We start from the raw sequence: 115,343 nt of genomic DNA, 5'->3' as shown, positions 1-115,343 counted from the left end.
TCGAAAGTGTCCCGACGACAACGCAGTACAACGCGAACGGCAGCAGTCTGTGCGTTCGGAAGTACCGCTCCAGGAACCGCACCGCCAGCCACGACGACACTCCGGATGCGATGGCACCGACGAGCACTGGTCCCCGGATGCCAATGGTCTGCGGCCCGAACAGTTCCGGCATTTCCAGCAACCCCGCGCCCAGGATCGCCGGAGTGGCCAGCAAGAAGGCGAATTTCGCCGCGTGCTCATGTTCGAGACCACGCCACAAACCGCCGACCATCGTCAGACCCGCGCGGCTGAATCCGGCCAGCAGCGCGCCGACCTGGGCGAAGCCGATACCGACGGCATCACCGAAACCGAGTGCGGCCAGTGGTCGATCGGATTGGCGGCGCGTTTCCGCTTCGGCGGTGAGCACGCCGCCGTGCTGGCTCCGTAGGGCGAACCGACGCCCGTATTCCGCGAGTGTCGGTTCGTTGCGGCGGCGCAACCCCTCGCCGACGAACAGCACGACGCCGTTCAGCGTCAGAAAGATGCTCGCGTAGATCGGCGCAGCGAACAGCGCGTGCAGCGGATGGTCCAGCAACGGCCCGAGCACACCGACCGGGACGGTGGCGATCACGATCAGCCACGCCAGCCGCTGCGGAATGGTGTCGAGCCGCCTGGTCCGCAAAGTCGTGATGAAACCCGCGACAATGGCACACCAATCACGCCGGTAATAGCCGAGCAGCGCCACCGCCGTCGCCACATGCAGTGCGACGACGAATGCCAGATACGGTGTGTGCGTGGCGGACTCGCCGCCTTGGCTGGCCAACTGCATCCAATCACCGCCGAGCCACGCGACGAGCAGCACCGTGTGCCCGAGGCTCGAGATGGGAAACAGTTCGGTGATCCCCTGCACCGCACCGATAACCGTCGCTTGAAAGTAGGTGAGCATCGTCACGAGTGTCGCACGTCGGACATCAGCAACCCCGCAACGGCCCCTGCCCGAACCCCCCTCTGCCCGAGTACCTTTCGTCTCATGAGGCAAGTCCGCAGCGGGTAGCGCAGCACCGTTGACATCGCTCGGGCGGAGCGAAAAATCCTCTCCCGCAGCCATGCTTCCAGCCGGATTGCGGTTGCGTTGCGATCCACGAATGTATGTGGGCCTGATGACCGATAGCGTGCACGGTCCGTCGACCAGCACCCGCGCGCCGATCCGGCTATGGCGGCCACGAAGCGCCCCCTGACCGAGCGACTGTCAGCGAAAACCCGGACAGCGAGATCGCCTCCAGGGCGGCATCAGCCGACGTCTCAGCCCGGCACGTCCTGGGATCTATTGCGTTGCGGCAGTAATGGTTCCGCCTTGCGATGCCGGAAGCAACCCGCCCATACGCCGAGGCCGTAGGCGAGATCCGCGGCAATGCGCGGACACGGGTTCCGGCCGCGGGTGAGGTCCACGACCGCCGCCGAGAGCACGGCCCCCGCCAGCACCACGCGGCCACGACGGCTCAGCAATGCCAACGGCCACCACACCCGACGCAACGCATCGGCGGCCTGACGGATGAGCGCGAATTGTCCGGCAGCCGCGACAGTTGATGCCGCCCGCACTGGTATGCCGTGCCCGTGCAGGCGGTGCGCCGACCGTCCGGCGTCCAGGATGCCCGACGCCACGGCCACCGCGGGATGGCCGGTGAGCACCAACGCGCATTGTGCGGCAAACACTTTCGGCAGGTGGGCGCAACCCAGCCGCCCCGGATGCCGGGCCGCGAGCGGCGCCGCCGAGGTGCCGTAGTCGTATTGCTGGCGCAGCCATGCGCGCACGGTGGCGCGCGGTGCATGGCGGACAATCGAAAAGGGCTGATAACGCACGGTTTTTCCGGTGGCAAGCAGTCGCCACACCAGGTCGACATCCTCGCCGAAGCGCAAGTCTTCGTCGAATCCGCCGATGGCCTCCAGATCCGAGCGGCGAACCACCAGCGCGGCGGTGGGCACATAGCGGACCCGGCCGTCGTGGCGCACCGTAGCCGGATCCGGTCCCATATCCAGGCTCGAACGGTCCATCTCGTATCGCCCGAGCGGTCCATCGGGCAATGATCGGATCCGGGGCGCGACGGCGGCCACCGACGGGTCGTCGAAGAGCGGGAGCACTTTGTCCAACCACCCTCGATCAGGGATGGTGTCCGAGTCGAGAAAGGCGATCAACGGGGTACGGGCAAGCCGCCGACCCGCATTACGCGCTGCCGCCGGTCCACGCGAATCACTGTGGCGAACAGCCACTTCCGGCAGTGGTACCGACGATCCGTCATCGACGACGACGCGATGCGGCAGATCCGCAGTCGCGGCGAACAACCGCTCGAGGCCGACCGGATTGTTCTTCACCGGCACGACCAAGGTCACATCATCGTGGGTAAGCGCTCCCCCATCCGGTACCGGGTGCATGATTCCGGCGTCCAGCATCCGGCGGGCCAGCGCCTGCTCGTGCGGCCGTGCACCGACCGGCTCACCTGCCGACCACGCATCGACACACTCGACCCCCACCGGACCGAGGCGAAGCAGCCGCAGCGGTGCACCGCCCACTAGGATCCGCCCGCCTTGAAACCGGCGCACCCGGGTATCCAAGCGCAGCCGGACCGTCACGACATCGAACTCGATCAGTGCAGGCCCGCCACGGGACTGGTATCGCAGGCACGGTCCGGGATGCGGCCGACGGACGGCAGCCCAAGTGTCACCGATCGCCTGCCGGTGCGGGAATGATCCTTATCCGGGTGCGGCGGTGCGCCCGCCGCGGCGAGCGCCAATTCGGCATTGCCGCGCACACATTCGGGGTCCGGGCCGTCCAGCGGCAGTCCGGTGAAGAACTTCGCGGCCATGCAGCCGCCCTTGCACGCGTCGTACGCCGAGCACGATACGCACGCGCCGCCCGTCTGTGGCTTGCGCAGCTCGGTGAACAGTTCCGAAGTGCGCCACACGGTTTCGAAGCCACCCGGCTCGCGGACATTGCCCGCGAGGAATTCGTCGTGGATGGCGAACGGACAGGCGTAGACATCACCGACGGGATCGATCAGACAGACCACCCGTCCCGCACCGCACAGATTCAAACCGGGCAGCGGTGTCGAGCCGAGGGCGTTGAGATGGAAGAACGAGTCGCCGGTCAGCACCTTTTCACCATTGGCGACCAGCCAGTCGTAGATCCGCAGTTGCTGGTCCGTGGTGGGGTGCAGGTCGTTCCAGACATCCGCGCCCCGGCCGGACGGTCGCAACCGGGTAATGCGCAGCTGGGCGCCGAATTCATCTGCGATGGACTTGAATTCGTCGAGTTGGGCCACATTGTGGCGGGTCATGACCACCGAGATCTTGAAGTTCTCGAAGCCCGCATCGGCGAGATTTCGCATGGCACGGTGGGCCATGGCGAATGAGCCGGGACCCCGGACCGCGTCATTGACCTCGGCGGTGGCGCCGTCGATGGAGATCTGGACGTCCACGTAATCGGTGGCCGCTAGCCGTCGCGCACGCTCGGGGGTGATCCGAACTCCATTGGTGGAGAATTTGACTCCGACCTGGTGGTCGATCGCGTAGTCGAGCAGTTCCCAGAAGTCCGGCCGAATGGTCGGCTCACCGCCGCCGATATTGACGTAGAACACCTGCATACGCTGCAGTTCATCGATTACCGACCGGCATTCGGCGGTGCTGAGCTCGCGTGGATCACGTCGCCCCGACGAGGACAGGCAGTGCTCACACGCCAGATTGCAGGCGTAGGTCAGCTCCCAGGTCAGACAGATCGGCGCGTCCAGGCCGTGTTCGAAATGCTCTACCAGTTTCATGATCGTTCCTGTCCGCATTCGACCGTCCGGGGCCGGATGGTGCCCGCCTCGGACAATCCGGCAAGCGCACGCAGATAGCGGTCGTGTTCCGCGGCCGGGACCCCGGCCGTCGCGAGCGCGGCAGTCACGTCGGGCTGATGTGCCAGCTCCCGCACGACCGATACCAGCAAGGGGGACTTCAGAAAGGAGAGTCGGCGCGTCCCGAAGTCGTACAGCAGGGCACCGAACCGTTCGGGCCGCAACGACACCGACGCCGCCAGTGCGTACGGGCGGGCCGGGTCGAAGGGCCTGGTCTCAGTAGACACCGCACATGCCATCGATCGACACATCCTCCACCAGCAGGTCCGCTTCGACGGCGGTGTCGTCGTCGGTGCGGGTAGCGGTCGGCTCGGTCTCCACTCGGCGCATGACATGCTCCTCGATATCGAAGGTCGGATCTGTGATCAGGAGCATAATGTCACCGAGTGTCGAAATGGAAGGGCAATGACCGTTCAGCGGGCGGCCGCGCAGCGCAACCGGCGCGGAAGACGCCCCTCGACCAGTGCGATCGAACTGGAACATGCCGCATTCGAACTCTTCGAGCGCAATGGATTCGACGCGACCACGGTCGAGGACATCGCCGCCGCGGTCGGCATCACCAAACGCACGTTCTTCCGCTACTTCGATTCCAAGAACGATGTCGTCTGGGGTGACTTCAGCGAACAGTTGCGGGTGATGCGCGAGCGGTTCGCCCGCTGTCCCGCCGACCAGCCGATCATGGACGCGGTTCGCACCGTGGTAGTGGATTTCAATCGCTTCGACGCCGCGGCACTGCCCCGGCACCGCCAGCGCATGCGCCTGATCCTCACGGTTCCGGCGCTGCAGGCACATTCGACACTGCGGTACCGCGAATGGCGCGACGTCGTCGCCGAATTCGCCGCCACCCGGCTCGGGGTATCGCCTCGGGACCTCATTCCGCAGGCCCTCGGCTATTCGGCACTCGGCGTCGCCATCGCCGCCTACGACACTTGGCTCGCCATCCCCGGCACCGATCTCCCCGCCACGCTCGATCGCGCATTGCGCGGCCTCGCCAGCGGATTTGCGCACGCCGAATAAGATTCGACAACATGCCCAGCCCGCGCACAGAGCTGATCCATGGATCGACCTAATCCGCATTTTTGGCGAAAGCGCGCTGCCAGATCGCATGGTCGGTCCGCGGCCCGCCCGGGGTGTCCGCGCCGTACCGGGCGATCTCGGCCGGGAGATCGAGTGGCCGAGTCGGCGCGGTCATCTCCGCCAGCGCCGGCCCGACCGCCGCATCCGGCACCAGCCAGCACACCTCGAATTCGATGCCGTCGGGATCCGACCCGTACACCGCCTTCGTGCACCCGTGATCGGAGGCTCCGGTCAGCGCCGCGACGTCGCGCAGCCCATCCCTGACTCGCCCCAGTTCGCGCAGCGTATCCACCTCCCAGGCCAGGTGGTAGAGCCCGACCCGGCCGGTGCGGTGCGCGCCGACCGGATCCGACGACTGGAACAGGCCCAGGTCATGGTCATTGGCCGAACCCGCGGCCCGGAGGAACACACCGCCGGGGAATTCGCCGATCCGCCGGAACCCGAGCACCGCACCGTAGAAGGCGGCCGAGCGCTCCACCTCGGAGACGTACAGGACGGCATGGTTCAGTCGCTGAATAGGCATGGGGGCGGCTCCTTTTCGACATGGTCGTTGCTATGAGCCGACCATGAACGCGCACCCACCACAAGAGACCCGCCCACTGGGCGGTCGATATCCCGATTCCGGAGTTCGCCGGGCATAAACTGGGAAGCCAGCGCGGTAGCACCGCGGACCAACGACACCGAGCAGCACATGGCCGACCGCGATCCCATGGCAACACAGACCAACCGGCCGCCGGATATCGGCAAGGAACTGGCAGGCACGGGTCTCGACGATCCGCAGCTGGTCGGCCGTGGCGGATTCGGTGTGGTCTATCGCTGTCGGCAACAGGCATTACACCGCGACGTCGCGGTCAAAATCCTCACCTCCGGTGAGTTCGAGTCGGAGAGTTCCGAACGATTCTTGCGCGAGCAGCAGGCGATGGGCGCGCTGTCCGGGCATCCCAATATCGTGCACATCCTCGAGGTCGGCACCACCCGCAGCGGACGTCCCTATCTAGTGATGTCGTATCACGCCCGTGGTTCGCTGGAGGACCGTATCCGGACTGCAGGGCCCTTACCGCTGGCGGAGGCATTGCGAATCGCGATCAAACTGGCGGGCGCCCTCGAGACGGCACATCGGGCCGGGATACTGCATCGCGATATCAAGCCGGGCAATGTCCTGCTGACCGACTACGACGAACCCCAGCTCACCGATTTCGGCATTGCCCGCGTCACGGGCGGCTTCGAAACCACGACCGGCGTGGTCACCGGCTCCCCTGCATTCACCGCGCCGGAGGTCCTGCAATCGGGCGACTCGTCGGTGGCTTCGGACGTCTACGGACTCGGCGCGACCCTGTTCTGCATGATCACCGGCCACGCCGCCTACGAACGCCGCGCGGGCGAGCAGGTGGTCGCGCAATTTCTGCGCATCGCCGCCGAACCGCTGCCGAATCTGCGCCCCGAGGGCATCCCCGACGACGTCTGCGTCGCCATCGAGGCCAGCATGTCGCACAACCTGGCGGACCGCCCGCAGTCCGCCGCGGAATTCGGTGAGTCACTGCGCGCGATCCAGCGCGCCAACGGCGTGCCCGTTCAGGACATGACGCTGCCGAGTGTCAGCCCCATCGACACCGCTGCCACCGGCACCCCGTCGGGCGCCACCGCCGCGGTGTCGATCGCACCCGGCCGGACATCGTCCGCGCGGCCGGCACCGGCCACTCCGGAAACCAAATTCCGCCCGACCATGTCCGGGCGCCGAATGGTCCAGCGAGACAGGCTGATCGACGCGATGCGAGCCGACCATCGGCGGCGCCTGATCGTCATCCACGCGCCCGCGGGATTCGGCAAGAGCACCTTGGCCGCGCAGTGGGCCAAATACCTCCATGAGGACCAGCAGGTGGCAGTCGCCTGGTTGAACGCCGCCGACGACGACAACAATGTCGTATGGTTCCTCGCCCACCTGATCGAGGCGATCCACCGGGTGCGGCCGGAACTGGCACCCACACTGGGCCGAGTACTCGAGGAGGAGGGCGAGCAGTCCACCCGCTATGTGCTCACCACACTGATCAACGATATCCACGAACAGCGCCAACGAGTGGCCGTGGTGATCGACGACTGGGATCGGGTCACCGATCCCGACGCCGTGGCGGCCCTGCGGTTCCTGCTGGAAAACGGCTGCCATCACCTGCAGATCATCGTCACCAGCAGGTCATTGGCGGGAATACCGGTCGCCACCATGCGAGTTCGCCATGAACTCATCGAAATAGATTCCACCGCAATGCGTTTCGATGAGTCCGAGGTAAGCTCGCTACTGGTCGAGGTCGGCGGCTTCGCCTTGGACGACGACGAGGTCGCCGCGCTGCGTACCGGCACCGAAGGCTGGATCGCGGCACTGCAACTCGCATCACTATCGCTGCGCGAACACCACGATCCGACCACGCTCATCGACCATCTATCGGGACGACACCAAGCCATTGCCGAATATCTGGCGGAGAACGTACTCGACACCGTGGATCCCGAATTGTTCGATGCCCTGCTGGCAACCGCACTGCCCGAACGGATCTCCGGTGGCCTCGCCGCGGCGCTGACCGGACAGCAGCACGGGCAGGCACTGCTGGAAGATATCGAACGGCGAAATCTGTTCCTGCACCGTATCGACGAGGGCGGCGAATGGTTCCACTACGACCAGCTGTTCGTCGAATTCCTGCGCCAACGACTCGCACGTGACCGCCCCGAACGGATAGCCGACCTGCACCGTACCGCTGCCGCCTGGTTCGCCGAGCACGGCATGCTCAGTGAGGCAGTCGATCACGCGCTGGCTTGCGGCGATGACGATTACGCGGTGGACCTCCTCGAAACCCGAGCCATGGACCTCGTCGAACATGCCCAGCTGGCGACATTGCAAGGGCTGGTCGCCAAACTTCCGCCGCGGCTCACTGCGACCCGGGCTCGACTTCAGGTCGCCCTCGCCTGGACCTACGCGATACTGCGCCGTCCCACCGAACTGCATACCGCGCTGCGCCTGGCCCAGACGGCACTGGACGCGGCACCCGATCCGACGCTCACCGCCGAAGCGGCCCTGATCGGCTGTTCCGAACGCGCACTGGCCGATCAGGTCGAGGGTATCGACGCCGTGGTGACCGACTGTCTGAAACGTACCGACACACTGTCACCGTGGACGCTGTGTGCGGCGGCGGCTTTCGCGGCGTTTCTGGCGACCGATCACTTCGATTTCGACCGAGCGCGGGCGTGGCACCACTGGGCCGCGCCCTACCACCAGCAGGCCGGCGGGACATTCAGCCTGGTCTACAGCCACTGCCTGATCGGCCTCGCCGAGCGCGAACTACTCGATATCGCCGCCGCGGAGCACAGCTTCCGCACCGCCCTCCGAATTGCCGTCGATGCCTCCGGCACCCGGTCCTACGCGGCGCGACTGGCAAGTTCGCTGCTCGGTGAGCTGCTCTACGAACGCGATGAGCTCGACGCCGCCGAGCAGTTGCTCGATCAGGCCGTCGAACTCGGAATCGGCGGCGGCCCAGTGGACTTCATGGTGGCGAGCTACGCGACCGGCGCCCGCATCAAGGCGGTGCGCGGCGATCTCGAAGGCGCGGCGCAGCGGCTGACGGACGGCGCGAGAACCGCGAAGGCGTTGTCCCTGCCGCGACTGGCCGCGCGCATCACCAATGAACAGGTCCGACTCGGCCTGACGACCGCGTCGACGGCCGCCATGGTTCAGCCGAACAGCGATAGCGCCATCGCGATCATCACCGCCGAACTGGGCGAGAACTCCGCGATCCGGACACTGCTGCGGACCGTAGACCCCGCACTGATCGCCACCGCCTGCGTCCGTGCTCGCGTGCTGCGCGATTCGATCGACTCCACCCGCCGACCGCGCGCCGCTCTCGACGCCGAACTCCTGCTCGCGTCCTGCCTCGCGGCAGCCGAACAGACCGACCAAGCGCGAGATACCCTCGTGCCGATACTGGCCACCTGCGCCGACACCGTCCTGATCCGGCCACTGCGCGACGAAGGCCCCTGGCTACGATCCCTGCTCCGCGGACTCGAACATGATCTGCGCGAAGGCAATTGGCGCGACGAATGGCCGCAGGTCCCGCAAGCCTTCTTGGCCATGGTTCTCGACTGAGGCTCGTGCTGATGAGCGGCGGGAACCGGTGAGTTCGAGCCAGCCCGATATTCCGTCAGGGTATCCATCAAAACGCAACGGCGAATACAGAGTGCTGGCCGCGCCCCTCCCGCTCGGGTCCAACGCCCCCGGCGAGCCGTAGTCGGGCATCTGCAGATCCGGTCGAACCAGGTGACCTGGCAGCGTAGTGCCTTGCCGACTGGCGTTGGAATCGGATCGGATCGACTCGTATCAGCGGGTGCTGGGCGGATTTGGGGGGTTGTGGGCTTGCTCCCGGAGGCGGTTGAACTCGCGTCTCAAACGGTCGACCTCGTCGCTGCCGGTGGTTGGAAACCGCAGGAGGGGTATTCGGTATGTGTTGCAAATGCTGTCCTTCAAGGCATCTCGGGACAACTGCAGCGGATTGTTCTCGTGATATGCGAAACCGTCCACTTCGATCGCGCACAGCGGCAGATTGGTTACCCGGTTGTAGACGACGAAGTCGATCGACGCGCGCCGGCGTACGAAGCCGCGCTGCTCCTCGGTGAGCAAGCGGGTGTCCGGCAGTAGATTCATCAGCAGCACTTGCGAAGTGACACTCAGTTCACGGTATTCGTCCTCGTGCAGCAGGTCCTCGAGTACGGTCTGCATGATCACTTCGGACCGAACCTGCCCGGTTCGATTGCGTAGCCGATTCGCCAAGGGGCGCAAACGCGCCGAATATTCCTGGTACAGCAGGTCGAAGACCGATACCACCGAACTGTCGAAAGTCTCCTTGTCCGGATTGTGGTATCGGATGTAGCCGATCAGATCCCGTAGGTGGCGACTCCCCGGCAGCATGTCGTGGTTGGTCACCAGCACGAAGCGCCTCTTGGCACGCGATACCGCGACATTGACCAATTGCGGCTGGTCCGCGAATTCCAATCCGCCCTTTCCGCTTTGACTGGCTTCCCGCTCATCCAAGACGGTGGTCATGACGATGGCGTCCTTCTCACGTCCCTGGAAACTGTGCACGGTATCCGCCTCGATCGCGGCGATGAGCTGGTCGGCTGCCTTATTCGCCTGCTTGCGGTAGGGCGTGGTGATGCCGATCTGTTGGTTCGGGAAGTCGGCACAGTACTGTGGCAGCACTTCTCGCCGGATCACATCGATTTCCCGCTGATTGGTGCGCCCACCCCCGTCGTGCCAGCGCATATGGTTGCCCGCCACGGTTCGTGCCACCACCATGGCCTGGTAGCCGTTCTGGCTACTGGTGAAGGGGATGAGTTGTTCGTCGTAGAACTTCTTGTTGCAGAATCCGATAATGGCCGGGTCGCAACGGTAGTGTTCCTGCAGCATGACGCGCGGCAACTCAGCACCGTACAGTTCGATCAGCGACGCCAGAATACTGTGCTGCTGACAGTTGTACGCGGGCGCGGGCGCGGGCGGACACAACTGTTCCGGCATATTGTCGATGAACTGCAACTGCCGCAGATCGCCGACGACGATCAGATTTCGACAGCAGGCCATGGCAATTCCCGCTGCGAGCAGATCCACCTGTGATGCTTCGTCGATGATGAGATAGTCCAGCAGGCGTCCCTTGCCGATACTGCGCTCGAGCGAGTGGCAGGTACTCAGGATGACCGGATAGTCATGACTGAACCGACCCCACTGGCTTCGATAGCCCTTGTCATAGGTGCGAGGCGCCTGCCGCGCATAGCGCTGCCGCAGACACACTCCCAGCCAGTCCACGGAAAGTGTTCGCTGCTCCTCCGCCAGCCGCTCGAATCGCGCCCCCGTCAAGGAATTTCGAACCTCCTCGATCTCCCGCTCGAGCTCGGCGATCTTCTTATCGTAGAACACCCGTTGCAGTCGCAACACGATCTCCACGTCCCCGGCATCGACGTGCCGCATGGATCGGTATTTGAAGTACTTCCGCATTCGGTCCCACAGCAGTGTGATGCCCGTGGTCCGGACCAGTTCGGGATCAGTGTCGCCGATGTAGACGAGAATCTTTGCCGCACTCCAGCGCAGCACCGGGAGTTGGTCGAGTTCTGGCAGCTCGTGCCGCTCGAAATAGCCATTGAAATGGCGGCGCTCCAACTCGAAGGCGGCCAGCCGCGAACGCAATTGCGCCAGTTCTCGTTCGGTTTCCTGCAGGCCGCGCAGGCGACGATCGAGCTCGACCAGCCTTTCCGCCGAGGGCGGTTCCCGCTGGGCGGATGACCGCAGGGCCGCGACGACCTGATTCCGCGGTGCCTGATTGCCGAGAAATTTCGCCCGTTTCTCCGCACGTCCGAGATCGGCCGCGACATATCCTAATCCCGCCTCAGCGAGCTTATCGCGGACGTTCTCCACCGCTGCGTTGTTGGACGACACCACCGCGACCGTCCGCGACTCGTCGACAAGGATATTGGCGATCAGATTCAGAATGGTCTGCGTCTTCCCGGTCCCCGGCGGCCCATCGATCACCGAAATCGGGTGGTGCAGTGCATTGTCGATGGCTTCGCGTTGACTCAAATTGGTGTGAAACGGATAGATCGGCGGCGACGGCGAATCCTTCCGCACATCGATCGACCCGCCCTCGAGAAAGCGATGCAGTGCGCTGTCCGGATGCACGAATGTCAATCCCGCGAATCCCTCACGCAGCGACCGGCTTTCGTCCGGCAGCAGTGCGGCCACCGCACGCCAATACTGCAGAACATTCGTTGTCCGCACATCGAATGCCCCATTGCGAACGAACTCGACTTGCTCCCCCGAGCGCACGGCGCACTTTCCGGCAGTGCCGTAGAACAGATGCCACCACACCTGCCCGGCCCCGGTGAAGTAACGTGCCTCGGTGATGTTGTTCCAGATCTCACCATCGACCGCGACGCCCACATCCGAACCGATCGCAACGACCTGAGGATTGTCGAGAACAAGAACGCGTTGCGCCGCAAACCCGTAAGTTCTCTGGCCTGCATAGGTCACGTGCACCCGCCCGCCATCGAACCGCAGGCCGGTAACCTCCCCGGTCTTGTCCTCGAACACCCCGTCGGTACCAATGAGTACCGCAACCTGACGCGGATCCATCAAATGCCCCCCTCCCCGGCTACCTCAGCCTCCCGAGCGTACTGCCCGAAAAGGCAAGCGGGGCAGCTTTTCTCGCTGAGCGCCAGTCGATCGCCGAGGGTGATGATCCCGCATGGTTCGGTGGCGGAGCCGTTGATCGAAACCCCCGCCCCCGGCCGGACATCGGCGACAGCCGTGTATCCCGCAGGCCGGTTTCAACTGTTGCCTGCTCAGCCAGGCATGGAAGCCTCCTGCAATCCCACATAGCGGTCACTGGTCGAGTTTGTCTTTCGGCGTGAAGACCGGCCAGTTCACTGGGAACGGCAGTTACCGCAGGTGGTCGTACCACACCGGGTCGTGCGGGCCCACTGACTTGTATCGGGTGCGCCACTGGTCGCCCGGCCGGTCGTGTTCGTCGATCACCAGGGCCGGGACGCCCAGTCGCCGTCGTCGCGCGCCGAGCGTCTTCGGGCATCAACCTCCGATGATCGGCACGACCCGCGTGCCGCCATCGGTCGAATCGCCCACGAGCGCAGCGGATTCACCACCGCGGCGGCCGCCCGAATTCGGTCAGGGCTCGAGGACGGCCTTGATCACCGTTCGGCCGCCCGAACCCCAGTCGCTCGGCCGCAGCCAGCTGGTGGCGGTGGCGGGCATCCACATCCACCGCGTGCCCTTGGTGCTGCGCGGCGGCCGCCGTCAAGAGCCCGACCGAGCCGCCGCCGACCACGAGGACACGCTCACCCGGTTGCACCTGAGCTCGCCGGACCGCGTGCCAGGCCGCCGAGCCGGGCTCGTTCAAACAAGCGTCCTTTACATCGAGTTTTGCTCCACTTGAACAAGGGCCAGGTCCAGCAATAATCCGGATCCGGCCTATTCCAGAGGAATCCGGTATCGGAAGGAGATCGGCGTCAGTGCTGTGTCATCGATCTTCCACGGCTGAGTGATGACCGGTGTACCGCCATACGCCACCAGGGCCCCGTTGGTTCGGTCGAGGAGGATCGAATGAACAACGACGAGAGCGTTGCTCGGATAGTGCTTCATATGGTGCTCAACCTCGGCGCGGGTGACGATGATCTGCTCTCCCGGTGAGGCCGTGCCCTTCACCTCGACGTAGATCGTTTCGTCGTCGCGGGTGGCAAGCAGGTCATAGGATTCGACGGCGCCGGTGTCTTTGACCTTGTAGCCCTGCGCCTTGAAGTGCTCGGTGGCCAGCGCTACGGCGTGCAGTTCGATGGCCTTCTTCTCGTCGTGGTTCAGCCGGAAGCCTTGCCCGCCCTTACGACGTCGTCGAGTCTTGCCGGCCGCCTCATCCGCGGCGAGTTGCGCATCGGCGATCTCTGGTGGTTCGTCGCCCGGAATGTAGAGTGCGCTCTCTTCGGCCGCGTAAAGGTGTTCGAGCAGGCGTCCGATGTGGATGAGGTCGTTGCGGAGCTCCTCATCGGAGGGGATCTCAGCGACGCGGTACTCAATGCCGTGAACGTTGCCGAACTGGTAGACCCTGCCGAGACGCTGCTTACCCTTCAGATTGATGTCGTGGAAGGTTTTCGGGTCGGCGTCGGTGTCCACCAATACTTTTCGTGCCCACTCCACTCGCTGTGCCAGTTGGGCGGAGGAGCGGAACGAGAAGTCTTGTCGCTCAACATCCCAGGTTGTCGTGCCCTGATTCAACGACAGGTACACCGCCTCACCCACGGCATCGAACAAGTACACCGCGTACCAGCCGTCCGTCGGTGCTGGGCTGCGAGCAGGATCGAAGTACCGGCTCCATGGCACCTCCGCCGGGGCCCCTTTGCCGCCACTGCCGGACGCTCGCCACGCGGGCCAAATCGCGGCGAGTTCAGATCCGATCTGATCCCGAATTACATACTCCACCAGATCCTTACGCTGCTTCATCAACGCGCTCTTCGGATCCGGCGTGTACGCCGCTTGAAGTTTCAGGACCTCGTTCAAGGTTTCCCCCAGTGACATGACGAGCAATGTACTCGCCCCCGCCGACACAAACCGTTGACCCGCAATGGTTCTCCGAGAGTCAATACCGCTTCGGCTGACCCCGTTGATTCGACGGACGCTCCGGAAACGCCACAGGATCATCACGGGGCGACACAGCGTCGGCGGGCGCGATCAAATCCAGGAAGATCCACTGCCCACCGGTCTCCACCGGCACCTCGATACTCGCGATCCACCGACCATCCACCAGCCGATGCCAGGCTCGCTGAGTCGCAGGCATCTGCCCCGACAGCACCAACCCGCACTTCCGCACGGTCGCCGACACATCACGCGCAGATGGCACGACATCACTGGAAAGGACGCGATCGATGTCGACGTAGACCGGCCGCGGCGGAGAGGATGGACGCCACACACTCCACTGCCGACAATCGAACATACTTTCGAATATTGCACACGCACGGTAGCTCCGAGCCAGGCCGAACGGATTGCCACGGTCGAACACGGTCATGTGGAGTTCCCCGAAGCCTGACGAAAAATCCCCCCGACCAGGCGATACGTCGAGGGGATTCGGTGGTCCCAGCTGGTTTCGAACCAGCGACCTTCCGCGTGTGAGGCGGACGCTCTCCCGCTGAGCTATGGGACCAAAATTGTGTTCGAGCGGGGCCGTAGTGGCCGTTCGAACGAGATGGAACCTTAGCACGCATCACCGGCGTCCCACCAAATCGCCACCTCGTGGGCGTGGGATCCAGTGAGTTCGCCTACGGATTCCGGAGACGCGACGGACGAATCCCTAAGGTTCCCAGCAGAACCAATGCTTCGATCGAGTGGCCGCTGACTCGTTCACTCCGGCGGGGGCAGAAGCTCCGGCGGCTCGACTGGCCCGCCGTAGATCTCGGGCTGACGCGTCACGCGGCCGGCTGGATCCTCGACCGCGTCAGGGCTGTGCACCCCGATCGGCATATACCGTCCCGGCTTCTCGATACCGGACTACAAGTCGCGGTGCAGACTCCACTCACCCCGTCGAAACCGACATAGGGTCCCGCTGCGCCGTATCCAGCCCCGATCCAAGCCCCCGAACAACACGCGTGTGATTCCAGTTCGGGCCGTTCTACCAGCGGATTTGTAGGTTGCGGCGAACGTCGGCTAATGTTCTGTCTCGCACCACGGAGGGCAGCGAGCCTCCCGGAAGTGCAAATGCGGATGTAGCGCAGCTGGTAGCGCATCACCTTGCCAAGGTGAGGGTCGCGGGTTCGAATCCCGTCATCCGCTCGAGGAGTAGGGCCAGGCAGTATTCAAGCCTTCCCCCTTCGCACGGTGGAGTGGCCGAGTGGTGAGGCAACGGCCTGCAAAGCCGTGCACACGGGTTCGATTCCCGTCTCCACCTCGCGCGATTAGCTCAGCGGGAGAGCGCTTCCCTGACACGGAAGAGGTCACTGGTTCAATCCCAGTATCGCGCACCACCGTCTCCGCAGTTCAGAGGCACTTTCTGAGGAAACTCGGAAGGTGCCTCTTCTGTTTTTCAGCCTCCGAACACACACCCAGCACACACAAGGTCGAGTAACTCCGAGCTAGCGGGAGCAACTCCGAGCTACTTTGAGCCACTCGACATGGCCGCACCGAGTAGCGCGGCATGCGCCTTGAGGTCCTTCGGGAACAGGTCGATGTAGACCGATTCCGTGATCGCCGTGGACGCGTGGCCCATCCAGTCGGCGATGTACCGCGATGAGATACCCGCCGACGCACACAGACTCGCGAACGTGTGCCGCAAGTCGTGCGCGGTGAGTTCGGTTTCACCGTCGTCGTCGAGATACAACCCGGCCAGCTTCGCGGCGGGGTGCAACACCCGCTTGTTCCAGTTGGTCCGCCGGATCGTTCCGCCGGTCGCGGCGGTGAACACCAGCGCGGCGGCGGACTTACCCTTGACGTGCACGCGGAGTTCATCGACCAACTCGGACACGAGATCGAGAGTTCGCTTCTTGTCCCCCTTGGGCAGACCCAATACCAACTTGCCCTTGACGTCGGTATACGCCTCGAACACTCGGACGTGCTGGCCGTCGAGATCGAGATTTTTCACACGCAGCGCGGAGGACTCGCCAATGCGCAGGCCGGTGTAGGCCATGAACCGAATCGCGAGCCCGTCCGGCGACGACGCAGTAGCCGGGATGATCGGCACCCCATCGTCGTCGTGTTCAACGGCGAGTTCGGCGGCACGGTCGCGCCCGACCCGCTTGCGGTTCGTCCGCAGGCCGTAGAGGTAGTCGGCGGCAGCGGCAAGCCGCGCGACCTCGGCGTGAGAGAGGTAGTGCTTGTCCTCTTCCTCGATCTTCGGCAACTCGACGTCGCGAGCGGGATTCGCGCGCATCCGGCCGTCACGCACCGCCATGTGCAATACCCCGGCGAGTACTTGGTAGCAGCGGTGCACCGTCGCCGGGGCCATCTTCGGCGTGATGTCGCCGACCCACTTCACGACGTCGCCGTGCGTGATGCTGCCCAATTCCCTACTCCCCCAATACGGCAACACGTGGTTGCGTAGAACGCTCCCGTAGTTCTCGCGGGTGGACTCGGCCTTACGGATGAGCGACGCCGTCCACGTCTCGGCCATTTCGGAGAACAGCGCGGCCGACTTGCGCTTGTCGATGTAGCTACCGGTGTGCAGTTCCGAGGCGATGCGGTCACGTTCGGCGGTTGCCTCGGCCTTGGTTTCGAATGCCGGGAACCGCTGCTTACCGTCCTGGTCGACGTAGCGCACCTGCCACCGGCGGCCCTTGGGCACCTCGGCCCCGTCAGGGCCGGTCTTCCATCCGCTCGGACGCTTCTCGCGGCGGCGGAAGTCGATGTAGTGCGCGTCGAACACGGTCACGTTGCCGGGCTTGCGGCGGGGCTTGCGGGGTGTCTCAGAGGTACTCACACCACCAATCTATCCGATGACCTCTTACTTGAGTACACACATTTGATCCGGTTCCCGCTCGTTATCGAGCGAAACCACCGAGGACAATCACCGGGTTCCGCTCCTATGTTCCGGTTCTCACGCTTCCAACCCTCACCGTGGCCCAATTTCGCGAATCCGACGAACTGGATGATCAAGTAGTCGTTCGACGTGAATTCAGGTGCGCCCAGCACGCCAATCCGACGATATATTGCCTGGTCAGAGCCTCTCGAACACTGCCCCATACCACACACCCCCGACATATCTCCCCAAAAACAGCCCTACTTGCTTGTTAAATGCGTCACACTTTTCCGCAGGTTGCATCTTCAAACTTGCTGACCTGCGGTTTTGTCGATTCCCGGGTTGCACCCATATGCAAGCATGAATTCTATTCAGCGCACAAGCGTTCTAACGAGCGCGATGGGAGACACAACGAAGTGGAAGCGCAACCGCCCGCCGAGGTCTGGCTTAGCCGTAACGAACTCGCCGCCCGGCTCAAATTGCCGTCCCGCACCCTTGCTGCTTGGGCAACACGGGGAAAGGGTCCGCACTACGTACAGATCGGACGCTATACCCGCTATTGGCTTCCGGACGTTATCGAGTGGGAAAACGCACAGCGCCAGAACAGCGGGCGCGCAGCCTGACCAAGTTCGGAGTCCGGTAGGTGTTCGAAGCGTCTACCGGACCCCTCTCCGCGTTATTCACGCATAGCGACCAATCCCGGCCGACGAAACGAAAGATCAACAACCACAGTGGGCGAGCCAAACACTCCGGTCATTCATTGCGACCGTCACAAGTCCTATCAACTCGGCTGCAAGAATTGCGAATGGCAACTTGAGCAGCAAGCCATATGGGAGCGACAGCAAGCGCACCGCAGAAACTCCGCACCGTCGACCGACGAATCCCAGGATTGCGCCGCCGATTCGAGCGCAGCAGGAGCGTTGCAACTCTTCCCTATAGACGAGTTGCAACCGGGCGTCGAAATTCACAGGTCAGAAGGTGTCTTCGAGTCTCATCCGACTCACCCGCAACTCACCGTCGCCGACCGCGCAGAGTCACACCCCAGCGGGATCAGGAAACCCCGTTATGTGGATATGGCCGCACTCCTGAACGGCACGCTTCCCGAACCACTCGTACCAGATGTTTGCCGCCGCAGCGACGGCGTCGGGCTGTTCTACCGGGGACAATACAATGTGCTATTCGGCGACCCGGAGACCGGAAAAACGCTGCTCACCGACTACGCGACCGTTCAGGAACTCGCTGCGGGCGGTCGGGTACTGCGTCTCGACTTGGACCACAACGGGCCGAAATCAGCTGTCGGCCGACTGCTCGGCATGGGCGCGGAGCACGCGACGGTTACCGATCAACAGCGGTTCCTGTATATCGAGCCGGAGGATAGGCGAGAACTGAAAGCCGTCATCGCTCACATGGCAGAATGGCTTCCCACTCTCGTCATTCTCGACAGCGTGGGCGAGTTGGTCCCCATGTTCGGCGGCAACAGCAATTCATCGGACGAGTTCACGAACTGCCACCGAACGGTAGTCAAACCTCTCGTGCAATCCGGTGCGTGTGTCATAGCCATTGATCACTTGGCAAAAGGTGATGCGTCCCGGTTGTACGGTGCGAATGGAACGATGGCAAAGAAGCGGACCACTGGGGGCACCTCCATACGGGTAGTGGTCGACGCGCAATTCACGCCGGGAAAAGGCGGCAGTGCGCATCTCTACATCAACAAGGATAGGCATGGCGGACTCCGCGACACTTGCGAGGTAGGCAAGAAAGAACCTTGCGCGGGCAAGTTCATTCTGCGACCGAACGGCAGTGCGCTCGGGCCAGAAGTCCAGGCACCGAACACTGAAATGCGCGAACTGAATGTGAGCGATGTTCCGCCGGAGGATATTGCCGCTATGGGTGCGCTCGACCCACCGCCCAAATCGGCGCGAGACGCACGCGCTCGACTCGGGTGGGGCGAATTGCGCAGCCGTAACGCATTCAAAGCTTGGCGCACAAAGCGATGGCCGGGTGAAACAGCCGCCTAATAAGGACGTCCGGGCATACTGCGTCCGCTCGTCCCGCTACAAGCGTTTGGGGGTTCTCCCGATGTCTTGCGGGCAGCCGACACGCGAGAACTCTAAATGCAGTCATGCAAAACCACTGCGCTGCAACACAACACAACACATCGTGCCGATTACCGCATCCCGCATCTGCGGCTTTGTCCAGCCAGCCAACCAACCGTCAACCCAACGGAGCACACGAGATGTCAGCTCTACTGACCCCCGCCGAGACCGCCGCGCGCCTGCGCGTGCACCCGCAAACGCTGATCAATTGGCGGGGAGAGGGACGCGGCCCGCGCTCGTTCAAGATCGGCCGCCGCCGGTTCTACGACGAACACGACATCGACGCCTGGATTCTCGAACAGAAGCTCGCCAGCGCGTAAGGGTTCCGTTCATCCCGTCCAAAGGACTTCACAGATTCGCTAGTCCACGACCGGGGCCGGGTGCGCGCACACCGCACGCGAAATATGTTGCCGCCGTGTCTATTTCAGTCGTCGTAGTCGGACGGCCAGAAGATCATTGCGACGACGACGGCCAGCGGTAGCGCTATCACGAACACGAGACCAGCTTGCGTCGCGCTCACCGGCGTACCCCGCCGAGTGTGGACCAACGGGCGAACGACGCACGCGGCGTGGCACATTCGACGTCGGCAACCGACATCAACCGATTTAACGTCACGAGGTCAACGTGTGCCGAGGACGGCAGCAAGACCACCTCTGCCCCGGACGCCTCGACCTGTTCGGCCAGGCCGAGCACGGAGGCGGGGTTCGCCCATCGCAGCGCGTACCCCAACCGCCGCGCCAACCGGCGCACCTGCGCGGTATCCCATTCCGTTGTCGGCGAGCACGGGTCTACCCATCCGAGCGCGTCGTCCATTCCCGACCTTCCCCTGATGCCGTTGGTAGGCCCCGCCGCCGGGGAATCGAGTTCGACCCGACGGCGCGGCTGTACCGAGCGTCACAGCGGACGGGGGCGGCCGACAATGGCACTTTCCGAACGCGGCCGGGGAAGTGCCACATCCGATATCGATTGTGGCCGTTAGTATTCGAGCTGTACTAAGTCGGCGAGTTCGCGCATTTCTGGCGTGAGGGTGCGACGCTTGGAGATGATGCGGCCCAGCAGATCACGCACCGAGCGCTGTTCGACCAGCCACGGCCGCGCATCACGCGACAGCGACGCCAGCACGTCGAAAGCGGCATCGTAGTGGCGTAACTCCACGTGGGCCGCCGAGACGTCGATCAGGTGCCGGTTCCGGTTGTCCGACGTCGGCCGCTGGTCCGGCGGGATATCGCGGGCCAGGCGCAACGCGACGTCCGGGCGGTCGTCCACCACGGCGTTCTCTACCCGCTTCATAGCCACCGTGGCCGCGTCGAAAGTCGTCCAGTACTGGTGATAGGGGCCGGATTCGGGCCGCACCGCGACCGCACCGGCGGCGGCAAGCCTCATCATCTCGTCGGCCTCATCGGGCCGGTTATCGCGTACCGCCGCCGCGGATGCCCTAAGCAACAACCATCCCCAGATCGAAAGCTCGCGCGTCGTCGCGACGGACAGCCGGGGTTCCACGCGGTCGGCCCACTGGGTAGCGAGATGACGCACCGCCTCGAATTGCCGTTCGACAATCAACAGCCAGCACAGCGTGATCACCGCCGACGCTGCGTCCAGGACGTTGCCCGTCGATTCGGCATCGGTCAGAGACTGGTTCAGCGCGAGACGCGCCGAATCGGGCTGGCGGGTCTGCACCATCACCGAACCGGCCAGTTGCAGTGTGCGCGACCGCAACAGCACCGGGGCCGAATTGGCGTCATCTATCAGACGCGGCAAGACCTGGGCCAGGCGTTCGTATTCGTTGTCGTGATACAGCCGAGTGGCGTGCGACAGGGCCGCTTCCAGGCTGCGCACCGAAACTGGTTCCGCCGCCGCAGTCGGCGCGTCGCGCATCGACGCCAGAGCCTCGCGTGTCGGCGTCCACAGCTCACTCCCGCTATTGCCTTGCGGCGCTACGGGATTGGGGCCGAGAAGGACCGTCAACGGGCAACCCAGCGCTACAGCGAACCGGCGCAGGGTATCCATGCGGGTGTCGCCGCGTTCGCCTTGTTCAATCTTGCGAATCAGCGACAGGGACACCCCAGAGGACGCTGCAAGCTCTCGCTGTGTCAGCCCGCGACGTTTCCGAACGGATTGGAGCCGTTCCCCAAGGTCCATGTCCCAAGGCTACGGGTACGTTTACCCGCGCCGCGCCCGGCCGGTGGATGATCTGCGACACCTGCCGGGCGCGGAACGAGGAGAGCAACCGGACGCGGTGAGGCGGGGAAGGCTGAGCTGCCGTGTCAGCGTCCTGGAGTTGATCGTGTGATGTGGATGCTTTCGACGGTCGGCTTGTTCCAGGTCATCTGAGGCAGACTGAGGATTGTCTCGTAGTCCCAGGTGCGAAGTTCGTTGACGATCGCTTCGGCTTCGCTCTCGATCTTCTCTTCCACCCACTTCAACGCTGCTTCGACCACGAGCCGCAGATTGTTCAGGCTGTCATTGTCGAGTGCGTTGCCGGTGGTTGCGAGGCAGAAGGCGTCTTCGACTTTGCGGCCGGATTCTTTGGATGCGACGATCGCGCCGGAGAGCGCTTGCGCCCAGTCGTTGTCGTCGTGAGCGATGTGCTTGTCGCGCAGGCTCTTCAGATGGTTGAAGACATCCGTTTGTAAACCTGCGTCGTAGATGTCGTTGGGGTCGAGTTTCGAGCGCGCATTACTCCGTCCGAAGCATTTGAAGCAGGCGACGAGAGCGGAATGCCAGAGTGCCCGCTTCGTGATCTCCGATGAAGAAGCTTGCGTGTCGATCAACTCTTGGATGCACTGCTGGGCGAAGCGGAGGTCTTGCCCGTGCAATACGCAGTGCGCCAATGTCTTCCCGAGATCGGGGGGAAGGTCAACCACCTCGACGGCGTCAGGGTAGTCGAGGATGCGAAATTCGCCTTGTTCGGTTAACTCGAACCGGATGTTATGCACATTGAAAGTTTAACCGCCGGGGTCGTCTCTCGCATTCAGGTCTTTTCGATGACGCGACGCGGAATGTCGGCGGCTTTTGCCCGTTTCCGACAGTCCCAGGTGCCGCGCGATTCAGTCAGCGGGAAGGCAAAGGCCTGATCGGCGCCCGCGTCGACCATTTCCTGATTCCGGTAGGCCGCCCGCGCGGCTTGGCAGTATGGTGTGCCGTCGCGTCGAACTCGTGGCCTGGTGGTCGCATTCTTCGCGGCAGTGGCACCAGTCGGCGGGGTGTGGTTCGGGCAGGATCCCGGCAGGATCCCGGCAGGATCCCGGCAGGATCCCGGCAGGCTCACGCAGCGGGTAGACACGGTGCCCGCGCGAATACACACACAGCACACACACGCAGAGTTTCACCCGAGTTGTTCGCTGTAGTTCGGAGTTGGTTGGAACAGGCGTTTACGCTGGTAGAATACGGTTTCGAGTTGACCGGAGTTGTTCAGATTTCCCCAGGTGGAGCGCGATGCCATAACTGACACGGAAGAGGTCACTGGGTCAATCCCAGTATCGCGCACCACCGTCTCCGCAAGTCAGCCCCGGTTTTCACCGGGGCTTTCTTGTTTTGATCGGATCGAATGTACCCAGGCGAAGTGAAGCGTCCGCTGCGTTCGCCGGGCAAGTGATCGTTGCGAGCCGGTCGGCATCTCCTCCAATTGGATCAGTATTCGGGCCGAATAGCGGTTGTCGGCGAAGCTACAGCCCACTCGCCCTTCGGATTTCGGGCTGGCAGGCGCTACGTCATTGCGGACAAGGAAGCCATCGTTCTCATCGGAACGCTGATGCTCAACCGCCGGTCCGCGGACCGCCCCACCCACAACAGCCACCTCGATCTCCCGCTGCTCATCCCGGCGCGGTGTCCGATGGCGGATGTTCGGACTCGACGCGGCGGACCATATCGACGACGCCGGACAGCGGCCAGCCCTGGCTGATCGTGATCACTGTTTCGGCGAGTTCGGCGCAGGTGTCGTCGACGGCTTTGCGGGCGCGGTCGCGTTGGGCGGTGATGGTCGCGAACAACAGGGCGGTGAGGGCGACCGAGCCGTTGAATGCCTGCAAGGTGATCATTTGCCTGGTGAGGTCGAGTCCGGCGAATGCGGGCAGGTCGCGGGCGACGGCGAAGATGGCGACGATCGACGCGATGAGCGCGCACGGAACGGCTCCGGCCAGGTGAAAGCGCATGGCGGCCCAGATCAGGAACGGGAAGACCAGGAAGAGCAGATTCGCCGACACCGCCGTGGCCACTATCGCGACGAGGAATGTCCCGACCCCGAGGACCGCGGCCTCGAGCACTCGCAACGGCGGGAGCACTTTCGGTATGTGTGCGCGAGCAGCGACGAGAATGAGCGGCGCGATCAACAGGACGCCCATCGCATCACCGGTCCACCACACCGACCAGGTCCCCCAGAAACTGGGCGCCACACCGGCCACGACCAGCGTCACGGCGCCGACCGTAGCGCTGATCAGCATCGCGGCGAGGGCACCGAGGAACACCAGTTCGAGTGCGTCGCGAACCGTGTCGAAATCGGTGCGGAAACGCACCCGTTTGAGCAAGATGTAGGCGACCACCGGGGCGACGGTGTCCCCGGCTGCGATTATCAGGACGGCGGGCAGATTCGGCCCGATCAAGGCATTGACCGCTAATGCGCCGAGCGTGATTCCCAGACAGGCACGCAGCCCCAGCAGGAACAGGCACGCGAGCGCAACCCCGGTCGGCGGCCATAGCGGCGTGACCTGATCACCGACCAGGGCCATTCGCAAACCCACTTCGGCAGCGACGAAGTACGCGACCGCCGCGACGATGATCCACAGCGCCGCAACAGCGTTACCGCGGAAACGGCCCACCGCGTCAGCTTAGAACCGATTTCCCTCGCATGATCAGCGAATATCGGCCACGGCCCGTCATAGCGATGTCAGACCCAGGCGGACGTGGAAAGGCCCGGGCAACCCCGGGCCTTTCGGTCGCGAACGGTCAGGACTTGCGGCCCCTCTTGTCCTTCATTTCGCGCATCGCCTTCTCGGCCTCGTCCTTGACCTTGTCGGCGGCGTGCTTGATGTCGTCCTCTGCACGCTGCTTCATATGCTGCTGTTGCTGCTTCATTTGCTGCGCCTCGCGACGTGCGGCCTGTTCGGCCTTATCAGCAGCCTCACCGAATTTATTGCTTCCAGACATCGAAACCTCCGTCTCGGTTCGCCGCGCCCGAGTTGAGCGCGCGCGTTCACACGGCACATCGATAGCCTGAACTGCGGGCAGCGACCCTGGACAGCGGCGCTGCGGGTTCCATCGTGACGATCGCGATTCGCGGATGTCAACATCTCGACGCCGATTCGGCGCCCGACCAGCGGATGAACCGGGTTGTCGGTGCGCGGCACTAGGCTTTGGCGCACATGTCGAGTCGGGGTCAGGGGTGCAGGGTGACGGCGAGCGAGAGCACTGGGCCGGATCGGGCCGTTGACGAGACGGATCCCGAACTGCTCGACGATATCGCGGGGGATGTCTCGTTCGGGCTCGAGGAGATCAATGAGCTGCTCGGGGAATTGATCGAGATGCGGGGGGATCGAAAGCGGCGGGATGCGGAGATCGTGGGGTTCCGGCTGGGGGTGAGCGGGGAGCCGCCGGAGACATTGGCGCGGATCGGAGCGCGCTACGACCTGTCACGGGATCGGATTCGGCAATTGCACACCCGGGCGGTGGCGCAGATCCTGCGGGAAGCGCAGTTGAGTGGGCACCGGGCGGCGGGAGTGTTCGCGACGCGGTATCCGGTGGGGACGCGCGATCAGCAGTTGGTGCGGGCGCTGCTGGTGGAGACGTATGCCACGGATACCGATCTGGCGGCCAATGAGCTGTCATATCTGAAGCTGCGGTTGGCGGGACATGCGGGTGCGGATGCGAAGCGGATCGCCGGATTCGTCATGCAGCGGATCATGGCGTGGCAGAAGAAGACGAATCGACGATTGGCGAAGCTGCACAATGCGGAGCCGGTGGCGACCGGCGAGCTGAATTCCTGGCTGACACAGGTCGATTGGCCGGGCTCCGGAAAAGGCCCCACTCCCCTGCCGATCGAATCGGCGCGCACCGTCGACGGGGATGACGAGGGGCGCGGGCGGTTCTACCTGAGCAAGGTCGGGCGCGATATCGGGTTCGACTCCGCGCTGGAGGCTCGGCTGCTGCGGACGTTGAACGCGAGCGATCTGGTCGAGACCTTCCAGGAACAGCCGAGTGCGGTCAGTTATGAAATAGAAGGCGCGGAACGGATCTTCCACCCCAGCATCGCGGCTCGGCTGGCCGATGGCCGGGTGGTCCTGATCGATGTCGAACCGCTGGGATATGTCGGCTTCCATATCAATCGGATCAAGTCCGCGGCGGGCCGCGCGCACGCGCATGCCAATGGGTGGGGCTGGCTCGGGTGGACCGGCAGCCGGACCGGAATCCCAGATCTATTGCGGCGCAAAGTGGATGCGCAGTCCGAGAGCCGACTGTGGGAGCTCGTCGAGCGCGGACCGGTCTATTGGCCCGCATTGCAGCAGCTGTGCGGCGAGGTCGAATTCGAGCTGCTCGACCTCATCGCACTGGTGCTGCGCAACGAATGGCGCTGGGACCGTGCGCCGTTCCGTTTGACCAATGGTCACTGATACGCCGCTGTGGACGGCCCGTCGGCCTCCCTCGCCTCAGCGCACGAACATCGCCCCGGCCAGGAATGTGACGATCAGCATCATCGCGCAGTAGGTGATGAGCTGCCAGTGGCCGATCGTCTTCTCCAAGCTGGCGATATTGGCGCGCAGTGAGGTGTCGATGCGGTGATGGTCGTCGAGCTTGCGCTTGACCTCGGCCAGTGAATCCGCGCGTTCCTGTGCGGAGTCCTCGGCGCGTTCCAGGCGGGTGGTGAGCTTCATGATCTGCTTCTGCTTGTCCCGCACGGTTTTTCGGGACAGGGCCAGGGTGGTGCGTTGGTTCACCAATTCCTGGCGCTGGCGGGCGATGACGCTGGCCTGCGTCCTGGTGTGGCGTTCCCAGTCGGTCACGGTGGCCCATCCTCCTGTCATCACATCGCGGTAGCCCCACGCGATCTCGCCGCGCACCCAGCCGTACAGGAAATCGCGCAGCTCATAAGGTTCGCGGCGCGGCACGACGACCGCGCTGTTCGAGGCATCCAACATCCCCGATTCGGTCCGGTAGTCGCAGGCGGGTGGAGCGAAGTCCGAGATGCCGAGCGCGGGCAGATGCGTGACCCAGTAACCGGACGGGCACAGCCAGAGCACACCCTCGCAGCCGGAGGAGCGCAGCCGAGCCGTGTGGTGCTGGGCCGATTCCCGATCCAGCGGTCCGGTGCGGACCTCGATGGCGAACTGCCGTGCACCGCTGCGCCACAGCACGTCCACCGGTATATCGCCGACACGGCGGTCCACCTCGGCGGCATCCGCACCGTATGCGGCGAGTCTGCCGCAGAGCCAATATTTCAGGCGCTGGATATCCCATTGCGCAGCGGCACATTCCGGACACGTGCAGCCGTATCCCACGCTCCCCGCCGATCCGCTGACCGCGGGTGCTCCACCGTCGGTTCGGGTGTCCGTGACGCGACTGTCCGCCAATCCCAATTCGGCGAGCATCGCCCGACGCCCGCACGCCCGCTCGACGCGCTGCTTCGTTCTCACGCGACCACACCCCTGCCCAAAACCACCGCAGATCAGGCGACCTACGCCATAGATCAAGAGTGCGCCAGCTTTGGCGCGCCCGCTAGCCCCCTATACCCCGCGCCCGGGTGCGCCACAACCCCGAAATGACCCTCGACCAGCCGATGTGCGCTGTCTCACAAGCGATTTCGGTGCGACACACGAGAGCACTGCCACAGTTATTTCGATCGATTGATACTTGCTGCCATTCCTCGGACACGGCGGGACACTCGGCGAAAACGGACCAGTGCCCGCGGAACGGAGGGACGAAAGCCCGCTGCGCAATCGGACGAATGCCCCATCGCCCGGACGCCGCCGGTACTCGAGCCACGTACCTACCCGATCGACGGATAGAATCGGCGCGCCACGAGCTGAGTTCGGGGCGATACCTGCGGCGTGAGCGACGGGGCCGGGAGGCGGTAGCTTGCGTTGACCACGGAGGACCCGGGAGCGCCGCAATAGATGGGGAAGAAGGTATGGGATGGACCACGACGAGCAGAGCGGCGAATCGATCGGCGCTATCTTGTCGAGTCTCGCAACGACACTACGTGAGGTGAGCAATAAGCTCGATGCGGTCGCCGCCCACGTGGACGATGACGGCAACCTGGCCGGTCGCCTGGCCAAGTTGGAGGCGTGGGCGTTCCGTACGGCGGACGATGTTTCCAAGATCGGGTCGCGATTGGAGCAGGTCGAGACCGGTGCGGACGAACCGGGTAACCCGACGCCGGGCAGCCGTCCCGAGCCGGTGCCCGCGAACCGTGAACGGCGCGAGCCGATTCCGTCGCGCCGGGACCGCCTCGGACATGTCAATGGGCGCGCCGACCGCTCCGAAGCCGTCACCACACGGAACGAGACCGCAACCGGGTCCGACTCGGTGACCGGGCGAAACGAACGCCTCGACGCCGCGACCACACACATCGAACGCCTCGACACCACAACCGGCGGCAGTCCGCGCCTCAGCACCGCGACCACGAACAATGATGCCGCGACCGGAAACAACGCGCGCCTGGACGCCGTGACCGGCCGCAACGAACGCCTCGCCACGCCCGACGAAGCCGCCTCCCGCCCCGCACGGACCGAATTCACCGCGCCGATAGCCCGTAACGAACGCCTCGAACCCTTCGGTCCCGCAACACCGAACGAGCCCGTCCCCCTCCCCGCACGGACGCCACAGCCCGTGCCGCCCGCCGTCCCCCCGAGCTACCGCGGCGAACCCCTCGCCGGACCCACGACCCGCGGCGAATGGCTCGACTCGGCCACACCGGCCAACCTCACCGAATCGGCCACGCCCGGCTACACCAACCGCCTCGAGCCTCCGACCGCCAGCGACCGGCTCGACTACGGCTCGATCGGCTCGAGCAACGGCCGCCTCGAACCGCTCACCTCCCCGCCCCGCAACGGCTACGAATCCCCCACTCCCCGGCTCGATTCGGGCATGACCGCGCCCCGCGCCGAGGACAGCGGTGCAATCACCGCGGGCGCCCACCATGCCAGCACCGGCGAGGACACCTCCCACGTCGACAAACTGCAAGCCATGCTCGATGAACTCAAGCGCAATCCGAACGGCCCCTTCGGCCGCCCCGAACCAACCATCACCTCCAGCAACGAACTCCCTGGCGTGGACCCGACTTTCGCCGTCCGCACCGAGGGCTGAGCGCCTCCACGTCTGCGCACCTCTCCCACACCCGCACGGCACCCGTAGCGGCTCTACGCCGATATAGCGGGGTGCGGGCAGAAGAACGGCGAAGGGCGGCCCAAAGCCCCTAGAGAGACTGCTGTAGCGCCGTGAGCGTGGTCCGGATCAACTCGCGCAGCCACCGATGGCCGTTGTCGGCGGTATTGCGCGGATGCCAAGCCATTGCGATTGCGACTTCGGGCAGTGGGAGGGGAATTTCGAAGGCGGATAAGCCCAATGCGGTGCGGGTCGTCGCGGTGAGGGCCGCGGGGACCGGGCAGATGAGGTCGCCGGAGCGGACCGCCAGCAGTGCGGCGGTCAGGTTGGGAACGGTGGCCACCACGCGGCGGGTGCGGCCGTGCAGGGCCAAGCGGTCATCGATGGGGCCGCGGGCGCGGCCGCGGCGCGAGATGCCGAGGTGGGCGGCCGCGGCGAACCGCGCCACCGTGACGCGGTCGGTGATCAGCGGGTGGTCCGGAGCGGCTACGCCGATCACCCGGTCGCGCAGCACGCGTTGCACGGTGGTCTCCGGATCGGTGTGGTCGATGACGCCGACCTCGATATCGACGCGGCCGTCGCGGAGTGCGGCGGTGCCTTCCGAACTGTCCGAGAGCAAGTGCAGCGTCACACCGGGCGCCTGTGCACGGACGGCCGCCAGCAGCGGCGCTGTCAGCTCGTCGATCACCATATCGTCGGCCTGCACCGCGAAACCGCGCTTCAGCGTAGTCGGGTCGAGCGCGCCGCGCGGGGTGAGCAGCGTCCGACTCTGTTCGACCAGAACACTCACCTCATAACGCAATTCGAGCGCGCGCGGCGTGGGTACCAGTGTGCGGCCCGCGCGCACCAGCAGCGGATCGCCGAGTACGCGACGCAGCCGGGCCAGCGTCCGGCTCATCGCGGGCGCCGAGGTGTGCAGCCGCTCGGCGGCCTGCGTGACGCTATTGGTCTCCAGCAGCGCATCCAGAGCAACCAGCAGATTCATATCGACCGCGTCCACTCCTGGATTATCCAGAATGAAATGACTGATAACCAACATTGCGTTGGTGATAATCCGGCGCGGATCCCGCCATTGACGAAGACGGCGCCCGCGCTGCCCGATCCTCGAACTCTCCTTCGGCAGGACGACACGTCCGGTCCACACGCGTAGTGCTCAATGCGAGCGGTCACACTCTGAACCGGCTCAACCGCGAAACGCACACTCGCACTGAGCAAATCGACGGGCGGTCACGAACCGAGGTTCGGACCCACGCCTCAGCCGCTGTCCACCGGCCATACCCGCACCGGTTCGCGCACGAGACCAGGAGCCAGGAGACCACCATCGTCGCCCCTGCGGTCATGGGCGACAGCAATATCGCATCTGAACACGCACCGCCCCCACTGCGATCCGATACCGCGACCGGACTGCCGCACATCACCGTCGGGGAAGATCCGCGCGGTTCCGGCGCATTGCTGGCAATCGACCTCGGCAGCCGGTGCGGAAGAATCTCGGCCGCCACACAGCACTTCACACCGGGCGGCCGCCACTCACGCTGAAAGGGGCGCCCATGAACGGAACTCTCCGATTCGTGAGCAACCCCGCGCTCAGCGTGATCGATGCCGAAATGCGTGCAGCGCGACCGGTCCTACACCTTCACAACCTCACGGCGTGCGCTGCTCCGCAGAAACCTGCGGCGCCGCATCCGGCGCCGTAATCACCACCGGACCCTTCGGTCGATCCGCAAGCCCGCGGTACGAGGACGGCCGGATCGTGCGGAACCATTGCGCAGCACGGGTTCTGCGCGGCAGGCGGAACTTCAGGTCGGCGAGCATCTCGTCGAGATTGTGAATGGAGAACGGGGTGATGGCGGTACCGTGCGCATGGTGGCCACCGGTGCGTTCGGCCATCCAGCGCAGCCGCTCGTCGACCTGCCCGGCCATCTCCTCGTGGGGCGGCAGCGCCAGACGCCCCTGCAGCAGAGCGGCGGTCCAATGCGCGCCGACCTCGGCGCTCAGCGCGCTGACAACCGAGGAGTTGTAGCCGGCGAAGCTCAGGTTGGGGACGCCGATGGGCAGGATCTGCCGGTGCAGCCGGAAATTGCCGTCGTCGTCGGTGAGCTGACGCTGCACATACGGGGTCAGGAACGGCACTCGCTGGTGGAATCCGGTGGCGCAGATGACGATGTCGGCCTGCACGGTCGTGCCGTTGGACAGTTGCACGGCCGGGCCCTGCTGGTCGGCGAACATCTCGGTGATGGTGCTGTCCCGGTGCACCGTGATCAGCCCCATCCCGACCCTCTCGAAGAAATCCTCGGTGACCACGCTGATGGTGCTCTCGGCAATTTCCTCGAAGCGACCCTCCGGCACCAGACCGAGCTCGCGCAGATGCGACTTCTTGGTGGCGAGTTCCTGGATCACGTCGAAGTTGCTGTCGCGGAAGGTGTACCCGCGGCCGTGCAGGAACCGCTCGATCCGATTGAGCTGCTGATAGCGGAAATGCGCCTCGCCGAACCGGGTCAGCATCATGCGCTCGTAGTTCAGCCCACGGGCCAGCTTGCGCGGCATCTTCCACATCAGCCTGCGGGCGACCACATTCGTCGAGGCCGCGACATGGCTGATGGCCTCGGCGATATCGCAGGCCGACTTGCCATAGCCGACCACCACGACCGATTTGCCCCGCGCCCACTCGACATCGAGGAACTCCGAGGTGTGGCCGATCTGCCCGCCCGCCTGCCGGAACCGGTCGACTCCGGCAAAGTCGGGCACCGCGGGCTCACTGAACACACCGTTGGCGATGACCAGATGATCGCAGGAGGTGCGGTGGACGCCGACATGGTCGCGGATCTCCAGCAGCCAGCCACTGTCCACCGGATCGGCGGCGACCACTTCGGTGCCCAGGCGCAGGCTCTCGCCGAAGCCGTGATGACGCACATACCCGTCGAGGTATTCCTGCATCTGCTGCCCGTCGGGCACCCGCGGATAGTCATCGGGCATCGGAAAGTCGGAGAAGTGATAGGTGTGTTTGCTGTTCTGTGCGCGCAGGCCGGGATACCGGCGCGTCGCACTCCACACTCCACCGACGTCCGGGGTCCGGTCGAATACCTCGACCGGAAAACCCTCCTGGCGCAACACCTTCGCGCAGGCGAGGCCTGCGATGCCCGCACCTACGATCGCGATGCGGTTCCCGCTCGTCATGGCACGGAGATTACGTCGCTCGGGCGAATGCGGCAAAGCCTCGGTGCGATTTCACGAACCTTAACGGGGGGTGACTAGAATCCTGGCCTTGCCCCGCGGGACGGTGGTGATATTGCGCACCTTCCCGCGTTCGGGCTTCGCCCCCGCCGGCGCGTCCAGGCGGTACCGGGACAGGATCTCGCGTAGCACCGTGGTGCCCTCCATCAGCGAGAATCCCGCACCGATGCAGCGGCGCACCCCGCCGCCGAAGGGCAGCCAGGTATTCGGCTCGACCTCCCCGTCGAGGAAACGGGACGGACGGAAGGTCCAGGTGTCCGGGTAATTCTGCGGGCTGCGGTGCGCCAGCAGGATCGAGCAGGCGACCACGGTGCCCGCGGGCAGATCCCAGCCGCCGATGGTCATATCCCTGGTGAGTTTGCGGACCGCGCCCGGTATGACCGTGCGCATCCGCATCGCCTCCTTCATGACGGCCTCGAGTGCCTTGTCGTCCTCGGCGCGGACCGCTTGGTGGGCCTCGCGCTGTACCTCCGGATCGACGGCGAGTTCGTACAGTGCCCAGGACAGCGCGGCGGCCGTGGTCTCGTGACCGGCGAGCAGCAGGGTGATGAGTTGGTCGCGCAGTTCGGCATCGGTCAGCGGTGGTTCGTCGTCGGAATCTCCGCCCGCCTGCAGCAGCCGCGATAGGACATCGGTGCGTTCGGCGAGGTCGGACGCGGTGCGCCGGGCCACGATCTCGGCGTAGAGCAGGTCATCGATGGCGGCCATATTGCCGTGGAAGGACTTCCACGGCGGGTACTTCTGCAGCGCGGGCTTCATCAGCCCGATGTACTGCAGCGGGCCGATGGTGACGATGCGGCCCAGGCGCGGTGCGAGCGAGGCGCGCGTGCGATCGTCGGTGACACCGAAGATCACGCGCATGATCACCTCGAGGGTGAGCGCGTTCATCCGGTCGAGGGTGATCACCGTCGAACCGGGCCGCCAGCGGTCGACCTCCGCGGCCGCGATTTCCGCGACCAGATCGCGGTAACCGCGCAGTGCCGCGCCATTGAATGCGGGCATGAGCAATCGGCGGGCCCTGGCATGTTCGCCCTCATCGGTCATCAGCACCGAATGTTGGCCCATGACCGGACCGAGGATCTGGTTGCCTTCGCCCGCGTGCAGATCGCGCGGGTCGCCCGCAAAGATCTCCTTGATGTGCTCGGGGCGGGTGAATACGACGAGATTGTCCGCGAACGGCGGTACATGCACCGAGAAGACGTCACCGTAGCGCCGCCGCAGCGGCGGCAGCATCTGCGCACGGTTGCGGATGTAGAGCAAGCCCTGCAGCGGCGCCGGGATCGGTGGGCCGGGTGGATAGGCCACAGTCTTCGTCTCCTCCGCATCCGGCGCCGGACGCATCGTTACGCCCGGTTCTATGCAATGTTCCATAGTTTCCGGGCGCGACGGAAGAGCCTCGGGCACAACGCCGGATCAGCGCAGGGCGGGCGCACCCGCCAATTCGACGGGAAGATCGTGCAGCCCGCGGATGAGTATGCTCTCCCGCCAGCGCAATTCCCCGCCGTCGGCGGCCAGTCGCAGGTCCGGACACCGCTCGACCAGCCGCGTGATGGCGATACGCGCCTCCAGCCGGGCCAGGCCAGCGCCTAGGCAGTAGTGGATGCCGTGACCGAAGGCCAGGTGGCCGGAGGCGGGCCGCCGCGGATCGAAGTCGGCGGCGGCGTTGAAGCGCCGTTCGTCATGGTTGGCCGAACCAAGCGCGACGAGTACCAGTTCGTCGGCGGGAATTTCGATATCGCCCAGGGTGATCGGGGCGGTCGTGTAGCGCAGGGTCGCGACGTTCACCGGGCCGTCGTAGCGCAACATCTCCTCGATCAACGCGGGCACGTCCTCCGGATTGCCGTGCAGCGCTCGGTAGCGCGCCGGATCCGAGAGCAGGGTGAGCACGGTATTGCCGATCAGGTTCACGGTGGTCTCATGGCCGGCGACCAGGATGAGGAACACCATCGAGGTCAGTTCGTCGTCGGTGAGGCGATCACCATCGGCTTTGGCGGCGATCAGGTCCGAGACCAGATCCTCGCCCAAACCCTCGGCGCGGCGTCGCGCGATCAACCGCTCGAAGTAATCGGCGATGGCTGCGGTCGCCTGCCGCATCTCCTCCTCCGTGGCGGTCGATGGTTCGACGATGATCCGCGACCATTCCCGGAACTCCGCGCGATCGGCCACCGGCACCCCGAGCAGTTCACAGATGACGGTAATGGGCAGCGGAAATGCATACTCCGACAACAGATCCACGCGACCGCCGTCCGCCGCCATCCGGTCGAGCAATTCGTCGGCGATCGCGAGTACGCGCGGTGCGAGCGCTTCGATCCGAGCCGGTGCGAATGCGGGCGTGACCAGTCGGCGCAGCCGCGCGTGTTCGGGCGGATCGGTATTCAGCAGGTGGTAGCTGAGGCGGGCATTCACCGCGCCGACACCGGTGTCACCGGTGGGCAGGCCCCTGGCCCTGCGGCTCGCCTCGGTGTGCGGATCCTTGCGGATGCTCGGATCGCGCAACGCCTCGCGCGCGGCATCCAGATCCACCACCAGCCAGGCGCGAACGCCGCTGCTCAGCTCGATGGCGTGTACAGGGCCTTCGGCGCGAAGCTCCGCGTAGAAGGCATACGGTGTACGAAAGAAGTCCTGCGACAGCTGTCTCATTCGATCGACCTTTTCCGGCTCGCGAGTTGTCTTGCGCCCCTTCGATAGTGGCACGCGATAGCGACCTCGACCACCCGCGCCATCGATCGCGGCCGTATCTGGCCAAAGGATGACGGCCGTCGGTCCGTCGCGCGCGCCGCGTCCGACGAAAGGATGACCGTGGACCACTTCGCTCGGCACGACCGCGGCCGGGCCGATAGTCTCCGCAAATGGGACCGATTTCTCCTATCCTGCGCGGCGCCCGGATCGCGAATTCGTTGGCATTCGGGTTGCAGGGCTTTTTCTTCGCCGTCGTACTCACCGAACTGCCCCAGCAGAAGGATCGCTTCGGACTCTCCGACGGTCTGATCGCCGGTTCGGTGGTCCTGGTATCGATCCTGGCCGGCGTGGGCAGCGTGGCGGCCGAGCAGGTCGCCACGCGCTGGTCCAGCCGGGTCACAGTGCGGATCGGGCTGTTCGGTATCACGGTCACCGGATGCGCGATCGCGATGGCGCCGAATACGTCCGTCCTGCTGATCACGCTAGGGCTGTACGGGATCGCGGTCGGTATCGTCGACGCGAGCACCAATATGCAGGGTGTATTCATCCAGCACGGGTACGGGACGTTCATCCTGTCCTCGTTCTACGCGGTGTGGAGCGCCGGATCGATCATCGGCGCGCTGTTCGTCTCCACCTGCGAGGCCCTGGATGTCACACTGCGCGAATCGCTGCTGACGGCGGCGGGGCTGGTTCTCGTGGTCGGACTGGTCATCGGTCCGCGCCTGCTCAGCGCGCAGGAGGCGGAGGCCGGTCCCGCGGAGACAGCGGAGAGCGAATCCGGAGCATCCGGAATGGTTCCGCTGCGCAAGTACCTCGCCTTCGGCATCGCGGCCTCGCTCGTCTTCGCGATCGACCTCACCGTCAGCAACTGGTCGGCGTTGTATCTCAAGGAAGATCTGCTGGCCAGTTCGTCCACCGCGGCGCTGGCGCTGGCCGTCTATCAGTGCGCATCACTGACCGCCCGGCTATCCGGAGACCTGTGGGTGCGACGGCTCGGCGGACGCCGGGTGGTGCGCGTGGCGGGCGCGATCGGTGTGCTCGGGCTCGCCATCGCGGTCGCCGCACCAGGGCCTGCGGTCGCGATCGCGGGGTTCCTGGTCGGCGGTTTCGGTACCGGCGTTGTCGCGCCACTGTGTTTCAGCGAGGCCGGACAGCTGACCAGCGGACGCCAGCTCGACGCACTCATCGCGCGACTGAACCTGTTCAACTATGCGGGCACACTCGTCGGCGGCGGGCTGGTCGGCGCGATTGCCGCCGGGTTCGGACATCGGATCGGATTCGTGATCCCGGTGCTGTTCATGGCGATCGTTATCGGACTCGCACGCGTATTCCATTCCCGTTCCGAACCGGATGAACTTTCCGCGTCGAACGAAGGCCATGCTGTACTGGACACATGAGCGAGTGGAGCGAGCGATTCATGTGCCAGCGCGCGTTGCGCATGCCGGAGCCGAGCGCCAGCGAGGCGTAGGCATGAGCAACATCCCAGTCATCGTCGACCGGGCCGGATTATGGGACGCCGAGGCCCTCAGCGACGTTGCGGCCGCGACCTTTCCGCTCGCATGCCCGCCGCACGCAACCCCGGAGGATATCGAGATCTTCATAACCGAGGTGCTCTCCGGTGAACGCTTCGGCGAGTACCTGACCGACCCCACCCGCATCGTCCTCAAGGCGGTCACGAACGGCGATATCGTCGGCTACGCGATGTTGCACTACGGCGATCCGGCCGACCCCGAGGTCGCCAAGGCGGTCGACCTGCGGCCGGTCGTCGAGATCAGCAAAATGTACGTGCTGCCGGGCCACCACGGGGCCGGGGTGTCGAAGGCGCTGATGAATGCCGCGCTCGAGCGCGGGCGCGAAGACGGTGTGGCGGGGGTGTGGCTGGGCGTGAACCAGGAAAACGTGCGCGCCCAGCGGTTCTACCGCAAGCACGGGTTCGAGCGGGTCGGCAGCAAAACCTTCCTGGTCGGCAGTCAGTTGCATCACGACTTCGTCATGCGGCTGGTTTTCTGAGCCGAATCAGTCCAGGAATTCGATCAGCGCGGCATGGAAGGCCGGATCTACCACGGCCATCAGATGATCACCGGGGACCACCCGCAACGTGCCGTCGGGTAGCGCGGCGGCGAGGCGCTCCGGCTCGGCCGCGAACGGGTCCTTATCCCCCGCCAGCACCAAGCTCGGCATCGTGATGTCGGCCAGGGATTTGATCGGCTCCTCGTCCAGTCCGGTCGCAACCGCCTCGATGGCGTCGCGATCGGCGCGCACCGCATCGGCGAGAACCCGGAACATCATCGCGATCGGCGGCGCGCCCGCACCAGCACCACGCATGGCAGTGCGCAGGTCGTCGATATCGATGACGCGCCGATCGACGCCGCCGCAGTCCAGCACCCCGGAGCCGATGCCACCGAACGCCAGTTTCGCCACCCGCCGGTCCGCGCCCGCTACCAGCAGTGAAATGATCGCGCCCATCGAATAGCCCACCTGCACAACGCGATCGAAACCGAGTTCGTCGTAGAGCGCACTGACATCGCGCGCCATCCCCGCCCACGTGTAGCGGGCCGCATCGTGCGGTTTCTCGGAACGGCCGTGCCCGCGCGCGTCCAGAGAGACCACGGTGCGCCCGGCGGCCTGTAGCGCGCCGACCACGCCGGTGCCCATCCAGTTGGCATTCGTATCGGCGACCACCCCGTGCTGCAAAACGACCGGAATGCCTTCGCCCTCCCACACGCGGTAGTTGAGCTCCAGTCCGTCCCAGGTCGTGAACTTCGTCATGTCCGGATCGTAGTGGTACCGATCCGAGGGTTGACATGTTCTATTTGTTCAGTATTTACTGAACATATCGGTCTTTACGGAACATGTAGGACCTGAAACCCTCTCGAAGGAGTCTCAATGACCACCGCCGCGATCCGCGCCGAGGGCCTGACCAAGCACTACGGCAGGCATGTCGCACTCACCGACCTGCACCTGGAGGTCGGCCAGGGCGAGGTGTTCGGGTTCCTCGGCCCCAACGGTGCGGGCAAGTCCACAACCATCCGCATTCTGCTGGATCTGATCCGGCCGACCGCGGGACGCGTGGAGGTATTCGGCGTCGAGCCACGGGTCGGCGGTGCGGAACTACGCAAGCGCATCGGCTACCTGCCGGGCGAACTCGAGATCGAGGGCCGCAATACCGCGCGCGAATTGCTCGGATTCCTGGCCGATCTGCGCGGCACCGTCACCCCGAAGCGAATCATCGAACTCGCCGAACTGCTCGATCTCGACCTGTCCAAGAAGGTCGGTGCGATGTCCAAGGGCAATAAGCAGAAGGTCGGCATCATCGCCGCGTTCATGCACAATCCGGACCTGCTGATCCTCGACGAACCCACCTCCGGCCTGGATCCGCTACTGCAGCAACGCTTTCTGGATCTGGTCGCCGAGGCCAAGCGGAACGGGCAGACGGTGTTCATGTCCTCGCACATCCTCAGCGAGGTGCAGCAGAGCGCCGATCGCGCGGTCATCATGCGCGCGGGCCAATTGCTCGGCACCGAGAATGTCGAGGATCTGCGGCGGCGTTCGCCACGCTCGGTCGAATTGGTATTCGGCGAGAACGTTTTCGCCGACGACTTCGCCAAGCTGCCCGGCGTGCGCGAGCTGACCATCGAGGGAACTACCTTGCGCTGCACCACCGAAGGCGAGGTCGACGGTCTGTTCAAAATGGCTGCGAAGTACCCGCTGGTCAGCGTGCTGTCCACCGAACCGGATCTCGAGCAGATCTTCTTCAGCCTGTACGGCCGCTGATCTCCCCAACTGTTTATCGCACAGGAGAATTCGTCATGACTCGTTCGGTCTTCACCCAGACATTGCGGGAGCAGCGCCGCGGCCTGATCGGCTGGTCGATCGGCTTCGCCATCGTCCCGATGATGTATCTGCCCTCCTACCGATCGCTGAAGGAGCAGGGCTCGCTCGATATCAAGCAGAACCGGATGTACGAAGCCATGGGCGTCAGCGATTTCGCCAGCGCCAGTGGGTATTTGAACGCGACGGTGTACTCACTGATGGGTCTGCTGCTGATGCTCATCTTCGCGGTCACCTTCGCCAGCCGTTCGGTGGCGCAGGAGGAGAACGGGATGCTGGATCTGCTTCTCGCACAACCGATCAACCGCGTGAACTTGCTACTGCAGCGGTTTGCCGCGCTGGCCGTGCAGACCTCGATCGCCACCACCGTGCTCACCCTGAGCGTCATCGCGGGAGCCGATAGCGGCGGGCTCGACGTACCCACCGGCAATATCCTGGCCGCCAGCGCGGGGCTCGGCTTGCTGGCACTGGTCGTCGGCACGATCACGCTGCTGGTCGGCGCGGCCACCGGAAAGCGTTCGGTGACACTGGGTTCGGCGTCGCTGGTCGCGGTGGCGGGCTACCTGGCCAACAACCTCGGCGGTGACTTCGTTCGCAAGCTGTCGCCCTTCTACTGGGCCAATGGCGGCACGCCGCTGGTGACCGGCTGGAACGGCATCCATTTGGTAGTGCTGGTGATCGTGGCCGCCGTGGCCCTGGTGCTGGCGCTGGGCGCCTTCGATCGCCGCGATCTGGCGGTCTGACCGACCCGAACGGGGCGGACCGACACGGTCCGCCCCGTTTACCGCTATCCGCGTCTTGGAAGGGATACTTCTCCGATGGGCACCACCGACAACGAGCAGACCACCGCGCCGACCGCGCAACAGCTGGCATTCGTGGAGGAGCTCGCGCTCGTACTCGAGCGGATGGGCCTGGTCCGGATGGCGGGTCGGGCCGCGGGGTGGTTGCTGGTCAGCAATCCGCCGGAGCAGACCTTCGGCCAGATCGCCGAGGCACTCCAGGCGTCCAAGGGTTCCATCTCCTCCGCATTGAAGACGCTGGTCACCATGCGCTGGGTGGACAAGATCTCCAAGCCGGGCGACCGCAAGGACTACTACTCGATCCGGCCCGGGGTGCTGCCGGAGCTGACCCGCCAGCAGAGCGGGATGTACAACGATCTCACCAATATGACCGCACGCGGGCTCGCACTCTTCGACAACCCGGATGGTGCCGACGCCGCACGGGTGCGGGATATGCACGAGTTCTTCGTGTGGATGGGCAAGGAGATGCCCGCATTGATCGATCGCTGGTACGTGGACCATCCGTCCTGAGCCGTCGGGCACAATCGGCCGAGCCCGAAATCGGCTGCGTGACAGCCTGAATCAGGCGAGCAGCTTCGCCTGCAACGCAGCAACCTCACTGGTCGTGAGTTTCAGACCGTTGCGGATGTAGTTGTCGAAACTCCCGTAGGTCCGGTTCGCCTGGTCGAAGGCGGCGTCCAGCCACGCGGCCGAGACACCGTTGAGCGGATCGTTCGGGCTGGCATTGCGGTACTGATTGGATAGCAGGTAATCCTGCGTCACGGTATCGCGGTCGACGCCGAGGATGGTCAGCAGGACCGCGGCGGTCCAGCCGGTGCGGTCCTTGCCCGCGGTGCAGTGGAACAGGACGGCACCGTCGGTGTCGATGATGTCGCGCAGCACCGAGGCGAAGGCCTGATTCGCCCCTGGCGCGGTGATGAACGCCCGGTACAGGTCGTCGCCGCCGGTGAGCGTGGTGACCAGGGTCTGCGGCGGGGCCTGGCCGATGACATCGACCCAGTTGGCCGCCGCACCCAGTGGGAGGCGGTCTGCGGCGATGGTGCGCTCGTAAACGGTGCGCAGATCGTCGACGACCCGCACCCGACGCTCGCTCAGCACGGCCAGATCGGCCGGAGTCGCATTATTGAGCTGACCGGTGCGGTAGACCAGCCCCGTGCGCACCCAGTGGCCGTCGGTGGTGCGGTAGCCGCCCGCATCGCGGCCGTTCTGCACGCCCTGCAGGTTCAGCGAACGGTCGAAGGTGACCGCGTCGGCGACACCGACCGGATCGGCCAGTGCAATGCCTGCCACCGGCCCGAAGGCGACGGCGAGACCGGCGGCCAGTGCCACCGGGACTCGAAGGGTACGACGGACCATGACGGCGCTCCGATCATCGACTGCAGGACTATTCCCCCGACCCCCTCTGGGCCAGCGACTACGCCGCGACCTCGAAGCGCGACAGCGCCAGCAGACGCGAAATCGCACGCAGGTACTTCTTTCGATACCCGCCGTCGAGCATCTCCTTGGAGAAGATCTCATCGAGCTTCGCACCGGAAACGGTCACCGGCACGCTCGCGTCGTAGAGCCGGTCGGCGAGCACGACGATGCGCAGCGCGACCGCCTGATCGGTCACCGGATGCACATTCGAGATGTACACCGACGACACCCCGGAGATCAGCGCACCGTACTTGGACGGGTGCAGCGTGCTCAGGTGCTTCAGCAGCGCGTCGAACTCGTCGAGCGTGGAACCCGCTGTGGCAGCGGCCCGTTCGGTGAGCAGCTCGGGCGAGGTGGGCTCGGGCGCGGGCGGCAGATCGCGGTGCCGGTAGTCCGGACCGTCGACGCGTACGGCCTCGAAGATCGAGCCGAGCTTCTTGATCTCGCGCAGGAAGTCCTGGGCGGCGAAGCGCCCCTCACCCAGTTGGCCGGGCAGAGTGTTGGAGGTTGCGGCGATCGAGACACCGCGCGCGGACAGCTCGGTCAGCAGCCGCGAGACCAGCATGGTGTCGCCGGGATCGTCGAGTTCGAATTCGTCGATGCACAGCACGCTGTTCGCCGCGAGCCGCTCGAGGGCATTGTTGAAGCCAAGTGCGCCAACGAGATTGGTGAGTTCACCGAAGGTGCCGAAGGACTTCGGCGCGGGGGCGCTGTGAAAGATGGAGGCGAGCAGGTGGGTCTTGCCGACGCCGAAGCCGCCGTCGAGGTAGAGCCCGGCACCGCTGATCTGCTTCTTCTTCCCGAACAGGCTCTTCTTATTGGCCGCCTGGTGGATCTTGGCGACCTGCCCGGCGAAATCCTCGGCCTTGCAGACCGCGGCTGCCTGGCTCGGCTCCTTCGGGTCCGGAATGTAGGAGGCGAAACTGACCTCGTCGAACATGGGCGGTGGCACCATCTGGGCGACCAACTGGTCCGCCGGAACCTCCGGATGGCGATCGACAAGGCGTTCTTGCATGGTCGAAGCCTAATGACGTGGTGTGATCTTCTTTCATGCAGCGTATCCACAATGCGATCCAGCTCACAGGACTGAGCCGCGACAACCTGGCGGACCTGTATGCCTACCCTACCGATCCCCAGGTTCCTTGGGTTCGGGCCAATTTCGTCGCCAGCATCGACGGGTCGGCTACCAGCGGCGATCTCTCCGAGGGACTCGGTACCCCCGCCGACAAGACCGTCTTCACGATCTTGCGCGAACTGGCCGACGTGATCGTGGTCGGCGCCGGTACCGCGCGTGCGGAGAACTACGGCGGCGCGCGGACCGATCCGCAACTGCGACGCGCCCTCTACGACCGCGGTATCGGCGGCCATCGGGACGGTGCACCGCCACCGATCGCGGTGGTCACCTCGAGCGCCGCGCTGGATCCGGGCGCGCGGCTGTTCACCGAGACCGCCGTGCCGCCGTTGATCATCACGACCAGCACCGCGCCAGCGGATCGCAAACAGCAACTCGCCGATGCGGGCGCGCGGGTCGTCGAGGCGGGCGGCGTCGCGATCACCCCGCAGGAACTGCTCAGCGCACTGGCCGACCTCGGACTGCGGCGCGTGCTGTGCGAGGGCGGACCGCATCTGTTCGGTGAACTGCTGGCAGCGGATGCGGTCGACGAACTGTGCCTCACCACCGCGCCGGTGCTCGTGGGCGGTACGGCCCGACGAATATCGCTGTCCGCGCACGAGTTCCGCATGCCGATGGTGCGCAGGCACATCCTCCTCGACGACGACGGCACGATGCTGACTCGTTGGACCCGCCGATGATTGCTGTAGCGACCGAACGCACCGACCGCGCGATACCTGCGCATGGGCGGTCGCGCCGAACCACACCGCACCGCATCTACGCCTGCTTTGTGAAACAACCGCACGAACCTGGCAGGCTGTAGCGCATGCACTGGACTCGGGCCGTCGTGCTGGCCTCGACACTCTCGATCATGATCGCCGGATGCGGTGCGGGCCCTTCTGATCGCCCCGGCGTTGCCGTCGAGCGCGCCCCCCAGGGCGGTGCTGGCCCGCACCCGACCACGGCCATCGCGCCGCCGCCGGCGGCCGGTGTCCCCAAAACCGATCTGACCTGGCGCGATTGCACCACGCCGACGCTCGATCTGCTCGGTCTCGGCCCCGCGCCGTCCGGTCTGGTCCTGGACTGCGCCGAATACACCACACCGATCGACTCGACCGGCGGCGTGCTCGGCAACTTCCGCACCGGCGCCATGCGGGCCCGGCTGCCGCAGACCCCGACCGATGTCGCGCCGCTGGTCATCACCTCCGGCGCGGACCGGTCCTCCACCGCCACGTTGGCCGGGCTCGCGGTCGGCGCGGGTAACGGTCTGCTGGCCAGTCGCCCGATCGTCGCGGTGGACCGGCGTGGTCTCGGCACATCGCAGCCGATCGACTGTATGCCCATCGATGCCCGCCGCGGCCTGGCCGATAACGGGCAATTCGGGCCGGGTGCAAGTGATCCGGTCGACGCGGTGACCGGATTCAGCCAGGACGCCACCATCGCCTGCCGCGATTTCCTGCAGCCCTATGAGGGCACCTTCGACGCACCGCACGCCGCCGACGACATCGAACAGCTGCGCAGGCAGTGGCAGGTCGACCGGATCGACCTGCTCGGTTCCGGTAACGGCGCGAAGGTCGCGCTCAGCTACGCGCGCAAATTCGGCGACCATCTGGCGCGCCTGGTCCTCGATTCGCCGGAGGCCGTTGGGACCGACGCGGTCACCCGAACCGAACAGCATGTCCAGGGCGCGGAGGCGGCGGTAACGGCATTCGCCCAGCGCTGCACCGGGATCGGCTGCTCACTCGGCCCGGATCCGCGCGCCGCGATCATCGATCTCGTGCGCAAGGCGGGCAGCGGCGGACTCGGTGACATTTCAGCGAATGCGTTGCTGACCGGGCTGTCCGGATTCCTCGCCGGTCCGCGCGACCAATCCGCGCGGATCGCCGAACTGGCCGACGCGCTCTCGGCGGCCGGACGCGGCGATCGCGGACCGCTCGGGACGCTGATCCAGCGCGAATCCGCCGCCACCGCGGCCGACGGCCAGTTCGTCAACCGCTGCACCGATAACCAGCTGCCACCGAGCCCGACCAAGGCCAAGGAGCTCACCGATACCTGGGGCACGAAATATCCGGTCTTCGGCAGGTCGGCGGCGATCGCCATGCTGGCCTGTGTCGCCTGGCCGGTCAGTGCCGCGCCGCCACTGCCGGAGAAGCTGGACCTGCCCGTCCTCATCCTCGGCGGGGTCGCGGATCCGATGGTCGGCAATGGCGGCCAGGCCTCGGTCACCGGTGCGCTCGGCGCCGCTGGCGCGCGTAAGGCCGCGATCGCTTGGCAGGGTTGGGGACATCCGGTTTTCGCCCATTCCGGTTGTGCGCAACGGGCTCTCGTCGACTACCTGAAGGAGGCCAAGCTCCCCGCCGACGGCACCGCATGCCCGGCATGAGCGAGCCGAGCGTCGGCACAGCCCACTAGGGAAAATGACGAAGCCGAGAGATACGGGCACGGTCATGATCCCCTAACGTCGGCGCGCCAGGTAGGTCCAGGCAACCGTCACGAGCGGATCCGGTGTACCGTGCCCCAGTGTTACTTCGACAGCTCGAGCCTCGCACCGCTCGCACCACCGCCGAGGTGATCAAGTTCGCACTCTGGCCCCTCGCGGTCATGACTGTGCTCAATCGGGTCTTCATCAAGGCCGTCAACGGGTTCATCACCGATGACTTCAAACCGGTCTACAACGCCTCGCTGGCGTTTCTCAACCACCGGCCGGTCTACACCGCGAACTACGATCTGGTGGATCCGCACTACCTGTATCCGCCCAGCGGCACCCTGCTGATCGCACCGCTGGCGCTGATCGACCCGGAGAAGTCGCGCTGGTGCTTCATTCTGTTGAACGCGGCCGCCATCATCCTGGCCTGGTATCTGCTGCTCAAGCTGTTCAAGTTCACTCTCTCCTCGATGGCGGCGCCGATCCTGCTGCTGGCCATGTTCAGCTCCGAAACCGTCATCAACACACTGGTTTTCACCAATGTGAACGGGTGCGTGCTGCTGGCCGAGGTGGCCTTCATGATGCTGCTGCTCGCGCGGCGGGATCTGTGGGCCGGTGCGATATTGGGCTTGAGCATCGCGGTGAAACCGACGCTGGCACCGCTGGTATTGATCGCGGCGGCCCGTGGGCAGTGGAAGGTCTTCTACACCGCCATCGGCGTGCCGCTGGCGCTGACCGCGATCGCTTGGCCGCTGGCGGCCGATCCGGACAAATTCTTCACCAGGACCGCGCGCTATCTGTCCGATCCGCGCGACTATTTCAACAGCGCGATCGTCGGCAATGCCGCGTACTACGGGTTGCCGCTGTGGCTGACCTGGGGCATCCGCATTCTGATGGGCGTACTGGTGCTCATCTCGCTGTGGCTGCTCTACCGCTACTATCGCGACGATGAGCTGTTCTTCGTGGCCACCGCCTCCGGCGTGCTGATGACCGCGTTGTTCCTGCTCAACTCGCTCGGGCAGATGTACTACTCGATGATGCTGTTCCCGCTGCTGATGTCGGTGGTGCTGCGCAATTCGGTCATGCGGAACTGGCCCGCGTGGCTGGCGGTATTCGGATTCATGTCCTACGACAAGTGGCTCTCCGACCGCTGGCAGGGGCTGGGGCGCAACGTGGAATACCTGCGGATAACCTTCGGCTGGGGCCTGCTGCTGATCGTCATCGCCTGCGTGCTCGGCGACCGGTACCTGGCGGCGCGGCGCGAAGGTCGGCTGCAGTTCGGGATCGATCCGGAGTGGATGCGATCGCCGGAGTCGCCGGATGCGGTCGTAGCGGCACCGTACCGGGTCGCAGCAGATTCCGGTGCGCACGCGGACACCGCCGACGACTCGGTCGTGAACGGCCGGGAGACCGAGCAGTCCGAATTGCGGGCCGAACCGCAGCCGAGCGCGGTGAAGTAGCGACCAGTGGGCCAGAACCGGGGTTTTGGCCCACGACTGCGGGGTCGCGAGGGGCATTGCGTCGGAAACCTATTAGCGTGGAGCAATGAGTTCCGACGCCGACACGTCCCTACCCGCGCCGCGCATCCAGCTGACTCCACAGGAGTGGAAGGCCAAGCTGAATCTGGAGGAATACGCGGTGCTGCGACAGGCCGCGACCGAACGCCCGTTCACCGGCGAGTACACCGACTCCAAGACCGAAGGGGTCTATGTGTGTCGGGCGTGCGGTGCCGAATTGTTCCGCAGCACCGAGAAATTCGACTCGCACTGCGGGTGGCCGTCATTCTTCGATCCGGCGAAATCCGAGGCGGTCATCCTGCGATCGGATGACACGCTCGGCATGCATCGGGTCGAAGTGCTGTGTGCGAACTGCCACAGCCACCTCGGCCACGTCTTCGAGGGCGAGGGATACAACACGCCCACCGATAAGCGCTATTGCATCAACTCCATCGCCCTGCAGCTGCACCCCTCGGGCAGTGCAGCGGAGTAGAACGGCTGCCGCGCTCAGCGAAAGATACAGACCGACCGGCTTGTTGCGCATGCCCCGAAATCCTGGGGCATGCGCGGCCGCCACCCCCGCTCCGGCTCGCCGAGGGGCATGGATCAGGGCAGGGCGGCGATGAGCTTGTCGATCTCGACGCGGGGACCGGTGAAGAAGGGGACCTCCTCGCGGACGTGCAGGCGGGCCTCGGTGGCGCGCAGATCGCGCATCAGGTCGACGATGCGGTGCAGCTCCGGGGCCTCGAAGGCGAGGATCCACTCGTAGTCACCGAGCGCGAAGGAGCTCACGGTGTTGGCGCGCACATCCGGATAGCCGCGCGCGGCCTTGCCGTGGTCGGCCAGCATCTTGCGACGCTCATCGTCGGGCAGCAGGTACCACTCGTAGGAGCGCACGAACGGGTACACGCAGATGTAGTTGCCGGGGTCCTCACCGGCCAGGAACGCCGGGATGTGGCTCTTATTGAATTCGGCGGGCCGGTGCAGCGCCACATTGCTCCACACCGGAGCGCTGGCCCGGCCGAGTTCGGTGGTGCGCCGAAAGTCCGCGTACGCCGCCTGCAGATCCTCGACCCGCTCGGCATGCGACCAGATCATGAAGTCGGCATCGGCGCGCATCCCCGCGACGTCGTAGATACCGCGCACTACGATCTCCCGCTCGGCGAGCCCATCGAAGAATGCCCGCGCCTCCTTGATGGCACCTTCACGGTCGTCCCCCAACACCCCCGGCTGCACCTGGAACACCGAGAACATCAGGTAGCGAATGGTGGAGTTGAGTGCTTGATAGTCGAGTCGCGCCATGATTCCTATCGTGCCACTGCGGGCGGTCAGGGTGTCCGCGTGGGCTGTCGTCGCCGCGGGTGGTTGCCGATTGTGCGCCGCCTGCGGCGCATGAGCATGGCTGGCGCGCGGTCACATCGGGCCCCGGCGCGCCGCCATGATCACCGCCGCTGCTACACCGGGCAGACATCCAGCCGCCAGTCGGTCGGGGTGAACTGCTCGATATGGACGCGCTCCTCGGGCACGCCCGCGGTGTGCAGTTGGGTGCGTACCGAGTGCAGGAATTCGGTCCCGCCACAGACGTGGATATCGGCGTCGGCGGGCAGATCTACCTGCGACAGGTCGATCAGGCCCAGGTGCGCGCCCTCGGTTGTCTCTTGGTACCAGAATTCGAGCGTGGCGCACTGGAGCCGAGTGCCGAGTTCGAGCAGGCGCTCTCGCAACGGATGGGTTTGCGGAGAACGGTCCGCGTGCAGCACGACGGTATGCCGGTCCGGCGTGTTCGCGGCGAGGTGTTCGAGAATTCCGAGCATCGGGGTCGCGCCGACGCCCGCGGAGATCAGCACCAGTGGTGTGGTCGCGTCGGTATCGATGACCAGATCGCCGAACGGGAGGGTGACCTGCAGCGCGTCGCCGGGGCGCACAGTGTGATGCAACCACGACGACACCTCGCCCGCCGGGCAGCCGCCGGTGGCGTCGATCCGCTTCACCGCGAACGACAGTGTGCCGTCGCCCGGGGCATTGATCAGGCTGTACTGACGCAGCTGGCGGGCGCCGTCGGGCAGGTGCACGCCGACCGAAATATATTGGCCCGGCACGAAACTCGGCAGTGGCGCGGACGGGTCGGCGGATTCGACGGTGAACACCGCGATACCGGATGGGTCGTCGGCGCGGGCAACGACGGTCACGTCCCGGAACACATCGCCGGGCTCGACCCCGGCGGCCACGTAGAGCTGCTTCTCCAGGTCGATCAGCGCGTCGGCCATCAGCCAGTACACCCGGTCCCAGGCCGCAGCCACCGGTTCGGTGACGACATCCGAGCCGAGTACTTCCACGATTGCGGCGAACAGATTGTCGTGCACGAGCTGGTACTGCTCGGCGGTGACACCGAGCGAGGCGTGCTTGTGGCCGATCCGCGCGAGCATGGCGGCCGGATGCGGGAGGTCCGGGTCGACGAGATAGGTGGCGAAGGTCGCGATCGAGGCGGCCAGCGCCCGCGACTGGGAGCCCTGCGCCTGGTTGCCGCGGTTGAACAGGTCGCGGATCAGTCCGGGATGATTGCCGAAGAGAGTGCGATAGAACACCTTCGTGATTTCGTCCACCTGCGTGCCCACCAAAGGCAATGTGGCGCGGATGATCTCGGCGTGGTGCGCTTCCAGCTCCGGTTCGCTACGGACCGCGGTGTTCATGACATCTCCTTGTTCGCATATTCGCCCGCCGCTGATGTGGCGAGCAGACGCAGCAATCCGGACGTCGGCGCGGTGACGAGTTCGTCGAGGGTGTACCGATCCAATTCCCGGTAGAACGCCTCCTTGGCATCGGCCAACACCCGGCGCAACCGGCACCCGCCCACCAGCGGACACGGATGTTCGCCCTCGCAGGCGACCACTTCCCGATCGTCTTCGAGTTCCCGAATCAACCACCCGACCGATACCGCTCGACCCGCATCGGTGATGAACAGACCACCCGTGCGACCGCGCTGCGCCTGCACCAGACCGAGTTCGATCAGCCGCGAAACCGCCTTCGCCACATGATGTTCGGAGGCGTCGACCTGCCGAGCGATCAACCGAGTAGTCACCCGGCCGTCCGCCTCGTCACTCACCGCCAACCGCATGATGGCCCGCAAGCCGATATCGGTGAACCGTGAGAGCTGCATGGCCCCGACGCTACCGACGAGCAACCCCTACCACATCCCCCAGCCACGGTGTCCTTAATTACGCAATCCCGTGCGGTTTTTAGTGCAGCGACAATGCCCGATTACCCCGCGTTTCAACTCCCTGTGCGATGGGCATCACACGCCTGGCATCCCACCGCGCCCGAACCGTCGCTCAGCCCGACTCGCCAACACGCCCCTGGGCTCGCGATTTCACCGGCCACTCGGCCGACGACGCACGCCGCCGCTGGCCTGTGAGCTGGCACACCTGTCGGCAGCGTCGCGGCCACTCGGCCCAGGGGCGACCGAACGCCGGACGAAAGCGCGCGGCACCCCGCGAATCAGGGTGCGGAGAATCGGGTCAGGGTGGCGGCGACGCGGCGTGCGGCGGCGGTGCCGGAGGCCACGCACGCGGGGACGCCCACGCCGTGCAGGTAGGCACCCGCGACGGCGAGACCATCGAAATCGGCTATGGCCGACTCGATTTCGGCGATGCGGTCGTTATGGCCGGGGGCATATTGGGCGAGACCGCCGGGCCAGCGCTGGACCAGTGCGGAGGTCGGTTCGATGGTCGCGCCGGTGACTGTGGCGAGGTCCTCGGTCGCGGCGGCGATCAGGTCGGCGTCGGACCAGTACAGGGGTGAATCGTCGCCGAATTTGCCGAATGATGCTCGGACCGCAGCGGTCCCGCGCTCCGCCAGATGCGTCCATTTGCGGCTCGACAAGGTGAATGCCTTGGCGCGCAGGGGTTCTCCGGTGGCGACCAGGATCCCGGAGTTCTGGGGCAGCGCGGTGTCGCGCGGAAGACCGAGGGCCACAACGACGGATGAGGACAGCTCGATGCCAGCAGCGGCCGATGCGGCGGCGGGGGCGAACGGGCGCAGCAGGTTCGCGGTTACCGGGGCGGGAGTGGCGAGCACCACCGCGTCTACACCGCCGACCGGCTCGAGCACCCAGCCATGGGACGCGCGGACCAGCTGGGTGGCCGAGGTCGCGGTGACGAATTCCGCCCCGGATTTCGCGGCCAACGTATCCAACAGCACCCGATAGCCGTCGCGCAGACCGCCGAAGACGGGAGCGTTCGAGGGCGGCGGCATGGCGGCGGCAACCGCGTGGGTCAGGCTCGGCGCGCCATCATCGAGTGCGGCGGCGAGGGTCGGCAGCGCAGCGCGTACGCCGATGGAACGCGAACTGCCCGCGTAGACACCACCGAGCAGCGGATCGACGCTGCGTTCGACGACCTGCACGCCGAACCGGTCGGCGACCAGGCGGTAGACGTCCATATCGGCATCCGGATACCAGCCCAGCGGCCGCCGGGATTCCGTCTCGATCCGCTCGAGCGTTTCGACATCGACCAGTCCGCGCATCGATTCGGCATTCGACGGAATACCCATCAGGGTGCGTTCCGGCAGCGGATGCGCACGGCCCTGCGACCAGACCAGCGGCCGCAACCCGGCCGGAACCACCAACTGCGTTTCGAGGCCGAGTTCCCGCAGCAGTTCCGGCACCTCCGGCCGCCGCCCGACAAACGCCTCCGCCCCGAGATCCAAAGGCTCCCCGGCCAATTCGCCGGTATAGAGAATCCCACCGAGCCGCGCGGCCCGATCGATCACAACGATGTCGGCTTCCGCACCGAGCAGCACCCGCAACCGGTACGCCGCGACAAGCCCGCTGATCCCGCCCCCGACTACCGCGATTCTCATGTCGCGACCGTAGCCCTCCCGTGGATCCGCGCCGACCACGCCCCTCGCCTTCGTGACCGAGCGCACGATCGCCGGGCCGACACCGTCGGGCGCGGTCAGCGCTCGCCACGCAACTGTGCCCGAATCTCCGGTTTGAGCACCTTGCCGATCTTCGAGCGCGGCAGGTCAGGCCAGATCTCCACCTGCTTGGGAGTTTTCACCCCGCCGAGGCGTGCCTTCGTGTGCTCGCGCAGTTCGTCGGGGGTAGCGGTGCGCCCGATGTGCAGTTGGACGACGGCGGTGACCCGCTCGCCCCACTTATCGTCGGGAAGTCCGATGACCGCGCAGTCCTGGACCGCCGGGTGGGTCAGCAGCGCCTGTTCGACCTCGGCGGAGTACACATTGAATCCGCCGCTGATGATCATGTCCTTGGCCCGGTCGACGATGTAAAGGTAATTGTCGGCATCCAGGTAGCCGATGTCTCCGGTGTGATGCCAGCCGTAGCGCGACACCTCGGCAGTCGCATCCGGATTCTTGTGATACCCCGCCATGACCAGCGGGCCCCGGACCACGATTTCGCCGCGCGCACCGGCGGGGAGCAGGCGGCCCTCGGCGTCCATGATGGCCACGCGGGTGAGCGGGGTGGGTCGTCCAGCCGATGACAGTCGTTCGGTGGCAATCGAGCCGTCGGGGCGGAAGTGATCCTTCGGCGCCAGCGTGGCGACCATCATGGGTGCCTCCGACTGTCCGAACAGCTGACCCATGACCGGTCCGATCCGCTCCAGCGCCGCCGCCAGCCGGGCTGCCGACATCGGGGCCGCTCCGTACCAAAGACACTGCAGGGAACCGAGATCCGCCGTTGGTAACGCAGGATGATCCAGCAGCATATAGATCAGCGTCGGCGGCAGGAAGGTATGGGTGATCCGGTGCCGCTCGATCTGCGTAAGGAATTCACCGAGATCCGGGGTGGGCATCACGACGATCTCACCGCCGAGGGTCAGGATCGGAAAACACAGTACGCCCGCGGCGTGGGTGAGGGGCGCCAGCGCCAGATAGCGGGGCCGATGTTCGAACGGATAACTCATCAGGGTCAGTGCAGTCATCGTCTCGAGATTGTGACCGGTGAGCCGAACACCCTTCGGTCGTCCGGTTGTACCGCCGGTGCCGACCAGCATGGCGAGTTCGTCGATCGGCTCGACCTCCAACGGTTCGGCCGGACAGTCCCGCACCCAGTCGTCGAAATATGCTGCCCCTGCGATATTTCCGTCGGTACAGACCAGCGTCCGCAGCATGGGCAGCCGCGGTGCGATGGCGGAAACCAATGGCGCGAAGGCGGCTTGGAATATCAGGCAGGTGCAGTCGAAGAGCTCGAGTAGCTCTTGATTCTCCGCGGCCTCGTTGCGGGGATTGATCGGGCACCACACCGCACCGGCACGGGCGATGCCGAAAACACACGCAAAGGCCAGCGTGTCGTTCGCTGACAGGATCGCGACCCGCTCGCCGGGCCGGACCCCGGATCGCTCCAGCGCGCGAGCGATCCGCCAGGACAACTGCTGTACCTGCGCATAGGTCAGCGTGTGCCCGTTCATGGTCAGGCAGGGTGCGGTGGCGCCGAGCGAGGCACCTTTGTCGAGATAGTCGGTCAAACGCACGATAGTCCTCTACGGAAGCTGTTGTGGGAACGGCCGACTCGGACCACGGGCAGCTCCGGCCACCCATGGTCCGAGGCGCGATCAACGATGCACGGTCAGTACCGGTTCACTGACCAGTCCGAAACCGCGTAGCACGCCGAGCAGTTCGCGATGGCCGAATGCCTGGCACGCCGAAGCGAACCCGGTTCGTTTCGGCGGCGCCTGCAGCAGCGCGTTCGCGGCAAACGCCTGCAGCAGACCGGTCTGCTTGTAGTTGCAATTCCCGTAGATCACGCAGTGGGCACGGGCCAGCGGTCCGGACGCGTGCACGGAATCGAGCGAGGTATTGATGCGCGGATTCTCCCGCGGCGGCATCTCGTCCCGGACCAGGGCGGCCTGTTCGGCGAGGACGCGGTATTTCTCCTGCGCCGGAAGGTCTTTCACCTGTTCGACAACCGCCTGCACGATCTGCGGCACACCCTGCATCAACGGCCGGTTGAACACACCACCGAGCACCCTTACATTCGCCACCCGCGGATCGCGCTTGAACCACACCGGATGTGAGGTGCCGCCCCAAGGCAGTGCGAGCCCGATCTCATGCTGTCCGGGCACCACCACGTCGTAGAGTCCAGCGTCCGCGGGCCACTCCACATATTGGTTCTGCTCGAGGTAGTAGGCCTTGGACAGCGCGGCATTGACCAGAATCGTCTTCGTGGATGCGACCGTCGGGAAGCCCTTCCAGAAGACCTGGATATCGAGTGTGTCCAGGCCCGGGGTTTCCAGGCAGATATTCGCGGCGATCTCCCCCGTGGTGTACATCTGCGCGACTCCGGGTGCGAGCAGCAGACCCTGCGCGGCCATCTCGGCACCGTATTGCTCATCGCAGTCGATCAGCCAATCCTGTTCACCGGTGGTGTCGAGGTAGTGGGTCCCCGCGGCCACACAGGCCCGCACCACCTCATGTCCGTACTGCGAGAACGGGCCGACGGTATTGCAGACAACGGCGGCGCCGCGAAACAGCTCGGTCAGCGGCCCGACCTCATGTGCGACTTCGACGACCTCGTGCTCGACGGTGTCGATGCCGGGAATCTTGTCGACCGCCTCTTGCAGCCGGGACTTGTCCCGGCCCGCGGCAACGAACGGAATATTGAACTCGCGCAGGTATTCACACACCAGTCGGCCGGTGTATCCGGATGCCCCGTAGACGACGACGGGCTTATCGGTACTCATCAGATCTCGAACCTTTCGCTGTCTCGGAAACTCACATGCCCATGCCGCCGTCGACCGGCAGACCCGCGCCGGTAATGAACCGAGCGGCGTCGGAGGCGAGGAAGACCACCGCGTCGGCCATATCGGCGACCTCACCGAGGCGCCCCTGCGGGGTCTGCTCGACCACCGCACCGACGGCGGCTTCCGCACTGGGGAACAATCCGATCCGGGCGACATCGTCGGCGAGTTGGGCACCCATCGCGGTCGGGACGAGTCCGGGATAGACACAGTTCACGCGCACGCCATAGCCGAGCTTGCCGGACTCCATCGCCGCGACCCTGGTCAGCCGATCCACCGCGGACTTGGTCGCCGAGTAGACCGAAATACCTGGAAAGGCGATCGTTGCGGCGACCGAAGCAATGTTCACGATCGCACCACCCCGCCCCGCCGCACCGCCCGGCCGCATCGCGCGCAACGCGTGTTTGATACCCAGTGCCGTGCCGAGCACATTCACCTCGAGCATCCGGCGCACCTGTTCCGGATCGAGATCGACAACGAGGCTGGTGATTTCGACTCCGGCGTTGTTCACCACGATGTCCAGGCCGCCCAGTGCGGCGACAGTGTCGGTGACCGCCTGGGCCCAACGCGCGTCATCGGTGACATCGAGGGGCACGAATTCGGCCGTCGCACCGGTCGCCCGCAACGCTTCGACGGTGTCCTTGCCGAGATCCTCGCGCACGTCGCCGATCGCGACCGCCGCCCCGGCACGGGCCAGTGCCTCGGCCATTCCGGCACCAAGCCCTCGCGCGCCGCCAGTTACCAGGGCCGTGCGCCCGGTCAGGTTGTACCCACTCATCGGGCATCTCCTCCTCGAGATGGTCCATTCGGCTTTCGGTCTCATCCGGCACTCCGACCCGATGCGACGTGGATCACAGTGTGCTCGTGTTCTTGACAACCGTCAAGATTTTCCATGACAGTCGTCAAGATTTTCTTACACGATCGTCAAACCAGCTGGTCGCCCAATACCGGTACCGCGATACACTGGGCGAATTCACAAGATGCGGATGCGGTGACGGAGAGAAGCCACGATGACCGAAATCGTCGAGACCAGGCGGAATCGCATCGCGCGCCGACAGGTCGATAAGTTCGGCGAGCGGCGCGCTCAGCTGGCCGCCGCGGCCCTGCACACCCTCGCCGAACTCGGCTACGCACGCACCAGCTTGCGGGAGATCGCTCAGAAATCCGAGTTCACCCACGGGGTGCTGCACTACTACTTCAACGACAAGGTCGAGCTGATCACCCACGCGGTGCGGCAGTACGAGCAGGTGTGCGTCACCCGTTATGACGACATCGTCGCCACCGCGACAACGGCCGAACAGCTACGAACGGACTTCGGCGCGGCGATGGCGACCACCCTGGACGCCGACGCACCGCTGCACCGGCTCTGGTACGACCTGCGCAACCAGAGTCTGTTCGAGGAGTCCTTCCGCGATGACGTGCTCGAGATCGACAGTCACCGCGAGGAGATGATCCGCAACGTCGTAGACCGCTTTGCCGAGTTGTCCGGTCGCCCTCTCCTGATCCCCTCGACCACGGCCTACGCCATATTCGACGGCCTGTTCCAACAGGCACTGCTGCACAAACTCGCCGGGCAGATCGATGCCGCCGACAATCTCCGCACCGAGGCCGCGGGTCTGCTGGATGTGGTGGTCGGACAGGGCAGGCCCTAGCCGGTCCCGCTGCGGCGCGTCGGCTCTCGTCTACGGAATCGTCAAACCTCACCCGAGATGATCAGGTCCACATGGTCACGGGTGCGATCGGCGGCGAAGTGGGCGTCTTCGGCGGCCATCCACCGCTCCCACAGCGGCAGCGTGTGCGCACCATCGCGATCGAGTCCGCGTGCCAGGCACACTGCGCGCGGGGTGTCGATCCACACTGCCAGGGTCGATCGATCGCGGACGGCGGCCCGAGCCGCGGAGACGCCTTCGAGGACGAGCACGCCCCCGGGCGCGACGTCGTGCCATTCGCCCAGGGCTCGCTTGTTCCAGTCGTAGCGCTGGTATCGACCGGCGCGTCCATTGACGATCGGCTGGAGCACCTGTTGCTCGAGCCGAGGCCACCACGGGAGCTCATTGTTCCCCTTGGCGAAGTCGTCGGTGTGCACGACCCGCGCATCACACCGCGCCGCCAAAGACGCTGCGAACGTTGACTTTCCGGCCCCACCCGGCCCGTCCACCGCCACCAGCCGCGTCGATCCGAGCCGCGCTGCACCGGCCGCGACCCGACCGACGATCTCCTCGATCGCCGGACTGGGCTCGCCCGGCGGCGCGGACAGAGGTAGGCCACTCGGTCGAGGATCCGCGCCCATGACCAGCTAGGTCACAGTTCGTGAACGAGTTGCACCAGCGCGGTGAGCACACCCGGATCGGTTTCGGGCAGCACACCGTGCCCGAGGTTGAAGATATGACCGGCCGCACCCATGGTGATCGCCTCATCGGCCTCGTGCGCGATGCGCCGCGCCTCGGCCTCGATCGCGGCGGATCCGGCGAACAGCACGGCGGGATCCAGGTTGCCCTGCAAGGCCTTTCCTGGTCCGACTCGGCGCACCGCCTCGGTCAGTGGCACCCGCCAGTCGACACCGACGACATCGGCGCCCGCCTCACCCATCGCACCGAGCAGTTCCCCGGTCCCGACCCCGAAGTGGATCCGGGGCACGCCGGCCGCGGCGACCTCGGCGAAGACCCGCTCCGAATGCGGCAGCACGAATTCGCGATAGTCGGCAAGCGACAGCGCCCCGGCCCAGGAATCGAACAATTGCACCGCGTCGACACCGGCGGTCAGTTGCGCCTGCAGGAACGCGACGGTGATATCGGTCAGGATGCCGAGCAGTTCGTGCCAGGTCGTCGGATCGGCGTGCATCATCGCCTTGGTGCGCTCGTGGTTCTTACTCGGACCACCCTCGACCAGATACGACGCAAGCGTGAACGGCGCACCGGCAAATCCGATCAGCGGCGTCTCGCCGAGCGCGTCGGTCAGCAGCCGCACGCCGTCGGTAACCGCGCCCACCTCTTCGGGCCGCAGCCGAGGCAGCGCCCGCACATCCGCGATGGTCCGCACCGGCGATGCGATCACCGGCCCGACACCGGCGACGATATCGAGGTCGATGCCCGCGGCCTTCAATGGAACGACGATATCGGAGAACAAGATCGCCGCATCGACACCGTGACGCCGGATCGGCTGCATGGTGATCTCACACACCAGCTCTGGATCGAAGCAGGACTCGAGCATCCCGATGCCCTTGCGCAATTCGCGGTACTCGGGCAGCGACCGTCCGGCCTGACGCATGAACCACACCGGCCGACGGGTGGGTTCGGCGCCGGTGGCGGCGGCCAGGAACGGGGCATCGGTCAACCGGCGGCGGGTGTGAGTGCTCATCACCGCTATCGTATGCGGGCTCGCGCCCCGCCCCCGCGCGGCCGGGTGCCGGGTCACCGAAGGGCGATGTTCGCCCGCTCGGAGCGGGAATCCGGCGCGCCTCCGACCGCCCCGGGCGCACAAGGTCTACCGTCGGTTGCGTGACACCGCTCGACTTTCGCGACGGAGCCGCACCGACCGAAGGACCCAACGGCGAGCCAGCTCAGTTTCGCGCCGCGGTCGATGCGATGGGTACCGCAACTGTGCACCCTCGAATCGAGCTGGCACCGATCCGCCCCCCACAACGCCTGGCACCGTATTCCTATGCACTAGGCGCGGAAGTCACACATCCCGAAACCACTGTGGTACCGATCGATTCCGAGGGCGATGCCTTCGGCAGGCTGATCCTGCTGCACGATCCCGACGGTGACGATGCCTGGCACGGTGTATTCCGTCTGGTCGCCTATATCCAGGCCGATATCGATGCCGCGCTCGCCACCGACCCGCTGCTGCCCGAGGTCGCCTGGAGCTGGCTGGTCGACGCGCTCGAGTCCCGTGGCGAGCCGTTCACCGCGCTCGGCGGCACCGTCACCTCCACCAGTTCGGTGCGCTACGGCGATATCGCCGGACCCCCGCGCGCGCACCAGCTGGAACTGCGCGCCTCCTGGACCGCGATGACCACCGAGATGCGCCCACATGTGGAAGGCTTCTGCGAAGTACTCGCCTATGCGGCCGGTTTGCCGCCCGCCGGAATCACACATCTGCGGCCGGAGTCCTATACCAGCAACGACCACACCTGATCGCCACGTAAAGTTCAGGTTTATGTCGGTAGCAGACGAGTCCGAACCGAGCAACACCGCCGAAGACAGCACAGCCGAACCGCTGCTCGTGCCTGCCGAAGGTGTGCCTCCCGTGCTCGTCACCGCCGCCGCGGTCGCCGATGCCGCCGCCCGCCTCGCCGCGGGCACCGGACCGCTGGCCGTGGACGCCGAGCGCGCCTCCGGATTCCGGTACTCGGCCCGCGCCTACCTCATCCAGTTGCGGCGCGCGGGATCGGGCACCTTCCTGATCGATCCGATCCCGGTCACCGACGCACTCGCACCGCTGGCCGAAGCGATCAACGAACTGGAATGGGTGCTGCATTCGGCGGACCAGGATCTGCCCGGACTCGCCGAACTCGGACTGCGGCCCGCGCGCCTGTTCGACACGGAATTGGGCGGCAGGCTGGCCGGCTTCGAACGCGTCGGACTGGCGGCGATGGTGGAGCGACTGCTCGGCCGCGCCCTGCGCAAGGGTCACGGCGCGGCCGACTGGTCCACGCGGCCGCTGCCCGAGGATTGGCTGAACTACGCGGCCCTCGATGTGGAATTGCTGCTCGAGCTGCGTGACGAGGTGGCCGCCTCGCTGGCGGCCCAACACAAGACCGACTGGGCGGCACAGGAATTCGAGCACGTCCGGATCACCGAACCCGGTACGCCGAAGGCCGACCGGTGGCGGCGCACCTCCGGCATCCACACCCTGCGCCGCGCCCGCCAATTGGCGATCGTGCGCGAACTGTGGAACACCAGGGACACCCTGGCCCGCACCCGCGACGTCGCACCCGCCCGCATCCTGCCGGACGCCGCGATCATCGCCGCCGCGAATGCCGAACCGCGCACCATCGCCCAGTTGCGCACGCTCCCGGTCTTCGGCGGACCCCGCCAGCGCCGCTACTCCCGCGACTGGCTCGCAGCTGTCGACCGCGGCCGCGGCCTGCCCGATACCGAACTGCCACCCTTGACCCAACCGTTCGACGGACCGCCGCCGGTGAACCGGTGGGAGCGTCGCGACCCCGCGGCCGCGGCCAGACTGGCCAGGGCGCGCGCGGCAATGAGTGAGCTGTCCACCGAATACGCGATCCCGGTGGAGAATCTGCTCTCCCCCGACCTGGTGCGCAGATTGTGCTGGGACGGGCTGCCGGATTACGACCGAGTCGGCGATGCGGCGGATCTCTCGGCCGCGATCGATGGGTTCCTGAAATCGGGTGGCGCCCGGCCTTGGCAGCATGAACTCGCGGTTCCCGGGCTTACGGCCGCTCTGACGCCGACACCCGACGCATAGCCCCACGACCCGCTTCAGCCAGTGGGCACGTCGTCGAGACGAGTGGATCGGCGGTTTCGCAGCCACCATCTACCTAGAGTCGATTGCTGATGCGCTGTCGCCGACGGCGAAGGGTAGCGGCCCACAATTCACGAGTGCCGCCACCGGCCACTCTGCACCCCGGACCACGCCCAGGCAGGCGAGCGCGTCACGCGATCGTGCGGTGCGTCACTAGCTGAGTGCCCCCGGCGATTCGCCCGCACTGCGCCAGCGGCAATGCCCCCATTGCTCGGCCGCGGCCGCACGCTCCACGGTCTGCTCGAGCAGCGACAGCCCGTGTTCCATGCTCGCGCCGAACGCGTCCGCGAGCTCATGCGGCAGTGTGTCGCGGATCCGGACGAAGCGGCTGCCGTCGGCATGCAGGAAGACGTGCATGGACGAATTGTCGTGCGCCGGGGTGACGCTCCTGCCGACGGATGTCGCCACCGCCGTCGCGGCAGGCACCTGGTCTCGCCGAGAACCCAGCCGCCGCTGGGCCTTCTACGACCACTCCCGCAACCGCGGCCGCACCTGGTGCTCTATGGATGCCTGTGGGATCCGGGTGAAAGGCGGTGCGTCGCATTGCCGTAACGCCGCACGCTGACTATCGGAACCGGGATGGGCGCCGTGCGCTCAGCGCGCGTCGAGCCAGCCGGAGATGCGGCGGGCGATATCGGGAGCGGTCAGACCGAGTTCCTCGTGCACCTGATTGCGCGAGGCGTGATCCAGGAAGTGCTGGGGCACACCGAGATCGCGGGTGGGAACATCCAGACCCGCGGAGCGCAGCCGAGCGGAAACGGTGGAGCCGATGCCACCGTGCAGACCGCCGTCTTCCAGAGTCACTACGAGACGGTAGTTTTCGGCGAGTTTGACCACGGTATCCGAGACCGGCAGCACCCACCGGGGGTCGATGACGGTGACCGAAATACCTTCCGGATCCAGCAGATCCGCCACCTCCACCGCGGTCGAGGCGAAGGGCCCGACCGCGACCAGCAGCACATCACCGCGCTGCGCTCGGGCAGAGCCACCCTCACGCTCGGGCAGCCGTAGCACATCGACCCCATCGAGCCGCTCGACGGCCGAAATATCCTCGGCCACACTGCCCTTCGGGAACCGAATGGCGGTGGGTCCGTCGCTCACCGCCAGCGCCTCGGCCAATTCCTCACGCAGCGTCGCCGCATCGCGCGGGGCCGCAACGCGCATACCCGGGATGATTCCGAGCACGGACAGATCCCACATCCCGTTGTGCGACGCGCCGTCCGGGCCGGTTATGCCGGCGCGGTCGAGCACCACGGTCACCGGCTGCTTCAACAGCGCGACATCCATCAGCAACTGATCGAACGCGCGGTTCAAGAACGTCGAATAGATGGCCACCACCGGATGCATACCGCCGAGGGCGAGTCCGGCCGCCGAGGCCATCGCATGCTGTTCGGCAATGCCGACATCGAACATCCGCTCCGGGAACCGTTCCCCGAAGGCCGCGAGGCCGGTCGGTCCCGGCATGGCCGCGGTGATCGCGACAATGTCATCGCGCTTCTCCGCATGCGCGATCAGCTCCTGAGAGAACACCGAGGTCCAGCCGAGTGCCTTCGGCCCGCCCAGCGGGCGTCCGGTGAGCGGGTCGATCGGATCGCAGGCGTGCATCTGATCGGCGACGTGGTTCTCGGCGTGTGAGTATCCGCGCCCCTTCTGCGTCACGACATGCACAACGACCGGCCCGCCGAAGTCCTTCGCCCGACGCAGCGCCGCCTCCAACGCGACGGTGTCGTGTCCGTCCACGGGGCCGACATACTTCAGTCCGAGGTCGCTGAACAGCTCCTGCGGACTCACCGCGTCCTTGATCCCGGCCTTCACCGCATGGACCATCGAGTACGCGGATTCGCCGACGCGCGGGATGCTCTTGAGAATCCGCTTGCCCGCGTCCAGCGCGTGCTCGTAGGCAGGCTGGGTGCGCAGTGCGGTCAATCGGTCGGCGAGGCCGCCGATGGTCGGCGCATAGGAGCGGCCGTTGTCATTGACCACCACGACAACCGGACGGTCCGGCGCGGCGGCGATATTGTTCAGCGCCTCCCAGCACATGCCGCCGGTGAGCGCGCCGTCGCCGACCACGGCGACCACATGCCGGTTCTGACCGGTCAGCGCGAACGCCTTCGCCAGGCCGTCGGCATAGGACAGCGACGCCGAGGCGTGTGAGGATTCGACCCAGTCGTGGGCGCTCTCGGATCGGCTCGGGTAGCCGGACAGTCCACCCTGCTTGCGCAGCGTGTCGAACTGTTCCTTGCGGCCGGTGAGGATCTTGTGCACGTAGGCCTGGTGCCCGGTGTCGAAGATCAACGGGTCGGCCGGCGAGTCGAAGATCCGGTGCAGTGCGATGGTCAACTCGACCACACCGAGATTGGGGCCGAGGTGCCCGCCGGTGACGGCGACCTTCTGCACCAGGAACTCGCGAATCTCCTCCGCCAGTTCACCCAATTCGGCAACGGTGAGCCGTCGCAGGTCTTCGGGTGTATCGACCCGGGAAAGCACTCCCACGTGAACTCGCTCCCTCCGGATAGCGCATCTGATCCGATCAGTCTACGGAGCCGCTGCAGTGCCATCGCACGACAACGGCCCGCCACCAGCCGACTTCGCGCAAAAGTGTGAGCCTCCACACGAATCGCCAGCCCATTCCACGACACGCTCGGGCGGACGAGTCCGGCGACCGCGGTCAACGTTACCCAGCTTAGAGTGGACCCGTGGCCCTGCCCGAGCAGATGGTTCCGCAAACGGTCGACCCCGGTGTCGTGGCGCGCATAGTCACCGATGTCTACCAGCTCTGTCGCGCCGACGACTCCGGAGATCTCGCCGACTACATTCCCGAACTGGCTGCGGTGCAACCGGATTCGTTCGGACTGTGCCTGGCCACCGCGGACGGACGAGTCTACGGCACCGGTGACGTCAACACCGAGTTCACCATTCAGTCGATCTCCAAACCCTTCACCTACGCGCTCGCACTGGCCGATCGAGGCATCGAGACCGTCGACGAGCATATCGATGTCGAACCCTCCGGCGACGCGTTCAACGAGATCAGCCTGGACCCGGTGACCGAGCGCCCGCGCAATCCGATGATCAACGCGGGCGCCATCACCGCGGCCGCACTGATCACCGGCCGCGACCCCGCCGACCGATTCGAACGCATCCGGCACTGCTACTCCCGCTTCGCCGGGCGTGTGCTCACCATGAACGAGGCGGTATACGCCTCGGAGGCGCGCACCGGTTTCCGCAACCGCGCCATCGGCTACATGCTGCGCTCGTTCGGCATCATCGAATCCGATCCGGACGAGGCGGTCGACCGGTACTTCCGGCAGTGCTCGATCGATATCACCTGCCGCGACCTCGCGCTGATGGCGGCCACGCTGGCCAATAACGGAGTCAACCCACTGACCAGGGAACGCGCCCTGACCGCCGTACTGACCGAACGCGTGCTCAGCGTGATGACCACCTGCGGCATGTACAACGCCGCGGGCGACTGGGTGACCACCGTCGGCCTACCCGCCAAGAGCGGTGTCGGCGGCGGCATCCTGGCGGTATTGCCCGGCCAGATCGGCATCGCCGTCTACTCTCCCCGGCTGGATCGGCACGGCAACAGCGTGCGCGGTGTCACCGCCTGCCGCGCCCTGTCGCAGCGCCTCGAACTGCACTTCCTACACGTCACGCGGGCGGCGCGCACCGCGATCCGCGCCGCCTACTCGGTGGCCGAGGTGCCGTCGCGATTGCGCCGCACCACCGAGGAATTGGACCTGCTCGCCGCGCACGGGCACCGGGCACGGGTCTACGAACTGCACGGCGACCTGTTGTTCGCCGGTGCGGAGCGGGCAGTGCGCGAGATCGAGGAACAGGCGCGGGAACTAGTGGCGCTGGTCGTCGACCTGCGCCGGGTCGACGAGGTGAGCACGATCGCGGTGCAGATGCTCGACGCCCTGCAGACCGAACTCGCCGCCGCTGGCTGCCGCGTCGCCATCGTCGACCCGGACGGCAAACTCGGCCATCTGGTCTCCAGTCTGGATCCGGCCGACCCGCGCGGGCTGGTATTCGTCGATCGCGATACCGCCACGGAATGGTGCGAGGACATCGTCCTCGCACACCACCGGCGCGAGGACGAACCCGCGTGCACGTCACTGCCGATCGAGGACCATCCCGCACTCGCCGCGCTGGCTCCTGACGACCGGGCCCGGCTGGCCAAGGATTTCGAGGTGCGCACTATCGCACGTGGCGAGTTGATCGCCGAACGCGGCAGTAGACGCTCGGGGCTGTATCTGATCCTGGAGGGCCGAGTCCGGATCACCTTCGAAGGCACCGATGCCCACCCCCTTCGCCTGATCTCCCTGTCGCCCGGAATGTCGTTCGGCGAGGTTCCGATGCTCCTCGGTACGCCCTTCGTGAACGACGTCTGCGCGGAAACCGCAGTCCGCGTCGCGGTGCTCCGCCCCGAGCGGTTCGACACGCTCACCGAACAAGCACCGCAGATCAAGCTCGCCCTGCTCGAACGACTCGCCGCGGGCGCCTACGCACAGATGCACACAGCGGTACGAGCGATCGCCGTCCGTGGCGGCGACTATTGAGGTGACCGTGGCCCGGGGACATTTCCGTGGCATCGACCGTTTCGCATCTGAAGCCATCAAGTCAGGAGACGCCGTGAGCAAGAAGCAGTCCGACGACGACACCGGCACGGTCACTACCTTCGGGTACGGCACCGCTCGCGCCACGCCGGATCTCATGCGGGTCACCATCTCCATCGAGACCCGGGCCAGCAAGGTCGCCCTCGCCTACGGCCAGGCCGGTGAGCGCGTCGCCGCCGTCACCGATTCGCTGCGCTCCGACGGCATTGCGGGCACTGATATCGCCACCAGCGGGCTGTCGGTGCGCACCGAGACCGTGTGGGTGGAGGGTGGGGGCTCCAAGATCACCGGATACGTCGCGACCACCGACCTCACCGTTGTCCTGCGCGATATCGGCGAAACAGCCGATCCCGGCCCCGCCACGATCATCGCCAACTGCGTCGACGCGGGTGGTGACGATGTGCGCCTCGGCGGGCTCGATCTCGGCTTCGCCGATCAGGAGAGCCTGCTCGCCCGGGCCCGAGATGCCGCATGGGACAACGCACTCGCCAAGGCCCAGCAGTACGCGGGCCGCGCGCAGCGCACCCTCGGACCGGTCGTCGAGATCACCGAGAACACCACCTCCGCGGTGCCCGCCACGCCCCGGCTGATGGCGGTGGCGGCCCCAATGAACGAGGGCTTCGGCGGGGCTCCGGTTCCGGTCGAGCTCGGCGAATCCGAAATCTCGGCGACCATCCGCGCGACCTGGCATCTCACTCGCTCTCTAACCTAACGCTTGCTTGGGTATAGTGAGGGCTTCACCTGTCTGGTTAGGGGTCCGCATGCCATTCGTGCTCATCGACAAACCGCGGCCGCAGGTCGCGCTGGTCACGCTCAATCGGCCGGAACGAATGAACGCGATGGCCTTCGATGTGATGATCCCGCTGCGGCAGGCCCTCGAAGAGGTCAGTGCCGATAACGAGGTGCGGGTCGTGGTGCTCACCGGGGCGGGCGAAGGCTTCTGCTCCGGTGCCGACCTGCAGAGCGCGGGCAAGGTACCCAATACCGAGGGGCTGACCAAGACCAGCGTCGCCCGGCGCTCGATGGATCTGCTCAACGATGTGATGATCGCCCTGCGGCGGATGAACCAACCGGTCATCGGCGCGATCAACGGCGCGGCAATCGGCGGCGGATTCTGTCTCAGCGTCGCCACCGATATCCGAATCGCGGGCGAGGACGCCTACTTTCGCGCCGCCGGGATCAATAACGGCCTCACCTCAGCGGAATTGGGCATCAGCTATCTGCTGCCGCGCGCCATCGGCGCCTCGCGCGCCTTCGAAATCATGTTGTCCGGCCGGGATATCGACGCGGTCGAGGCCGAACGCATCGGTTTGGTCTCGCGCACCGTCCCGACCGCCAAACTCCTCGACACCTGCTATGACCTGGCCGAACGAATTATCAGCTTCAGCCGGGTCGGCACCGAACTCACCAAGCGCATGCTGTGGAGCGGTATGGAGGCCAGCGGCTTCGAATCCCATATGCAGCATGAAGGCATGTCCCAGCTCTACGTTCGCCTCACCACCGAGAACTTCGACGAGGCCATCCGTGCCCGCCGCGACCGCCGCCCACCCGTCTACGAAGACTGAGCCGAGCGCTGGCCGATGCCTCTGACCAGCCTCTTCGAATCCCCCGAGCACCGTCGCGATCCGGTACCGACCGGCTTCGGCTTGATGGCTGGGCAGTTCCCGCCCGCATCGCGACCGGCGCTGTTCACCGCTACGCACTGCACTCGGCCAGCCGATCGCGCACCTGGACAACCACGTCGGATCAACCGCAGCCGCTCCCGGGATGAGCAATAGCGGACGGCTCGAGGTCGAGTGGAGGTTGGCCGCTAAGGATTCCGTTGACCTTCCGTTGCCGCCTGCCAGTCGGGTCGACGCGGCATGAAACGCCGAATCCCCCGGCGTCATCGCGAGGCGATGTTCAGCGTTCCAGCAGGGCGAGGCATTCGACGTGGTGGGTGGCGGGGAACGCATCGAAGGCGCGCAGGTCGGCGAGCTGGTAGCCCGCTGCCTGGTAAAGGCCGAGATCGCGGGCGAAAGACGCCGGGTCGCAACCGACATGGATGATGCGGACCGGGCCGCTGGTGGTCACCGCGGTGACGACTTCCTTGCCCGCGCCCGCGCGCGGCGGATCCAGCACAACCACATCCGGAGCGGCACTGCTGGCGTGTTCGGCCAGCCAGTGCTCGACGCGCTGGGCACGCAAGTCCAGCCACGGCAGATCCCGCAGGACCGCGGCGCCGTCGGCCACCGCGGACCGCGCCGATTCCACCGCGAGTACCGAGCCGGTCGGACCGACCTGGTCGGCGAGCCGGGCCGCGAACACCCCGACGCCGCTGTACAGATCCCACGCCCGCTCCCCGTGACCGAGTCCGGCCCACCCCGCTACCAGATCCGAATAGCATTGCGCCGCACCGCGATGCGCCTGCCAGAATCCGGTTGCGGACAGCTCCCACCGTCGCCCGGCCACATACTCGACCGTCCGCCCACTACCCCCGAGCACCCACTCGTCCCGCGCCGCATGCGCCGCCGCACGCCGGGCCGAAGCCCGCCGCCGATCCCCCTCATGCTCCGCCGATCCGAGCTGATCGGCCCCGTGATCGCCGATCCCGCGCGCCCGACCGTGACCGCCGCTCCAATCGTCCCCGTGATCCCACTCGCGGCCGTGTGATGGCCTTTCCCCACGATGATCCCGACCTGCCCCGCCGCGATCATCACCCCGGGATCGATCATCTCCGCCGTCTCGATCATCTATGCGGCGCCACTGCGGGTCACCGCTGCGGTCGCCGCGACCATGACGCCCGTCCCGGCCCCGGCCCGCACCACGACGCCCGCCACGGTGGTCCCGATCGGCAGCAGCACGCCGGTTCCCGCCACGCCCACCGCGCACCGCGGGTCGTTCACCCCCACGCTCAGCACGACCGGCCGGGGCCGACGGGGCCAGCTCGACGATATGCCGCATCCCATCGCCGTCCACCGCGATCACCAGATCCGCACCGGGCGTCCACAATCGATCGCCGATACCGTCCATCGCACCCGAAACAGGTTGCGGGCAGCGCAGATCGGTGATCACCTCGGTACTGCGATAGCCGTGCACGCCAGCTCGGCCGTTGGCGTCGACCGCCAACCGGACCCGAGTGCGCCAGCCGCTAGTGGCGTCGGCGGGATATCCGGCGATCGGCTCCACGGTGATATCGCGGTCGATTCCGGCGATGCGGCGCAACTGTTCGGCGACCACCGCCGCCTTCAGTGCGCGCTGAGCCGCCGGGGTGGCGAAGGAGAAATCGCAACAGCCCGCGCCGCCGGGACCGGAGACCGGGCAGGTGGCCGGAATGCGATCCGGGGATGCCTCCAGGATCTCGATCGCATCAGCCCGGCAGAACGAACCGCCGCGGTCCTCGGTGACCCGCACCCGAACCAATTCATCGGGCAGCCCGTGCCGGACGAAGACGACCCGGCCCTCATGCCGGGCGACGCAGAATCCGCCGTGCCCGGGCGGCCCGAGCCGTACCTCGAAAGTCGTTCCGCGCCAGTCGGTCACCCTCGGTCCCCGTACCCACGTCGCACCGCGCCCGGTGCGTTCACCACACCCGCCTGCCTGGCCTTCGCGGACGAGGTCAGCTGCCACGGCACGCTCGTCACCATCACACCGGGCTCGAAGAGCAGCCTGCCCTTGAGCCGCAGGGCGCTCTGGTTGTGCAGAATCTGCTCCCACCAGTGCCCGACCACGTACTCCGGAATGAATACGGTCACCACATCGCGCGGCGAATCCCGGCGCACCCGCTTGACGTAATCCAGTACCGGCTTGGTGATTTCGCGATAGGGCGATTCGATCACCTTGAGCGGCACGGTGATATCGCTGCGTTCCCACTCCCGCACCAGCACCCTGGTGTCGGGCTCGTCGACGTTCACCGTCACCGCCTCCAAGGTGTCCGGACGAGTGGCGCGGGCATAGGCCAGCGCCCGACGCGTCGGCAGGTGCAGTTTGGACACCAGCACGATCGAATGTGAGCGGCTCGGGAGCACTCCGTCCCACTCGTGCTCGTCGAGCTCACGGGACACCGAATCGTAGTGCCGACGAATGAGTTTCATCACGACGAAGATGGCCACCATGGTGCAGATCGCGATCCAGGCACCGGCGAAGAACTTGGTGATGAGCACGATGACCAGCACCGTCCCGGTGGCGCTGAGCCCGATCGCGTTGATCACCCGCGAACGCATCATTCTGGCCCGCTGCGCGGGGTCGGTTTCGGTGCGCAGCAACCGGGTCCAGTGCCGCAGCATGCCGGTCTGGCTGAGCACGAACGAGACGAAGACGCCGACGATGTACAGCTGGATGAGCTTGGTCACCTCGGCCCCGAACACCACCACGAACGCGACGGCCGCACCGGACAGGAACAGGATGCCGTTACTGAACGCCAGCCGGTCGCCACGGGTGTGCAACTGCCGGGGCAGGTACCGGTCCTGCGCCAGAATCGAACCCAGCACCGGGAATCCGTTGAACGCGGTATTCGCCGCGAGCACCAGGATCAGCGCGGTCACGGTGGTGATGAAGTAGAACCCGATCGGGAATCCGTGGAATATGGTCTCGGCCAACTGCGCGATCAGCGTCTTCTGGTGGTAGTCCGCGGGCGCACCGACCAGGTCGGATTCATCGTGCGCGTACACGATCCCGATCTTCTGGGCCAGGATGATGATGCCCATCAACAGTGCGATCGCGATGCTGCCGAGCATCAGTAGGGTGGTCGCGGCATTGCGCGACTTGGGCTTCCGGAATGCGGGCACACCATTGCTGATCGCCTCGACACCGGTCAGCGCGGCACAGCCGGAGGAGAACGCCCGCGCGATCAGGAAAGTGAACGCCAGCCCGTAGAGGTGCTCGTCCTCGGCATTGAGCTGGAAGCCCGCCGATTCGGCGCGCAGATCGTCACCGAAGACGAAGATGCGCAATAGCCCCCATCCGAGCATCGCGAACATGCCGAAGATGAAGGCATAGGTCGGAATCGCGAAGGCGACACCGGATTCCCGGATGCCGCGCAGATTGATCGATGTCAGCACGACAATGGCGACGACGGCGAACAGCACCTTGTGCGTGGCAACGAACGGAATCGCGGACCCGATATTCGACGCCGCCGAGGAGATCGACACCGCCACCGTGAGCACATAGTCCACCAGCAGCGCACTGCCGACGGTGAGCCCGGCATTGGGCCCCAGATTCGTGGTGGCCACCTCGTAGTCACCGCCACCGGAGGGGTAGGCGTGCACGTTCTGCCGGTAGCTGGCGACCACCACCGCCATCACGAATGCGACGGCCAGACCGACCCAGGGCGTGTACACGTAGGCCGAGATACCGGCCGCTGAAAGGACGAGGAAGATTTCTTCCGGCGCGTACGCCACGGAGGACATCGCGTCAGAGGCGAACACGGGGAGCGCGATCCGCTTCGGCAGCAGGGTATGGCCCAGCGCATCGCTACGGAAAGGCCTGCCCAGCAGCACACGTTTGGCTGCCGTCGTCAACTTGGACACTGGAGCGAGCATAGATCCCCGCAGGGTGGAGCGCTGCCCCGGCTGGCAGGGGCCGTATGTTTGGTCGGCGCGTGTAAGGGAAATTGGGGCTTGGGAACATCTGACGGGTACGGTTCCATGCCGGAGATAGCAAACCGAACGCCCCGCAGTGCGAGCTCATGGCCCGGAGGAGGAAGCTTGCATAAGCATGGAGGTCCTCCGAGTGCCGCCAATTGAACACGGTTCCAGGAACGAGGTTGCACGGTGTACGTAGTGATCATGGGTTGCGGACGAGTCGGCTCATCGCTGGCACGCGCCCTGGTCCGGGTCGGCCATGAGGTCACCGTGATCGACCGGGACCAAAGCGCCTTCCTGCGCCTCGGCGAGGACTTCCCCGGTGAGCGGGTGATCGGGGTCGGCTTCGACCGGGATGTGCTGACCCGCGCCGGAATCGAGCGGGCCGACGCCTTCGCCGCGGTCTCCTCCGGCGACAACTCCAACATCATCTCCGCGCGGGTGGCCCGCGAAATGTTCGGCGTGCAGCGCGTAGTCGCCCGCATCTACGACGCCAAACGCGCCGCCGTCTACGAGCGTCTCGGCATCCCGACCATCGCCACCGTGCCCTGGACCACCGACCGCTTCCTGACCACCCTGATCGGCGACGGCGGCACCACCACCTGGCGCGATCCTACGGGCACCGTCGCGGTGGCCCAGCTGATTCTGCACGAGGACTGGTACGGCCGTACCGTGCGTGATCTGGAGCAGAACACCGGCGCCAGGGTCGCGTTCATCATCCGGTTCGGCCAGGGCCTGCTGCCCGAGAGCAAGACCGTGGTCCAAGCCGACGACATCGTCTATGTCGCCGCGACCTCCGGCTCCGTCGGCGAGGCCGTCGCCTTGGCCGGTAAGCCCCCAGCAAGCGAGGACTGAACATGAAAGTGGCCATCGCCGGAGCCGGTGCCGTAGGCCGCTCGATAGCCAGGGAGCTATTGCGCGGCGGCCATCGGGTGATGCTGCTCGAGCGTCAGCTCGACCATATCGACCCCGCCGCCATCCCGGATGCCGTCTGGGTGCATGCCGACGCGTGCGAGCTCGCGCTGCTCGAGGATGCCGAATTGGAGACCTACGAGGTCGTCATCGCCGCCACCGGTGACGACAAGGTGAATCTGGTGCACAGCCTGCTGGCCAAGACCGAATTCGGGGTGCGGCGGGTGGTGGCCAGGGTCAACGATCCGCGCAATGAATGGCTCTTCGACGCGGCCTGGGGCGTCGATGTCGCGGTGTCGACACCGCGGCTGCTCGCCTCGCTGGTCGAGGAAGCGGTTTCGGTCGGTGATCTGGTGCGACTGATGACACTGCGACAGGGTCAGGCGAATCTGGTCGAGATCACCCTGCCCAGCGATACCGCCTTGGCGGGCAAGCCGGTCCGCACGCTCACTCTGCCGCGCGACGCCGCCCTGGTGACGATTCTGCGCGGCGGCCGGGTGATCGTGCCGCAGCCCGACGACCCCTTCGAGGGCGACGACGAACTGTTGTTCGTGACATCAGTGGAGGCCGAGGAAGACCTGCGGGTGGCGCTGGCCACGCACGGCATCAAACCCTGACTCCCCGACAAGGCTGATACGGGTCAGCGCCGGCTGCCTCAAGCCGCGGCCTGCAGCTCGGCCCGCAGCTTGTTCAGCGCGCGATGCTGCATCACCCGAACCACGCCCGGACTGGTGCCGATAGCCTCCGCGGTCTGTGCCGCGGTCCAGCCGAGCACGATCCGCATCACCAGCACCTCACGATGCGCTGGCGCCAGGATCTTCATCAATTCCCTGGTGGCGGCGCTACGTTCGGACGCGATCGCCCACTCCTCCGGGCCAGCCGCGGGCGATGCCATATCCGGCACCTCATCGACCGGATACATCGGATGCAACTGTGAGCGCCGGAACGCGTCTGCCACCTTATTGGCCGCGATGCCGTAGACGAAGGCCAGGAACGACTTGCCCTGATCCCGGTAGCGTGGAACGGCGTTGACGGTGGCCAGCAGGATCTCCTGCACCACATCGTCGGCCGTGACGTGCAGATGCGCGGTATTGCCCAGGCGCGCACCGCAATACCGGCGCACCAGCGGATGCACCAGCCGGATGATCTCGGCGACGGCCGCGCGGTCGCCGGCGGCCGCCGGGCCGATCAACGTATCGAGTTCGGCCGATATCCGACGGCTCTCCGACAGCGCCGGGTTATGGTGGGCTTGCTTCTTGGACAGTGCCGCAATGTTGTGCTGGGTAGCCAACTTCCGAGTCCTTCCTCGCCGATCGTGCTGTTTTTTGCTTGCACTGATCGTCTGATGAACTCGGTCGCCCAACCAGGCACCCCAGGGTGGGTACTCCCCCACCTCCGGCGGCGATTTGTTAACACCCCCGACGACGTCGGGGCGAGCGATTCTAGGCCGATTCGGCCGAGGTTCCGCGGTGCACCGGCAGGTGTCCGGCACGTCGCACCGCCCACACGGTGACGGCCAGCGCGACCGCGGTCAGCGGCCAGCCCATCGCGATGCGTGCGAAGGCGAGCCAGCCGGTGCGATCGGTGTCGTAGAGCTGCGACTGCACCAGGTAGCGCGCGCCGAATACGACCACCCAGGTACTGGTCGCGAGGTCGTAGAGGCGGACAATGCGCCGATCGGACCGCCATTCGGAGCCGTGACCGTTGAGCACGCCCCAGATGACGCCGACCAGCGGCCAGCGCACCAACATCGACACCAGGAACACCGCCGCATACACCAGGCTGGTGTAGATGCCGAACAGGAAGAAGCCCTTCGCCTCCCCCATCCGGTAGGCGATGAACGCACAGATGCCGACCCCGAGGAAGCCGGAAATCGCGGGCTGGATCGGACTGCGCCGAACCAGACGCCACACCAGAATCGCGGCGGCAACGCCGAGCGCCGACCAGATTGCCGCGGTGAGCCCGGCAAAGGTATTGACGGGCACGAAGACGAGCACCGGCAGGGTCGAATAGATCAGCCCGCTGAAACCACCCAGCTGCTCGAGCAGGGTCTGTTCGGCCTCTTCGATCTCGGCATCGGTTTCGGCGTCGACGGGGCGATCGACCGCCTCGGACGGGTCGATCGACTTACGCCCTCCGGTCTGGCCTGCGGCACGGATCTCGGCGGCGTTCTCGTTGCTCGATGGCATACGTCAGCTGTTCTCACGCAATTCGTAGTAGGGGTTGTAGATCACCTTACGGCCATCGCGGTCACCGACCCGACCGCGTACGAGGATCTTACGGCCCGGTTCGATACCCGGGATCCGCCGACGACCGATCCACACCAGACTGATGGCATCGGTGCCGTCGAAGAATTCTGCCTGAACACTGGCGCCGACGGACTTCGGACACGCTTCGACACTGCGTAGTCGTCCGAGCATCGTGGCCTCGTCACCGCGACGGCACTCCGAGGCCCGGCACGCACCCGACGCGTCGGCCGATTCGGCGAGTTCCTCGGCGTCCAACTGATCGATGTCCTCGGTCAGCCTGCGGCCCAGACGGCGAAAATAACCTGAGGCGGCGGATGACATGTGGTGCTCTCCTGCGTGGAGCAAGACGACGTGGGTACACGCCATCGTGGTTGTTCCGGTAACGACCGGCTGTAGGCCGTATACCCGCCACTGTAGATGGGCAACCCTCCCCCCGCTACGCTCGGACCGGTGTTCGACTCCCCACATTTCGCGCCGGACCACCGCGGCCGCGCCCCGATCGCCGTGGCGTTGCCGGGCACCGGATCGGATGCCGACTTCGCACGCCGCGCCTTCGGACCCGCCTGTGCGGCACGCGGAATCGAATGCATCGCCGTTGAACCCGATCCGTGCGCGGTGGTTGCCAGTTGCCGAGCCGCGCTCGACGCGGCCGCCCTGCGCGGTCCCGTACTGGCCGCTGGAATCTCCCTGGGGGCGGCGATCGCGCTGGAGTGGGCTGGTGAGCACCCCGGCGCAGCAATCGGCGTAGTGGCGGCGCTACCGGGCTGGACCGGACCGGATACCGCGGCCTGCCCGGCTACGCTGAGCGCCGCGGCCACCGCCGCCCAGCTGCGCGTGGACGGTCTCGACGCGGTCGTCGAACGGATGCGCGCGAGCAGCCCGCGCTGGCTCGCCGACGCGCTCACCCAATCCTGGCGCTCGCAATGGCCGCTGCTGCCCGACGCCTTGCAGGAGGCCGCGGACTACAAGTGGCCCGGCACCGAACGGCTCGGCACCATCGAGGTGCCGGTCGCGGTCGTCACGGCGATCGACGATCCGGTGCACCCGCTGGCGGTCGCCGAGGAATGGGCCGAGCTGATCCCGCGCTCCGAACTGATCCGGATCACCCTCGACGAACTCGGCGCGGACCCCGCGATTCTCGGACACAGCGGGATCGCCGTATTCGCCTGACGACCCCGGGTGCTCATGCGAAGGCACGAAGCCCCAGCGTTCGGCTGGGGCGACGAATTGTGTTCGGGCGTAGGCTAATTCAGCCCGAGCTGCTGCATGGCGGAACCGTCCGCGCCGCGCCGGGGTTCATTCGGCATGCGCGGCGGGATCACCGCCTGCGGCCCGGCCTGGGCGACGGCCTGCTGTGCGGCGATCGCCTGCTGTTGGGCCTCCACCTGCGCCTGATGCGCGGCGGCCAACTGCTCGGCCAGCTCCGGCGGCAGCACAACGGCCAGCGGCTCGCGCACCGGCATCGGTTCTTCGCCGCGTCGGATCACGGTCTCGCTCAAGATGGCTCGTGCGGCCCGCACCAGCGGTCCACCGTCATCGGCGGCGCCCTGCGGACCCGCCGCCACCAGACGCACCATCCACCGCGGCCCGTCCACCCCGATGAAGCGCAGATCCGCACCTTCTGTGATGGCGAGCAGTTCCCGGCCCCACGGTCCGGTCTCCACCGCGACCCGGGCGCCGTCCTTGCGTAGGGATTCGGCGAGATCGGCTGCCACCGAACGCCATTGGCCCGCGGACTTGGGTGCGGCATACGCCGCGACAGTGATCCGGCCGTGTTCGGTCGCCAGGTGCACCGCCTGCGGGGTGCCGTCCGGGGTCATCTCGACCTGCAGCTGACCGCCCGGCGGGACCGGCAGTATCACCGAACCGAGATCCAGGCGCTGATCGGCCACATTCTCCAGCAGTTCGGCGACTTCGCCGTAGTCGTACGGGCCGGACTTGGGCATATCCGCGTCGGCGGTGTCGTACTCGGATTCGTCGTACTCGTCGTCGTCGGATTCGTCAAAGCCGGGCTCGTCGTCGTAGTTCGCGACGGCGTATTCGGCTGGGACGACCGGATTCTCATCGGTAATCGGATCGATGATCGGGTTCTCGTCGGTGATCGCATCATCGTCGTAGCCCGCGTGTCCGTAGCCGGCGTATTCGGCGTCGTAATCCCCCGGGTAGTCACCCGGATACTCGTCGTCGTACTGATCGTCGGCGAACTGTTCACGTCCGCCGGACTTGCGTCTCTTTCCGAACATTCCCGTCATGCCTCCTTGCCGAGGGCGCCCGCGCCGTCGGCCGCCGCGGCCAGACTCGCGTGGCCACCGCTCGACCCGTAACCGCCTGCACCCCGCGTGGTGTCCTCGAGTCCGTCGACCTCCACGAAATCGACCAGCTCGACCCGCTGAACCAGCAACTGCGCGATCCGATCGCCCCGGCGCAGCTCGATCGGGGTGCGCGGATCATGGTTGATCAGGCACACCTTGATTTCACCCCGATACCCCGCGTCCACCGTGCCGGGGGTATTCACCACGGACAGACCGGTTTTCGCGGCCAGACCGGAACGCGGATGGATCAGGCCGACCGTGCCGACCGGCAGCGCGACGGCGACACCGGTGCCGACCAATACCCGCTCCCCCGGCTCGATAATGACGTCCTCTGTGGTGCACAGGTCCACGCCCGCGTCTCCGTCGTGGGCACGCGTGGGCATGGGAATGCCGGGATCAAGCCGCAGCAAGGGTATAGGTGAAAGTGCGCTCACGTTGACCGAGCCTACGCGTACGCCCTCGACCTCAGTGAATTAGTGTTGAGTCGTGTCGGACCAGCCCAACCCAGTGACTATGGACGAACAACAGACCGGCTTCGAGCCCTACCGCGAGCGCCTGTGGGTACCACTGTGGTGGTGGCCGGTCGCGTTCGCGATCACCGCCTTGTTGGCCGCCGAAATCCATATGGGCGCACCGGGTCTACGCGCATGGCTGCCCTACGCACTGTTGTTTCCGGTGCCGGTGTGGGTACTGGTGTGGCTGAGCCGCCATCGGGTCGAGGTGGCCCAGGATGCCTCCGGCGTCCGCGAACTTCGCGCCGATCGGGCGCATCTGCCGGTGAACTTCGTGGCCAAAGCGGCCACCGTGGCCCCCACCGCCAAGAGTGCGGCACTGGGCCGCCAGCTCGACCCGGCCGCTTATGTTCAACATCGGCCATGGGTGGGGCCGATGGTGTTGCTGGTATTGGATGACCCGGACGATCCGACGCCGTACTGGCTGGTCAGTACGCGACGGCCCGACCGGGTCCTGGCCGCGCTTGGCATACCTGGCTGAAAGCCGGGCGTGCCGAGCGCGGACTCTGTGTATTGATCTCGGGCGTGTACTGATCTCGGGCTGGAGATCAGATCTCGCGCCGGGATCAGGCTGCGCAGTCCATGCAGATCATCTGGCCGCCACTTTCGCTGGCCAGCCTGCTCCGGTGATGGACCAGGAAACAGCTGGAACAGGTGAACTCGTCCGCCTGCTTCGGGATGACCCGAACCGTCAGCACTTCCTCGGACAGGTCCGCGCCGGGAAGCTCGAACGACTCCGCGGTATCGGATTCGTCGATATCCACGACGGCGGACTGTGCCTCGTTGCGACGAGCCTTCAGCTCCTCCAGCGAATCCTCCGACACCTCGTCGGATTCTGTGCGCCTCGGTGCGTCATAGTCGGTTGCCATGTCGTCTTCCCCTCGTCCTTACTCCGTGTATCCCGGACCGGGCCGCTCATTCGATCCACTCGGAATCGGAATGACCAGCACCGCCCCGCCGGTGGTGCACGTCACACGTACACCGGTCCCCTATCAGGGCGGATCACGCGAACCCACCTTTGATAGCGCTCGGTAAACGCAGGACATGCCCTGCTTGTTCCCGCGACCGACCACCGATTTCTCGCCGGATGATTCGATCTGGGCCGCCAGACAATAGCGGACGACACGGCAAAAGTCGCAATCAAAACACAGACGATTCGAAACTGAGGGGTAATCGACACCAACCCTCGAACTCGCCGAGACCTTGCGCACCGCATTCACCCCACCCCGGCCAGGCTCCGCACGGCCCGCCGTCGCCCAGTGGCCGCGACATTTTCGTAGAGTATGGCGGTGGTTTCACTCATCACCGAAGGCAGCGCAACGGATCGACAGGGTCAACCCTTCCTCCGGCGACGCAACCAGCCATGGTTGATCCTGATCGGCGTCCTACTCCTGATCTGCACGGTGGTGTGGGTCAAGGCCCTGACGACCGAGGACAGCAGCGGAGCCGCGATGGCATGCAACTCACCGAGCCCGGCCACCGACGCCAAGTCCCCGCAACCCGCTCCGCTGGGGCAGCGGGTCGGCCAGTCGCGACTGACCGACGTCGAACCGGCAGCTCTCGCCTCGTCCAAGGTCCGGGTGCTCAACGCGAACAACAAGAGCGGTCAGGCCTCCCACATCGCCTCCGCGCTCGGTGATCTCGGCTTCGCGAGCCCGCCGGGACAGCAGTTCGGTAACGATTCGGTATACGTCAACGGTGACCTCAATTGCACCGGCCAGATCCGCTTCGGCGTGAACGGCCGACCGGCCGCCGCATCGGTTCAGCTGGTCGCGCCGTGCGCGGAGTTGATCGAGGATCAGCGCACCGACGACACGGTCGACCTGGTGCTGGGTTCAGTATTCGGCGAGTCGCTGCGGCCCAGTCCGGATGCCGAGGAAGTCCTCAAATCGCTGAAGTATCCGGCGCCGGGCGCATCCACGTCCATCGATCCCAAACTGCTCTCCGCGGCGCGCACGGCCCGCTGCTGAGTCGGACGAGACCCACCTCCCCGTCGCCCCGGTGTCGCTTCGGCCACCGGGGCGATCTGTATTTCGGCCGCGAATCAGGCGTCGGGGATGGCGATGGTCGCGCCGACCCGGTCGAGCAGCTCGGTCAATTCGTCCGCGATGCCAGGCGCGGCGGCGACCACCAGCTCACCCGCCGAGCCGGGGCTGGTGGCCGCGGGCAGCCGCAGCACCGCACCCGATTCCGCGGCGATCAGCGCACCCGCGGCCCAATCCCACGCGTTGAGTCCGTGTTCGTAGTACGCGTCGATCCGGCCCTCGGCGACGAAGCACAGGTCGAGGGCGGCCGCGCCGAAGCGACGGATATCGCGGATATTCGGCAGGATCTCGGCGACCAGCGCGGCCTGACGGGCCCTGCGCTGTGTACCGTAGGCGAATCCGGTCGCCACCAGCGCCAACGCCGCCGAGCGCACCTGCGCGCAGCGAAGATGGTCGACCGTACCGTCGGCGGCCACCCGGGTCGCACCGAGACCCGACGCGGCGCTGTAGGTCGCCGCGCGCGCGACATCCACCACCGCACCCGCGACGGGTTGTCCGGCACGCACCGCGGCCACCGAAATCGCGTAGCCGGGAATGCCGTACAGGAAGTTCACGGTGCCATCGATCGGGTCGACCACCCAGTGCACGGTGTCCGCGTCGGAATCGGCCAGACTCCCGCCGCCCTCCTCGCCGAGAATCGGGTCACCGGGGCGCGCCTCATCCAGCAGTCGCCGGATCAGGTCCTCGGTCTCGGTGTCCACGATCGTCACCGGATCGGTGGGGTGCCCCTTGGTCCGCACGGCCCCGTCGCTTGCACCGTCCGGGCCGAACACCTCCGGGCGGCGCGAACGCACATGCGCCGCGGCGGTTTCGGCGAGTCGGACCGCGATCCGGCGCAACTCGGACACATCCGCGGCACCCGCGGCAGTGGGTTGGGCGGTAACTGACACTCTGGTCTCCGACATGACCCCATGCCATCACAGATCCTCGCTGAACGGGAATCATGTAACGCCCATTACTCTTGTCGTGCACGACACAACGCCGTCGTCGGGCACACCCACCGCATGCACTCGGACCGGCGGCTGGGCCCTGTGCGGCGGCGCGTTCAACACATCGGCCAGTACAGGGAGCGAGGGAACGTCATGTCCGCTCGGGGGCACGCATTCGGTATCGATATCGGTGGCAGCGGGGTCAAGGGCGCCGCGGTGGATCTGACCACCGGTGAGTTGGTCCACAAGCGGATCAAGATCGCGACACCGCAGCCCTCGACACCGCAGGCGGTCACCGACGCGGTCACCGAACTGGTCGCCCAGGCCGAGTGGGAAGGCCCGGTCGGCATCACGCTGCCCTCGGTCGTACTCGAAGGTGTCGCGCAAACGGCCGCCAATATCGACAAGACGTGGATCGGCACCGATGCGCGCGCCCTGTTCTCCGAAGCGCTGGGCGGCCGCGCGGTCACCGTGCTCAACGACGCGGACGCGGCCGGACTCGCCGAGGACCGCTATGGCGCGGCAAAGGAATTCGACGGCCTGGTGGTGCTGCTGACCTTCGGCACCGGCATCGGCTCGGCGCTGCTGTTCCACGGCACGCTGGTGCCCAATTCCGAGCTCGGCCATCTCGAGATCGGCGGCATGGAGTCCGAACACCGCGCCGCGGCCTCGGTCAAGGATCGCGATGGCCTGAGCTTTGCCCAGTGGGCCGCCGAAGTCAGCATTGTGCTGAGCGGACTGGAGAAACTTTTCTGGCCGAAGGTCTTCGTCGCCGGTGGCGGCATCAGCCGGGACGCCGAGCAGTGGATCCCGTTGCTCACCAACCGAACCCAGGTGATCCCCGCCCATCTGGAGAACACCGCGGGCATCGTCGGCGCGGCGATGGCCATCGACGCGGGTATCGCGCCGTGAGCGAACCGTTACCAAGATCGGCGGATCCGGGAGGCGCGCGGACAGTACGGCATTAGCCGTTGCTGGGATCGTGCCGTAGGTACCCTGGTTCGATCGTTACAATGGAACGTACTCCGGCCGCGAGCCGGAAACCCCAGACCCGGCGCTCAGCCGGTGAAACCCGACAGACCGCTCCGCCGGAACACCACTCTGGCGTGACGCCGCACGAGACCGTCACGAAAGGGCGTACGTGGTAGCCACGACCCGTCAGACCGCCGAATCGGCCGATGCCGACTCCGCAGATGTAACCGAAGCACGGCCGGTCCGCAAGGCTGCCGCTAAGAAGGCTCCGGCCAAGAAGGCCGCCGCCAAGAAGGCTCCGGCCAAGAAGGCCGCCGCGAAGGCGACGAAGGGCCCCGCCAAGAAGGCGGCACCGAAGAAGGCCGGACCCGACGGCGAGCCGGGCGGCGACGAGAACCTCGAGGCCGAGGATCTGGACCTGGAGGATATCGGCGATCTCGAGGTGTCCGAGGACGACCTCACCGACGACGCCGAGGAGCTGGTCGAGGAGGTCGCCGAGGAAGTCGAAGAGGGCGAGACCGACGAGCCGACCGCCGCGGACAAGGCCTCCGGCGACTTCGTCTGGGACGAGGAGGAATCCGAGGCGCTGCGCCAGGCCCGCAAGGACGCCGAGCTCACCGCATCGGCCGACTCGGTGCGTGCCTACCTCAAGCAGATCGGCAAGGTCGCGCTGCTCAACGCCGAAGAGGAGGTCGAACTCGCCAAGCGGATCGAGGCCGGGCTCTACGCGGCGGAGAAGGTGCGCGAATTCGCCGAACAGGGTGAGAAGCTGCCGGTCGCGATGCGGCGCGACTACACCTGGATCGTGCGCGACGGCAACCGCGCCAAGAACCATCTGCTCGAAGCCAACCTGCGCCTGGTGGTCTCGCTGGCCAAGCGCTACACCGGCCGCGGCATGGCGTTCCTGGATCTGATCCAGGAGGGCAACCTCGGTCTGATCCGCGCGGTCGAGAAGTTCGACTACACCAAGGGCTACAAGTTCTCCACATACGCCACCTGGTGGATCCGGCAGGCCATCACCCGCGCCATGGCCGACCAGGCCCGCACCATCCGCATCCCGGTGCATATGGTCGAGGTCATCAACAAGCTCGGCCGCATCCAGCGCGAGCTGCTCCAGGACCTCGGCCGCGAGCCGACCCCGGAGGAGTTGGCCAAGGAAATGGACATCACGCCGGAGAAGGTCCTCGAGATCCAGCAGTACGCGCGTGAGCCGATTTCGCTCGATCAGACCATCGGCGATGAGGGCGACAGCCAGCTCGGCGACTTCATCGAGGACTCCGAGGCCGTTGTCGCGGTGGACGCGGTGAGCTTCACGCTGCTGCAGGACCAGCTGCAGTCGGTGCTGGAGACGCTGTCCGAGCGCGAGGCGGGCGTGGTACGGCTGCGCTTCGGCCTGACCGACGGCCAGCCGCGCACCCTCGATGAGATCGGCCAGGTGTACGGGGTCACCCGTGAGCGCATCCGGCAGATCGAGTCGAAGACCATGAGCAAGCTGCGCCATCCGAGCCGCTCCCAGGTGCTGCGCGACTATCTCGACTAGAAAGCAACCCGAATCGGGCCGCCGAGCTTCTGCTCAGCGGCCCGATCTCGTATCCGGACCCCCGCTTTGCGCTACCAATCCCAAATGGTCGCAACAGAATTCGGCATCCTGCCGGTCATCCGCCGCCTGCCGGTGCTACTTCGGTCGGACTCCACGGCCCACACTGAGCGGTTCCAACAGCGTGACACGCGGCGTCTCCGGGCGTTCACCACACGAGCATGCGCTGCCATGGCTCGGAGGGATCGGTGCACGATTCGCCCGGTCCTACTCGGCCAGGGAGTGGTTGGCGATGACGTCCAGGTGTGCGGAGCGATCGTCGACGAGGCGGCCGATCAGTCGGACGGGGTCGCACTGGTCGGTTTCCGACCATTCCGGCCAGGGCGTTGTCGAACCAGCCATTTATAACCCGCAGGTAGCGGCCGGTCGTCGGCAGCGATGGCGCGCAGTGCGGTGAAGGAGCAGCTCGGCGTCGTCCTCGAGGGCGTGTCCTACGGCGACCACCGCTGGCGGCTCGGTGATGTGCGGATCGATGGCTTGGACCGGCACTGCCACCACGTGCGGATGAGTCCAGAGCACGGAACCTTATCGCTGTTCCCGCTGCCCAGCACCGAGGTCTGGCAGTTCCGGGCGGCCATCCCCGCCGATGACTCCGACCCAGTGGCCCCGACCGTCGAATTGTTCCGCCGCCTATTTGCCGAACGGCCGCATCGCCCACGTCTACCGAGGCCCCGCGAACCATTCCTTCTCCTCCTGATAGTCAGCGGCCACTACCAGTGTGGGCGCGGCAACTCTGTCCGCACTCTCTTCGCCTGCGACCCCGCTATCTGCGAACCACGTGTGCTCGTTGACAATTTCTACGGCATTGGTTCGAACTGGTTCTGCGACAGCACTTTTCGGCATACTTCGGAGCAATCGGCCAGCCACATGGCGGCAATCGCAATAGCGTCCGGCCCGCTAACCAATTCACGTTTCAATCAAACCTGAAAGTGACCGAAACCACTTCTAGCGAAACGGATTTCGACACCCAAATGGCCGTCAGCTGTCGTATCGTCTGACCCGCCGTTGTTTCGATCGCCGAATATTCCACATTCGGCAGTGGGGGCGTTGCGTGCTCGATATCTACCATTTCAGTTACGGTCTACTGACCCCGCTTCTGGCCTACACCATGTCGGTGACCGGATGCCTGCTCGGACTGCAGTGCGCAGCCCGCGCCCGTACCGGCAAGGACCGGGTCGGCTGGCTACTCGGCGCTGCCATCGCGATCGGCGGTACCGGCATCTGGGTCATGCATTTCATTGCGATGCTGGGGTTTTCGATCCGGGGTACCGAGATTCGATACGACATTCCGCTCACTCTGCTCAGTGCGATCACCGCGATCGCAGTGGTCGGGATCGGTCTGTTCATCGTGATCAAGCCCGAGCCGACACTGCTCGGGCTGCTGACCGGAGGTACGGTGACCGGGATCGGCGTCGGGGCCATGCATTACGCAGGCATGTACGCGATGAAGTCGAATGCGGTGATCACCTACGACGCGCAGCGGGTGGCACTGTCGATGGTGATCGCCGTGGTCGCTTCGATCGTGGCGTTCTGGTTCACATTGCGCGTCAAGGGATTTCTCTCCACCGTCGGCGCCGCATTGATCATGGGTATTGCCGTCTCCGGTATGCACTACACGGGGATGTCGGCGATGCACGCGCACGCCGGGCACGGCGGTTCCCCCGAGGGCACGGAAGCCATGCAGCTGATCGGGCCGCTGATCGTCACGATCAGCGTGGTGACCATGCTGCTGCTCATCAGCGTCAGCCTGACCGAGATCGAGCGCAATATCGAACTGCCGCCACTGCGTCTCGCACCGCGTTCCAGGCCGGATCAGCTGCCGCCGCTACCGCCGGTCGAGCCGGAAATCCTGCCGCCCGCGACCGCGTACTGGCCGACGCGGACCGAGGTCCCGCACCGCTGAGCCGTGCCCGGCGATAGACGCTCAGTCCCGGGTCGGCCAGTATCGCGCCGGACGCGCTCCGCCGGCCCCGTCGTAGGCCGGATCGTCCACATCGGTGATGCCGATGTGCAACAGCAGCATCATGGTCACCATGCCGACGCCGACCGTCAGCGGAGTCAGCAGCTGGGCCCAAGCAGAAGGCGCATGACGGCGGCAAGGGCAAGATCTTCGACGCGGCCGCCGAAACCGCCATCGCCTACAGCGAAGCACTCGACAATGGCGGGCCAGGGCTGGTGCTCGGGCTCAAGCACACCCTGTTCGACAAGCTCGTCTATGGCAAGCTGCGCGTCGCGCTCGGCGGCCAGTGCGAGGCCGCGGTCTCCGGCGGCGGACCGCTCGGCGCGCGCCTCGGCCACTTCTTCCGCGGCGTCGGCGTCACCATCTACGAGGGCTACGGCCTCACCGAGACCACCGCGGCCGTCACCGTGAACACCCCCGAGAATATTCGCGTCGGCTCCGTCGGCAAGCCCATCGAGGGCCACGCGGTCAAGATCGCCGAGGACGGCGAACTGCTGCTGCGCGGATCGGTCGTATTCAACGGCTACTGGGGCAATGCCGAGGCCACCGAGGAGGCCTTCACCGACGGCTGGTTCAAGACCGGTGACCTGGGCGCCATCGATGGCGACGGATATGTGACCATCACCGGCCGCAAGAAGGAAATCATTGTCACCGCGGGCGGCAAGAACGTCTCCCCCGGGCTGATGGAGGATTCGCTGCGCGCGCACCCGCTGATCAGCCAGGTCATGGTGGTCGGCGACGGACAGCCGTTCATCGGCGCGCTGATCACCCTCGACCCGGAGGCGCTGCCCGGCTGGAAGGAACGCAACGGCCTGCCCGCCGAGACCCCGATCGAGCAGGTGATCGAGAACCCGGCGCTGGTCGCGGAGATCAATGCCGCGGTCGCCGAGACCAATAAGAAGGTCTCGCATGCCGAGGCGATCAAGAAGATCCGCATCCTGCCCGTCGACTGGACGCAGGAGACCGGCGAGCTGACGCCGAAGATGTCGCTGAAGCGGGCCGTAGTGATGAAGCAGTACGGGTCCGAAGTGGAGAAGATCTACGGCTGACGTCGAGTTTCGAAGGCGCCGTCCGCGAATTGCGGGCGGCGCCTTCGCATTTGTTACCGCGGCACACTGAACTGTGGCCCGAGCGCTCATTCCCCGGCTGATGCGAGTCCGGAACAGGCGCTGAGGCCGATGCCCGAGAAATAGCGGCGGACAACGGGATCGGCGAACGCGCTCAGCGCTCCCGCGTCGGGAGCCGGTCCAGAAAATCGGCGATCAGCGATGCGATTTCGGGCAGGTGCGTCTCCAGGGCGAAGTGGCCGGTATCGAAGACGTGCAGTTCGGCGTCGGGGAGATCCGCGCGGTACGCGTGGGCGCCGGGTTCGGGGAAGAAGGGGTCGTTCGAGCCCCAGACGATCAGGGCGGGTGGGGTGTACTTACGCAGCCACAGCTGCCACTGCGGGTAGGCGGCGACATTCGACTTGTAGTCGAAGGCCAGGGCTACCTGGGCCTCCTTACGGCCGGGGAGGTCGAGGAAGTACTGGTCGAGGATCCATGATTCCGGGGTGAGCACGGTCGGATCGGGGACGCCCTGCTCGTACTGACCGCGGGTGCCTTCCAGTGTGAGCAGTCCGCGGATGGTGTCCTCGGCTCCTTCCTGTTCGGGACGCAGTGCGGTGAAGTCGCGGGCGAGATCCGAGAGTCCCGCTTCGTAGGCGTTGCCGTTCTGGACGATGAGCCCGTTGATCCATTCGGGGTGGCGCAGTGCGATGCGCAGGCCGATCGGAGCGCCGAAATCGAAGATGTACATCGCGAACTCGCGCAGTTCGAGCCGCTCTACGAAACCTTCGACCACATCGGCCAGTCGGTCGAAGGAGTACTCGAAATCGGCTGGTGCGGTGGTATTTCCGAAGCCCGGGTAGTCCGGGGCGATCAGCCGGTACTGCGCGCCGAGCACATCGAACAACCTGCGGAACTGGTGCGAGGCCGACGGGAAACCGTGTAGCAGCAATAGCACCGGAGCGTCGGCGCGGTGCGGGACCGATTCGCGGTAGAAGACCTCGACACCGCCGACATCGATGCGGCGGTGCTGGACGGCTGGCAGCTCGATCATGGCTTCACATGCTTTCTCTCCGTGATGATGCATTAGTTCTAGCCGATCCCCCACTAATGTGTCAATCGACAGATGTACCATTAGTCATATGAACGAAGCCCCGCTGATCGGCGAGCCGCTGGCACTGGACCTGGTCAACACCCGGCCGACCGGCACCGATCTGCTGGATACCCCGGAGCACCTCGCGAATTGGCTTGCCCTGCAAGCCGCACGGCTTCCGGAGCTGGCCGTAGCGCATCCGACCGCCGCCGACCTCGCTGCGGTGCATGCGGTGCGCGACCACATCGGTTCCGTGCTCGACGCACTGCTGCACGATGGCCGCCCGCCCGCCGACGCACTGCGCGCACTCAATACCGCCCAGGCCGCCGCGCCCGCCATCCGGCAGCTGGCTTGGGACGGCAATGCGGTCACCGCAACCACGCGCCGCAACGGCACGTCGGCCGAAAAACTGGCCGCCGTGCTGGCCGAGGCCGCCATCGACCTGTTCACCGACCCATCGATCGGCAAGCTGAGGCGCTGCGAGGCCGAGGATTGCGTCCTACTGTTCCTGCCCGCCCACCCGCGGCGGCGCTGGTGTTCACCCGACCGCTGCGGCAATCGGGTCCGCGTTGCCCGGTACTACCAGCGGCACAAGGCCGATTGATATTCACGTCACCGAATGGTCATACTCCCCGACCGCGCCCGGCAGTACGCTCGGACCATGGCTGAACTGCGCTTTCGGGTGACGGCGGGCATCGTCGCCGCCGGTCTGGCACTCGGCATCGCCGAACTCGTCGCCGCCTTCACCGGCCCCGACAGCGCACCCGCCAACGCTCTGGGCTCGACCGTCATCGACCACACCCCCGACGGCCTGCGCGAATGGGTTATCCAGACCTTCGGCACCAACGACAAGACCCTGCTCTTCGCCTGTATGGCAGTCGTGGCCGTACTCGTGGCCGGATTCATCGGCGCCATGGAGCGCACCGCGCAGCCCCGAGGAACCTGGCTGCTGGCCGCCCTCGGCCTGCTCACCGCCGCCATCGCCATCGGCCGCAACGGTTTCTCCTCCGCCTGGCCCACCGTAATCGGCGTCGCCGCAGGCATTTACGCCCTCCGGGTCCTGACCGCCTACATCGACGACGCGGCAGCCGCAAAGGAGGCCGTACGACGGCCTACCCCGACACCAGTCGTCGCATCCCGCGATGACGCGGTGCGCCGCGATGCGGCCGAACCGCTGGCCCCCGGAGCCGACGATCAGGCAGCCGATGATGCCTCGACCCCGCACGCGGCAAGCGGTATTGCCGCGTCCGGTACTGCGGCACCTGGTGCATCGGCGGAACCGAGAATCGGTGCGGATCAAGATGATTCCTCCGATGCGAGTGCGCCGGCCCCTCCGGCCAGTGCTGGCGCCGCAGCGGCCGAGCCGAAACCCGCCGGGGCAGAGAGTTCGACGACCGGAACCGCGGCAATGCCGCAGCGGCGACAGGTATTGCAGGGCATCGCCATTGCGGGTGGGTTGGCGTTACTCAGTGGGCTGGGTGGACGGCTGATCGGGGTGCGGCGGCGGGATGTGTCCGGTGAGCGGGCGGCGGTCCAGCTGCCGGAGCCGAGTGGGCCCGCGGTATCGCTCACACCCGACGCGGATCTGAAGCTGCCGGGACTGACGCCGTATCTGACGTCCAATAGCGACTTCTACCGCATCGATACCGCGCTCATCGTGCCGCAGGTCTCCATCGACGATTGGTCATTGCGGATTCATGGAATGGTGGATCGCGAAATCCAGCTCAGCTGGGCCGATCTCGCCAAGCGCACACCGGTCGAGACCTTGGTGACGCTGGCATGTGTATCGAATCCGGTCGGCGGCGATCTGATCGGCAACGCGCGCTGGCGCGGCTACCGCCTGGACGAACTGCTCGCGGAGGCGGGGCCGCACCCGGACGCCGATATGGTGCTGTCGCACAGCATCGACGGCTTCACCGCGGGCAGCCCACTGGCCGTCCTCACCGACGGCCGCGACGCACTGCTGGCCGTCGGCATGAACGGCGAACCCCTCCCGGTCGCGCACGGCTACCCGGCCCGCCTGGTCGTGCCCGGTCTCTACGGATATGTCTCCGCCACCAAATGGGTCACCGAACTGGAGATCACCCGCTTCGACCGCGCGACCGCCTACTGGACCCGCCGCGGCTGGTCCGCCCTCGGCCCCATCAAAACCGGCACCCGCATCGACACTCCCCGCGCCCGCACCAAACTGCAACCGGGCAGCACCGCGATCGCCGGCGTCGCGTGGGCCCAGCACCGCGGCATCCGAGCCGTCGAAGTCCAAATCGATAACGGCCCATGGCAACCCGCCCGCCTGTCCGCCGAACAATCCATCGACACCTGGCGCCAATGGGTCTACGACTGGAACGCCACCCCCGGCACCCACACCATCCGCGCCCGCGCCACCGACGGCACCGGCGAAACCCAAACCGAAGAACGCCGCGCTGTAGTCCCCGACGGCGCCACCGGATACCCCACCACCACGGTCACCGTCGGCTGATCCGAAGTCAGCCGCCCGCCAACGATTCCGCTCGAGAATCGCGTGCGCCCCGCGGACCGAACGGCCAGCGGGGCGCAGCACAGACAACTCAGGCGGCGACCGAGTCGGACTTGGCCAGGTCGGTCTTCGCGCCGGGTGCGGCGGACTCACCGTGGCGCAGGAACATGGCCGAGGCAATGACGCCGATCAAGAGGATGCCCGCGGGGAGCAGGACGGATTGGCTGAGGGCGGTGCTGAAGGCGTCCTTGACGAATTCCGGGATCGGCCCCTGTCCCGCACCGCCTTCGGAGATCTTGCCGCCGCCGAGACCGTTGGCGGTCATGCGGGCCGCAACCAGGGCGCTGATCGCGGCGCTGCCGAGTACCGAACCCACCTGGCGGGTGGTGTTGTAGATACCCGCACCCGCACCGGCCAGCTGGATCGGCAGGTTGTGGGTGGCAGTGGAAGCCAGCGGCGCCCAGATGCAGGCGTTGGCGACACCGGCCAGCGCAGCCCCGAGCAGGAACCACACGATCGACGAATGCGGCGACATCACGGCCGCGAACCAGAAGACCGAGACCGAGAACCCGATGAATCCGATGGTCGGCACGATGCGCGGGTGGAACCTATCGGAGATCTTGCCGATGATCGGCGCACAGACGCCGGTGAGGATCGCCATCGGCGCGAATACCAGGGCCGATTTGGTGGGCGACATCTCCCGCACAGCCTGCAGGTAGAAGTACAAGGGCACCATCATCGAGGTGACCGCCGCGCCCATCGCCGCAATGGCCACATTGGACAGCGCGAAGTTGCGGTCGCGGAACAGCCCCAATGGCAGCAGCGGCTCGCCGGTATTGCGCGACTGGTTCACCAGGAACACCGCGAGCACAACCAGGCCAGCGCCGATCATCAACCAGATGCGCAGCGACCAGTCGTAGGTATTGCCCTCCTGGATACCGAATACCAGCAGGAACAGACCGATACCGCTGAGCACGACACCCGGGACGTCGAACTTGTGCTCATTGGTGGGCAGCGCGGGCACCAGCCATACCGCCAGCGCGAAGGCGATGATGCCGACCGGAACATTCACGATGAAGATCCACTCCCAGCCGAGCCCGTCGACCAGCACACCGCCGAGGATCGGACCGACCAGCGTCGCGAGACCGGCGACGCCACCCCACAGACCCATGGCCGCACCGCGCTTATCCGGCGGGAAGGTCCTGGTGATGACCGCCATGGTCTGCGGCGTCATCATCGCGGCGCCGAGTCCCTGCACGGCCCGCGCGGCGATCAGCATGCTGACCGATCCGGACAGACCACACCACAGCGAGGCTGCGGTGAAGACCGCCAGGCCGACCAGGTACAAGTTCTTGGGCCCGTAACGGTCGCCGAGCCTGCCGGTCACCAGCAGCGGTACCGCGTAGGTCAGCAGGTAGGCACTGGTCACCCAGATCACCTGGGAGATGTCGGCCTGCAGATCCTTCATGATCGCCGGATTGGCAACCGCGACGATGGTCATATCCAGCAGGATCATGAAGAAGCCGACGACCAGCGCTGACAGCGCTAGCCACGGATTGCGTTGGGTGGTCATGAATTCGGTTCCAATCTCGGATGTCTGTTCGCGATGACGCAGGACAGGTCGGGTCGGCCGGGTGCGCGGCCATTGGCCTCGCGCACACCGGTGCGCATCAGGGCGGTGACGCGCTGGTCTCGGACCAGTCGCGCGGCACCGGGGGCGGTTCGGGATTCCCAGCAGCGGACCAGGGGTGCTCGTGCTCGGTGATCCGAACGCCGGTGTCGGGATCGAATTCCTCCCACTCCATCTCGCCGCTGTCCAGTTCGGAGATCAGGTTGTTGACCCAGGCGATCTCGGCCGTCATGGTGGCGTGCAGATACGGGAGCACGATCCAGTAGCGACGCGGCACGGCATGCACACCGGCCCACTGACTCATCATCTCCACGTCCGTGAGGTCGTGCGCCAACCTCTCCACACGCTCGCGCAATAACGCGAGCACCTCCTGCGCGGGGAGGTTGTGCGCCTCCTGGAGCGCGACCGGGAACACCGGATACTCCCGCGCGGGATTGCGCAGGATTTCGGCAATCCTGGAACGCAATGTCTCCCGGCCGCTTTCGGTGATCCGGTAGATGGTGCGTTCCGGCCGGTTCCCGTCCCGGTCGACGCCCTCGGCGCACACCAATCCTTGATCGGCCAACCGCGCCACCGTGTGATAGAGCGAGCCCGGCCGCACCTTCACCAACATGTCCTCACGACGGGCGATCAAGAGCTGAAACGCCTCGTAGGGATGCATGGGCCGCTCGTCGAGCAGCGCGAGCACGGCGATCGCCAATGGCGTCACCGTAGGGCGCGCGTGCTGCCCCATTTCGGTCACCTCCCGCATATCGAGTCCGAGAGCACGCACGCTAGCCGCAGCCGCCGACATACTCCACATCAAATACTCCACGTGGAATATACGGCGCGGATCAGTCACGCCACAAGAGGACGCTATCCAACGGAAATGTGATGGGCGACATAGCAAACGACCCGAGCGTGAACCGCTCGGGTCGTCGTGACCGGGGATTTCCGATGAAACGCGGCTAGAGCGCGTGCGTGTCCAACCAGGCTCGGGCCACCTCAGCGGCATTCGCGCCATCGCGCACCTTGCGGATCATCTGCGCCAACTCATCGGTCGTCAGCTCACCCGCGACGTAGTTCAGCTTCTTGATCTGCCGATCGTCGAGCAGACCCGTGCGGTAGACCGCCAGCACATTCTCGGCACGCACCGCGTAGTCGGCGTCGGTGAGGATCGTCAGCCCGTCGGTTGCACCGGGGACCAAAGCGGATGGCCCGGTCAGGATTCCGGCCTGGATCTCGCCGTCCAACAATGCTTTTCGCAGCGCAGCTGCATCCGGATAGGGCCTGGTCCCGGCGAAATCGCAACCGGCAATCCGCACCGGGCCCGGCGCTGACAGCACATCCGGCACCGGTGCCACCCCGGCTTCGATCGCATCACACCGCGGCGCGAGCGCGCTGACCGATCGCACGTTATCGCGGATTGCCGCGGCTTCGGTCAGCAGCACCCGGGATCGCATATCGGTACCGTCGGCCGGATCGGATACCGCGAGCCCCTCCGGCAGCGACCGGTTCAACTCCTCGGTCACCGACAGCCGCGCCGCCGTCGACTTGTCCGCCACATCGGTGGTGACCTCCGGCTTGCGGGCCTGTGCCCCGGCATTGAGAAAGGTGAGCAGTTCGCCACTGTGTTCACCGACCACCGTCACGGTGCCCGCGTCCAATGCGGCCAGATAGTCCGCCCGGCGACCGAGATCTGCGGCCACCGAGGTGCGCGCACCGGTCCGCGCGAGCGCCCCCGCATAAATTTGCGCAAGCAGATTTGATTCCATCGAATCGCCCGCGCCGACCGCTATCGTCGGTCCCGGATCGTCGTTTCCACAGGAAACGGCCAGCGTGACGGCCGTCACGACCATCAGTCGTGCCAGCATCCGCCTCGACGCGGCCAATACCATCCGGGGACACCAACTCTCCGTAGCGAACAGGAACACCATGCAACGGGCAGTATGAACTACCAGAATGTACCGGGTGGCCGTGCGTACACGGCTCCTTGCACCGCCCGTCCATGCCGGAAGGACTCCAGTGAAATCCACGATCACCCCCGATGCCGCGAGGCACGGGCGGTTCGCGCTGCGGCTGACGCTGCGCACCGCCCGCGTTCTCGTCGCCGCCGCGGCACTGGCCGCCGCCATGATCCTGTCCGCCTGCGGCAGCTCCGATCCGCTTGCGGCCAAGGGCAATTGTGACGGCGACGGGCTGACCGTCGGTTCGGCGAACTTCCCGGAGTCCGAGACGGTCGCGAATATCTACGCGGAAGTGTTGCGCGTCAACGGATTCAAGGTCGACACCAAGCTCAATATCGGCAGCCGCGAGGCCTACATCCCGGCGCTGCGCAAGTGCGCGATCTCGGTGATCCCGGACTACAACGGCAACCTGCTGCAGTATCTGGACAAGAGCGCGACCGCGACCAGCTCTGCCGACGTCGACGCCGCACTCGCCAAGGCGGTCGGCTCCGATCTGGCCGTCGGCACCCCAGCACCCGGCCAGGACTCCGATGCGGTCGTGGTCACCAAGGCCACCGCGGAGCGGTGGAACCTGCACAGCATCGCCGATCTGGCCGCGCATTCGGCCGAGGTGAAATTCGGCGCGCCCGCCGAATTCCAGGAGCGCGCGGGCGGCCTGCCCGGCTTGAAGAAGAACTACAACCTCGATATCGCCGCGAACAACTTCGTGCCGATCGCCGACGGCGGTGGCCCGGCGACCGTGCGCGCGCTGGTCGACGGCACGGTGACCGCGGCCGATATCTTCACCACCTCCCCCGCGATTGTGCAGAACAACCTGGTGGTGCTCGAGGATCCGAAGCACAACTTCCCGGCCCAGAATGTGGTGCCGCTGTTCACTACCGCCAAGAAGACCGATAAGGCGCTCGCCGCGCTCAATGCCGTCTCCGCGAAACTCACCACCGACGAGCTGATCAAGCTCAACGAGGCGGTCTCCGGGAACAGCAAGACCGAACCCAAGGCCGCGGCACAGCAATGGGTCACCGCCCAGGGGCTGAACACGCCGACCAAGTAGGAGCCAGCGTGTCCGATATCGAATTCAGCCGGATCAGCAAGACCTATCCGGATGGCACCCACGCCGTCTCCGAACTCGATCTGTGCATCGAATCCGGTTCGTTCACCGTCTTCGTCGGACCGTCGGGCTGCGGCAAGACCACCTCGATGCGGATGATCAATCGGATGATCACGCCCAGTTCGGGCACCATCACTGTTGGCGGCGAAGATATTTCGACGGTGAATCCGGTCGAGCTGCGGCTCGGTATCGGCTACGTGATCCAGAGCGCCGGACTCCTGCCGCACCGCACCGTCATCGACAATGTCGCGACCGTGCCGGTGCTGCAAGGGGTTCGGCGCCGCGCGGCCCGGGCGGCCGCACTCGAGGTGCTGGACCGGGTCGGGTTGGACCGCTCGCTGGCCAACCGGTATCCGGCCCAGCTCTCCGGCGGCCAGCAGCAGCGAGTCGGGGTGGCCAGGGCACTGGCCGCCGATCCGCCGGTGCTGCTGATGGACGAACCGTTCAGCGCGGTCGATCCGGTGGTGCGCGAGGAATTGCAGGCCGAAATGCTGCGCCTGCAGGCGGAATTGCACAAGACCGTCGTCTTCGTCACCCACGATATCGATGAGGCGGTCAAACTCGGCGACCGGATCGCGGTCTTCGGCCCCGGCGGCATGCTGCAGCAGTACGACGAACCACAACGCGTACTCGCAGCGCCCGCAACCGATTTCGTGGCCGGATTCGTCGGACGCGACCGCGGCTATCGCGCACTGTCGTTCCGCAGCGCGGACAGCCTGGTACTGCACGAGATTCACACCGCGACCGAATCCGAACTCGCCGAACTTCGCCTGGAACGCGGCGAATGGGTATTGGTGGTCACCGATTCCGGAGTGCCGCGCGGCTGGATCGATGTCACCGGCGTCGAGGGCATCCGGGCCGGCCGAGCCTTGCACGACAGCATCGCGGCGGGTGGCTCGCTGTTCCCATCGGGCGGTGACCTCAGGCAGGCCTTGGATGCGGCGATCTCGTCTCCATCGGGAATCGGTGTCGCCGTGGATGATTCGGGTGCGGCACGCGGCGGCATCCGGGCTCCCGAGGTACTCGAACAGCTCGCCGGGCAGCGCACGGCGGAGGATGACGAGCGCAATCGGCACTTCTTCGAAACCGAGAGCGCATGAGATATCTGATCGACAACTTCGCCGAGATCATGGGTTTCACCAGGACCCATCTGTATCTGGCGCTGGTGCCGCTCGCACTCGGCCTGATCATCGCGATTCCGGTGGGGGCGTTGGTACGCCGGGTGTCCTGGCTGCGGCGGGTCACGGTGACGGCGGCCAGCCTGGCCTACACCATTCCGTCACTGGCGCTGTTCGTGATCATTCCGCCGTTGGCCGGAATAACGACCATCGACCCGCTGAATGTGATCATCGCGCTCACCGTCTACTCGACCGCGCTGCTCGTGATCGCGGTGCCGACGGCGCTGGATTCGGTATCGCCCACCGTCATCGATGCCGCCGACGCCGTCGGCTTCAGTTCGCTGCGCCGCACGCTGACCGTCGATATGCCCTTGGCCATACCGGTTTTCGTATCCAGCCTGCGGGTCGTGGTGGTCACCAATATCGCCATGGTTTCGGTCGGTGCGCTGATCGGCGTCGGCGGGCTCGGCAAACTCTTCACCCAGGGCTATCAGCGCGACTATCCGGACGAGATCATCGCGGGCATCATCGTGACCCTCGCGCTGGCGCTGATCTTCGACCGGCTCGTATACGCCCTCGGCCGCTGGTCGACCCCGTGGGTGCGCGCCGACGCCAGGGTCGCGAAGGCGAAAGGCGCTGCCGCATGAACCTTTTCATCGACGCCTGGCACTACCTCACCGACGGCGCGAACTGGAACGGCCCGGCGGGCATCGAACACCGCATCGGCGAGCACCTCTGGTACAGCTTCCTGACCATTGTCTTCTCCGCGGCGGTCGCGCTGCCGCTCGGCCTGGTCATCGGGCACACCCGCCGCGGTTCGGCGGTACTCGTCGGATTCGCCAATGCCATGCGCGCCCTGCCGACCCTCGGCCTGCTCACCTTCCTGGTGCTGCTGCTCGGCCTCGGGCTGATCCCGCCGCTGCTCGCGCTGGTCACGGTCGGCATTCCGCCGCTGCTGGCCGGTGCCTACGCCGGAATCGCCAATGTCCCAGCCGATGTCGTCGACGCCTCACGCGCCATGGGTATGACCGAACGCCAGATCCTGTTCCGCGTCGAAGTGCCCAACGCACTGCCGATCCTGCTCACCGGCCTGCGCGGTGCCACCCTCCAGGTCATCGCCACCGCGACCATTGCGGCCTTCGTCAACCTGGGCGGACTGGGCCGCTACATCTTCGACGGCATCGCGGTCTACCGCTACGACCGCGTCCTGGTCGGCGCCCTCCTGGTCGCCGCCCTCGCCATGCTCATGGACGGCCTGCTTGCCTTCGCGGTCTGGGTCAGCGCCCCCGGTACCGGCCGCCTGCGCCACGCGAACCGTGCGATAGTCACACCGGCCGCCATCATGCAAACCTCGGAGTGAACGACGGTCACCGGTGACTGGTCCTGTTGCACACCCCCGATGCTCAGTCGTCGATAACACGTAGCGCCGCAACGAGTTCAGGAACAGACAAGTCGACCGCCCGGAGTTCTTCCAACAGGTCGAAGGCTTCGGTGGCCGTGAGTCCGGGGCGTTTTCCGTGGCAACGCAACATCATTCGGAGCGCAACCCATCCGGTGCTCGTATTGCCGCGCTGAAACGGCCGGGTGCGCACGATCGAATGCAGCAGTGCCGCCGCCTTTTCTTCGATGGACGGATAGCTCTCCGCGCCGGACAGGTTGGCATGTGGCCGCGCCGCGGCCGCGGCTACCAGGCCCGCGTCGCGGACTTCTGGTTTCCCACCGAGTACAGCCGAATTGACAAGGAGCAGAACGTCCGGCGTCACTCGTCGCCCAACCGGGCCAGCAACTCGGCATCCTCGATCATGATCTCCCGCATCAGCGCTCGGCTGCGCGCGCGCTGAGTTTGCGCCTCGACCCAGGCTTCGGCTGCTTGCACGAGGGCGGAGTTCACCGAGATGTGGTCAGCCTCCGCCGCCGCCGTGATCCGGGCGTGGATCTCATCGGGTAGGCGGACGCTGATCGTTGTCATACCAAAATGATACCAAGGACTATCGCGACGGAGGGCGTGAACGCATTTCAGGCCGATATGCCGCGATCTTGCTGCACTGCCAGCAGCCCATCAGCAACTCCGCGTTGACCAACACTGTGATCGGGGTCACTATGTGACGAGACCGTAGGAGTCGTCGTCACCCATGGATGCCCGGCACAACTGTGACCGACCGTGTCGAGTTCCTGCGCAACCTCGGGTCCTGCGGGTTCATTCACCGAGACGAGGAGGTTTGCTGTGAACAGTCGCTCCATGAAGGCTCGCGACATCATGCACGCCGATGCGGAATGGATTCCCGCCGACGAGACGCTGGACCGGGCCGCGCAGATGATGCGCAGGCTGGATGTCGGCGCCCTGCCGATCGGCAACAACGACCGGCTGGTCGGCATGCTGACCGACCGTGACATCGTTGTGAAATGTGTTGCGATGGGCCATGATCCGAGCAAGGTCCGGGCCGGTGATCTGGCGGAGGGCACGCCGCGCTGGGTATCCGACGACGCCGACGTCAGCGAAGTGCTCATCATGATGGAGCGGGACCAGATAAAGCGGCTCCCGGTGGTCGATGCCAAGAAGCGCCTGGTGGGCATGATCTGCGAATCGGATATCGCCAAGAACCTCACCGACGCCCAAGTCGCGAAATTCGTCTCGGCCGTCTCCGTACCGCACTGACGCACAACGAAATACGGGGCCGTCCAGCACTGTGAACGGCCCCGTATTTGCGAGATCAGGTCACGCGACACCCTCGGCGCGGGCCGCGGCGGCGACGGCCTCGGCAACAGCCGGGGCGACGCGCGGGTCCAGCGGGCTCGGCACGATCTTGTCGGGGCTGATTTCATCGGCGACCACGCTGAGGATGGCGTCCGCGGCGGCGATCTTCATGCCCTCGGTGATCCGGCGCGCGCCCGCGTCCAGCGCACCCTTGAAGACGCCGGGGAAGGCCAGCACATTGTTGATCTGGTTCGGGAAGTCGCTGCGCCCGGTGGCCACGATCGCGGCGTACTTGTGCGCGACATCGGGGTGGATCTCCGGATTCGGGTTCGACATGGCGAACACGATCGACTCCGGCGCCATCGAGGCGATCAGTTCCTCGGCGATGGTGCCCGCGGAAAGTCCGAGGAACACATCGGAACCGGCCAGCGCCTCGGCCGCACCACCGGTCAGCCCGCGCGGGTTGGTGCGCTGCGCCAGTTCGACCTTCACCTCGTTGAGGTCGCCGCGGTCCCGGCTGACGATGCCCTTCGAATCGAGCACGGTCACATCCTTGACACCCGCGGCGAGCAGGATGTTCGTGCACGCCACACCGGCGGCGCCAGCACCGGACACCACGACCTTCATATCGTCGATCGCACGGCCCTGCACCTTGGCCGCACCGTTGAGGGCGGCGAGCACCACGATGGCGGTGCCGTGCTGGTCGTCGTGCATGACCGGGCAGTCCAGCGCCTCGATGAGCCGCTGTTCGATCTCGAAGCAGCGCGGCGCCGAGATGTCCTCCAGGTTCACCGCGCCGAAGCTCGGGCGCAGCCGGATGATCGTCTCCACGATCTCGTCGACATCCTTGGTGTCGAGCACGATCGGAATCGAGTTCAGTCCGGCGAACTTCTTGAACAGCGCCGCCTTGCCCTCCATCACCGGCAGCGAGCCGCGCGGGCCGATATCGCCGAGACCGAGCACCGCGGTGCCATCACTCACCACGACGACCAAACGGTCGGTCCAGGTGTAGCGCTTGCTCAGCGCCTCATCTTCCGCGATGGCCAGGCTGACCTTCGCCACGCCCGGGGTGTAGGCGATGGAAAGGTCGCGCTGGGTGTCCAGCGGCGCGGTGAGTTCGACCGATAGTTTGCCACCGAGATGTCCCGCGAAAATCTCGTCGTGCGTGATTTCAGAAAGGCTTGCAGTGGCATTCGGTGCGTCAGTCACAGATGACACGATTTCACTCCTGCTCGGGTCGGACAAACCGGGGGACGGGTTACCGCCGGGTAATGGGTATTGGCTGATTCATACGCTCATCGAGTGCGCTGACCGGGGCGTTTCGAGTCGGACCGCAGGCGTCGAAAGACCGACGGTCCGATACCGAAATGTGGCGCGGCACTGATCCGCAGAGCGAGGGCCGAACGGGTGTGTCCGGATAGAACGTGCGGGGGGATCCTCGGGACGCGACGGTGCGTCGCGAGGCGGAGATCGCCGATGTTCCCGAACCCGGCGGTGGCGTAGGTGGGAATCCGCAACATTCTGCCAGCCGGGACGACGCATTGCCAAACCGGCGTGTCGTATCCCGGCCGAGCGTCATCTTTCGAGGGTAGGTCGTCCGAATTACCTGGGGGTAAGCAGAAACTCGCAGCTCGGTAGCGGTATCCCGTGAGCTGTCACAACGGGACCGGATCGGCCGCGGTGAGATCCGGACCGGCCTCGGGTTCGGGCAGCACCGCGGCGACTTCGGGCACGGCGGCGGCGAGTTGCGCAGCGGGCTGGCGCGGGTCCGATCGCACCCATACCGTGTCGAGCCCGCCGGAGGTCAACCGCACCCGCCAATCCGCCGCGGCGCCGGGATGATCGGTGCGCCTGTGCATCCCGCGGCTCTCGGTGCGCGCCAGGGCACTGTATTTGGTCCAGCGCGCCACCGCCAGCAGTGCCGCCGCCTGCCTGGCCCGCAGCCGATCCGCGCCGAATCCGCCCAGATCGAATTCGGCGCCCGGCCACATGGCGTCGAGTTCGGCGATGCTGTCGCGCAGACTCCCCGCGCTGCGCCAGTAGCTGCGGCGCAGCGGCAGTGTGTGCTCCTGCACCAGCCCGACCACCGCGCGCGGATCAATGCGGGCCACCGGGTTCAGTCCGGCACCCGCCAGCTCGCGCACCGGCCCGGTCCGGCCGCGACCGCGCGCGAACCGGGCCGCACCCTTACCCGCCCATACCCCCGAGGCGATGGCCCAGGCGCCGCCCTGACCGCCGAAGCCGCTGACCGCACCGGTGATCGGCTCGCGCGTCATCACATCGCCCGCGCCGTACAGTCCGGCCACCGTGGTCGCACAGTCCACCCCGGCAATGCGCAGCCCGCCGGTCCCGCGCACGGTGCCCTCGAGCACCGCGCGCAGCGGCACCCGGCGGGTGCGGTCGACCAGGCCCTGCCGGGACAGCCAGCGCCGGACCGGGTACGGCACATCTTCCACTGCGGCGTAGATCCGGTGGCCATCGGCGATCGCGGCGAACGCCGCGGCACGATGACCGGTGATCTTCGCGCCGGATTCGTCGTAGAGCGTCGCGAAATGCAGTGCCAGCCCGGGTGCGAACGCCGCATCGCGGGATGCGGACAGCACCGGCGCAAGTCCGTAGGCGCTGGAGAATTCCATCCCGGACAATTCCGCGCCCGCTTCGACGGCCAGCAGCAGTCCGTCGCCGGTATCGACATCGGTGCCGGCGCCCCCGGACAGGAAGGCGCAGCCGCCAGTGGCGACGACAACGGCCCCGGCCCGGATGGTCCACGGGCGAAAACCATTGAGCTGCTGCACGCCGACCGCACCGGTGACCGCACCGTCGCGATCGACGAGCAATTGCAGCGCGGGATGATGATCGAGCACGTGCACCCCCGCCTCCAGCACGCTGCGGCGCATCCGGCGCAGGTAGCTCACGCCGTCCAGGTAGACGCGCAACGATGGCCCCCTGGCATCGGGGCCACTGCCTTCCCCTGGAAACCGATAGCCCCACTGGGCCAGCTGTTCGACCCGCCGATGCGTCTCGTCGAGCACCCGCAGCATCCACTCCGGTTCGGCGAGTCCGCCGCCGTGCGCATAGGCGCGCCGCACCGCATCGTCCCTGGCGGGTCCCGGCGGGATATTCCACAGCGATGTCGTCCCGCATGCGGTGGGTCCGCTGGCACCGCAGCGTGCCTTGTCGACGAGTACCACCCGAGCGCCCGCGCTGGCGGCGGAGACGGCGGCCCAAACCCCGGCGGGACCGCCGCCGAGGACGAGCACATCCGTCTCGCATTCAGTCACAAAGAGAAATGTTCGACCACAATTCACGTGGCCGCAACCATTACCGAGATATCAGCTCCACCACTGCGTCCAGAGCAATAATCCGGCGACGATGAAAACGACCATCGATCCGGAAAAAGCAGCAAAACCCCGATGCCGATCCGAAAAGATCTGTGCGCCGACGCCGATCACGGATGCGGCGACATGCCATGTCACCGATTCCCCACCGGGTCCGGGAAAATCGCGCCGAGCAGCGATAACCGCGGTACCGACAACGACGAGGGCGAGCACGAACATCCCACCGGCAACAATTCCGCTGAGTCCGCGCAGCACTCTCACGAGGCGATCACCGGCACTCCCGTGGCTTTGCCTGCAAGTTCCTCGAATTGCGCCGGATCGGTGGTGAATTCACCGAGCCGGATGGTTTTGTTCGCGCCGTGATAGTCCGACGATCCGGTCGTGATGAGGCCGAGTTCGGCGGACAGATCGACGAGCAGCGCCCGGTCGGCCGCGGAATGGTCCGGATGCGCGATCTCCAGCCCACCGAGTCCGAGGGTGGCGAGTTCGCGAATCTCGTCGAGCGCGAGCAACCGGCCCCGCTTGCGCGCCCTGGTATGCGCGAGCACGCTGACGCCACCGGCGGCCGCGATCATCTCGACGGCCCGGCGCAACGGCGTATCGGCCTTTTCCGCGTAGTAGCGACCGTGCGGGGCCAGCAATTCGGTAAAGGCCGCGTCCACACTCGGCACCACTCCGGCCTCGACGAGGGCACGCGCCAGGTGCGGGCGGCCCGCGGACGGTCCGGCAGAGGCCAGCACTGCGTCCGGATCGACGGGTAGTCCGTCGGCCTGCATCCGCTCGGCCATCGCGCGCAAACGCTCGACCCGCTCAGCACGCAGGCGCTCGCGCTCGTCGGCGAAGCACCGATCGGTCGGATCGAAGAGGTACGCGAGTAGGTGCACCGGAACCGGCCACCCGTCCTCGCCGAGGCCGATACACGACATCTCCATGCCGCGGACCAGCGTCAACCCCTTCGGCAGCGCGTCGACCGCCTCGCTCCACCCCGCGGTGGTGTCGTGGTCGGTGATCGCGACGACGTCCAGTCCCGCGGCCGCCGCATTCCGGACGAGTTCGGCCGGGGTATCGGTACCGTCGGACGCGGTCGAATGGGTATGCAGGTCGATGCGCACGCCTTCTTTCATACCGTGCCGCTCGTCTCGAGCCGCAGGCGCAGCCGACGTAGCATCGAGCGGTGCCATCTATTCCGCCGCTACCGTCGTTCCGCGGCCAGGCCCGAGCGCGCACGCCGCTGCCCCATATCCCAGTGCCCACCGCGCGTGCGGTGGTCGATTGCGCTGTTTACATCGACGGCAGGCGACTGCCCGGCCACTTCAGTCCTGCGGACGCGATGGCCGAGGTGAGCAACCGCGGAACCGGATTCGTGTGGGTCGGACTGCACGACCCGGACGAGTACCAGATGGCCGATATCGCCAAGACCTTCGATCTGCATCCGCTGGCCGTGGAAGACGTCATCCACGCCCATCAGCGACCGAAGCTGGAACGCTACGACAACACTCTGTTCCTCGTACTGCGCACCGTCAGCTATGTCCCGCACGAAATCCACTCGATCAGCGAGATCGTCGAGACCGGCGACATCATGGTCTTCACCGGACCGAGTTTCGCGGTCACCGTCCGGCACGGCGAGCACACCGGATTGGCCGGTGTCCGAAAGGAATTGGAGAGCCAACCCGAGCAGCTCGGGTACGGCCCCGGTGCGGTGCTGCACGCTGTCGCCGATCACGTCGTGGATTCCTACGTCGAGGTCGCCCAGTCGGTCGAGAACGATATCGACGAGATGGAAGAGGAGATCTTTACGCCGCGCAGCAAAGTGTCCGTCGAATCGATCTATCAGCTCAAGCGTGAGGTCGTTGAGCTACGGCGCGCGGTGAATCCGCTCGGGACCGCGCTCGAAGCACTCGGCCGCAACACCGGAATGCCGTTGCCCAAGGAGGTTCGGCGATATATCCGCGATGTCGCCGATCATCACACGGCGGTGGCCGAGCGGATCAACGATTTCGACGAGGCGCTCAGTGCACTGATCACTGCCGCACTCGCCAAGGTCGGTGTCCAGCAGAACACCGATATGCGCAAGATCTCCGCGTGGGTCGCGATCGCCGCGGTGCCGACGATGATCGCCGGGATCTACGGCATGAACTTCACACATATGCCCGGATTGGAGTCGAGCTGGGCCTTTTGGCTGGTCATCGCGATAACGCTCGGGATCTGCGTCGGGCTTTACGTCAACTTCCACCGCAACAACTGGCTGTAGCGACTCAGAGATTCGCCGCACCGCGTCCTGGGTCGAAGACATCGATACCCGCCTCCGCCCACGCGTCGCGCAACGCCTGCGCACCGCGTACTCGCACCCAGGCCGCCTCGGTCGCGGTCACCGGTACCACCGCGAAATACCGCACCGGCTCGGCGGGCTCGGGCAACACCACCTCGGGAATGTCGCTCTCGCCCAACAACACCGCGGTGAACGGCGCATTGCGCCACATCGGCTCGCCGAGGTCGAGTAGCGCATCGGCTTGCAGCACAACGCCTTCCACGGCTGGCGCCGCGACCAGTACACCGAGTGTGCGGGCCAGCCCCGAGCTCGCTCCGACTCCCGCGCGCAGTGTCAACACCAGTTCGGCCCGCGGCCCGCGCACCGGATCGGCGTGCAGGTCACCGGGATCGCCCATGGGATGGCGGGAGCCGCCGAGGGTTACGTAGTGCACCAGCTCCTCGCCCGGGATGCGCAGGATCTCGATGGGCTCCAACCCGAGGAAGGTCACCGACGCGGAGTCGACACCCGTCGATGCCACACCGAAGTGGTCCAGCACCTCGGTGCGGACCTTCTCCACTACTTCCATGCGCTCAGATCGCCAACCGCGCCAGCATGTCCCGAGCCTGCTCGGCCGACTTCGGGTCGCACAGCACGTCATAGCGGCCCGCCACCAACTGCATGGTGGAGGCGAAGTCGCGCTGTCCCTTGGTCGCCGCGTACGGGATCGAGGTGGAGATGACGCCGAAGATGATGCCGCCGACCAGGCCGACCAGCACCGGCGCGAAACCGCCGGTGGTGGTGAACAGGCTCAGCAGCAGGCCGAGGAACAGGCCGAGCCACGCGCCCGAAACCACTCCGCCGCCGATCACCTTGCCCCAGGTCAGTCGGTACAGCACGCGTTCGACCTGCATGAGGTCGACGCCGACGATGGTCACGTCTTGCACAGGGAACTGGTTGTCGGCCAGGAAATCGACCGACTTCTGCGCCTCGGCATAGGTCGGATACGAGCCGACCGGCCAGCCCGTCGGCGGCGTCGGCAGGCCCTGGCGCGCACGATTCGAGTTCCCCAAGGGATTCGTCATATCTCTATTCTGCTATTCCGAACCGATGTTCGGGGGTGTGAAACGCGTCGTCCCCATCTCTGCGGATCTCAGCATCCCCGCCGCTCGGCCCTTATCGGCGATTACCCGAGCCATCTTGGCGCTGGCTTCATCGATCATTTCGTCGCCGAGCATTACCGCACCGCGCGCACCGCCCTTTTCGGAGGTGTGGAAGGCGTAGGCATCCAGAATCAGCTCGGCGCGATCGTAATCGGCCTGGCGCGGACTGAAGATCTCGTTCGCGGCCTCGATCTGTCCGGGATGCAACACCCATTTGCCGTCGAAACCGAGCGCGGCGGTGCGTCCGGCCGCCCTGCGAAATCCATCGATATCCCGAATTTGCAGGTAGGGGCCATCGATTGCCTGCAATCCGTGCGCGCGGGCGGTGAGCAGGATGGTCATCAGAATGTGGTGGTAGGCATCGCCGGTGTCATAGCCCTCCGGCTGTTCGCCGACCACCAATGTGCGCATATTGATGCTGGCCATGAAGTCGGCCGGACCGAAGACCAGTGCCTGCACCCGCGGACTCGCGGTGGCGATCTCATCGATATTGCGCAATCCCAGCGCGTTTTCGATCTGCGGTTCTATACCGATCCGGCCGACCTCTAGCCCGCTCGCCTTCTCCAACTGGGTGAGCAGCAGATCCAGTGCCCGCACCTGACCCGCATCGGTGACCTTCGGCAGCAAAATCGCGTCCAGGGCCGCACCCGCACCTTCCACCACCGTGATCACATCGGTGTAGGTCCATTCGGTGGTCCAGTCGTTGACCCGCACCACCCGCAGCTGGCTACCCCAGCCGGAGTCGTTCAGCGCCGCCACGATATTCGCGCGGGCCTCGGCCTTGGCCGCGGGCGCGACCGCGTCCTCCAGATCGAGGAATACCTCGTCGACCGGTAGCCCCTTGGCCTTATCGATCATCTTCTTGCTGCTACCGGGGCAGGCGAGCACCGAGCGGCGCGGCTTCATGATCACTCCCGTCGATCGTGGGCATGGTGCGAATACCGGTCCGCGCACCCTCTAACCTGACAGCCATGGCAGCAACCAGGGTGTACGTCGCCAGACTTGCCGGGCTGGTGGTACTCGGCCCGGACGGCGAGTCTATCGGCCGCATCCGTGACGTCGTCGTGGCCATCCGCTACGACCGCCAGCAGCCGCGGGTGCACGGCCTTGTCGTCGAACTGCCGTCCCGGCGACGGATTTTCGTGCCGATGCTGCGGGTCACCACCATCGAACCCGGTGCTGTCGCGCTCAATACCGGCACGGTTAGCCTGCGCCGCTTCACCCAGCGGCCCGGCGAAATGCTCGCGCTCGCGCAGATCGTCGATTCCTCGGTGCGCGTTGACGATCCGGATCTGCCGGATGTCGCGGATGTCGATGTGCTCGTTGTCGATCTCGGCATCGAACAGACCCGGACCAGGGACTGGCGGGTGACCAGGGTCGCGGTGCGCGGACATCGCCGGCTCGGGCGCCGCCGTGCCGTGCACGTGGTGGATTGGACCCAGGTCAGCGGGCTGACCCCATACGAAATCGGCAGGCCAGGCCAGGACGTCACCCAACTGCTCGAACAGTTCGAGGGTCTGCGCCCCGCCGACGTCGCACATCTACTACGCGAACTGCCGGAGAAGCGGCGCGTCGAAGTGGCGGTCGCGCTCGATGACGAGCGCCTCGCCGACGTGGTGCAGGAACTTCCCGATGACGATCAGGTCGATCTGCTCGGCCACCTCGAGGTGGGCCGAGCCGCGGATGTGCTCGAGGCCATGGACCCCGACGATGCCGCGGACCTGCTCGGCGAGCTGCCGACGGGCGAGCGGGAATCGCTACTGGCACTGATGGATCCGGAGGAATCCGAACCGGTCCGCCGACTGCTGCAGCACTCGCCGGATACCGCTGGCGGTCTGATGACCCCGAAACCGGTGATCCTCACCCCGGCAACCACCGTCGCCGAAGCGCTGGCCCGGGTGCGCAACCCGGATCTGACACCGGCGCTGGCCTCCATGGTGTTCGTGGTGCGCCCGCCGACCGCCACACCGACCGGCCGGTTTCTCGGCTCGGTCCACTTGCAGCGACTTTTGCGCGAACCTCCGGCACATCTGGTCGGCGGCATTCTCGACACCGATCTGGCCCCATTGCGCCCAGATGTCCCGCTCGGCGCGGTGACCCGCTACTTCGCGACCTACAACCTGGTCTGCGGACCGGTCGTGGACGAGGAGAACCACCTGCTCGGCGCGGTGAGCGTGGACGATGTGCTCGACCATCTGCTGCCGGAGGATTGGCGCGAGCAGGAGGATACGCCCGATATGGCGCACGAGGCGGCCGCGAGACATGAGGGGACAGCCGACCGTGAGTGAGAAGAGTCCAGCGCGTCAGCGCCTCGAGACGCCGGTGGAATCGCGGTTCCGCTTCGACTACGACGCCGAGGCCATGGCCCGCTCCAGCGAGCGGGTCGCCCGATTCCTCGGCACCGGACGCTATTTGGCGATCCAGACCATCGTGGTGGTCATCTGGATCCTGCTGAACATCTTCGTGATCACGCTGCGCTGGGACCCGTATCCGTTCATCCTGCTCAACCTCGCGTTCTCCACCCAGGCCGCCTATGCGGCACCGCTGATCCTGTTGGCGCAGAACCGACAGGACAACCGCGACCGGGTGTCGTTGGAGGAGGACCGGAGCCGGGCCGCCCAGACCAAGGCCGATACCGAATTCCTTGCCCGCGAACTCGCTTCGCTGCGGATCGCGATCGGCGAGGTTGCTACGCGCGACTATGTCCGGCGCGAACTGGAGGAAATGCGAGAGGTACTGGAACGGATCGAGGCCGCCGAAGCCCCGGATCGCGAGTCGCAGTCGGATAAACCCGCAAAGGGTAATCGCAAGAAAAGCTCCGGCTGAAAGCAGGGCACGGTTCCGGTTTCACCGCCAGTTGCTGACGATTGACAGGAAATGCTCAACAACGTTCTGACCCGCGGGTAACCTGGACGGCGTTGTCCCGAGCCGCCGGGCAGGGGATGTCCCGGACAGCAGCTCCACGACGTCGAGGAATGGTGTGGCCGAATGCGAATATCCGCTCCGATAACCCTCTCGGCCCTGGTCGTCGCTGGTTTGGTCGCCACCGGCTCGGCAACCAACGTCACGCAGTCCAGTACTCCTGACAAAGCCCCTGAAGCTCTGCTCGCCGTGTCGACCGGTCGGGTCGTCGCCAACGGGGCATCCGACAATACCGGCGAGGCGCCATTGTCTCGGACAGTCGGTCTCCTTTCGGTCACGCCGGAGGCTCCCCGCAAACTTCGAGCAATGACCCCGCTTGCCGGTGGCACACCACTGTTCGCTGGTTCGGTGCCATTGCACGACATCTCGCTCCCGGCCACGGGCGGCGCGCTCGGCATCCCGGAAATCGTGCTCGCGGCATATCGCAATGCCGAACTCGCACTGGAATCCTCGATGCCCGGCTGCGGTCTGTCCTGGAGCCTGCTCGCCGGTATCGGCCGGATCGAATCCGGACATGCGGGCGGCGGTCGCACCGACGCCGCGGGCACCACGGTGACCCCGATCTTCGGCCCAGCCCTCGACGGCACCCTGCCGGGTAACCAGGTGATCAGGGCCGCCGACGGCACCGCGGTGCGCGCCATCGGTCCGATGCAGTTCCTGCCGGGCACCTGGAGTCTGTACGCCGCCGACGGCAATGGTGACGGCGTCGCCGATCCGCACAATGTCTTCGACGCCGCCCTCGCCGCGGGCAAATACCTCTGCTCGGGCGGGTTGGACCTGCGCGATCCGCAACAGGAACTGCGCGCGGTGCTGCGCTACAACAACTCGCTCGCCTACGCCGCCAATGTGCTGAGCTGGTCGATGGCCTACCGCACCGGCGGCACCCCGAGCCAGGTGCGCATCTCCCCCGATCTCATTCCGCCGGGCAGCGGGCCGATCACGGCGGGCACGGACATGCTGGCCGCATCCACCACATCGCCGACCACCACCACGACCACCGAGCCACCGCCGGCGAATACAGTGACCATCCCGACGCCGACCCAGGTGATGATCACCATCCCCGGTCTGCCGCCGATCCCGTGCGGCATCTTCTGCCCGCTACCCGCGCCCAAGCCGCCGTGCGAACCGCAGCAGGCGGCGCCGGCGCAGCTGCCCCCGCCCGGCGATCCGGCCCAGTCACCCATCGCACCGGCGCAGACCTTCGGTGCTGGCAATGGCGACCCGAAGGGCGAGCCGAAGGGCGAGCCGAAGGGCGAGCCGAAGGATCCCGCGCACCCGGATCAGCCCGAGGCACAGCCACAGCCACAAGCCGCCAACTGCACTCCGGCCCAACCCGGTGCGGCCCAGCCGGGGCCTGGAGCGGCACAGCCCGCGCCCAATGCGCAGACTCCCCCGCAGTCGCCGGGTGAATCGACGGAGACCACGCCGGAGAAGACGGCGGAGCCCGGCCTGCCCGACGCAGCGGAACCGACACAGACAGAACTCGCAACGCCGCCCGCACCGGGCATCACGCTGCCGTTCGGCATCGTCATCCCGCTGCCCGCACCGGTCCCGCAGCGCTGATACCAGGACAGATAACCGAACCGTTACGCCACACCGGAACCCGATAACGAAGCAGTAACAAAAAGGTCTCGAATGCGGTAATCTCTTCTTCGTTCCATCACGAAGGACTCGCTGCAGAGTCAATGGAGGGTCACCGCACAGTGGGGCGTCACCGGAAACAGTCGCCTGCGACAATCAAGCGCAGCTCCGTTATCGCATTGACCGGATTGGTTCCCGCTGGGTTCGTGGCTGTCGCCGCGTCCGCGGGCACGCTCGATCCGACCGCATCGTCTGTCCTGGAACATGTTCCGGGCGACGATCAAGACGACCAGGCGCTCGGACTCGCGGCCGCCGCGGAACCAGCAGCCACGGACGAATTCGTCGCTCACGCAATGGCAAAGCAGGCACGGAGTGCACCGCCGATCGTGAAAACCGTTGCGCTGCCGGATGGTAGGCAACCGGCCGCGCTGCCGGCCGGCCCGCTCGGCATTCCCGGCGTCGCCGTCGCGGCCTACCAGAATGCCGAACGCACACTCGCCGCCGAGAATCCCGTCTGCGGAATGCCGTGGTATCTGCTCGCCGGAATCGGCCGGGTCGAATCAACCCACGCCTACGGCAAGGCCGACGCCGACGGCAATCCGCTCACACCTGTCTATGGACCGGTTCTCGACGGCAGCCTCGCGGGCAATCACGTCGTCGGCGATACCGACGACGGCGCGCTGGACGGACTCAGCGGATACGACCGCGCCATCGGCCCCATGCAATTCCTACCGGAGACCTGGAAGCGCTACGGCGCCGACGGCAATGGCGACGGCATCGCCGATCCCCAGAACCTGTTCGACGCGGCACTGACCGCGGGCAAGTACCTGTGCGACGGCGGGTTGAACATGCGCGATCTCACCCAGCAGACGCGGGCGATCCTGCGCTACAACAACTCGATGGCCTACGTCGCCAATGTGATGGCATGGGCCGGATCCTATGCCTCCGGTATCGCACCCAAGCCCGGTGACCTGCCGCGAATCTGACACAACGTAAAATTTCTGCCATGCCAGTGGTTACGGAAGCGGATGTGCGGGGAGCCCTCGCGAAGGTCGACGACCCGGAGATCCGCAAACCGATCACCGAACTGGGCATGGTGAAGAGCATCGCGATCGGTGCCGATAGCAATGTCCATATCGTCGTCTACCTGACGACGGCGGGCTGCCCGCTGCGCACCGAGATCACTCAGCGGGTCACCAAGGCGGTGGCCGATGTCGCTGGCGTCGGTGCCGTCACGGTCGAGCTCGACATCATGAACGACGAGCAGCGCACCAACCTGCGCAAGCAGCTGCGCGGCGACTCCGCCGATCCGGTGATCCCCTTCGCCCAGCCCGGTTCGCTGACCCGCGTGTACGCGGTGGCCTCGGGGAAGGGCGGCGTCGGAAAGTCCAGTGTCACAGTCAATCTCGCCGCCGCCCTAGCTGCACGCGGTCTGTCGGTCGGTGTACTGGACGCGGATATCTACGGCCACTCGATTCCGCGGATGCTCGGCACCGACGCGCGGCCGACCCAGGTCGAGCGGATGATCATGCCGCCGCAGTCGCACAATGTGAAGTTGATCTCCATCGCGCAGTTCACCCAGGGCAATACGCCGGTGGTGTGGCGCGGTCCGATGCTGCACCGGGCGCTGCAGCAGTTCCTCGCCGATGTGTTCTGGGGCGACCTGGACGTGCTGCTGCTCGATCTGCCGCCCGGCACCGGCGATGTCGCGATCTCCATCGCGCAGCTGATCCCGAATGCGGAGATCCTGGTCGTCACCACGCCCCAGCCCGCGGCCGCCGAAGTCGCCGAGCGCGCCGGTGCGATCGCGCTGCAGACACGGCAGCGGATCGCCGGCGTCATCGAGAACATGTCCTGGCTCGATCTGCCCGATGGCACCCGGATGGACCTCTACGGCTCTGGTGGCGGCCAGTCCGTCGCCGAACGCCTCACCCGTGCGGTGGGCGCCAATGTGCCACTGCTGGGCCAGATTCCGATCGAACAGGCATTGCGCGAGGCCGGTGACGAGGGCACGCCGATCGTGCTGCGGGATCCGGAGAATCCGGCCGCCAAGGCATTGCTCGAGGTCGCCGACAAACTCGCGATCCGCCGTCGTGGACTCGCGGGCATGTCACTCGGCATCGATACGACGCGCCACCTGTAGCGGCGCGACGCGACGGCGCACCCGATCGCCCACCGACTTCGGGCCGCGGCGCGCCAACTCGGATCTACGAGACGAAAGCGGACTTGGTCGCCCGGCCAGCTGGCCACCGGCAATTCGAAGTCCGATTTCCGCAGGGCGGGTGGATGCCAGGTGTCGGTGTCGGCCAATAAGCTCGTGACATGCTCACGCTGCTGTTGTACGTGCTGATCGTCGGCTTGGTCGCCGCGGTCCTGTTCTTGCTCGCCAGTGCGGTATTCGGGCGCGCCGAGGAACTCGGACCGCTGCCCGAGGGCACGACCGCCACCGTTCTGCCCGCCGAGGGCATCAGCGGCGCCGATGTGCGCGCACTGCGCTTCCAGCAGGTGGTGCGCGGTTATAAGGCGGGCGAAGTGGACTGGGCGCTGACCCAACTCGCGACCAGAATCGACGAGCTGCAGCTCCAACTGGCCGAGGCGCTCGCCGCCCAGAGCCCGAACCTCCAGAAGCCGAACGTCCAACTTTCGAACCCGCAGCCGAGCACACAGACACCGGCAACCCCCAACGGCCCGACCGCACAGCCGCATACACCTGCTACCCAGCCCGACGCCCAGCCGCAAACACCGCCCGCTCCGACCAACGGCACCATCGCGCAGCCACAGCCGCCATCCGCCCAACCACAGACACCGACCGGTCACCCGCACGGCCCGACCGCCCAGTGGCGCACACCGGTCCCCCAGTCGGGCACTCCGACCACTCATCCACCGACACCGACCGGCCAACCGCACGGCGCGATCGCCCATCGGCAGCCGCCGACCGCATCACCCAACGGCACACCTGCCCCGCCGCACGCGGCGGCCCCCCAACCGCAGGCACCGACCGGCCAGCCACACGAGCCGATCGCCTACGCGTACACACCGGTCACCCCGCAACCGACACCGGCCACCGAGCCGCGCGTTCCGATTGCGCGGCCGCAGGTACCCATCGCTCAGCCGGAAGCTTCCTTTGCCCAGCCGAATCAACCCGCTGTCCACCCGCAGGTGCAGTTCGGGCTGGAGCAGAAATGACCGCCGAGATCGCTGGGGCCGCGCTGGCGGCCGAATCCGATGGCAAGCTCCGCTGCCCGTGGTCGGAGGGGTCTCAGCTCTACCGCGACTATCACGACCACGAATGGGGTAAGCCGCTACACGGCGACGACGCCATGTTCGAGCGCATGTGTCTCGAGGCGTTCCAATCGGGTCTGGCGTGGATCACCATTCTGCGCAAGCGACCGGCCTTCCGTGCTGCGTTTGCCGGGTTCGCGATCGACCGGGTGGCCGCCTTCGGTGACGGCGATGTGGCGCGGCTGCTCGCCGATCCCGGCATCGTCCGCAACCGGGCCAAAATCGATGCGGCGATCGCCAATGCGCGCGTCGCCGCGGACCTCGATATCGGACTCGACGAACTGATCTGGTCCTTCGCCCCGGCGTCTCGGCCACGCCCACGCACAATCGCCGAGGTACCCGCGACAACTCCCGAATCCGTAGCTCTGGCAAAAGAATTGAAGCGACGCGGGTTCCGTTTCGTCGGTCCGACCACCGCCTATGCGCTGATGCAGGCGACCGGAATGGTCGACGACCACCTGGCCGATTGTTGGGTCCGGTAGCGACTGCTCGCAGGTCGCTCGAAATGGTCGGCGCTGAGCGGCCCGATCCAGGCCGAGCGGTCACATTTCGAACTCAGGTATCCGTCCACTCCGGCGATAGGGAAGAATGGGACGGGTGTAGCTCGCCAAATGCCGGTGAGCTCGCTGGTTGGTGACAACTGGAGTTCCAAGAAAGTGCGCAGGATATCGCGCAGATCTGGAGGGAGCAGAGGATGGCGGCCATGAAGCCCCGCACCGGGGACGGTCCCCTCGAGGCAACCAAGGAAGGGCGTGGAATCGTGATGCGGGTTCCACTCGAGGGTGGCGGGCGTCTGGTCGTTGAACTCACGCCGGATGAAGCGGCAGCGCTCGGTGACGAACTGAAGAGTGTCACCAGCTAATTCCCCACTCGCTGAAGTGGCCGGGCTGCTGGCCTGTCCGGAATGCGGCTCCGGTATGGAGTCGCGGGATCGGACGCTGCGCTGCGGATCCGGGCACAGTTTCGACATCGCCAAGCAGGGTTACGTCAGTCTGTTGACCGGCGCGTCGACGAAGATGACCGGCGATACCGCGGCGATGCTGGATGCGCGCGCCACATTCCAGCTCGAGGGACATTTCGCGCCGATCGCCGATGCGGTGGCCACGGCCGCCGCGGCCGACGACTCATCCGGCCCGGTGCTCAACGACGATGCGGTACTGGAGGTCGGTGCCGGGACCGGCTATTACCTGGCCGCCGCGCTCGATGCCATCCCCGCCCGCGGGATCGCGTTGGACGTGGCCAAACCGGCGGCCAGACGCTGCGCCCGCGCCCATCCGCGCGCCGCCTCGGTACTCGCCGACGCCTGGCGCGGTCTACCCGTCCGCGACGGTGCGCTGCGCCGTGTGCTCTCGGTATTCGCGCCGCGCAATCCGAGCGAGGTCGCCAGGACCCTCACCACCGACGGCCGATTCGTCGTCGCCACTCCGACGCCACGCCATCTGGCCGAACTGATCGGCCCACTCGGCATGGTGACGGTCGACCCGGATAAGGAACGGCGCCTCACCGAGGCCATGTCCGGCCACTTCGCCCCCGTCGACCGCACGCTCGTCGAGTACTCGATGAAGCTCTCCCGCACCAATATCCGCGATGTGGTGGCGATGGGTCCATCCGCCCATCACGGGACCCTGCACGTCGATGCCCTCCCGGACACCGTCGAAGTCACCGCCTCGGTCCAGATCTCGACCTACCGGCCCCACCCATGAGCGCCAGCGATCGGCCGGGTCAGAGCTTGCGGACCTGGTCGTAGATCGCGACGGTTTGGGATGCGATCCGGAGCCAGTCGAATTCGGCAATGGCGCGGTGGCGTCCGGCCGCGCCGAATTCGGCGGCGCGCACCGGATCACCGGCGACCGCATTGACGGCCGCGGCCAGATCCTGTTCGTACTGCCGCACCGCATTCCCGTCGTAGTGCACCAGGCGACCCGTCTGCCCATCCGCCACCACCTCGGGAATGCCGCCGACATCCGAGGCGACCACCGCGGTCGCGCACGCCATCGCCTCCAGGTTCACGATGCCGAGCGGCTCGTAGACCGAAGGGCAGATGAAGACCGTTGCGGCGGCCAGGATCTGGCGGATCTGCTCGGTCGGCAGCATCTCGCGCACCCAGAACACATTGCCGCGCACGCTGCTGAGTTCGGCGACCGCCGCGGAAATCTCGGCCTCCAGCTCGCGGGTATCCGGCGCGCCCGCGCACAGCACCAGCTGGATCTCCGGATCGAAGTCGCGGGCCGCGGCGAGCAGATGCCCGACCCCCTTCTGCCGGGTGATGCGACCGACGAAGGCCACGATCGGCTGATCGGCGCGCACACCCAATTCGCTCAGAATCCACCGGGAACCCACGAGCGGCGGTCCCGGATGCCAGACGGTCGCGTCGATGCCGTTGTGCACCACGTGGACCCGGTCCGGATCGATCGTCGGATAGGCGTCGAGCACATCGTGGCGCATGCCCTCGCTCACCGCGATGATCGCGTCCGCGTATTCCACGGCATTGCGTTCCGACCACGACGACAGGCGGTAGCCGCCGCCGAGCTGTTCGGCCTTCCACGGCCGCCGCGGCTCCAGCGAATGCGCCGTGAGCACATGCGGGATCCCATAGAGCGTCGCGGCGAGATGTCCGGCCAGCCCGGTGTACCAAGTATGCGAGTGCACCACATCCACCTGACCCGCGGCATCGGCCATCCGCAGCTGGGCAGACATCATCTGCAGCGCGGCATTGGCGGCGTAGAGATTCGGATCCGGCTGGTGCACTACGGCATCCGTACGCGGCACCCCCATGCAATGCACCGTCACCTCGCACAACTGCCGCAACTGCGCAGCCAACTGGGTGACGTGCACGCCCGCCCCGCCGTACACCTCGGGGGGAAATTCCCGTGTCAACATCGCCACACTCAGCCGGTCGGGATCACCGGCTACCGTCCCCGCACTCTCGCCGCCCGTGCCGAAACTCACTGCTTCAAACTAGACGTTCACTTTGGCATGGGCCACCTGTACCCGGGTGGCGCGGTAGTTTGGCAGATGTGAGGAGCCAGCCGCACGTACTCGGGATCGTGCTCGCCGGTGGCGAGGGCAAGCGCCTGTTCCCACTCACCGCGGATCGAGCCAAGCCAGCCGTCCCCTTCGGCGGCGCCTACCGTCTGATCGACTTCGTACTCAGCAATCTGGTCAACGCGGGCTATCTGCGCCTGTGCGTGCTCACCCAGTACAAGTCGCATTCGCTGGACCGGCACATCTCGCAGACCTGGCGGCTGTCGGGTTTCGCCGGGGAGTACATCACGCCGGTACCCGCGCAGCAGCGCCTCGGTCCGCGCTGGTACACCGGCAGCGCCGACGCGATCATGCAATCGCTGAACCTGATCTACGACGAGGATCCGGACTACATCGTGGTCTTCGGCGCCGATCACGTGTACCGGATGGATCCGGAGCAGATGGTCCAGCACCACATCAACTCCGGTGCTGGCGTCACCGTCGCCGGTATCCGGGTGCCGCGCAGCCAAGCGAGCGCATTCGGCTGCATCGACTCCGACGAGTCCGGGCGGATCACCCAATTCCTGGAGAAGCCCGCGCATCCGCCGGGCACACCGGACGATCCGAACGTCACCTTCGCTTCGATGGGCAACTACGTCTTCACCACCAAGGTGCTGGTGGATTCGATTCGTGCCGACTCCGACAACTCCGATTCCGATCACGATATGGGCGGCGACATCATCCCCGCGCTGGTGGCGGCGGGTGAGGCCGCGGTATACGACTTCGCCGACAATGAGGTGCCCGGCGCGACCGAACGCGACCGCGGTTACTGGCGCGACGTCGGCACTATCGACGCCTTCTACGAGGCCCATATGGACCTCGTCTCGGTGCATCCGGTCTTCAACCTCTACAACAAGCACTGGCCCATCCGCGGCGCGGCGGAGAATCTGCCGCCCGCCAAATTCGCGCAGGGCGGGCTCGCACAGGAATGCGTGATCGGCGCCGGCTGCATTCTCTCGGCCGCGACCGTGCGCAATTCGGTGCTCAGCTCCAATGTCATGGTCGATGACGGCGCGACCGTCGAGGGCAGCGTGCTCATGCCGGGGGTGCGGATCGGCCGCGGTGCGGTGGTGCGCCGCGCGATTCTGGACAAGAACGTCGTCGTCGGCGAGGGCGAGATCATCGGCGTCGATCTGGACCGGGATCGGGATCGCTTCGCGGTCAGCAACGGCGGCGTGGTCACTGTCGGCAAGGGCGTGTGGGTCTAGTACCGGCTACCGAGCATTCGTCGGGCAGAAAGGCGCGCACGGCCCGGGAGTTTTCGGCACGGTCGTCGACGGCGACTTATCACCGAAATCGGCGGTGACGACCAACAGCATCAGAATCACCGCGAGTCCGAGCACGAGAACGAGAACAATCGCGGCCCGACCCCAGTTGATCGGGCGCGGCCCATAATCGTCGTCGTTGCCGAACATCCGAACCTCTCCCCGGTGTCCACACCGGGACATCCTCCTACTTGATACCCAGTCGGCGGAGGTTTTGCGCGGCAATTCTCGACGGCTATCGGGGGCCGGGTTGCGGCGGTCCGACGGTGGCCGTGCAGAACGGTTCGCAGGGCCCCGGAGTTAGCGGGACTTTTGTCCGTTCGGAGCCGAAATCGGCATTGCTGATCCACACCAGCACCACTACGGCGAGCACCATGATGAAAATCAGAAAGCCGAGTGCGGGCAGCAGACAGCCACCGCGTAATCGTCCCTCATTGATCGTGTGGCCGATATGGCCGATTTCGAGGATCTCGGATCCGCGCTCCCACACCATGGGCGTACCTTGCCGTCGTCGAACCTGGCATCAATACGGATACCCGTCGTACGGCGGCGGAATCAGCATGCGGCGAACGAAATCCCCACGCAAGCAGCGTTTATCGGTAGCCGGTCGGTTACTAGCCGCGCGATGCGCAGAGCAGACCGTCGCCGACCGGGATCAGCACGCTGGTGAGTTCGGGGTCCTCGGCGATCGCGCGAGTGGCCGCGCGCACCGCCTGGGTCGCCGGATCGCGCTGCGCCGGATCCGGAACCCGGCCGCCGAGCAGGGCGTTGTGCAGCAGGATCGCACCGCCCGCGCGCAGCAGCCGTACCGCCTGGGCGACGTATTGCGGATGCTCGAGCGGGGCCGCATCGATGAATACCAGGTCATAGGCGCCGTCGGCGAGCCTGGGCAGCACATCGAGGGCACGGCCGTTGATCAGCCGGGTGCGCGCGGGCGGGATCTCCGCGGTGCGAAACGCCTCCTTGGCCGCGCGTTGATGCTCCGGCTCGGAATCGATGGTGGTCAGGGTCCCGTCCTCGCGCATGCCATCCAGTAGCCACAGCCCGCTGATCCCCGCGCCCGTCCCCACCTCGACCACCGCTCGTGCGCCGAGGAGCTGGGCATACATGCTCAGCAGTGC

109 protein-coding genes, 4 tRNA genes and 2 pseudogenes (1 of these 115 running past the window's edge) are annotated in these 115,343 nt (G+C 66.1%); 53 read left to right on the top strand and 62 right to left on the bottom strand.

Annotated elements, in window-relative coordinates; genetic code table 11:
• The 5 genes from ABZW16_RS00575 to mftA all read right to left on the bottom strand — a co-directional run.
• Positions 1–931, bottom strand: partial view of an undecaprenyl-diphosphate phosphatase gene (locus ABZW16_RS00575; RefSeq protein ID WP_354950645.1) — the 5' portion only. It extends 17 nt beyond the left edge of the window; the window shows 931 of its 948 coding nt (coding positions 1–931); its start codon is at positions 929–931; the stop codon falls past the left edge of the window.
• 350 nt (positions 932–1,281) lie between these two features.
• Positions 1,282–2,607 carry a mycofactocin biosynthesis glycosyltransferase MftF gene (gene mftF, locus ABZW16_RS00570; RefSeq protein WP_354950643.1) on the bottom strand — a complete coding sequence of 442 codons (1,326 nt, stop codon included), beginning with the start codon at positions 2,605–2,607 and terminating at the stop codon, positions 1,282–1,284.
• A gap of 14 nt (positions 2,608–2,621) precedes the next feature.
• Positions 2,622–3,791, bottom strand: coding sequence for a mycofactocin radical SAM maturase (mftC, locus tag ABZW16_RS00565; RefSeq protein WP_354950641.1), 1,170 nt, complete (start codon positions 3,789–3,791; stop codon positions 2,622–2,624).
• Positions 3,788–4,096 carry a mycofactocin biosynthesis chaperone MftB gene (mftB, locus tag ABZW16_RS00560; RefSeq protein WP_354950639.1) on the bottom strand — a complete coding sequence of 103 codons (309 nt, stop codon included), beginning with the start codon at positions 4,094–4,096 and terminating at the stop codon, positions 3,788–3,790. Before mftB ends, mftC begins: the two co-directional genes overlap by 4 nt.
• Positions 4,086–4,244 carry a mycofactocin precursor MftA gene (mftA, locus tag ABZW16_RS00555; protein WP_354950637.1) on the bottom strand — a complete coding sequence of 53 codons (159 nt, stop codon included), beginning with the start codon at positions 4,242–4,244 and terminating at the stop codon, positions 4,086–4,088. The genes mftB and mftA overlap by 11 nt, the downstream gene beginning before the upstream one ends.
• Before the next feature lie 30 nt (positions 4,245–4,274).
• Here mftA and mftR point away from each other — a divergent pair, with 30 nt between their 5' ends.
• Positions 4,275–4,886 (top strand): mycofactocin system transcriptional regulator, encoded by a 612-nt coding sequence (mftR, locus tag ABZW16_RS00550; RefSeq protein WP_354950635.1) that lies wholly within the window; start codon positions 4,275–4,277, stop codon positions 4,884–4,886.
• 49 nt (positions 4,887–4,935) lie between these two features.
• Here the strand turns inward: mftR and ABZW16_RS00545 are convergent, their stop codons facing one another.
• On the bottom strand, positions 4,936–5,469 hold the full coding sequence (locus ABZW16_RS00545; protein WP_354950633.1) for a VOC family protein: 534 nt from the start codon (positions 5,467–5,469) through the stop codon (positions 4,936–4,938).
• A 186-nt stretch (positions 5,470–5,655) separates the two neighbouring features.
• Between ABZW16_RS00545 and ABZW16_RS00540 the strand changes: the two genes are divergently transcribed.
• Positions 5,656–9,069, top strand: a complete 3,414-nt coding sequence (locus ABZW16_RS00540) for a protein kinase (RefSeq protein ID WP_354950631.1) — start codon at positions 5,656–5,658, stop codon at positions 9,067–9,069.
• A 231-nt stretch (positions 9,070–9,300) separates the two neighbouring features.
• Here ABZW16_RS00540 and ABZW16_RS00535 read toward each other — a convergent pair whose 3' ends face one another.
• The 4 genes from ABZW16_RS00535 to ABZW16_RS00520 form a co-directional block, all read right to left on the bottom strand.
• On the bottom strand, positions 9,301–12,099 hold the full coding sequence (locus tag ABZW16_RS00535; protein ID WP_354950629.1) for an AAA domain-containing protein: 2,799 nt from the start codon (positions 12,097–12,099) through the stop codon (positions 9,301–9,303).
• Positions 12,100–12,619: 520 nt separating this feature from the next.
• A complete protein-coding gene (locus tag ABZW16_RS00530) occupies positions 12,620–12,880 on the bottom strand; it encodes a hypothetical protein (RefSeq protein WP_354950627.1) in 261 nt (86 codons plus the stop codon).
• A 71-nt stretch (positions 12,881–12,951) separates the two neighbouring features.
• Complete coding sequence (locus ABZW16_RS00525) at positions 12,952–14,049, bottom strand: DUF3578 domain-containing protein (protein WP_354950625.1); 1,098 nt, start codon at positions 14,047–14,049, stop codon at positions 12,952–12,954.
• Positions 14,050–14,599: 550 nt separating this feature from the next.
• A tRNA-Val gene (locus ABZW16_RS00520) sits at positions 14,600–14,671 on the bottom strand.
• Between the two features lie 553 nt (positions 14,672–15,224).
• Between ABZW16_RS00520 and ABZW16_RS00515 the strand changes: the two genes are divergently transcribed.
• The 3 genes from ABZW16_RS00515 to ABZW16_RS00505 all read left to right on the top strand — a co-directional run bounded on the left by ABZW16_RS00515 (position 15,225) and on the right by ABZW16_RS00505 (position 15,488).
• Positions 15,225–15,297: transfer RNA gene (locus ABZW16_RS00515), tRNA-Gly, on the top strand.
• A gap of 44 nt (positions 15,298–15,341) precedes the next feature.
• A tRNA-Cys gene (locus ABZW16_RS00510) sits at positions 15,342–15,412 on the top strand.
• A gap of 1 nt (position 15,413) precedes the next feature.
• Positions 15,414–15,488 (top strand) — tRNA-Val (locus ABZW16_RS00505).
• 128 nt (positions 15,489–15,616) lie between these two features.
• Here the strand turns inward: ABZW16_RS00505 and ABZW16_RS00500 are convergent.
• Positions 15,617–16,936, bottom strand: a complete 1,320-nt coding sequence (locus ABZW16_RS00500; protein WP_354950623.1) for a tyrosine-type recombinase/integrase — start codon at positions 16,934–16,936, stop codon at positions 15,617–15,619.
• A 770-nt stretch (positions 16,937–17,706) separates the two neighbouring features.
• On the opposite strand from ABZW16_RS00500, the gene ABZW16_RS00495 reads away from it, so the two are divergent.
• Complete coding sequence (locus ABZW16_RS00495; RefSeq protein WP_354950621.1) at positions 17,707–18,993, top strand: AAA family ATPase; 1,287 nt, start codon at positions 17,707–17,709, stop codon at positions 18,991–18,993.
• 218 nt (positions 18,994–19,211) lie between these two features.
• Positions 19,212–19,391 carry a helix-turn-helix domain-containing protein gene (locus tag ABZW16_RS00490; RefSeq protein WP_330256665.1) on the top strand — a complete coding sequence of 60 codons (180 nt, stop codon included), beginning with the start codon at positions 19,212–19,214 and terminating at the stop codon, positions 19,389–19,391.
• Between the two features lie 196 nt (positions 19,392–19,587).
• Here the strand turns inward: ABZW16_RS00490 and ABZW16_RS00485 are convergent, their stop codons facing one another.
• The 6 genes from ABZW16_RS00485 to ABZW16_RS00460 all read right to left on the bottom strand — a co-directional run bounded on the left by ABZW16_RS00485 (position 19,588) and on the right by ABZW16_RS00460 (position 24,213).
• Positions 19,588–19,884, bottom strand: coding sequence for a hypothetical protein (locus tag ABZW16_RS00485; RefSeq protein ID WP_354950619.1), 297 nt, complete (start codon positions 19,882–19,884; stop codon positions 19,588–19,590).
• Positions 19,885–20,046: 162 nt separating this feature from the next.
• On the bottom strand, positions 20,047–21,210 hold the full coding sequence (locus ABZW16_RS00480; protein WP_354950617.1) for a helix-turn-helix transcriptional regulator: 1,164 nt from the start codon (positions 21,208–21,210) through the stop codon (positions 20,047–20,049).
• A gap of 125 nt (positions 21,211–21,335) precedes the next feature.
• Positions 21,336–22,007, bottom strand: coding sequence for a hypothetical protein (locus ABZW16_RS00475; protein ID WP_354950615.1), 672 nt, complete (start codon positions 22,005–22,007; stop codon positions 21,336–21,338).
• Positions 22,008–22,042: 35 nt separating this feature from the next.
• Positions 22,043–22,165, bottom strand: coding sequence for a hypothetical protein (locus ABZW16_RS00470; protein WP_354950613.1), 123 nt, complete (start codon positions 22,163–22,165; stop codon positions 22,043–22,045).
• A 718-nt stretch (positions 22,166–22,883) separates the two neighbouring features.
• Positions 22,884–23,885 (bottom strand): MASE1 domain-containing protein, encoded by a 1,002-nt coding sequence (locus ABZW16_RS00465; protein ID WP_354950612.1) that lies wholly within the window; start codon positions 23,883–23,885, stop codon positions 22,884–22,886.
• Positions 23,886–24,012: 127 nt separating this feature from the next.
• Positions 24,013–24,213, bottom strand: a complete 201-nt coding sequence (locus ABZW16_RS00460; RefSeq protein WP_354950610.1) for a hypothetical protein — start codon at positions 24,211–24,213, stop codon at positions 24,013–24,015.
• Positions 24,214–24,455: 242 nt separating this feature from the next.
• On the opposite strand from ABZW16_RS00460, the gene ABZW16_RS00455 reads away from it, so the two are divergent.
• Positions 24,456–25,673 (top strand): sigma factor-like helix-turn-helix DNA-binding protein, encoded by a 1,218-nt coding sequence (locus ABZW16_RS00455; RefSeq protein WP_354950608.1) that lies wholly within the window; start codon positions 24,456–24,458, stop codon positions 25,671–25,673.
• Positions 25,674–25,709: 36 nt separating this feature from the next.
• Here ABZW16_RS00455 and ABZW16_RS00450 read toward each other — a convergent pair whose 3' ends face one another.
• The gene (locus ABZW16_RS00450) at positions 25,710–26,693 is read right to left on the bottom strand and encodes a hypothetical protein (RefSeq protein ID WP_354950606.1); all 984 of its coding nucleotides are present in this window, start codon (positions 26,691–26,693) and stop codon (positions 25,710–25,712) included.
• A 571-nt stretch (positions 26,694–27,264) separates the two neighbouring features.
• Between ABZW16_RS00450 and ABZW16_RS00445 the strand changes: the two genes are divergently transcribed.
• Positions 27,265–28,365, top strand: coding sequence for a hypothetical protein (locus ABZW16_RS00445; RefSeq protein WP_354950605.1), 1,101 nt, complete (start codon positions 27,265–27,267; stop codon positions 28,363–28,365).
• Between the two features lie 109 nt (positions 28,366–28,474).
• Here ABZW16_RS00445 and ABZW16_RS00440 read toward each other — a convergent pair whose 3' ends face one another.
• The 4 genes from ABZW16_RS00440 to ABZW16_RS00425 all read right to left on the bottom strand — a co-directional run bounded on the left by ABZW16_RS00440 (position 28,475) and on the right by ABZW16_RS00425 (position 34,254).
• On the bottom strand, positions 28,475–29,422 hold the full coding sequence (locus ABZW16_RS00440) for a LysR family transcriptional regulator (protein ID WP_354950603.1): 948 nt from the start codon (positions 29,420–29,422) through the stop codon (positions 28,475–28,477).
• 602 nt (positions 29,423–30,024) lie between these two features.
• A complete protein-coding gene (locus ABZW16_RS00435) occupies positions 30,025–31,557 on the bottom strand; it encodes an NAD(P)/FAD-dependent oxidoreductase (protein WP_354950601.1) in 1,533 nt (510 codons plus the stop codon).
• 60 nt (positions 31,558–31,617) lie between these two features.
• The gene (locus ABZW16_RS00430) at positions 31,618–32,955 is read right to left on the bottom strand and encodes a cytochrome P450 (RefSeq protein ID WP_354950599.1); all 1,338 of its coding nucleotides are present in this window, start codon (positions 32,953–32,955) and stop codon (positions 31,618–31,620) included.
• 72 nt (positions 32,956–33,027) lie between these two features.
• Complete coding sequence (locus tag ABZW16_RS00425) at positions 33,028–34,254, bottom strand: cytochrome P450 (protein WP_354950597.1); 1,227 nt, start codon at positions 34,252–34,254, stop codon at positions 33,028–33,030.
• A gap of 209 nt (positions 34,255–34,463) precedes the next feature.
• Here ABZW16_RS00425 and ABZW16_RS00420 point away from each other — a divergent pair, with 209 nt between their 5' ends.
• Both ABZW16_RS00420 and ABZW16_RS00415 read left to right on the top strand, forming a co-directional pair.
• Positions 34,464–35,690, top strand: coding sequence for an MFS transporter (locus ABZW16_RS00420; protein WP_354950595.1), 1,227 nt, complete (start codon positions 34,464–34,466; stop codon positions 35,688–35,690).
• An 82-nt stretch (positions 35,691–35,772) separates the two neighbouring features.
• Entirely contained in the window at positions 35,773–36,303 is a 531-nt protein-coding gene (locus ABZW16_RS00415) for a GNAT family N-acetyltransferase (protein ID WP_354950895.1), read from the top strand.
• Between the two features lie 6 nt (positions 36,304–36,309).
• On the opposite strand, the gene ABZW16_RS00410 is transcribed toward ABZW16_RS00415, so the two are convergent.
• A complete protein-coding gene (locus tag ABZW16_RS00410) occupies positions 36,310–37,062 on the bottom strand; it encodes an alpha/beta fold hydrolase (protein ID WP_354950593.1) in 753 nt (250 codons plus the stop codon).
• Positions 37,063–37,179: 117 nt separating this feature from the next.
• Here ABZW16_RS00410 and ABZW16_RS00405 point away from each other — a divergent pair, with 117 nt between their 5' ends.
• From ABZW16_RS00405 to ABZW16_RS00395, 3 genes are all read left to right on the top strand, one after another.
• Positions 37,180–38,067, top strand: a complete 888-nt coding sequence (locus ABZW16_RS00405) for an ABC transporter ATP-binding protein (RefSeq protein ID WP_354950591.1) — start codon at positions 37,180–37,182, stop codon at positions 38,065–38,067.
• Positions 38,068–38,102: 35 nt separating this feature from the next.
• A complete protein-coding gene (locus tag ABZW16_RS00400) occupies positions 38,103–38,867 on the top strand; it encodes an ABC transporter permease subunit (RefSeq protein ID WP_354950589.1) in 765 nt (254 codons plus the stop codon).
• 75 nt (positions 38,868–38,942) lie between these two features.
• Positions 38,943–39,434, top strand: a complete 492-nt coding sequence (locus tag ABZW16_RS00395) for a MarR family transcriptional regulator (protein WP_354950587.1) — start codon at positions 38,943–38,945, stop codon at positions 39,432–39,434.
• 51 nt (positions 39,435–39,485) lie between these two features.
• Here ABZW16_RS00395 and ABZW16_RS00390 read toward each other — a convergent pair whose 3' ends face one another.
• Positions 39,486–40,280, bottom strand: coding sequence for a tyrosine-protein phosphatase (locus ABZW16_RS00390; protein WP_354950585.1), 795 nt, complete (start codon positions 40,278–40,280; stop codon positions 39,486–39,488).
• Between the two features lie 58 nt (positions 40,281–40,338).
• Complete coding sequence (zapE, locus tag ABZW16_RS00385) at positions 40,339–41,355, bottom strand: cell division protein ZapE (RefSeq protein WP_354950583.1); 1,017 nt, start codon at positions 41,353–41,355, stop codon at positions 40,339–40,341.
• 35 nt (positions 41,356–41,390) lie between these two features.
• Between zapE and ABZW16_RS00380 the strand changes: the two genes are divergently transcribed.
• From ABZW16_RS00380 to msrB, 4 genes are all read left to right on the top strand, one after another.
• Positions 41,391–42,152: a pyrimidine reductase family protein gene (locus ABZW16_RS00380; protein ID WP_354950581.1), complete on the top strand. Its 762-nt coding sequence runs from the start codon at positions 41,391–41,393 to the stop codon at positions 42,150–42,152.
• Between the two features lie 125 nt (positions 42,153–42,277).
• Positions 42,278–43,834 carry an alpha/beta hydrolase gene (locus tag ABZW16_RS00375; protein WP_354950579.1) on the top strand — a complete coding sequence of 519 codons (1,557 nt, stop codon included), beginning with the start codon at positions 42,278–42,280 and terminating at the stop codon, positions 43,832–43,834.
• A gap of 137 nt (positions 43,835–43,971) precedes the next feature.
• On the top strand, positions 43,972–45,336 hold the full coding sequence (locus tag ABZW16_RS00370; protein ID WP_354950577.1) for a glycosyltransferase family 87 protein: 1,365 nt from the start codon (positions 43,972–43,974) through the stop codon (positions 45,334–45,336).
• Between the two features lie 85 nt (positions 45,337–45,421).
• Complete coding sequence (msrB, locus tag ABZW16_RS00365; RefSeq protein WP_354950576.1) at positions 45,422–45,865, top strand: peptide-methionine (R)-S-oxide reductase MsrB; 444 nt, start codon at positions 45,422–45,424, stop codon at positions 45,863–45,865.
• A 113-nt stretch (positions 45,866–45,978) separates the two neighbouring features.
• Here the strand turns inward: msrB and hemQ are convergent, their stop codons facing one another.
• The 7 genes from hemQ to ABZW16_RS00330 all read right to left on the bottom strand — a co-directional run bounded on the left by hemQ (position 45,979) and on the right by ABZW16_RS00330 (position 53,904).
• Positions 45,979–46,674 (bottom strand): hydrogen peroxide-dependent heme synthase, encoded by a 696-nt coding sequence (gene hemQ, locus ABZW16_RS00360; RefSeq protein ID WP_354950574.1) that lies wholly within the window; start codon positions 46,672–46,674, stop codon positions 45,979–45,981.
• 152 nt (positions 46,675–46,826) lie between these two features.
• Positions 46,827–48,062 (bottom strand): globin domain-containing protein, encoded by a 1,236-nt coding sequence (locus ABZW16_RS00355; RefSeq protein WP_354950572.1) that lies wholly within the window; start codon positions 48,060–48,062, stop codon positions 46,827–46,829.
• On the bottom strand, positions 48,059–48,529 hold the full coding sequence (locus tag ABZW16_RS00350) for an Rrf2 family transcriptional regulator (RefSeq protein WP_354950570.1): 471 nt from the start codon (positions 48,527–48,529) through the stop codon (positions 48,059–48,061). The genes ABZW16_RS00355 and ABZW16_RS00350 overlap by 4 nt, the downstream gene beginning before the upstream one ends.
• 338 nt (positions 48,530–48,867) lie before the next feature.
• Positions 48,868–50,229, bottom strand: coding sequence for a protoporphyrinogen oxidase (locus tag ABZW16_RS00345; protein ID WP_354950568.1), 1,362 nt, complete (start codon positions 50,227–50,229; stop codon positions 48,868–48,870).
• A gap of 95 nt (positions 50,230–50,324) precedes the next feature.
• The gene (locus ABZW16_RS00340) at positions 50,325–51,860 is read right to left on the bottom strand and encodes an AMP-binding protein (RefSeq protein WP_354950566.1); all 1,536 of its coding nucleotides are present in this window, start codon (positions 51,858–51,860) and stop codon (positions 50,325–50,327) included.
• An 81-nt stretch (positions 51,861–51,941) separates the two neighbouring features.
• Positions 51,942–53,069 carry a DUF5938 domain-containing protein gene (locus ABZW16_RS00335; RefSeq protein WP_354950565.1) on the bottom strand — a complete coding sequence of 376 codons (1,128 nt, stop codon included), beginning with the start codon at positions 53,067–53,069 and terminating at the stop codon, positions 51,942–51,944.
• Between the two features lie 31 nt (positions 53,070–53,100).
• Entirely contained in the window at positions 53,101–53,904 is an 804-nt protein-coding gene (locus ABZW16_RS00330; RefSeq protein WP_354950563.1) for an SDR family NAD(P)-dependent oxidoreductase, read from the bottom strand.
• Between the two features lie 232 nt (positions 53,905–54,136).
• Between ABZW16_RS00330 and ABZW16_RS00325 the strand changes: the two genes are divergently transcribed.
• Positions 54,137–54,778 (top strand): TetR/AcrR family transcriptional regulator, encoded by a 642-nt coding sequence (locus ABZW16_RS00325; RefSeq protein WP_354950561.1) that lies wholly within the window; start codon positions 54,137–54,139, stop codon positions 54,776–54,778.
• 41 nt (positions 54,779–54,819) lie between these two features.
• On the opposite strand, the gene ABZW16_RS00320 is transcribed toward ABZW16_RS00325, so the two are convergent.
• Positions 54,820–55,416 (bottom strand): AAA family ATPase, encoded by a 597-nt coding sequence (locus ABZW16_RS00320; RefSeq protein WP_354950560.1) that lies wholly within the window; start codon positions 55,414–55,416, stop codon positions 54,820–54,822.
• 11 nt (positions 55,417–55,427) lie between these two features.
• The gene (hemE, locus tag ABZW16_RS00315) at positions 55,428–56,492 is read right to left on the bottom strand and encodes a uroporphyrinogen decarboxylase (protein WP_354950893.1); all 1,065 of its coding nucleotides are present in this window, start codon (positions 56,490–56,492) and stop codon (positions 55,428–55,430) included.
• A gap of 131 nt (positions 56,493–56,623) precedes the next feature.
• Between hemE and ABZW16_RS00310 the strand changes: the two genes are divergently transcribed.
• Both ABZW16_RS00310 and ABZW16_RS00305 read left to right on the top strand, forming a co-directional pair.
• Positions 56,624–57,262 (top strand): DUF3000 domain-containing protein, encoded by a 639-nt coding sequence (locus ABZW16_RS00310; RefSeq protein WP_354950558.1) that lies wholly within the window; start codon positions 56,624–56,626, stop codon positions 57,260–57,262.
• 22 nt (positions 57,263–57,284) lie between these two features.
• Positions 57,285–58,562, top strand: a complete 1,278-nt coding sequence (locus tag ABZW16_RS00305; RefSeq protein WP_354950556.1) for an HRDC domain-containing protein — start codon at positions 57,285–57,287, stop codon at positions 58,560–58,562.
• Positions 58,563–58,772: 210 nt separating this feature from the next.
• Here the strand turns inward: ABZW16_RS00305 and ABZW16_RS00300 are convergent, their stop codons facing one another.
• Entirely contained in the window at positions 58,773–58,976 is a 204-nt protein-coding gene (locus ABZW16_RS00300; protein ID WP_354950554.1) for a hypothetical protein, read from the bottom strand.
• Between ABZW16_RS00300 and ABZW16_RS00295 the strand changes: the two genes are divergently transcribed.
• Positions 58,975–59,184 (top strand): CGNR zinc finger domain-containing protein, encoded by a 210-nt coding sequence (locus ABZW16_RS00295; protein WP_354950553.1) that lies wholly within the window; start codon positions 58,975–58,977, stop codon positions 59,182–59,184. The two genes, ABZW16_RS00300 and ABZW16_RS00295, sit on opposite strands and share 2 nt — an antisense overlap.
• Positions 59,185–59,213: 29 nt before the next feature.
• Here ABZW16_RS00295 and dxs read toward each other — a convergent pair whose 3' ends face one another.
• Positions 59,214–61,112, bottom strand: coding sequence for a 1-deoxy-D-xylulose-5-phosphate synthase (gene dxs / locus ABZW16_RS00290; RefSeq protein WP_354950551.1), 1,899 nt, complete (start codon positions 61,110–61,112; stop codon positions 59,214–59,216).
• Between the two features lie 221 nt (positions 61,113–61,333).
• Between dxs and glsA the strand changes: the two genes are divergently transcribed.
• From glsA to ABZW16_RS00275, 3 genes are all read left to right on the top strand, one after another.
• Positions 61,334–63,181, top strand: coding sequence for a glutaminase A (glsA, locus tag ABZW16_RS00285; protein WP_354950891.1), 1,848 nt, complete (start codon positions 61,334–61,336; stop codon positions 63,179–63,181).
• A gap of 73 nt (positions 63,182–63,254) precedes the next feature.
• The gene (locus ABZW16_RS00280; protein ID WP_354950549.1) at positions 63,255–63,950 is read left to right on the top strand and encodes an SIMPL domain-containing protein; all 696 of its coding nucleotides are present in this window, start codon (positions 63,255–63,257) and stop codon (positions 63,948–63,950) included.
• A 49-nt stretch (positions 63,951–63,999) separates the two neighbouring features.
• Entirely contained in the window at positions 64,000–64,803 is an 804-nt protein-coding gene (locus ABZW16_RS00275; protein WP_354950547.1) for an enoyl-CoA hydratase, read from the top strand.
• Positions 64,804–65,140: 337 nt separating this feature from the next.
• Here ABZW16_RS00275 and ABZW16_RS00270 read toward each other — a convergent pair whose 3' ends face one another.
• Entirely contained in the window at positions 65,141–66,760 is a 1,620-nt protein-coding gene (locus ABZW16_RS00270) for a TRAM domain-containing protein (RefSeq protein ID WP_354950545.1), read from the bottom strand.
• Positions 66,757–68,745 (bottom strand): APC family permease, encoded by a 1,989-nt coding sequence (locus ABZW16_RS00265; RefSeq protein WP_354950543.1) that lies wholly within the window; start codon positions 68,743–68,745, stop codon positions 66,757–66,759. The genes ABZW16_RS00270 and ABZW16_RS00265 overlap by 4 nt, the downstream gene beginning before the upstream one ends.
• A 243-nt stretch (positions 68,746–68,988) precedes the next feature.
• On the opposite strand from ABZW16_RS00265, the gene ABZW16_RS00260 reads away from it, so the two are divergent.
• On the top strand, positions 68,989–69,654 hold the full coding sequence (locus tag ABZW16_RS00260) for a TrkA family potassium uptake protein (protein WP_354950541.1): 666 nt from the start codon (positions 68,989–68,991) through the stop codon (positions 69,652–69,654).
• A gap of 2 nt (positions 69,655–69,656) precedes the next feature.
• Complete coding sequence (locus ABZW16_RS00255; RefSeq protein WP_354950539.1) at positions 69,657–70,328, top strand: TrkA family potassium uptake protein; 672 nt, start codon at positions 69,657–69,659, stop codon at positions 70,326–70,328.
• 38 nt (positions 70,329–70,366) lie between these two features.
• Here ABZW16_RS00255 and shbA read toward each other — a convergent pair whose 3' ends face one another.
• The 3 genes from shbA to ABZW16_RS00240 all read right to left on the bottom strand — a co-directional run bounded on the left by shbA (position 70,367) and on the right by ABZW16_RS00240 (position 72,281).
• Positions 70,367–71,002 carry an RNA polymerase sigma factor ShbA gene (gene shbA, locus ABZW16_RS00250; protein WP_354950537.1) on the bottom strand — a complete coding sequence of 212 codons (636 nt, stop codon included), beginning with the start codon at positions 71,000–71,002 and terminating at the stop codon, positions 70,367–70,369.
• Positions 71,003–71,153: 151 nt separating this feature from the next.
• Positions 71,154–71,900 carry a DUF3159 domain-containing protein gene (locus ABZW16_RS00245; RefSeq protein ID WP_354950536.1) on the bottom strand — a complete coding sequence of 249 codons (747 nt, stop codon included), beginning with the start codon at positions 71,898–71,900 and terminating at the stop codon, positions 71,154–71,156.
• A 3-nt stretch (positions 71,901–71,903) separates the two neighbouring features.
• On the bottom strand, positions 71,904–72,281 hold the full coding sequence (locus ABZW16_RS00240; protein ID WP_354950534.1) for an OB-fold nucleic acid binding domain-containing protein: 378 nt from the start codon (positions 72,279–72,281) through the stop codon (positions 71,904–71,906).
• 129 nt (positions 72,282–72,410) lie between these two features.
• Between ABZW16_RS00240 and ABZW16_RS00235 the strand changes: the two genes are divergently transcribed.
• Positions 72,411–73,130, top strand: a complete 720-nt coding sequence (locus ABZW16_RS00235; protein ID WP_354950532.1) for an alpha/beta hydrolase — start codon at positions 72,411–72,413, stop codon at positions 73,128–73,130.
• A gap of 74 nt (positions 73,131–73,204) precedes the next feature.
• Here the strand turns inward: ABZW16_RS00235 and ABZW16_RS00230 are convergent, their stop codons facing one another.
• Positions 73,205–74,203: a DUF3710 domain-containing protein gene (locus ABZW16_RS00230; RefSeq protein ID WP_354950531.1), complete on the bottom strand. Its 999-nt coding sequence runs from the start codon at positions 74,201–74,203 to the stop codon at positions 73,205–73,207.
• Positions 74,204–74,208: 5 nt separating this feature from the next.
• Positions 74,209–74,706, bottom strand: coding sequence for a dUTP diphosphatase (gene dut, locus ABZW16_RS00225; RefSeq protein WP_354950529.1), 498 nt, complete (start codon positions 74,704–74,706; stop codon positions 74,209–74,211).
• 79 nt (positions 74,707–74,785) lie between these two features.
• On the opposite strand from dut, the gene ABZW16_RS00220 reads away from it, so the two are divergent.
• Entirely contained in the window at positions 74,786–75,265 is a 480-nt protein-coding gene (locus tag ABZW16_RS00220; RefSeq protein ID WP_354950889.1) for a DUF3093 domain-containing protein, read from the top strand.
• Between the two features lie 85 nt (positions 75,266–75,350).
• On the opposite strand, the gene ABZW16_RS00215 is transcribed toward ABZW16_RS00220, so the two are convergent.
• Entirely contained in the window at positions 75,351–75,653 is a 303-nt protein-coding gene (locus ABZW16_RS00215) for a DUF4193 domain-containing protein (RefSeq protein WP_354950527.1), read from the bottom strand.
• Positions 75,654–76,073: 420 nt separating this feature from the next.
• Here ABZW16_RS00215 and cei point away from each other — a divergent pair, with 420 nt between their 5' ends.
• Positions 76,074–76,754, top strand: coding sequence for an envelope integrity protein Cei (gene cei / locus ABZW16_RS00210; RefSeq protein ID WP_354950525.1), 681 nt, complete (start codon positions 76,074–76,076; stop codon positions 76,752–76,754).
• Between the two features lie 74 nt (positions 76,755–76,828).
• Here cei and ABZW16_RS00205 read toward each other — a convergent pair whose 3' ends face one another.
• A complete protein-coding gene (locus tag ABZW16_RS00205) occupies positions 76,829–77,734 on the bottom strand; it encodes an inositol monophosphatase family protein (protein WP_354950523.1) in 906 nt (301 codons plus the stop codon).
• 177 nt (positions 77,735–77,911) lie between these two features.
• Here ABZW16_RS00205 and ppgK point away from each other — a divergent pair, with 177 nt between their 5' ends.
• The 5 genes and pseudogenes from ppgK to ABZW16_RS00180 form a co-directional block, all read left to right on the top strand.
• Positions 77,912–78,670 (top strand): polyphosphate--glucose phosphotransferase, encoded by a 759-nt coding sequence (ppgK, locus tag ABZW16_RS00200; protein WP_354950521.1) that lies wholly within the window; start codon positions 77,912–77,914, stop codon positions 78,668–78,670.
• A gap of 229 nt (positions 78,671–78,899) precedes the next feature.
• Positions 78,900–80,270: an RNA polymerase sigma factor gene (locus tag ABZW16_RS00195; protein WP_354950519.1), complete on the top strand. Its 1,371-nt coding sequence runs from the start codon at positions 78,900–78,902 to the stop codon at positions 80,268–80,270.
• Positions 80,271–80,720: 450 nt separating this feature from the next.
• Complete coding sequence (locus ABZW16_RS00190; RefSeq protein ID WP_354950517.1) at positions 80,721–81,254, top strand: hypothetical protein; 534 nt, start codon at positions 80,721–80,723, stop codon at positions 81,252–81,254.
• A 124-nt stretch (positions 81,255–81,378) separates the two neighbouring features.
• Entirely contained in the window at positions 81,379–82,230 is an 852-nt protein-coding gene (locus ABZW16_RS00185) for an MHYT domain-containing protein (protein ID WP_354950515.1), read from the top strand.
• Between the two features lie 170 nt (positions 82,231–82,400).
• A pseudogene (locus ABZW16_RS00180) lies at positions 82,401–83,336 on the top strand (AMP-binding protein); the annotation flags it as partial.
• A 172-nt stretch (positions 83,337–83,508) separates the two neighbouring features.
• Here the strand turns inward: ABZW16_RS00180 and ABZW16_RS00175 are convergent.
• Positions 83,509–84,387 carry an alpha/beta hydrolase gene (locus tag ABZW16_RS00175; protein ID WP_354950513.1) on the bottom strand — a complete coding sequence of 293 codons (879 nt, stop codon included), beginning with the start codon at positions 84,385–84,387 and terminating at the stop codon, positions 83,509–83,511.
• Between the two features lie 88 nt (positions 84,388–84,475).
• Here ABZW16_RS00175 and ABZW16_RS00170 point away from each other — a divergent pair, with 88 nt between their 5' ends.
• Both ABZW16_RS00170 and ABZW16_RS00165 read left to right on the top strand, forming a co-directional pair.
• Complete coding sequence (locus tag ABZW16_RS00170; protein ID WP_354950511.1) at positions 84,476–85,030, top strand: ABATE domain-containing protein; 555 nt, start codon at positions 84,476–84,478, stop codon at positions 85,028–85,030.
• Between the two features lie 57 nt (positions 85,031–85,087).
• Positions 85,088–86,905: a molybdopterin-dependent oxidoreductase gene (locus ABZW16_RS00165; RefSeq protein WP_354950509.1), complete on the top strand. Its 1,818-nt coding sequence runs from the start codon at positions 85,088–85,090 to the stop codon at positions 86,903–86,905.
• Positions 86,906–86,993: 88 nt separating this feature from the next.
• Here ABZW16_RS00165 and ABZW16_RS00160 read toward each other — a convergent pair whose 3' ends face one another.
• From ABZW16_RS00160 to ABZW16_RS00150, 3 genes are all read right to left on the bottom strand, one after another.
• Positions 86,994–88,475 (bottom strand): DHA2 family efflux MFS transporter permease subunit, encoded by a 1,482-nt coding sequence (locus tag ABZW16_RS00160; protein ID WP_354950507.1) that lies wholly within the window; start codon positions 88,473–88,475, stop codon positions 86,994–86,996.
• A 97-nt stretch (positions 88,476–88,572) separates the two neighbouring features.
• On the bottom strand, positions 88,573–89,265 hold the full coding sequence (locus tag ABZW16_RS00155; RefSeq protein ID WP_354950505.1) for a PadR family transcriptional regulator: 693 nt from the start codon (positions 89,263–89,265) through the stop codon (positions 88,573–88,575).
• Between the two features lie 214 nt (positions 89,266–89,479).
• Entirely contained in the window at positions 89,480–90,385 is a 906-nt protein-coding gene (locus ABZW16_RS00150) for a glycine betaine ABC transporter substrate-binding protein (RefSeq protein WP_354950503.1), read from the bottom strand.
• 259 nt (positions 90,386–90,644) lie between these two features.
• Here ABZW16_RS00150 and ABZW16_RS00145 point away from each other — a divergent pair, with 259 nt between their 5' ends.
• From ABZW16_RS00145 to ABZW16_RS00130, 4 genes are read left to right on the top strand one after another with little or no spacing between them, the layout of a single operon-like run.
• Positions 90,645–91,529, top strand: coding sequence for an ABC transporter substrate-binding protein (locus ABZW16_RS00145; protein ID WP_354950887.1), 885 nt, complete (start codon positions 90,645–90,647; stop codon positions 91,527–91,529).
• Positions 91,490–92,686: an ATP-binding cassette domain-containing protein gene (locus ABZW16_RS00140; protein WP_354950501.1), complete on the top strand. Its 1,197-nt coding sequence runs from the start codon at positions 91,490–91,492 to the stop codon at positions 92,684–92,686. The genes ABZW16_RS00145 and ABZW16_RS00140 overlap by 40 nt, the downstream gene beginning before the upstream one ends.
• On the top strand, positions 92,683–93,351 hold the full coding sequence (locus ABZW16_RS00135) for an ABC transporter permease (RefSeq protein ID WP_354950499.1): 669 nt from the start codon (positions 92,683–92,685) through the stop codon (positions 93,349–93,351). The genes ABZW16_RS00140 and ABZW16_RS00135 overlap by 4 nt, the downstream gene beginning before the upstream one ends.
• Positions 93,348–94,064, top strand: coding sequence for an ABC transporter permease (locus ABZW16_RS00130; protein WP_354950497.1), 717 nt, complete (start codon positions 93,348–93,350; stop codon positions 94,062–94,064). The genes ABZW16_RS00135 and ABZW16_RS00130 overlap by 4 nt, the downstream gene beginning before the upstream one ends.
• A gap of 43 nt (positions 94,065–94,107) precedes the next feature.
• On the opposite strand, the gene ABZW16_RS00125 is transcribed toward ABZW16_RS00130, so the two are convergent.
• Entirely contained in the window at positions 94,108–94,467 is a 360-nt protein-coding gene (locus ABZW16_RS00125) for a Fic family protein (RefSeq protein WP_354950495.1), read from the bottom strand.
• The gene (locus ABZW16_RS00120; protein WP_354950493.1) at positions 94,464–94,673 is read right to left on the bottom strand and encodes a toxin-antitoxin system HicB family antitoxin; all 210 of its coding nucleotides are present in this window, start codon (positions 94,671–94,673) and stop codon (positions 94,464–94,466) included. Before ABZW16_RS00120 ends, ABZW16_RS00125 begins: the two co-directional genes overlap by 4 nt.
• Before the next feature lie 270 nt (positions 94,674–94,943).
• On the opposite strand from ABZW16_RS00120, the gene ABZW16_RS00115 reads away from it, so the two are divergent.
• Positions 94,944–95,360: a CBS domain-containing protein gene (locus ABZW16_RS00115; protein ID WP_354950491.1), complete on the top strand. Its 417-nt coding sequence runs from the start codon at positions 94,944–94,946 to the stop codon at positions 95,358–95,360.
• Positions 95,361–95,420: 60 nt separating this feature from the next.
• Here the strand turns inward: ABZW16_RS00115 and ABZW16_RS00110 are convergent, their stop codons facing one another.
• From ABZW16_RS00110 to ABZW16_RS00095, 4 genes are all read right to left on the bottom strand, one after another.
• On the bottom strand, positions 95,421–96,608 hold the full coding sequence (locus ABZW16_RS00110; protein WP_354950885.1) for an NADP-dependent malic enzyme: 1,188 nt from the start codon (positions 96,606–96,608) through the stop codon (positions 95,421–95,423).
• Between the two features lie 446 nt (positions 96,609–97,054).
• The gene (locus ABZW16_RS00105) at positions 97,055–98,680 is read right to left on the bottom strand and encodes an FAD-binding protein (RefSeq protein ID WP_354950489.1); all 1,626 of its coding nucleotides are present in this window, start codon (positions 98,678–98,680) and stop codon (positions 97,055–97,057) included.
• Positions 98,681–98,731: 51 nt separating this feature from the next.
• On the bottom strand, positions 98,732–98,998 hold the full coding sequence (locus ABZW16_RS00100) for a hypothetical protein (RefSeq protein ID WP_354950487.1): 267 nt from the start codon (positions 98,996–98,998) through the stop codon (positions 98,732–98,734).
• Positions 98,995–99,849: a PHP domain-containing protein gene (locus ABZW16_RS00095; RefSeq protein ID WP_354950883.1), complete on the bottom strand. Its 855-nt coding sequence runs from the start codon at positions 99,847–99,849 to the stop codon at positions 98,995–98,997. The genes ABZW16_RS00100 and ABZW16_RS00095 overlap by 4 nt, the downstream gene beginning before the upstream one ends.
• Before the next feature lie 62 nt (positions 99,850–99,911).
• On the opposite strand from ABZW16_RS00095, the gene ABZW16_RS00090 reads away from it, so the two are divergent.
• Complete coding sequence (locus ABZW16_RS00090) at positions 99,912–100,988, top strand: magnesium and cobalt transport protein CorA (RefSeq protein WP_354950485.1); 1,077 nt, start codon at positions 99,912–99,914, stop codon at positions 100,986–100,988.
• A gap of 4 nt (positions 100,989–100,992) precedes the next feature.
• Here ABZW16_RS00090 and ABZW16_RS00085 read toward each other — a convergent pair whose 3' ends face one another.
• The 3 genes from ABZW16_RS00085 to ABZW16_RS00075 are packed head-to-tail and all read right to left on the bottom strand — an operon-like array spanning position 100,993 to position 103,054.
• A complete protein-coding gene (locus ABZW16_RS00085) occupies positions 100,993–101,574 on the bottom strand; it encodes a suppressor of fused domain protein (RefSeq protein WP_354950483.1) in 582 nt (193 codons plus the stop codon).
• 4 nt (positions 101,575–101,578) lie between these two features.
• A complete protein-coding gene (locus ABZW16_RS00080) occupies positions 101,579–102,070 on the bottom strand; it encodes a general stress protein (RefSeq protein ID WP_354950481.1) in 492 nt (163 codons plus the stop codon).
• Between the two features lie 12 nt (positions 102,071–102,082).
• The gene (locus ABZW16_RS00075) at positions 102,083–103,054 is read right to left on the bottom strand and encodes a CoA ester lyase (protein WP_354950479.1); all 972 of its coding nucleotides are present in this window, start codon (positions 103,052–103,054) and stop codon (positions 102,083–102,085) included.
• Between the two features lie 65 nt (positions 103,055–103,119).
• Here ABZW16_RS00075 and ABZW16_RS00070 point away from each other — a divergent pair, with 65 nt between their 5' ends.
• From ABZW16_RS00070 to ABZW16_RS00030, 9 genes and pseudogenes are all read left to right on the top strand, one after another.
• Positions 103,120–104,436: a CBS domain-containing protein gene (locus ABZW16_RS00070; protein ID WP_354950477.1), complete on the top strand. Its 1,317-nt coding sequence runs from the start codon at positions 103,120–103,122 to the stop codon at positions 104,434–104,436.
• Positions 104,429–104,974: a DUF1003 domain-containing protein gene (locus tag ABZW16_RS00065; RefSeq protein ID WP_354950475.1), complete on the top strand. Its 546-nt coding sequence runs from the start codon at positions 104,429–104,431 to the stop codon at positions 104,972–104,974. The genes ABZW16_RS00070 and ABZW16_RS00065 overlap by 8 nt, the downstream gene beginning before the upstream one ends.
• Positions 104,975–105,136: 162 nt before the next feature.
• Entirely contained in the window at positions 105,137–106,633 is a 1,497-nt protein-coding gene (locus ABZW16_RS00060; RefSeq protein WP_354950473.1) for a lytic murein transglycosylase, read from the top strand.
• A gap of 140 nt (positions 106,634–106,773) precedes the next feature.
• The gene (locus ABZW16_RS00055) at positions 106,774–107,637 is read left to right on the top strand and encodes a lytic murein transglycosylase (protein WP_354950471.1); all 864 of its coding nucleotides are present in this window, start codon (positions 106,774–106,776) and stop codon (positions 107,635–107,637) included.
• 20 nt (positions 107,638–107,657) lie between these two features.
• Entirely contained in the window at positions 107,658–108,794 is a 1,137-nt protein-coding gene (locus tag ABZW16_RS00050; protein ID WP_354950469.1) for an Mrp/NBP35 family ATP-binding protein, read from the top strand.
• 179 nt (positions 108,795–108,973) lie between these two features.
• A pseudogene (locus tag ABZW16_RS00045) lies at positions 108,974–109,243 on the top strand (DivIVA domain-containing protein); the annotation flags it as partial.
• 590 nt (positions 109,244–109,833) lie between these two features.
• Complete coding sequence (locus ABZW16_RS00040; RefSeq protein ID WP_354950467.1) at positions 109,834–110,415, top strand: DNA-3-methyladenine glycosylase I; 582 nt, start codon at positions 109,834–109,836, stop codon at positions 110,413–110,415.
• A 212-nt stretch (positions 110,416–110,627) separates the two neighbouring features.
• On the top strand, positions 110,628–110,795 hold the full coding sequence (locus ABZW16_RS00035) for a DUF3117 domain-containing protein (protein WP_011211259.1): 168 nt from the start codon (positions 110,628–110,630) through the stop codon (positions 110,793–110,795).
• A complete protein-coding gene (locus tag ABZW16_RS00030; protein ID WP_354950463.1) occupies positions 110,782–111,636 on the top strand; it encodes a putative RNA methyltransferase in 855 nt (284 codons plus the stop codon). The genes ABZW16_RS00035 and ABZW16_RS00030 overlap by 14 nt, the downstream gene beginning before the upstream one ends.
• Before the next feature lie 19 nt (positions 111,637–111,655).
• On the opposite strand, the gene glgA is transcribed toward ABZW16_RS00030, so the two are convergent.
• Entirely contained in the window at positions 111,656–112,825 is a 1,170-nt protein-coding gene (gene glgA / locus ABZW16_RS00025) for a glycogen synthase (RefSeq protein WP_354950881.1), read from the bottom strand.
• A 125-nt stretch (positions 112,826–112,950) separates the two neighbouring features.
• Between glgA and glgC the strand changes: the two genes are divergently transcribed.
• Positions 112,951–114,165 carry a glucose-1-phosphate adenylyltransferase gene (glgC, locus tag ABZW16_RS00020; protein ID WP_354950461.1) on the top strand — a complete coding sequence of 405 codons (1,215 nt, stop codon included), beginning with the start codon at positions 112,951–112,953 and terminating at the stop codon, positions 114,163–114,165.
• Between the two features lie 6 nt (positions 114,166–114,171).
• Here the strand turns inward: glgC and ABZW16_RS00015 are convergent, their stop codons facing one another.
• The 3 genes from ABZW16_RS00015 to ABZW16_RS00005 all read right to left on the bottom strand — a co-directional run.
• Complete coding sequence (locus ABZW16_RS00015) at positions 114,172–114,372, bottom strand: hypothetical protein (protein ID WP_354950459.1); 201 nt, start codon at positions 114,370–114,372, stop codon at positions 114,172–114,174.
• Positions 114,373–114,457: 85 nt separating this feature from the next.
• Complete coding sequence (locus ABZW16_RS00010) at positions 114,458–114,715, bottom strand: hypothetical protein (protein WP_354950457.1); 258 nt, start codon at positions 114,713–114,715, stop codon at positions 114,458–114,460.
• A gap of 121 nt (positions 114,716–114,836) precedes the next feature.
• The coding region (locus tag ABZW16_RS00005; protein WP_354950455.1) for an O-methyltransferase at positions 114,837–115,343 on the bottom strand (507 nt) is incomplete at its 5' end.

Source organism: Nocardia sp. NPDC004604 (assembly GCF_040609795.1).
Taxonomy (GTDB): Bacteria; Actinomycetota; Actinomycetes; order Mycobacteriales; family Mycobacteriaceae; genus Nocardia.
The sequence above is the reverse complement of the archived record's forward strand: the minus strand, read 5'-3'. Positions and strand labels throughout refer to the sequence as shown.

Excerpts from the sequence above, each read along its gene's own strand:
- ABZW16_RS00050 (WP_354950469.1), top strand. The coding sequence starts at position 107,658 with ATGCCAGTGGTTACGGAAGCGGATGTGCGGGGAGCCCTCGCGAAGGTC.
- ABZW16_RS00155 (WP_354950505.1), bottom strand. The coding sequence starts at position 89,265 with ATGGGGCAGCACGCGCGCCCTACGGTGACGCCATTGGCGATCGCCGTG.
- ABZW16_RS00085 (WP_354950483.1), bottom strand. The coding sequence starts at position 101,574 with ATGGAAGTAGTGGAGAAGGTCCGCACCGAGGTGCTGGACCACTTCGGT.
- ABZW16_RS00170 (WP_354950511.1), top strand. The coding sequence starts at position 84,476 with ATGAACGAAGCCCCGCTGATCGGCGAGCCGCTGGCACTGGACCTGGTC.
- ABZW16_RS00535 (WP_354950629.1), bottom strand. The coding sequence starts at position 12,099 with ATGGATCCGCGTCAGGTTGCGGTACTCATTGGTACCGACGGGGTGTTC.
- ABZW16_RS00150 (WP_354950503.1), bottom strand. The coding sequence starts at position 90,385 with ATGCTGGCACGACTGATGGTCGTGACGGCCGTCACGCTGGCCGTTTCC.
- ABZW16_RS00295 (WP_354950553.1), top strand. The coding sequence starts at position 58,975 with ATGGACGAATTGTCGTGCGCCGGGGTGACGCTCCTGCCGACGGATGTC.
- ABZW16_RS00010 (WP_354950457.1), bottom strand. The coding sequence starts at position 114,715 with ATGGTGTGGGAGCGCGGATCCGAGATCCTCGAAATCGGCCATATCGGC.
- ABZW16_RS00485 (WP_354950619.1), bottom strand. The coding sequence starts at position 19,884 with ATGGACGACGCGCTCGGATGGGTAGACCCGTGCTCGCCGACAACGGAA.
- ABZW16_RS00545 (WP_354950633.1), bottom strand. The coding sequence starts at position 5,469 with ATGCCTATTCAGCGACTGAACCATGCCGTCCTGTACGTCTCCGAGGTG.
- ABZW16_RS00480 (WP_354950617.1), bottom strand. The coding sequence starts at position 21,210 with ATGGACCTTGGGGAACGGCTCCAATCCGTTCGGAAACGTCGCGGGCTG.
- ABZW16_RS00220 (WP_354950889.1), top strand. The coding sequence starts at position 74,786 with ATGGACGAACAACAGACCGGCTTCGAGCCCTACCGCGAGCGCCTGTGG.
- ABZW16_RS00115 (WP_354950491.1), top strand. The coding sequence starts at position 94,944 with ATGAAGGCTCGCGACATCATGCACGCCGATGCGGAATGGATTCCCGCC.
- ABZW16_RS00410 (WP_354950593.1), bottom strand. The coding sequence starts at position 37,062 with ATGACGAAGTTCACGACCTGGGACGGACTGGAGCTCAACTACCGCGTG.
- ABZW16_RS00140 (WP_354950501.1), top strand. The coding sequence starts at position 91,490 with ATGGGTCACCGCCCAGGGGCTGAACACGCCGACCAAGTAGGAGCCAGC.
- ABZW16_RS00420 (WP_354950595.1), top strand. The coding sequence starts at position 34,464 with ATGGGACCGATTTCTCCTATCCTGCGCGGCGCCCGGATCGCGAATTCG.
- ABZW16_RS00330 (WP_354950563.1), bottom strand. The coding sequence starts at position 53,904 with ATGAGTGGGTACAACCTGACCGGGCGCACGGCCCTGGTAACTGGCGGC.
- ABZW16_RS00405 (WP_354950591.1), top strand. The coding sequence starts at position 37,180 with ATGACCACCGCCGCGATCCGCGCCGAGGGCCTGACCAAGCACTACGGC.
- ppgK (WP_354950521.1), top strand. The coding sequence starts at position 77,912 with ATGTCCGCTCGGGGGCACGCATTCGGTATCGATATCGGTGGCAGCGGG.
- ABZW16_RS00240 (WP_354950534.1), bottom strand. The coding sequence starts at position 72,281 with ATGTCATCCGCCGCCTCAGGTTATTTTCGCCGTCTGGGCCGCAGGCTG.
- ABZW16_RS00160 (WP_354950507.1), bottom strand. The coding sequence starts at position 88,475 with ATGACCACCCAACGCAATCCGTGGCTAGCGCTGTCAGCGCTGGTCGTC.
- msrB (WP_354950576.1), top strand. The coding sequence starts at position 45,422 with ATGAGTTCCGACGCCGACACGTCCCTACCCGCGCCGCGCATCCAGCTG.
- ABZW16_RS00120 (WP_354950493.1), bottom strand. The coding sequence starts at position 94,673 with ATGACAACGATCAGCGTCCGCCTACCCGATGAGATCCACGCCCGGATC.
- ABZW16_RS00015 (WP_354950459.1), bottom strand. The coding sequence starts at position 114,372 with ATGTTCGGCAACGACGACGATTATGGGCCGCGCCCGATCAACTGGGGT.
- ABZW16_RS00345 (WP_354950568.1), bottom strand. The coding sequence starts at position 50,229 with ATGAGAATCGCGGTAGTCGGGGGCGGGATCAGCGGGCTTGTCGCGGCG.
- ABZW16_RS00430 (WP_354950599.1), bottom strand. The coding sequence starts at position 32,955 with ATGCGTCCGGCGCCGGATGCGGAGGAGACGAAGACTGTGGCCTATCCA.
- ABZW16_RS00350 (WP_354950570.1), bottom strand. The coding sequence starts at position 48,529 with ATGCAGCTCTCACGGTTCACCGATATCGGCTTGCGGGCCATCATGCGG.
- ABZW16_RS00540 (WP_354950631.1), top strand. The coding sequence starts at position 5,656 with ATGGCAACACAGACCAACCGGCCGCCGGATATCGGCAAGGAACTGGCA.
- ABZW16_RS00525 (WP_354950625.1), bottom strand. The coding sequence starts at position 14,049 with ATGTCACTGGGGGAAACCTTGAACGAGGTCCTGAAACTTCAAGCGGCG.
- ABZW16_RS00335 (WP_354950565.1), bottom strand. The coding sequence starts at position 53,069 with ATGAGTACCGATAAGCCCGTCGTCGTCTACGGGGCATCCGGATACACC.
- ABZW16_RS00040 (WP_354950467.1), top strand. The coding sequence starts at position 109,834 with ATGACCGCCGAGATCGCTGGGGCCGCGCTGGCGGCCGAATCCGATGGC.
- ABZW16_RS00305 (WP_354950556.1), top strand. The coding sequence starts at position 57,285 with ATGTCGGTAGCAGACGAGTCCGAACCGAGCAACACCGCCGAAGACAGC.
- ABZW16_RS00380 (WP_354950581.1), top strand. The coding sequence starts at position 41,391 with ATGCAGCGTATCCACAATGCGATCCAGCTCACAGGACTGAGCCGCGAC.
- ABZW16_RS00175 (WP_354950513.1), bottom strand. The coding sequence starts at position 84,387 with ATGATCGAGCTGCCAGCCGTCCAGCACCGCCGCATCGATGTCGGCGGT.
- ABZW16_RS00320 (WP_354950560.1), bottom strand. The coding sequence starts at position 55,416 with ATGGGCGCGGATCCTCGACCGAGTGGCCTACCTCTGTCCGCGCCGCCG.
- ABZW16_RS00060 (WP_354950473.1), top strand. The coding sequence starts at position 105,137 with ATGCGAATATCCGCTCCGATAACCCTCTCGGCCCTGGTCGTCGCTGGT.
- ABZW16_RS00135 (WP_354950499.1), top strand. The coding sequence starts at position 92,683 with ATGAGATATCTGATCGACAACTTCGCCGAGATCATGGGTTTCACCAGG.
- mftR (WP_354950635.1), top strand. The coding sequence starts at position 4,275 with ATGACCGTTCAGCGGGCGGCCGCGCAGCGCAACCGGCGCGGAAGACGC.
- ABZW16_RS00245 (WP_354950536.1), bottom strand. The coding sequence starts at position 71,900 with ATGCCATCGAGCAACGAGAACGCCGCCGAGATCCGTGCCGCAGGCCAG.
- ABZW16_RS00145 (WP_354950887.1), top strand. The coding sequence starts at position 90,645 with ATGATCCTGTCCGCCTGCGGCAGCTCCGATCCGCTTGCGGCCAAGGGC.
- ABZW16_RS00165 (WP_354950509.1), top strand. The coding sequence starts at position 85,088 with ATGGCTGAACTGCGCTTTCGGGTGACGGCGGGCATCGTCGCCGCCGGT.
- ABZW16_RS00255 (WP_354950539.1), top strand. The coding sequence starts at position 69,657 with ATGAAAGTGGCCATCGCCGGAGCCGGTGCCGTAGGCCGCTCGATAGCC.
- ABZW16_RS00390 (WP_354950585.1), bottom strand. The coding sequence starts at position 40,280 with ATGGTCCGTCGTACCCTTCGAGTCCCGGTGGCACTGGCCGCCGGTCTC.
- ABZW16_RS00300 (WP_354950554.1), bottom strand. The coding sequence starts at position 58,976 with ATGCACGTCTTCCTGCATGCCGACGGCAGCCGCTTCGTCCGGATCCGC.
- ABZW16_RS00215 (WP_354950527.1), bottom strand. The coding sequence starts at position 75,653 with ATGGCAACCGACTATGACGCACCGAGGCGCACAGAATCCGACGAGGTG.
- ABZW16_RS00130 (WP_354950497.1), top strand. The coding sequence starts at position 93,348 with ATGAACCTTTTCATCGACGCCTGGCACTACCTCACCGACGGCGCGAAC.
- ABZW16_RS00490 (WP_330256665.1), top strand. The coding sequence starts at position 19,212 with ATGTCAGCTCTACTGACCCCCGCCGAGACCGCCGCGCGCCTGCGCGTG.
- glsA (WP_354950891.1), top strand. The coding sequence starts at position 61,334 with ATGGTTCCGCAAACGGTCGACCCCGGTGTCGTGGCGCGCATAGTCACC.
- ABZW16_RS00035 (WP_011211259.1), top strand. The coding sequence starts at position 110,628 with ATGGCGGCCATGAAGCCCCGCACCGGGGACGGTCCCCTCGAGGCAACC.
- ABZW16_RS00325 (WP_354950561.1), top strand. The coding sequence starts at position 54,137 with ATGACCGAAATCGTCGAGACCAGGCGGAATCGCATCGCGCGCCGACAG.
- zapE (WP_354950583.1), bottom strand. The coding sequence starts at position 41,355 with ATGCAAGAACGCCTTGTCGATCGCCATCCGGAGGTTCCGGCGGACCAG.
- ABZW16_RS00470 (WP_354950613.1), bottom strand. The coding sequence starts at position 22,165 with ATGGTCGACGCGGGCGCCGATCAGGCCTTTGCCTTCCCGCTGACTGAA.
- hemQ (WP_354950574.1), bottom strand. The coding sequence starts at position 46,674 with ATGGCGCGACTCGACTATCAAGCACTCAACTCCACCATTCGCTACCTG.
- ABZW16_RS00075 (WP_354950479.1), bottom strand. The coding sequence starts at position 103,054 with ATGAAGCCGCGCCGCTCGGTGCTCGCCTGCCCCGGTAGCAGCAAGAAG.
- ABZW16_RS00375 (WP_354950579.1), top strand. The coding sequence starts at position 42,278 with ATGCACTGGACTCGGGCCGTCGTGCTGGCCTCGACACTCTCGATCATG.
- ABZW16_RS00275 (WP_354950547.1), top strand. The coding sequence starts at position 64,000 with ATGCCATTCGTGCTCATCGACAAACCGCGGCCGCAGGTCGCGCTGGTC.
- ABZW16_RS00460 (WP_354950610.1), bottom strand. The coding sequence starts at position 24,213 with ATGTCTGGAAGCAATAAATTCGGTGAGGCTGCTGATAAGGCCGAACAG.
- ABZW16_RS00395 (WP_354950587.1), top strand. The coding sequence starts at position 38,943 with ATGGGCACCACCGACAACGAGCAGACCACCGCGCCGACCGCGCAACAG.
- ABZW16_RS00435 (WP_354950601.1), bottom strand. The coding sequence starts at position 31,557 with ATGACGAGCGGGAACCGCATCGCGATCGTAGGTGCGGGCATCGCAGGC.
- ABZW16_RS00205 (WP_354950523.1), bottom strand. The coding sequence starts at position 77,734 with ATGTCGGAGACCAGAGTGTCAGTTACCGCCCAACCCACTGCCGCGGGT.
- ABZW16_RS00070 (WP_354950477.1), top strand. The coding sequence starts at position 103,120 with ATGGCAGCAACCAGGGTGTACGTCGCCAGACTTGCCGGGCTGGTGGTA.
- ABZW16_RS00080 (WP_354950481.1), bottom strand. The coding sequence starts at position 102,070 with ATGACGAATCCCTTGGGGAACTCGAATCGTGCGCGCCAGGGCCTGCCG.
- mftC (WP_354950641.1), bottom strand. The coding sequence starts at position 3,791 with ATGAAACTGGTAGAGCATTTCGAACACGGCCTGGACGCGCCGATCTGT.
- ABZW16_RS00400 (WP_354950589.1), top strand. The coding sequence starts at position 38,103 with ATGACTCGTTCGGTCTTCACCCAGACATTGCGGGAGCAGCGCCGCGGC.
- mftA (WP_354950637.1), bottom strand. The coding sequence starts at position 4,244 with ATGCTCCTGATCACAGATCCGACCTTCGATATCGAGGAGCATGTCATG.
- ABZW16_RS00230 (WP_354950531.1), bottom strand. The coding sequence starts at position 74,203 with ATGTTCGGAAAGAGACGCAAGTCCGGCGGACGTGAACAGTTCGCCGAC.
- ABZW16_RS00355 (WP_354950572.1), bottom strand. The coding sequence starts at position 48,062 with ATGAACACCGCGGTCCGTAGCGAACCGGAGCTGGAAGCGCACCACGCC.
- ABZW16_RS00440 (WP_354950603.1), bottom strand. The coding sequence starts at position 29,422 with ATGTTGGTTATCAGTCATTTCATTCTGGATAATCCAGGAGTGGACGCG.
- ABZW16_RS00425 (WP_354950597.1), bottom strand. The coding sequence starts at position 34,254 with ATGAGACAGCTGTCGCAGGACTTCTTTCGTACACCGTATGCCTTCTAC.